Origin of the sequence: Pseudomonas sp. YJ42 (genome assembly GCF_047225135.1) — a bacterium.
Taxonomy (GTDB): Bacteria; Pseudomonadota; Gammaproteobacteria; order Pseudomonadales; family Pseudomonadaceae; genus Stutzerimonas; species Stutzerimonas stutzeri_E.
On sequence record NZ_CP178378.1, the window covers coordinates 2,711,312 to 2,823,120 of the forward strand.

108 protein-coding genes, 1 tRNA gene and 1 pseudogene (2 of these 110 running past the window's edge) are annotated in these 111,809 nt (G+C 62.4%); 46 read left to right on the plus strand and 64 right to left on the minus strand.

Annotated elements, in window-relative coordinates; genetic code table 11:
• Together ACL0K2_RS12425 and ACL0K2_RS12430 are read right to left on the minus strand one after the other, a co-directional pair.
• On the minus strand, window positions 1–437 hold the 5' portion of the coding sequence (locus tag ACL0K2_RS12425; RefSeq protein WP_052679262.1) for a cytochrome c oxidase assembly protein. Its footprint begins 370 nt before the window's first position; 437 of the gene's 807 nt are visible here — the first part of the coding sequence; it begins with the start codon at window positions 435–437; the stop codon falls past the left edge of the window.
• A gap of 3 nt (window positions 438–440) precedes the next feature.
• A complete protein-coding gene (locus ACL0K2_RS12430) occupies window positions 441–908 on the minus strand; it encodes a DUF2243 domain-containing protein (protein ID WP_413042749.1) in 468 nt (155 codons plus the stop codon).
• Window positions 909–1,091: 183 nt separating this feature from the next.
• Here ACL0K2_RS12430 and yegQ point away from each other — a divergent pair, with 183 nt between their 5' ends.
• The gene (gene yegQ / locus ACL0K2_RS12435; protein WP_413042750.1) at window positions 1,092–2,456 is read left to right on the plus strand and encodes a tRNA 5-hydroxyuridine modification protein YegQ; all 1,365 of its coding nucleotides are present in this window, start codon (window positions 1,092–1,094) and stop codon (window positions 2,454–2,456) included.
• 143 nt (window positions 2,457–2,599) lie between these two features.
• On the opposite strand, the gene ACL0K2_RS12440 is transcribed toward yegQ, so the two are convergent.
• Window positions 2,600–5,440, minus strand: coding sequence for a putative bifunctional diguanylate cyclase/phosphodiesterase (locus ACL0K2_RS12440; protein ID WP_045160173.1), 2,841 nt, complete (start codon window positions 5,438–5,440; stop codon window positions 2,600–2,602).
• Between the two features lie 269 nt (window positions 5,441–5,709).
• Between ACL0K2_RS12440 and uvrD the strand changes: the two genes are divergently transcribed.
• The 5 genes from uvrD to selB all read left to right on the plus strand — a co-directional run bounded on the left by uvrD (window position 5,710) and on the right by selB (window position 13,783).
• Window positions 5,710–7,902, plus strand: coding sequence for a DNA helicase II (uvrD, locus tag ACL0K2_RS12445; RefSeq protein WP_413042751.1), 2,193 nt, complete (start codon window positions 5,710–5,712; stop codon window positions 7,900–7,902).
• 55 nt (window positions 7,903–7,957) lie between these two features.
• Window positions 7,958–9,070, plus strand: coding sequence for a TRAP transporter substrate-binding protein (locus ACL0K2_RS12450; protein ID WP_239609920.1), 1,113 nt, complete (start codon window positions 7,958–7,960; stop codon window positions 9,068–9,070).
• A gap of 132 nt (window positions 9,071–9,202) precedes the next feature.
• Entirely contained in the window at window positions 9,203–10,033 is an 831-nt protein-coding gene (locus tag ACL0K2_RS12455; protein WP_413042752.1) for a Tim44 domain-containing protein, read from the plus strand.
• Between the two features lie 427 nt (window positions 10,034–10,460).
• Window positions 10,461–11,870, plus strand: a complete 1,410-nt coding sequence (gene selA, locus ACL0K2_RS12460; protein WP_045160169.1) for an L-seryl-tRNA(Sec) selenium transferase — start codon at window positions 10,461–10,463, stop codon at window positions 11,868–11,870.
• Complete coding sequence (gene selB / locus ACL0K2_RS12465) at window positions 11,867–13,783, plus strand: selenocysteine-specific translation elongation factor (protein WP_413042753.1); 1,917 nt, start codon at window positions 11,867–11,869, stop codon at window positions 13,781–13,783. Before selA ends, selB begins: the two co-directional genes overlap by 4 nt.
• 278 nt (window positions 13,784–14,061) lie before the next feature.
• On the opposite strand, the gene ACL0K2_RS12470 is transcribed toward selB, so the two are convergent.
• From ACL0K2_RS12470 to ACL0K2_RS12480, 3 genes are all read right to left on the minus strand, one after another.
• Complete coding sequence (locus ACL0K2_RS12470) at window positions 14,062–15,426, minus strand: hypothetical protein (RefSeq protein WP_413042754.1); 1,365 nt, start codon at window positions 15,424–15,426, stop codon at window positions 14,062–14,064.
• A 79-nt stretch (window positions 15,427–15,505) separates the two neighbouring features.
• Window positions 15,506–16,060, minus strand: a complete 555-nt coding sequence (locus ACL0K2_RS12475; protein ID WP_413042755.1) for a hypothetical protein — start codon at window positions 16,058–16,060, stop codon at window positions 15,506–15,508.
• 57 nt (window positions 16,061–16,117) lie between these two features.
• Entirely contained in the window at window positions 16,118–16,387 is a 270-nt protein-coding gene (locus tag ACL0K2_RS12480) for a hypothetical protein (RefSeq protein WP_413042756.1), read from the minus strand.
• A 142-nt stretch (window positions 16,388–16,529) separates the two neighbouring features.
• Here ACL0K2_RS12480 and ACL0K2_RS12485 point away from each other — a divergent pair, with 142 nt between their 5' ends.
• Both ACL0K2_RS12485 and pflM read left to right on the plus strand, forming a co-directional pair.
• On the plus strand, window positions 16,530–16,745 hold the full coding sequence (locus ACL0K2_RS12485; RefSeq protein WP_102846341.1) for a hypothetical protein: 216 nt from the start codon (window positions 16,530–16,532) through the stop codon (window positions 16,743–16,745).
• Window positions 16,746–16,784: 39 nt separating this feature from the next.
• Complete coding sequence (gene pflM / locus ACL0K2_RS12490; RefSeq protein ID WP_413042757.1) at window positions 16,785–17,120, plus strand: lysogeny maintenance protein PflM; 336 nt, start codon at window positions 16,785–16,787, stop codon at window positions 17,118–17,120.
• A 538-nt stretch (window positions 17,121–17,658) separates the two neighbouring features.
• On the opposite strand, the pseudogene ACL0K2_RS12495 reads toward pflM, so the two are convergent.
• Window positions 17,659–18,279: pseudogene (locus ACL0K2_RS12495) on the minus strand (hypothetical protein); the annotation flags it as partial.
• Between the two features lie 132 nt (window positions 18,280–18,411).
• Window positions 18,412–19,035 (minus strand): hypothetical protein, encoded by a 624-nt coding sequence (locus ACL0K2_RS12500; protein WP_413042758.1) that lies wholly within the window; start codon window positions 19,033–19,035, stop codon window positions 18,412–18,414.
• A gap of 39 nt (window positions 19,036–19,074) precedes the next feature.
• On the opposite strand from ACL0K2_RS12500, the gene ACL0K2_RS12505 reads away from it, so the two are divergent.
• The 4 genes from ACL0K2_RS12505 (at window position 19,075) to cfaB (ending at window position 23,618) form a co-directional block, all read left to right on the plus strand.
• Window positions 19,075–19,848: a tyrosine-type recombinase/integrase gene (locus tag ACL0K2_RS12505; protein WP_413042759.1), complete on the plus strand. Its 774-nt coding sequence runs from the start codon at window positions 19,075–19,077 to the stop codon at window positions 19,846–19,848.
• Between the two features lie 23 nt (window positions 19,849–19,871).
• Window positions 19,872–19,967, plus strand: a tRNA-Sec gene (locus tag ACL0K2_RS12510).
• Window positions 19,968–20,143: 176 nt separating this feature from the next.
• A complete protein-coding gene (locus tag ACL0K2_RS12515; protein ID WP_102851770.1) occupies window positions 20,144–20,278 on the plus strand; it encodes a YHYH domain-containing protein in 135 nt (44 codons plus the stop codon).
• 2,158 nt (window positions 20,279–22,436) lie between these two features.
• Entirely contained in the window at window positions 22,437–23,618 is a 1,182-nt protein-coding gene (gene cfaB / locus ACL0K2_RS12520) for a C17 cyclopropane fatty acid synthase CfaB (protein WP_239609887.1), read from the plus strand.
• Window positions 23,619–24,750: 1,132 nt separating this feature from the next.
• Here cfaB and ACL0K2_RS12525 read toward each other — a convergent pair.
• Together ACL0K2_RS12525 and ACL0K2_RS12530 are read right to left on the minus strand one after the other, a co-directional pair.
• Window positions 24,751–25,602 (minus strand): universal stress protein, encoded by an 852-nt coding sequence (locus ACL0K2_RS12525; RefSeq protein WP_413042760.1) that lies wholly within the window; start codon window positions 25,600–25,602, stop codon window positions 24,751–24,753.
• A 13-nt stretch (window positions 25,603–25,615) separates the two neighbouring features.
• On the minus strand, window positions 25,616–27,103 hold the full coding sequence (locus ACL0K2_RS12530; protein WP_413042761.1) for a SulP family inorganic anion transporter: 1,488 nt from the start codon (window positions 27,101–27,103) through the stop codon (window positions 25,616–25,618).
• Window positions 27,104–27,481: 378 nt separating this feature from the next.
• Between ACL0K2_RS12530 and ACL0K2_RS12535 the strand changes: the two genes are divergently transcribed.
• Window positions 27,482–29,245, plus strand: coding sequence for a sensor histidine kinase (locus ACL0K2_RS12535; protein ID WP_413042762.1), 1,764 nt, complete (start codon window positions 27,482–27,484; stop codon window positions 29,243–29,245).
• A 27-nt stretch (window positions 29,246–29,272) separates the two neighbouring features.
• Window positions 29,273–30,634 carry a sigma-54-dependent transcriptional regulator gene (locus ACL0K2_RS12540; protein ID WP_045160163.1) on the plus strand — a complete coding sequence of 454 codons (1,362 nt, stop codon included), beginning with the start codon at window positions 29,273–29,275 and terminating at the stop codon, window positions 30,632–30,634.
• 619 nt (window positions 30,635–31,253) lie between these two features.
• Here the strand turns inward: ACL0K2_RS12540 and ACL0K2_RS12545 are convergent.
• The 4 genes from ACL0K2_RS12545 to ACL0K2_RS12560 all read right to left on the minus strand — a co-directional run bounded on the left by ACL0K2_RS12545 (window position 31,254) and on the right by ACL0K2_RS12560 (window position 33,879).
• Window positions 31,254–32,510, minus strand: a complete 1,257-nt coding sequence (locus ACL0K2_RS12545) for an RNA polymerase sigma factor (protein WP_413042763.1) — start codon at window positions 32,508–32,510, stop codon at window positions 31,254–31,256.
• 28 nt (window positions 32,511–32,538) lie between these two features.
• Entirely contained in the window at window positions 32,539–32,895 is a 357-nt protein-coding gene (locus ACL0K2_RS12550) for a YciI family protein (protein ID WP_045160161.1), read from the minus strand.
• Between the two features lie 104 nt (window positions 32,896–32,999).
• Entirely contained in the window at window positions 33,000–33,446 is a 447-nt protein-coding gene (locus ACL0K2_RS12555) for a YybH family protein (RefSeq protein ID WP_045160160.1), read from the minus strand.
• A 70-nt stretch (window positions 33,447–33,516) separates the two neighbouring features.
• Window positions 33,517–33,879: a YciI family protein gene (locus ACL0K2_RS12560; RefSeq protein ID WP_230623561.1), complete on the minus strand. Its 363-nt coding sequence runs from the start codon at window positions 33,877–33,879 to the stop codon at window positions 33,517–33,519.
• A 145-nt stretch (window positions 33,880–34,024) separates the two neighbouring features.
• On the opposite strand from ACL0K2_RS12560, the gene ACL0K2_RS12565 reads away from it, so the two are divergent.
• The gene (locus tag ACL0K2_RS12565) at window positions 34,025–35,215 is read left to right on the plus strand and encodes a lactonase family protein (protein ID WP_413042764.1); all 1,191 of its coding nucleotides are present in this window, start codon (window positions 34,025–34,027) and stop codon (window positions 35,213–35,215) included.
• A gap of 26 nt (window positions 35,216–35,241) precedes the next feature.
• Here ACL0K2_RS12565 and ACL0K2_RS12570 read toward each other — a convergent pair whose 3' ends face one another.
• From ACL0K2_RS12570 to flgB, 12 genes are all read right to left on the minus strand, one after another.
• Window positions 35,242–36,273, minus strand: a complete 1,032-nt coding sequence (locus tag ACL0K2_RS12570) for a hypothetical protein (protein WP_413042765.1) — start codon at window positions 36,271–36,273, stop codon at window positions 35,242–35,244.
• 14 nt (window positions 36,274–36,287) lie between these two features.
• Window positions 36,288–37,202: a flagellar hook-associated protein FlgL gene (flgL, locus tag ACL0K2_RS12575; RefSeq protein ID WP_045160158.1), complete on the minus strand. Its 915-nt coding sequence runs from the start codon at window positions 37,200–37,202 to the stop codon at window positions 36,288–36,290.
• A 37-nt stretch (window positions 37,203–37,239) separates the two neighbouring features.
• Entirely contained in the window at window positions 37,240–38,607 is a 1,368-nt protein-coding gene (gene flgK / locus ACL0K2_RS12580; RefSeq protein ID WP_045160157.1) for a flagellar hook-associated protein FlgK, read from the minus strand.
• On the minus strand, window positions 38,604–39,632 hold the full coding sequence (locus ACL0K2_RS12585) for a transglycosylase SLT domain-containing protein (protein ID WP_413042766.1): 1,029 nt from the start codon (window positions 39,630–39,632) through the stop codon (window positions 38,604–38,606). The genes flgK and ACL0K2_RS12585 overlap by 4 nt, the downstream gene beginning before the upstream one ends.
• 77 nt (window positions 39,633–39,709) lie before the next feature.
• On the minus strand, window positions 39,710–40,810 hold the full coding sequence (locus tag ACL0K2_RS12590) for a flagellar basal body P-ring protein FlgI (protein ID WP_239612244.1): 1,101 nt from the start codon (window positions 40,808–40,810) through the stop codon (window positions 39,710–39,712).
• A gap of 27 nt (window positions 40,811–40,837) precedes the next feature.
• Window positions 40,838–41,503 (minus strand): flagellar basal body L-ring protein FlgH, encoded by a 666-nt coding sequence (gene flgH / locus ACL0K2_RS12595; protein WP_045160154.1) that lies wholly within the window; start codon window positions 41,501–41,503, stop codon window positions 40,838–40,840.
• 5 nt (window positions 41,504–41,508) lie between these two features.
• Complete coding sequence (flgG, locus tag ACL0K2_RS12600; RefSeq protein WP_045160153.1) at window positions 41,509–42,294, minus strand: flagellar basal-body rod protein FlgG; 786 nt, start codon at window positions 42,292–42,294, stop codon at window positions 41,509–41,511.
• Between the two features lie 14 nt (window positions 42,295–42,308).
• The gene (gene flgF, locus ACL0K2_RS12605; RefSeq protein ID WP_239612243.1) at window positions 42,309–43,037 is read right to left on the minus strand and encodes a flagellar basal-body rod protein FlgF; all 729 of its coding nucleotides are present in this window, start codon (window positions 43,035–43,037) and stop codon (window positions 42,309–42,311) included.
• 9 nt (window positions 43,038–43,046) lie between these two features.
• Window positions 43,047–44,234, minus strand: a complete 1,188-nt coding sequence (gene flgE / locus ACL0K2_RS12610) for a flagellar hook protein FlgE (protein ID WP_239612242.1) — start codon at window positions 44,232–44,234, stop codon at window positions 43,047–43,049.
• A 50-nt stretch (window positions 44,235–44,284) separates the two neighbouring features.
• The gene (locus ACL0K2_RS12615) at window positions 44,285–44,968 is read right to left on the minus strand and encodes a flagellar hook capping FlgD N-terminal domain-containing protein (RefSeq protein WP_413042767.1); all 684 of its coding nucleotides are present in this window, start codon (window positions 44,966–44,968) and stop codon (window positions 44,285–44,287) included.
• On the minus strand, window positions 44,968–45,396 hold the full coding sequence (flgC, locus tag ACL0K2_RS12620; protein WP_021209033.1) for a flagellar basal body rod protein FlgC: 429 nt from the start codon (window positions 45,394–45,396) through the stop codon (window positions 44,968–44,970). The genes ACL0K2_RS12615 and flgC overlap by 1 nt, the downstream gene beginning before the upstream one ends.
• Window positions 45,397–45,400: 4 nt before the next feature.
• Window positions 45,401–45,766 carry a flagellar basal body rod protein FlgB gene (gene flgB, locus ACL0K2_RS12625; protein ID WP_045160148.1) on the minus strand — a complete coding sequence of 122 codons (366 nt, stop codon included), beginning with the start codon at window positions 45,764–45,766 and terminating at the stop codon, window positions 45,401–45,403.
• 225 nt (window positions 45,767–45,991) lie between these two features.
• Here flgB and flgA point away from each other — a divergent pair, with 225 nt between their 5' ends.
• The 4 genes from flgA (at window position 45,992) to ACL0K2_RS12645 (ending at window position 49,365) form a co-directional block, all read left to right on the plus strand.
• Entirely contained in the window at window positions 45,992–46,669 is a 678-nt protein-coding gene (gene flgA / locus ACL0K2_RS12630) for a flagellar basal body P-ring formation chaperone FlgA (protein WP_413042768.1), read from the plus strand.
• Window positions 46,670–46,818: 149 nt separating this feature from the next.
• The gene (gene lafA / locus ACL0K2_RS12635; protein ID WP_045160146.1) at window positions 46,819–47,655 is read left to right on the plus strand and encodes a lateral flagellin LafA; all 837 of its coding nucleotides are present in this window, start codon (window positions 46,819–46,821) and stop codon (window positions 47,653–47,655) included.
• Window positions 47,656–47,995: 340 nt separating this feature from the next.
• Complete coding sequence (locus ACL0K2_RS12640; RefSeq protein ID WP_413042769.1) at window positions 47,996–48,886, plus strand: winged helix-turn-helix domain-containing protein; 891 nt, start codon at window positions 47,996–47,998, stop codon at window positions 48,884–48,886.
• On the plus strand, window positions 48,883–49,365 hold the full coding sequence (locus tag ACL0K2_RS12645; RefSeq protein ID WP_045160144.1) for a hypothetical protein: 483 nt from the start codon (window positions 48,883–48,885) through the stop codon (window positions 49,363–49,365). Before ACL0K2_RS12640 ends, ACL0K2_RS12645 begins: the two co-directional genes overlap by 4 nt.
• Window positions 49,366–49,463: 98 nt before the next feature.
• On the opposite strand, the gene ACL0K2_RS12650 is transcribed toward ACL0K2_RS12645, so the two are convergent.
• The 17 genes from ACL0K2_RS12650 to ACL0K2_RS12730 all read right to left on the minus strand — a co-directional run bounded on the left by ACL0K2_RS12650 (window position 49,464) and on the right by ACL0K2_RS12730 (window position 63,811).
• Entirely contained in the window at window positions 49,464–50,375 is a 912-nt protein-coding gene (locus ACL0K2_RS12650) for an OmpA family protein (protein ID WP_239612238.1), read from the minus strand.
• Complete coding sequence (gene motA / locus ACL0K2_RS12655) at window positions 50,372–51,244, minus strand: flagellar motor stator protein MotA (protein WP_239612237.1); 873 nt, start codon at window positions 51,242–51,244, stop codon at window positions 50,372–50,374. Before motA ends, ACL0K2_RS12650 begins: the two co-directional genes overlap by 4 nt.
• A gap of 4 nt (window positions 51,245–51,248) precedes the next feature.
• Window positions 51,249–51,983 (minus strand): FliA/WhiG family RNA polymerase sigma factor, encoded by a 735-nt coding sequence (locus ACL0K2_RS12660; RefSeq protein WP_413042770.1) that lies wholly within the window; start codon window positions 51,981–51,983, stop codon window positions 51,249–51,251.
• Window positions 51,984–51,993: 10 nt separating this feature from the next.
• Window positions 51,994–52,455: a flagellar basal body-associated protein FliL gene (gene fliL, locus ACL0K2_RS12665; RefSeq protein WP_045160139.1), complete on the minus strand. Its 462-nt coding sequence runs from the start codon at window positions 52,453–52,455 to the stop codon at window positions 51,994–51,996.
• 36 nt (window positions 52,456–52,491) lie between these two features.
• The gene (locus ACL0K2_RS12670; protein ID WP_413042771.1) at window positions 52,492–53,670 is read right to left on the minus strand and encodes a flagellar hook-length control protein FliK; all 1,179 of its coding nucleotides are present in this window, start codon (window positions 53,668–53,670) and stop codon (window positions 52,492–52,494) included.
• Window positions 53,667–53,990 (minus strand): hypothetical protein, encoded by a 324-nt coding sequence (locus tag ACL0K2_RS12675; protein WP_413042772.1) that lies wholly within the window; start codon window positions 53,988–53,990, stop codon window positions 53,667–53,669. Before ACL0K2_RS12675 ends, ACL0K2_RS12670 begins: the two co-directional genes overlap by 4 nt.
• On the minus strand, window positions 53,974–54,372 hold the full coding sequence (fliS, locus tag ACL0K2_RS12680) for a flagellar export chaperone FliS (RefSeq protein WP_045160137.1): 399 nt from the start codon (window positions 54,370–54,372) through the stop codon (window positions 53,974–53,976). Before fliS ends, ACL0K2_RS12675 begins: the two co-directional genes overlap by 17 nt.
• Window positions 54,369–55,640, minus strand: coding sequence for a flagellar filament capping protein FliD (gene fliD / locus ACL0K2_RS12685; protein ID WP_413042773.1), 1,272 nt, complete (start codon window positions 55,638–55,640; stop codon window positions 54,369–54,371). Before fliD ends, fliS begins: the two co-directional genes overlap by 4 nt.
• A 386-nt stretch (window positions 55,641–56,026) precedes the next feature.
• Window positions 56,027–56,467: a flagellar protein FlgN gene (gene flgN / locus ACL0K2_RS12690; RefSeq protein WP_045160135.1), complete on the minus strand. Its 441-nt coding sequence runs from the start codon at window positions 56,465–56,467 to the stop codon at window positions 56,027–56,029.
• On the minus strand, window positions 56,464–56,739 hold the full coding sequence (flgM, locus tag ACL0K2_RS12695; protein WP_045160134.1) for a flagellar biosynthesis anti-sigma factor FlgM: 276 nt from the start codon (window positions 56,737–56,739) through the stop codon (window positions 56,464–56,466). Before flgM ends, flgN begins: the two co-directional genes overlap by 4 nt.
• A gap of 138 nt (window positions 56,740–56,877) precedes the next feature.
• Entirely contained in the window at window positions 56,878–57,303 is a 426-nt protein-coding gene (locus ACL0K2_RS12700; RefSeq protein ID WP_045160133.1) for a flagellar FliJ family protein, read from the minus strand.
• Complete coding sequence (gene fliI, locus ACL0K2_RS12705) at window positions 57,300–58,631, minus strand: flagellar protein export ATPase FliI (protein WP_045160132.1); 1,332 nt, start codon at window positions 58,629–58,631, stop codon at window positions 57,300–57,302. Before fliI ends, ACL0K2_RS12700 begins: the two co-directional genes overlap by 4 nt.
• 1 nt (window position 58,632) lies before the next feature.
• A complete protein-coding gene (gene fliH, locus ACL0K2_RS12710) occupies window positions 58,633–59,331 on the minus strand; it encodes a flagellar assembly protein FliH (RefSeq protein WP_239612230.1) in 699 nt (232 codons plus the stop codon).
• 6 nt (window positions 59,332–59,337) lie between these two features.
• Window positions 59,338–60,405 carry a FliG C-terminal domain-containing protein gene (locus ACL0K2_RS12715; RefSeq protein WP_413042774.1) on the minus strand — a complete coding sequence of 356 codons (1,068 nt, stop codon included), beginning with the start codon at window positions 60,403–60,405 and terminating at the stop codon, window positions 59,338–59,340.
• Window positions 60,377–62,056 (minus strand): flagellar basal-body MS-ring/collar protein FliF, encoded by a 1,680-nt coding sequence (gene fliF / locus ACL0K2_RS12720; protein WP_413042775.1) that lies wholly within the window; start codon window positions 62,054–62,056, stop codon window positions 60,377–60,379. Before fliF ends, ACL0K2_RS12715 begins: the two co-directional genes overlap by 29 nt.
• Before the next feature lie 20 nt (window positions 62,057–62,076).
• Complete coding sequence (locus ACL0K2_RS12725) at window positions 62,077–62,397, minus strand: flagellar hook-basal body complex protein FliE (RefSeq protein WP_413042776.1); 321 nt, start codon at window positions 62,395–62,397, stop codon at window positions 62,077–62,079.
• 28 nt (window positions 62,398–62,425) lie between these two features.
• The gene (locus ACL0K2_RS12730) at window positions 62,426–63,811 is read right to left on the minus strand and encodes a sigma 54-interacting transcriptional regulator (RefSeq protein ID WP_413044466.1); all 1,386 of its coding nucleotides are present in this window, start codon (window positions 63,809–63,811) and stop codon (window positions 62,426–62,428) included.
• Between the two features lie 436 nt (window positions 63,812–64,247).
• On the opposite strand from ACL0K2_RS12730, the gene ACL0K2_RS12735 reads away from it, so the two are divergent.
• From ACL0K2_RS12735 to flhA, 7 genes are all read left to right on the plus strand, one after another.
• Window positions 64,248–65,087: a FliM/FliN family flagellar motor C-terminal domain-containing protein gene (locus ACL0K2_RS12735; RefSeq protein ID WP_045160125.1), complete on the plus strand. Its 840-nt coding sequence runs from the start codon at window positions 64,248–64,250 to the stop codon at window positions 65,085–65,087.
• Window positions 65,084–65,455, plus strand: coding sequence for a flagellar motor switch protein FliN (fliN, locus tag ACL0K2_RS12740; RefSeq protein WP_045160124.1), 372 nt, complete (start codon window positions 65,084–65,086; stop codon window positions 65,453–65,455). Before ACL0K2_RS12735 ends, fliN begins: the two co-directional genes overlap by 4 nt.
• The gene (fliP, locus tag ACL0K2_RS12745; RefSeq protein WP_413042777.1) at window positions 65,452–66,207 is read left to right on the plus strand and encodes a flagellar type III secretion system pore protein FliP; all 756 of its coding nucleotides are present in this window, start codon (window positions 65,452–65,454) and stop codon (window positions 66,205–66,207) included. Before fliN ends, fliP begins: the two co-directional genes overlap by 4 nt.
• A gap of 775 nt (window positions 66,208–66,982) precedes the next feature.
• Window positions 66,983–67,255 carry a flagellar biosynthetic protein FliQ gene (locus ACL0K2_RS12750; protein ID WP_019342009.1) on the plus strand — a complete coding sequence of 91 codons (273 nt, stop codon included), beginning with the start codon at window positions 66,983–66,985 and terminating at the stop codon, window positions 67,253–67,255.
• A 20-nt stretch (window positions 67,256–67,275) separates the two neighbouring features.
• Entirely contained in the window at window positions 67,276–68,055 is a 780-nt protein-coding gene (gene fliR, locus ACL0K2_RS12755; protein ID WP_045160115.1) for a flagellar biosynthetic protein FliR, read from the plus strand.
• On the plus strand, window positions 68,048–69,187 hold the full coding sequence (gene flhB / locus ACL0K2_RS12760; protein ID WP_413042778.1) for a flagellar biosynthesis protein FlhB: 1,140 nt from the start codon (window positions 68,048–68,050) through the stop codon (window positions 69,185–69,187). The genes fliR and flhB overlap by 8 nt, the downstream gene beginning before the upstream one ends.
• Window positions 69,184–71,280, plus strand: coding sequence for a flagellar biosynthesis protein FlhA (gene flhA / locus ACL0K2_RS12765; protein WP_045160113.1), 2,097 nt, complete (start codon window positions 69,184–69,186; stop codon window positions 71,278–71,280). The genes flhB and flhA overlap by 4 nt, the downstream gene beginning before the upstream one ends.
• Window positions 71,281–71,328: 48 nt before the next feature.
• Here flhA and ACL0K2_RS12770 read toward each other — a convergent pair whose 3' ends face one another.
• The 3 genes from ACL0K2_RS12770 to ACL0K2_RS12780 form a co-directional block, all read right to left on the minus strand.
• Window positions 71,329–72,018 carry a dienelactone hydrolase family protein gene (locus ACL0K2_RS12770; RefSeq protein ID WP_413042779.1) on the minus strand — a complete coding sequence of 230 codons (690 nt, stop codon included), beginning with the start codon at window positions 72,016–72,018 and terminating at the stop codon, window positions 71,329–71,331.
• A 131-nt stretch (window positions 72,019–72,149) separates the two neighbouring features.
• A complete protein-coding gene (locus ACL0K2_RS12775; RefSeq protein WP_045160111.1) occupies window positions 72,150–72,482 on the minus strand; it encodes a PilZ domain-containing protein in 333 nt (110 codons plus the stop codon).
• A gap of 168 nt (window positions 72,483–72,650) precedes the next feature.
• Window positions 72,651–72,869 carry a hypothetical protein gene (locus tag ACL0K2_RS12780; protein WP_045160110.1) on the minus strand — a complete coding sequence of 73 codons (219 nt, stop codon included), beginning with the start codon at window positions 72,867–72,869 and terminating at the stop codon, window positions 72,651–72,653.
• A 190-nt stretch (window positions 72,870–73,059) separates the two neighbouring features.
• On the opposite strand from ACL0K2_RS12780, the gene ACL0K2_RS12785 reads away from it, so the two are divergent.
• Both ACL0K2_RS12785 and ACL0K2_RS12790 read left to right on the plus strand, forming a co-directional pair.
• A complete protein-coding gene (locus tag ACL0K2_RS12785) occupies window positions 73,060–74,511 on the plus strand; it encodes an iron-containing redox enzyme family protein (RefSeq protein WP_413042780.1) in 1,452 nt (483 codons plus the stop codon).
• Between the two features lie 25 nt (window positions 74,512–74,536).
• The gene (locus tag ACL0K2_RS12790; RefSeq protein ID WP_239612223.1) at window positions 74,537–75,484 is read left to right on the plus strand and encodes a methyltransferase; all 948 of its coding nucleotides are present in this window, start codon (window positions 74,537–74,539) and stop codon (window positions 75,482–75,484) included.
• A 56-nt stretch (window positions 75,485–75,540) separates the two neighbouring features.
• On the opposite strand, the gene ACL0K2_RS12795 is transcribed toward ACL0K2_RS12790, so the two are convergent.
• The 4 genes from ACL0K2_RS12795 to ACL0K2_RS12810 all read right to left on the minus strand — a co-directional run bounded on the left by ACL0K2_RS12795 (window position 75,541) and on the right by ACL0K2_RS12810 (window position 79,733).
• Entirely contained in the window at window positions 75,541–76,473 is a 933-nt protein-coding gene (locus ACL0K2_RS12795; RefSeq protein WP_045160108.1) for an AEC family transporter, read from the minus strand.
• Window positions 76,474–76,800: 327 nt separating this feature from the next.
• Window positions 76,801–77,325, minus strand: a complete 525-nt coding sequence (locus tag ACL0K2_RS12800; protein WP_045160107.1) for a hypothetical protein — start codon at window positions 77,323–77,325, stop codon at window positions 76,801–76,803.
• A gap of 71 nt (window positions 77,326–77,396) precedes the next feature.
• Entirely contained in the window at window positions 77,397–78,569 is a 1,173-nt protein-coding gene (locus ACL0K2_RS12805) for a zinc-dependent alcohol dehydrogenase (RefSeq protein ID WP_045160106.1), read from the minus strand.
• 303 nt (window positions 78,570–78,872) lie between these two features.
• Window positions 78,873–79,733 (minus strand): oxidoreductase, encoded by an 861-nt coding sequence (locus ACL0K2_RS12810; RefSeq protein ID WP_045160105.1) that lies wholly within the window; start codon window positions 79,731–79,733, stop codon window positions 78,873–78,875.
• Window positions 79,734–79,901: 168 nt separating this feature from the next.
• On the opposite strand from ACL0K2_RS12810, the gene ACL0K2_RS12815 reads away from it, so the two are divergent.
• From ACL0K2_RS12815 to ACL0K2_RS12825, 3 genes are all read left to right on the plus strand, one after another.
• Window positions 79,902–80,822, plus strand: coding sequence for a hydrogen peroxide-inducible genes activator (locus tag ACL0K2_RS12815; protein ID WP_045160104.1), 921 nt, complete (start codon window positions 79,902–79,904; stop codon window positions 80,820–80,822).
• A gap of 3 nt (window positions 80,823–80,825) precedes the next feature.
• Window positions 80,826–82,901, plus strand: a complete 2,076-nt coding sequence (gene recG, locus ACL0K2_RS12820) for an ATP-dependent DNA helicase RecG (protein WP_413042781.1) — start codon at window positions 80,826–80,828, stop codon at window positions 82,899–82,901.
• Window positions 82,902–82,978: 77 nt separating this feature from the next.
• The gene (locus ACL0K2_RS12825; RefSeq protein WP_045160102.1) at window positions 82,979–84,382 is read left to right on the plus strand and encodes an aminoacyl-tRNA deacylase and HDOD domain-containing protein; all 1,404 of its coding nucleotides are present in this window, start codon (window positions 82,979–82,981) and stop codon (window positions 84,380–84,382) included.
• A gap of 55 nt (window positions 84,383–84,437) precedes the next feature.
• On the opposite strand, the gene ACL0K2_RS12830 is transcribed toward ACL0K2_RS12825, so the two are convergent.
• The 9 genes from ACL0K2_RS12830 to gspE all read right to left on the minus strand — a co-directional run bounded on the left by ACL0K2_RS12830 (window position 84,438) and on the right by gspE (window position 92,012).
• Window positions 84,438–84,950, minus strand: coding sequence for a type II secretion system protein M (locus ACL0K2_RS12830; RefSeq protein ID WP_045160101.1), 513 nt, complete (start codon window positions 84,948–84,950; stop codon window positions 84,438–84,440).
• Window positions 84,947–86,089: a type II secretion system protein GspL gene (gene gspL / locus ACL0K2_RS12835; protein ID WP_045160100.1), complete on the minus strand. Its 1,143-nt coding sequence runs from the start codon at window positions 86,087–86,089 to the stop codon at window positions 84,947–84,949. Before gspL ends, ACL0K2_RS12830 begins: the two co-directional genes overlap by 4 nt.
• A gap of 3 nt (window positions 86,090–86,092) precedes the next feature.
• A complete protein-coding gene (gene gspK / locus ACL0K2_RS12840; protein ID WP_045160099.1) occupies window positions 86,093–87,076 on the minus strand; it encodes a type II secretion system minor pseudopilin GspK in 984 nt (327 codons plus the stop codon).
• The gene (gene gspJ / locus ACL0K2_RS12845; protein WP_045160097.1) at window positions 87,073–87,795 is read right to left on the minus strand and encodes a type II secretion system minor pseudopilin GspJ; all 723 of its coding nucleotides are present in this window, start codon (window positions 87,793–87,795) and stop codon (window positions 87,073–87,075) included. The genes gspK and gspJ overlap by 4 nt, the downstream gene beginning before the upstream one ends.
• Window positions 87,792–88,196 carry a type II secretion system minor pseudopilin GspI gene (gene gspI / locus ACL0K2_RS12850; protein ID WP_045160096.1) on the minus strand — a complete coding sequence of 135 codons (405 nt, stop codon included), beginning with the start codon at window positions 88,194–88,196 and terminating at the stop codon, window positions 87,792–87,794. Before gspI ends, gspJ begins: the two co-directional genes overlap by 4 nt.
• Window positions 88,193–88,768 (minus strand): type II secretion system minor pseudopilin GspH, encoded by a 576-nt coding sequence (gspH, locus tag ACL0K2_RS12855; protein WP_045160095.1) that lies wholly within the window; start codon window positions 88,766–88,768, stop codon window positions 88,193–88,195. Before gspH ends, gspI begins: the two co-directional genes overlap by 4 nt.
• A 3-nt stretch (window positions 88,769–88,771) precedes the next feature.
• Window positions 88,772–89,206 (minus strand): type II secretion system major pseudopilin GspG, encoded by a 435-nt coding sequence (gene gspG / locus ACL0K2_RS12860; protein ID WP_045160121.1) that lies wholly within the window; start codon window positions 89,204–89,206, stop codon window positions 88,772–88,774.
• Window positions 89,207–89,211: 5 nt separating this feature from the next.
• Window positions 89,212–90,426, minus strand: coding sequence for a GspF family T2SS innner membrane protein variant XcpS (gene xcpS, locus ACL0K2_RS12865; RefSeq protein WP_045160094.1), 1,215 nt, complete (start codon window positions 90,424–90,426; stop codon window positions 89,212–89,214).
• A 71-nt stretch (window positions 90,427–90,497) separates the two neighbouring features.
• Entirely contained in the window at window positions 90,498–92,012 is a 1,515-nt protein-coding gene (gspE, locus tag ACL0K2_RS12870; RefSeq protein ID WP_045160093.1) for a type II secretion system ATPase GspE, read from the minus strand.
• Window positions 92,013–92,538: 526 nt separating this feature from the next.
• On the opposite strand from gspE, the gene ACL0K2_RS12875 reads away from it, so the two are divergent.
• From ACL0K2_RS12875 to ACL0K2_RS12885, 3 genes are read left to right on the plus strand one after another with little or no spacing between them, the layout of a single operon-like run.
• Window positions 92,539–93,660 (plus strand): Re/Si-specific NAD(P)(+) transhydrogenase subunit alpha, encoded by a 1,122-nt coding sequence (locus tag ACL0K2_RS12875; RefSeq protein ID WP_045160092.1) that lies wholly within the window; start codon window positions 92,539–92,541, stop codon window positions 93,658–93,660.
• A gap of 14 nt (window positions 93,661–93,674) precedes the next feature.
• On the plus strand, window positions 93,675–93,995 hold the full coding sequence (locus ACL0K2_RS12880; RefSeq protein WP_014851051.1) for an NAD(P) transhydrogenase subunit alpha: 321 nt from the start codon (window positions 93,675–93,677) through the stop codon (window positions 93,993–93,995).
• On the plus strand, window positions 93,992–95,443 hold the full coding sequence (locus ACL0K2_RS12885; protein WP_045160090.1) for an NAD(P)(+) transhydrogenase (Re/Si-specific) subunit beta: 1,452 nt from the start codon (window positions 93,992–93,994) through the stop codon (window positions 95,441–95,443). The genes ACL0K2_RS12880 and ACL0K2_RS12885 overlap by 4 nt, the downstream gene beginning before the upstream one ends.
• A gap of 60 nt (window positions 95,444–95,503) precedes the next feature.
• On the opposite strand, the gene ACL0K2_RS12890 is transcribed toward ACL0K2_RS12885, so the two are convergent.
• Window positions 95,504–96,088 (minus strand): NAD(P)H-dependent oxidoreductase, encoded by a 585-nt coding sequence (locus tag ACL0K2_RS12890; RefSeq protein WP_045160089.1) that lies wholly within the window; start codon window positions 96,086–96,088, stop codon window positions 95,504–95,506.
• 156 nt (window positions 96,089–96,244) lie between these two features.
• Here ACL0K2_RS12890 and ACL0K2_RS12895 point away from each other — a divergent pair, with 156 nt between their 5' ends.
• The 6 genes from ACL0K2_RS12895 to ACL0K2_RS12920 all read left to right on the plus strand — a co-directional run bounded on the left by ACL0K2_RS12895 (window position 96,245) and on the right by ACL0K2_RS12920 (window position 100,025).
• The gene (locus ACL0K2_RS12895) at window positions 96,245–96,559 is read left to right on the plus strand and encodes a putative quinol monooxygenase (RefSeq protein WP_045160088.1); all 315 of its coding nucleotides are present in this window, start codon (window positions 96,245–96,247) and stop codon (window positions 96,557–96,559) included.
• A 163-nt stretch (window positions 96,560–96,722) separates the two neighbouring features.
• Window positions 96,723–96,923, plus strand: coding sequence for a DUF1127 domain-containing protein (locus ACL0K2_RS12900; RefSeq protein ID WP_045160087.1), 201 nt, complete (start codon window positions 96,723–96,725; stop codon window positions 96,921–96,923).
• A 105-nt stretch (window positions 96,924–97,028) separates the two neighbouring features.
• Complete coding sequence (locus ACL0K2_RS12905; protein ID WP_045160086.1) at window positions 97,029–97,346, plus strand: DUF2388 domain-containing protein; 318 nt, start codon at window positions 97,029–97,031, stop codon at window positions 97,344–97,346.
• An 88-nt stretch (window positions 97,347–97,434) separates the two neighbouring features.
• The gene (locus ACL0K2_RS12910; protein ID WP_045160120.1) at window positions 97,435–97,728 is read left to right on the plus strand and encodes a DUF2388 domain-containing protein; all 294 of its coding nucleotides are present in this window, start codon (window positions 97,435–97,437) and stop codon (window positions 97,726–97,728) included.
• A 24-nt stretch (window positions 97,729–97,752) separates the two neighbouring features.
• Complete coding sequence (locus ACL0K2_RS12915) at window positions 97,753–98,073, plus strand: DUF2388 domain-containing protein (RefSeq protein WP_045160085.1); 321 nt, start codon at window positions 97,753–97,755, stop codon at window positions 98,071–98,073.
• A 35-nt stretch (window positions 98,074–98,108) separates the two neighbouring features.
• Window positions 98,109–100,025: a DUF4105 domain-containing protein gene (locus ACL0K2_RS12920; RefSeq protein WP_045160119.1), complete on the plus strand. Its 1,917-nt coding sequence runs from the start codon at window positions 98,109–98,111 to the stop codon at window positions 100,023–100,025.
• Between the two features lie 318 nt (window positions 100,026–100,343).
• Here ACL0K2_RS12920 and polA read toward each other — a convergent pair whose 3' ends face one another.
• A complete protein-coding gene (gene polA, locus ACL0K2_RS12925) occupies window positions 100,344–103,088 on the minus strand; it encodes a DNA polymerase I (RefSeq protein WP_045160084.1) in 2,745 nt (914 codons plus the stop codon).
• Between the two features lie 75 nt (window positions 103,089–103,163).
• On the opposite strand from polA, the gene ACL0K2_RS12930 reads away from it, so the two are divergent.
• The 3 genes from ACL0K2_RS12930 (at window position 103,164) to ppnN (ending at window position 106,158) form a co-directional block, all read left to right on the plus strand.
• Window positions 103,164–103,445 carry a DUF2782 domain-containing protein gene (locus ACL0K2_RS12930; RefSeq protein ID WP_045160083.1) on the plus strand — a complete coding sequence of 94 codons (282 nt, stop codon included), beginning with the start codon at window positions 103,164–103,166 and terminating at the stop codon, window positions 103,443–103,445.
• A gap of 31 nt (window positions 103,446–103,476) precedes the next feature.
• Window positions 103,477–104,427 carry a homoserine kinase gene (locus ACL0K2_RS12935; protein ID WP_413042782.1) on the plus strand — a complete coding sequence of 317 codons (951 nt, stop codon included), beginning with the start codon at window positions 103,477–103,479 and terminating at the stop codon, window positions 104,425–104,427.
• Window positions 104,428–104,784: 357 nt separating this feature from the next.
• Window positions 104,785–106,158 (plus strand): nucleotide 5'-monophosphate nucleosidase PpnN, encoded by a 1,374-nt coding sequence (gene ppnN, locus ACL0K2_RS12940; protein WP_045160081.1) that lies wholly within the window; start codon window positions 104,785–104,787, stop codon window positions 106,156–106,158.
• A 60-nt stretch (window positions 106,159–106,218) separates the two neighbouring features.
• Here ppnN and ACL0K2_RS12945 read toward each other — a convergent pair whose 3' ends face one another.
• The 3 genes from ACL0K2_RS12945 to ACL0K2_RS12955 form a co-directional block, all read right to left on the minus strand.
• Window positions 106,219–106,923 (minus strand): NrdJb, encoded by a 705-nt coding sequence (locus ACL0K2_RS12945; RefSeq protein WP_413042783.1) that lies wholly within the window; start codon window positions 106,921–106,923, stop codon window positions 106,219–106,221.
• 47 nt (window positions 106,924–106,970) lie between these two features.
• A complete protein-coding gene (locus ACL0K2_RS12950) occupies window positions 106,971–109,121 on the minus strand; it encodes an adenosylcobalamin-dependent ribonucleoside-diphosphate reductase (RefSeq protein ID WP_413042784.1) in 2,151 nt (716 codons plus the stop codon).
• Window positions 109,122–109,287: 166 nt separating this feature from the next.
• Window positions 109,288–110,298, minus strand: coding sequence for a zinc ABC transporter substrate-binding protein (locus ACL0K2_RS12955; protein ID WP_413042785.1), 1,011 nt, complete (start codon window positions 110,296–110,298; stop codon window positions 109,288–109,290).
• Window positions 110,299–110,363: 65 nt separating this feature from the next.
• Here ACL0K2_RS12955 and zur point away from each other — a divergent pair, with 65 nt between their 5' ends.
• The 3 genes in view from zur to znuB are tightly spaced (at most 6 nt apart) and all read left to right on the plus strand, a layout consistent with a single transcriptional unit that may run on beyond the window.
• Window positions 110,364–110,849: a zinc uptake transcriptional repressor Zur gene (gene zur / locus ACL0K2_RS12960; RefSeq protein WP_045160078.1), complete on the plus strand. Its 486-nt coding sequence runs from the start codon at window positions 110,364–110,366 to the stop codon at window positions 110,847–110,849.
• Window positions 110,846–111,616 (plus strand): zinc ABC transporter ATP-binding protein ZnuC, encoded by a 771-nt coding sequence (gene znuC, locus ACL0K2_RS12965; protein WP_045160077.1) that lies wholly within the window; start codon window positions 110,846–110,848, stop codon window positions 111,614–111,616. Before zur ends, znuC begins: the two co-directional genes overlap by 4 nt.
• 6 nt (window positions 111,617–111,622) lie before the next feature.
• Window positions 111,623–111,809, plus strand: partial view of a zinc ABC transporter permease subunit ZnuB gene (znuB, locus tag ACL0K2_RS12970; protein WP_045160076.1) — the beginning only. 602 nt of this gene lie beyond the right edge of the window; only the first 187 of its 789 coding nucleotides appear in the window; the start codon lies at window positions 111,623–111,625; its stop codon lies beyond the right edge, outside the window.

Sequence of the window (111,809 nt, forward strand, 5' to 3'; positions counted from 1 at the left end):
TACAGCGGCGTCAGATACAGCACATAGAGCCCGCCGATATCCAATAGCAGCGCCGTAACCGGATGGCTCATGCAGCGCACCAACGGGCTACCCGCGATATCGGTGAGACGCCGTGCGGTGACCACCGGCACGCTACGCAACAATAGCGTACCGGGCGCACCGAGCATCAACGCGAGGGGTGCGAACATGCCCAGCAACAGGTGTTGAGCCATGTGCCCGCGTAGGTCGGCATGGCCCCATTCGACCATGGGTGGCGACAATGCCAGCACCAGCAAACCACAGCCAAACGAAAAACTTACCAGCCGCCAGCAGTGCCAGGCCTTGCGACGTCTGCGCTGCGCACGCACACCGAGCACATAGGCGAACCACAGGCTCAGGGTGAGTAAGACCAGCAGGAAGGTTCCGGCCAGCGTCAGCAGATGGGCCTGGTGAGACATCGTCTATCCGCCCCGCAGTGGCACGGCTCGGCCGGGCCCGAGCTGTCGCGAGATGATGAAGCCAATCACCAGAAGCACGACACCGAAGCCGTTCCAGGCCAAGTCATAGAGCCAGAGCTCATCGACATAACGCACCTGATGCAGGCGCAACAGCTTGTGGTTGACGATGCCGTCGAACAGCTGAAACCCGCCGGCACCGAGCAACAGCCCGGCCCATGCGGCCCGCTGCGACACGGATCGCTGACGGCTCAGGCGCATGAACAGATAGGCGCCTGCCGCCAGCATGAGCAACTCGGCGGCGTGAAGCAGCCCATCGGATAGCAGCGCGATGGCGAGCGTGGATCGGTCGAAGAAATGGTGCCAGGCAAGAAGTTGATGAAAGACGATCTCGTCGACCGCCGCCATCAAACCGATCCCGCAGAAGATCGTCGAGATCAGGCTACCTCTGGCATCGACGGGGGTGTCGCTCACGATGGCCTCCGGGAGTTGACGGTTGGTTTGCATGCAACTCGGTACGCTCGATCAAGCCCTTTAGTGAGTGACTGGGGGCGGCTACAGGAGTTCGCCACTCACTTGATCCAACCGGGCGAAACGCAGCTGCCGGTTCAGTAGAATCCACCTACTTTTCTTGTTGATATACCGAGCCACCGCACCATGACCCAGCCCGAACTGCTGTCGCCTGCCGGCACCCTCAAATCCATGCGTTACGCCTTCGCCTACGGTGCCGATGCCGTCTATGCCGGCCAACCGCGCTACAGCCTGCGCGTGCGCAACAACGAGTTCGACCACGCCAATCTGCGCCTGGGCATCGAGGAGGCCCATTCCCAAGGCAAGCAGTTCTACGTGGTGGTCAACATCGCTCCGCACAACGCCAAGCTGAAAACGTTCATCAAGGATCTGGAGCCGGTGATCGCCATGGGCCCGGATGCGCTGATCATGTCCGACCCCGGCCTGATCATGCTGGTCCGCCAGAACTTTCCGGAGATGACCATTCACCTCTCGGTGCAGGCTAACGCGGTGAACTGGGCGAGCGTCGAGTTCTGGCGCCAGCAGGGCCTGACCCGCGCCATCCTCGCGCGCGAGTTGTCGCTGGAAGAGATCGGCGAGATTCGCGAAAAGGTGCCGGGCATGGAGCTGGAGGTCTTCGTCCACGGCGCGCTGTGCATGGCCTATTCCGGACGCTGCCTCCTCTCGGGCTACATCAACAAACGCGATCCCAACCAAGGCTCCTGCACCAACGCCTGCCGCTGGCAGTACAAGGCACACGAGGGCAAGGAAGACGAGCTGGGCAACATCGTCCAGCAGTACCAGCCGATCCCGGTGCAGCAGCTCGGCGCAGGCGGCATCCAGCCGACCTTGGGCGCTGGCGCGCCGACCGATCAGGTGTTCCTGCTCGAAGACAGCAGCCGCCCCGGCGAGTTGATGGAGGCCTTCGAAGACGAGCACGGCACCTACATCATGAACTCCAAGGATCTGCGCGCCGTGCAGCACGTCGAGCGACTGGTGCAGATGGGCGTGCATTCGCTGAAGATCGAAGGTCGCACCAAGTCCCACTACTACGTCGCGCGCACCGCGCAGGTCTACCGCAAGGCCATCGACGACGCGGTGGCCGAACGGCCATTCGACAAGTCGCTGATGGACACCCTGGAGTCCCTGGCCCACCGCGGCTACACCGAGGGCTTTCTGCGCCGTCACGTGCATGATGAATACCAGAACTACGAACGTGGCTTCTCGCTTTCCGATCGCCAGCAGTTCGTTGGCGAGTTGACCGGCGAACGGCGCAACGGGCTCGCCGAGGTCATCGTCAAGAACCGCTTCGCCGTCGGCGACCGCCTGGAGTTGATGACTCCGCAGGGCAATCTGAACCTCCGCCTGGAAGCGCTGGAAAACAAGCGGGGTGAGCGCGCCGAGGTGGCACCTGGAGACGGCCATGTGCTCTATCTACCCGTACCGGAAAGCGTCGACCTGCAGCATGCGCTGCTGATGCGTGAGCTGGACGGCGACACGACTCGCGGCTAATCGGGAAGACGCGGTTTATGGACCGTTGGCTGCCGCAGGATGGGCGTTCACCCACGCTTTTCGTTGAGTAGCCAAATCGCTGGGAGATCGAAGCGGAACGCCGCCCGACCAGACTGAGAGCGGTCTCGCTTCCAGCTTTTTTTTCAAGCCAGCAGTTTGACGAACTCGCCAGCCGGAACCGGCCGACTGATCAGGTAGCCCTGGACTTCGTCGCACTGATGCGCCTTGAGAAAGTCCATCTGCTCCTGGGTTTCCACACCCTCGGCCACCACCTTCAGTTCCAGGCTATGAACCATGGCGATGATGGCGCGGACGATAGCGGAGTCTTCGCCAAACTGATCGAGCTCCGAGATGAACGACCGGTCGATCTTGACGAAGTCCACCGGGAAGCGCTTCAGGTAGCTGAGTGAGGAGTAGCCAGTACCGAAATCGTCGATCGCCAGTTTCACGCCCAGTGCGCGCAGCTGATGACTGATGCTGACGGCATTGTCGACGTCATCGAGCAACTGGCTTTCGGTCAGCTCCAGTTCCAGCCGGTCCGCCGGCAGGCCGGTCTCCTCCAGCACCTGACGCACCAGACTGACCAAATTCCCCTGGCGCAGCTGTTTGACTGAAAGGTTCACCGAGACCCGGATCGCCGCCAGTCCATCCAGCTGCCATTGCCGGGCTTGCCGGCAGGCCTCACGCAGGACGAACTCGCCCAACGGGATGATCAGGCCGGTCTCTTCAGCCAGCGGGATGAAGGAACCCGGCGCCATCAAGCCCTGCTGTGGATGCCGCCAACGCACCAGCGCCTCGGCAGCGTCAAGGCGATCATCCACCACGTCCAACCGCGGCTGGTAGAAGACTTCCAGTTGCCCCTCGTCGAGCGCGCGACGTAACTGATTTTCCAGCTGCAGGTTTTCCAGACTGGAGGTCTGCAAGCGCTCGGTGAAGAACTGCAGCGTGTTGCCGCCCAGGTGTTTGGCATGCTGCATCGCCATGTTCGCCTGTAGCAGCAGCGAGGTAGCTTCGCGAGCATTGTCGGGCATCAAGCTGACGCCGACGGACGCACTGACCACCAGCTCCTGGCCATCGACAAGCACCGGCTTGCTGATGCGCGACAGCAATCGGCTGCCGCTGTGCGCCAAAGTCGACAGGCTGCCATAGCCCTCGAGCACGACCACGAACTCATCGCCAGACAGCCGCGCGATGGTGTCAGCATCGGAGAAGGTGTGCGACAAGCGGCGGGACACTTCGCGCAGTAGCTGATCAGCCGCTTCGTGCCCCAGGCTCTGGTTGAGCAGCTTGAAACGGTCGAGGTCGATGTAGAGCACCGCCAGGCCGCGATTGCTGTTGCGCGCACGCTCGCAGGCTGCGTGCAGACGGGCCTTGAGCATGCCGCGATTGGCCAGTCCGGTGAGTTCGTCGAAGTGCGTCAGATAGCGCAGACGCTCCTCTACCTGCCGTCGGACGCCGATGTCCGAAACGAATGCCACCACGTTGCTGATGCGGCCTCGGCTATCACGAACCACCTGCAGCTGGGCCCATTGCGGATAGACCTCGCCGTTCTTGCGGGTCTCGATCAACTCGCCCTGCCAGCATCCATCCTGCTCCAGCGACTCGCGAATTGACGCGTACTGCTGACGGCTGTCCTCTGAACTGGCCAAGCGGGCGACGCTGCGCCCGATGAGCTCCTCACGCGTGTAACCGGACAACGCACAGCAGGCATTGTTGACTGCCAGCACGCGGAACTCGGCATCCATGATTGCCATGCCCTCGCTCGCCGCCTCGAATACGGCAGCTGCCAGACGCTGTTGCTCAGCCTGCCGATGGGTTTCGCTGACATCCCGACGGGTGCCGATCATTCGCACCGCACGCCCCTTGGCGTCGCGTTCAATGACCCGACCGCGATCCTCCATCCACAGGCAGCTACCGTCCGGCCGCAGCGCCCGGTACTGAACCCTGTACAGCTCGGTTTCGCCCTTGAAGTGGGCAATGATTTCCTTGCGTACTCGCGGCAGGTCTTCGGGGTGAATCTCCGGCCGTTGCGGGTCAATCCGCCGCGCCGAATCGTTCTGGCCGATGCCGAACACCACTTCCATGCGCGAATGGTGCACCTCGCCCTGTTCGATATTCCAATCCCACAGTCCCAGCTCGCTAGCTTCGAGCGCCAGGGTCAGTCGCGCCTCGCTTTCACGCAGCTCAGCGGTGCGCTCGGCCACGCGTTGCTCGAGCCCGTCATAGGCTTCGCGCAATTGATCTTCGGCGTGTCGGCGCTGTTCTACTTCGCGCGCCAGCTCACCGTTCAGCTGGGTCGCTTCGCCGCGAATGTGTTGAAGGCGCGCGATCAGCAGTTGGTTTTGGCAGCGCTGACGCAGGCTCGCCGTCTGCAGGCGATTGGTCTGCCAGGCGATCATGCTCAGCATTGCCAGCACGATGACGGTCAGCACGCCCCAGCCCTGGCGCAGCGCCTGGCCACTACTCAGTAATACAAACGCGGCGGGCAGCAGGCTGGGGATGGTGAAAACCAGAAATGCACGCAATGAAACGCCACTCGCGACGCTAGCGGCGATGATGACCGAGCCGACCGCACCATACAGTAGGGTCTGTTGAAGGAAATCGTCGTTGGGAATCAGTGCCACGATCGCGTAGCAGAGCGTGACCGCCGTAAAGGCACTGCCGAGCAAGAAATGTTGCCGCCATTGCGGACGCTGTTGATCGTCCGCCTCGGCCTTATCGAACGCGTACGCCTGATGCAATCGCAGCAACGCTAGCAACAGCGTCCAACCCGACCATAGCACCAGCTCCAGCGGCGGCGCCTCGTTCCACAGCAGCCCAGCGAAGGCCAGGCTGGCGAAAATCATCAACAACAGCGAGGCCCGGGAGCCCTGATAAAGCAGTCGCGTACGCTCAGTCCGTTGATCGAGGTCAGCGAGGTCGAGTACGGCCTGATTCTCCTTGGCCAGTGACACCGTTGGGGTTGATTGAGCGGAATCGATCATCATGCCGTCTTGTAATAGGGTGTCTGTAAGGGCGTCAAGGCGCTGCAGTCACCGACCGATGATGGCATGTTGCTAGTCCCTGCAATAGCCCGTTCCGACCAATGAACGAGAACCGCCGCTCACCTCGGGTTGAGAAAACGCAAAAACCAGGCAGACCGAATCCGAACCACCCCGCGCAAACCCACTCGCAGCCAACGCTCAAACGATCGTACCTCCGCGCCCGTCCGTTGCGCGAGCCAGCCGGGTCGGTTTACGGCTAGAATGCGCCGATGCATGACGATCTCTCCCTCCTCCTGAACTCCCTCAACGATGCCCAGCGCCAGGCCGTGGCCGCGCCGCTGGGTCGTCAACTGGTCCTCGCCGGTGCCGGCTCGGGTAAAACCCGCGTACTGGTGCACCGCATCGCCTGGCTACACCAGGTCGAACGGGCATCATTGCACTCGATTCTTTCGGTGACCTTTACCAACAAGGCCGCCGCCGAGATGCGCCAGCGCATCGAGCAGCTGATGAAGGTCAACCCACAAGGCATGTGGGTCGGTACCTTCCACGGGCTTGCACACCGTCTGCTGCGCGCGCATTGGCAGGAAGCGAAGCTGGCGCAGAACTTCCAGATCCTCGACTCCGACGACCAACAGCGCCTGGTCAAGCGAGTGATCCGCGAACTCGGCCTCGATGAACAACGCTGGCCGGCGCGCCAGGCCCAGTGGTGGATCAACGGGCAGAAGGACGAAGGCCTGCGGCCCAAGCACATCCAGCCCAGCGGCGACCTGTTCCTGGCCACCATGCTGAGCATCTACCAAGCTTACGAAGAGGCCTGTGCCCGCGCCGGCGTAATCGACTTCTCCGAGCTGCTGCTGCGCGCACTGGACCTGTGGCGGGACAATCCGGGGCTGCTCGACCACTATCAGCGGCGCTTCCGCCATATCCTGGTGGACGAGTTCCAGGACACCAATGCCGTGCAATACGCCTGGCTGCGCCTGCTGGCCAAGGGCGGCGAGAGCCTGATGGTGGTGGGCGACGATGACCAATCGATCTATGGCTGGCGCGGCGCGCGGGTGGAAAACCTGCACCAGTTCAGCGAAGACTTCCCGGATGCCGAAACCATCCGCCTGGAGCAGAACTACCGCTCCACCGCTTGTATTCTCAAGGCCGCCAACGCGCTGATCGCCAACAACCAGGGCCGCCTCGGCAAGGAACTCTGGACCGAGGGCTGCGAAGGCGAGCCGATCAGCCTCTACGCCGCCTTCAACGAGCACGACGAAGCGCGCTACGTGGTGGAAAGCATCGAGAGTACGATCCGCAAGGAAGGTCTGGCACGTAGCGAGATCGCCATTCTCTACCGCTCCAATGCGCAGTCGCGGGTGCTCGAAGAAGCCCTGCTGCGCGAGCGAATCCCCTACCGGATCTATGGCGGCCAGCGCTTCTTCGAGCGTGCCGAGATCAAGAACGCCATGGCCTACCTGCGGCTGATCCAGACGCGCGACAACGACGCAGCGCTGGAGCGAGTGATCAACGTGCCGGCGCGTGGCATCGGTGAGAAGACCGTCGAAGCCCTGCGCCAGTTGGCCCGCCAGCAAAGCACCTCGATGTGGGCCGCGCTGCACCAGGCGGTCGGTACCAAAGTAGTCTCGGGCCGTGCGGCCAGCGCGCTGAACGGCTTCGTCGAACTGATCGACACCCTTGCCCTGAAGGTGGAGGGCATGCAGCTGCACAACATGGCGCAGCTGGTCATCGAACAATCCGGACTGCTCGCCTATCACCGTGACGAGAAAGGCGAAAAAGCCCAGGCACGGGTGGAGAACCTCGAGGAACTGGTTTCCGCCGCGCGTGCCTTCGACAACTACAGCGAAGACGAAGAGGACGAGCAGACGCCACTGGCCGCCTTCCTCGATCACGCCTCGCTGGAAGCCGGCGAGCAGCAGGCCGGCGATCACGAAGACAGCGTGCAGTTGATGACGCTGCATAGCGCCAAGGGACTGGAGTTCCCGCTGGTGTTCCTGGTTGGCATGGAAGAAGGGCTGTTTCCGCACAAGATGAGCCTGGAAGAACCCGGCCGTCTGGAAGAAGAACGCCGGCTGGCCTATGTCGGCATCACCCGCGCCATGCAGCAACTGATCATCACCTATGCCGAAACCCGGCGCTTGTACGGCAGCGAGACCTATAACAAGGTCTCGCGTTTCGTCCGCGAGCTGCCACCTGCACTGGTCAGCGAAGTGCGCCTGAGCAATACCGTCAGCCGCAGCTTCAACACCCGCGGCATGAGCGGTGGTTCGTTATTCGACGGCGCCAACGTACCGGAAACCCCGTTCAACCTCGGTCAGCGTGTCCGCCATTCGCTGTTCGGCGAAGGCACCATCCTCAATTTCGAAGGTTCCGGCGCTCAGGCACGCGTCCAGGTGAATTTCGAAGACGAAGGAAGCAAGTGGTTGATGCTCAGTTATGCCAAACTGGAAGCGCTATGACGTATACGTCAACCTGTACCCATACTAATAAAATCGCCAAAGGAAATACCCATTCATGAAACGCCGTCACTTGTTTGGTGTTGCCGCAGCCTTGCTTGCTTCGCTCAGCCTTGCCGGCTGTAAAGACGAAAAGAAGGTCGAGCCCACCCCCGAGCCGAAGGCCACTGCCGCCAGCGAAGCGCCGCAGAACTTCAATTGGAAGATGGTCACCGCCTGGCCGAAGAACTATCCGGGCCTGGGCACCGCCGCCCAGCGCCTGGCTGACCGGGTCAACGCGATGAGCGATGGCCGGCTGACCATCAAGGTCTATGCCGCCGGCGAGCTGGTTCCGGCCTTGGAAGTGTTCGACGCCGTCTCCCGCGGCACTGCCGAAATGGGTCATGGCGCGGCCTACTACTGGAAGGGCAAGGTGCCAACGGCGCAGTTCTTCACCTCGGTACCCTTCGGCCTGTCGACCAGCGAAATGAATGCCTGGCTGACCCGAGGCGGCGGCCAGGCATTCTGGGATGAAGCCTATGCCCCCTACGGCGTCAAACCCATGGTGGTGGGCAATACCGGCATGCAAATGGGCGGCTGGTTCAACAAGGAAATCAACTCGCTCGACGACCTCAAGGGCCTGAAGATCCGCACGCCCGGCCTGGGCGGTGAAGTACTGAGCCGACTCGGCGCGACCACCGTCAACATGCCGGGCGGTGAGGTCTTTACCGCACTGCAGACGGGTGCGATCGATGCCACCGACTGGGTCAGTCCGTATAACGATCTCGCCTTTGGCCTGCACAAGGCTGCCAAGTACTACTACTACCCCGGCTGGCAGGAGCCACAGGCCGTGCTGGAGCTGCTGGTCAACCAGAAGGCCCTCGACAGCCTGCCGGACGACCTGCGCGCGATCCTCACCGAAGCCGCTCTTGCCGCCAGCCGCGACATGATCGACGACTACGTCTACAACAACGCCCTGGCGCTCGAACAGCTCAAGCAACAAGGCGCTCAGCTCAAGCGCTTCCCCGATGAGGTACTGACTGCCATGCGCGAGCAGGCAGACGTGGTTCTCGGCGAGCTGGCCGCGCAAAGCGAGCTGAACGGCCGTATCTGGGCGTCGATGAAGGCATTCCAGGACCAGGTCAAACCGATGCACGAGATCTCCGAGAAAGAACTGTACAACTGGCGCTGAGCCAGGCGACTGCTGCGCTTGTCGAGGTCGGCAAGCGCAGCGAAGCAAAAGCCCGAAACACTCTGCAACTGGCGCGCCCGAACCGAGGCGTGCACCATCTGCTCCGTACCTTCGTCCAACCAGGAATACCAAATGCAACGTGTGCTCAGCATTTTCATGGCGCTGTGTATCGGCCTGACCCTCAGCCTCGACGTCCACGCCAAGCGTTTCGGCGGCGGCAAGAGCTTCGGCTCGGCGCCTAGCCATCAAACCCGACAGGCGCCTCAGCAGACCCAGGCCGCGCCGACTCAGGCAGGCAAGACATCCGCTGCTGCCAGCGGTGCGTCGCGCTGGCTCGGCCCGTTGGCCGGTCTCGCCGCTGGTGGCCTGCTGGCCTCCATGTTCATGGGAGACGGCTTCGAAGGCATCCAGTTCATGGATATCCTGATTTTCGGCGGCATCGCCTTCCTACTGTTCCGCTTCCTCGCCGCCCGCCGTCGCCAGCAGCAACCGGCCATGGCCGGTCACGCACCGATGCAGCGCGAGATGCCTGCGCAACCGTCGATCTTCGGCAGCAGCGCCGCGCCGGCCGCAGCGCCGGTGATCAACGCTCCCGCCTGGTTCAACGAGCAGAGCTTCGTGGCGGCGGCTCGCGAGCATTTCATGTCGCTGCAGCAGCACTGGGACGCCAACGAAATGGACAAGATCGCCGAATTCGTCACGCCCCAGCTGCATGAGTTCCTCCAGCGCGAGCGTGCCGAGCTTGGCGACGCCTACCAGTCCACCTACATCGACGATCTGCAAATCCAGCTCGACGGCGTGGACGACCAGGCCGACAAGACCATCGCCACCCTGACTTTCGTCGGCGTATCGAAGAATTCGCGCTTCGACCAGGGCGAGCCCTTCAGCGAAAGCTGGCGCATGGAACGTGCACAAGGCGAGAACCAGCCATGGCTGGTCGCGGGTATCCGCCAGAACGCCTGACCCGCGCAGCGGTCACTCACAAACCCGGGCTAGCCCGGGTTTGTCGTTTCTGCGACTCGCGGTTTACTGCTTGATTCGGTATGACGACCGAAGCCCGGCGGCAGCGAGCGGCAAAAGGGCTCGCTGGATTCATCCCCAGCGTTTAACAAACGGGACGCTCCATCCAGCAACATGGCGCATGGGTTAGACAGGATCGTTGCACAGTTAAACTTACCGAATTCGCTCATCTGCTTTGAAACAGGCCGATGCAACTTCCCGGCGGGCTGAGCTGAACCCTGCGAAGAATTAAGCGTCTATTCAGATCGCGAAGTAGAAAAAGAATGGAGTCCTGCGTGCCAGGCAACCTCGCAACAGGGTTCAGCGCCGTCGGCACGACTCGCGCACCCACTGCCCTTTCCTCACCGAATCGCAATCCGGGTCCTCAGCTATGAGCAGTGTTCGTCTGCCTTCGGTCGACCGTTTGCTGCGCGCACCCGCTTGCGAGCCGTTACACCAGCGCTACGGCCGCGAAGCGCTGCTCGGCACCCTGCGCGACCTGCTCGACGAGCTGCGTGAACCGGCTCGCCAGGGCCAGCTCGCCGCGCTGGAGCTGTCCGAAGCAGTGCTCGCCGGTCGTGCCGGTGAGCGCCTGGCCAACCAGCATCGCAGCCGCGTACGCCGTGTGTTCAACCTGACCGGCACCGTACTGCACACCAACCTTGGCCGCGCCCTGTTACCGGACGAAGCCATCGAGGCGATTACCCTGGCGGCGCGCTATCCACTGAATCTGGAGTTCGATTTGGCCAGCGGAAAGCGCGGCGACCGCGACGACCTGATCGAAGGGCTGATCCGCGAGCTCACCGGCGCCGAAGCCGTCACGGTGGTGAACAACAATGCCGCTGCCGTGCTGCTAGCGCTGAACAGCCTTGGCGCGCGCAAGGAAGGGATCATTTCCCGCGGAGAGCTGATCGAGATCGGTGGCGCCTTTCGCATCCCTGACATCATGGCCCGCGCCGGCGTGAAGCTGCACGAAGTGGGCACCACCAACCGCACCCACGCCAAGGATTACGAGGCCGCGATCAACCCGCGCAGCGGCCTGCTGATGCGCGTGCACACCAGCAACTACAGCGTGCAAGGCTTCACAAGCAGCGTCGCCACGGCCGAACTGGCCGCCATCGCGCGCGCCCATGGCCTGCCGCTGCTCGAAGACCTGGGCAGCGGCAGCCTGGTCGACCTGTCGCGCTGGGGATTGCCGAAAGAGCCCACCGTGCAGGAAGCCTTGCGCGACGGCGCTGACATCGTCACCTTCAGCGGCGACAAGCTGCTCGGTGGTCCACAGGCGGGGCTGATTGTCGGCAGCCGCGAGCTGATCGGCAAGATCAAGAAGAATCCACTCAAGCGCGCCCTGCGTGTCGACAAGCTGACCCTGGCGGCGCTCGAAGCAGTGCTCAACCTCTACCGCGACCCCGATCGCCTTGGTGAGCGCCTGACCAGCCTGCGCCTGCTGAGCCGCCCACAGGCAGACATCCGCACACAGGCCGAACGGCTCGCGCCGGCGTTGACCACTGCGCTTGGCGAACACTGGCAGGTCGCCGTGAGCGATGCGCTGGGCATGATCGGCAGCGGCGCACAGCCGGTAGCACGTCTGCCGAGCGCTGCGCTGTGCATCCGCCCGCAGCAGCCCAGGCGCCTACGCGGCCGTAGCCTGCGCCAGCTCGAAGAGGCGTTGCGCTGCCTGCCAATCCCGATTCTGGGCCGAGTTGCCGACGACGCACTCTGGCTCGACCTGCGCCAGCTGGACGACGAGCCGGCCCTGCTTGAGCAGCTGCCCCACCTGCAACGGGAACTGGCGTCATGATCATCGGCACAGCCGGTCATATCGACCATGGCAAGACCGCCTTGCTCAAGGCGCTCACCGGCCAGCAGGGCGACCGTCGTCGCGAAGAGCGTCAGCGCGGCATCACCATCGACCTTGGCTACTTGTACGCGTCCCTCGGCGAGGCGGACCTCACCGGATTCATCGACGTGCCCGGCCACGAGCGCTTCGTGCACAACATGTTGGCCGGAGCCTGCGGCATCGATTGCGTGTTGCTGGTAGTGGCGGCCGACGACGGCGTGATGCCACAGACCCGCGAACATCTGGCCATCATAGAGCTGCTGGGCATTCGCTGCGCCCTGGTCGCGCTGACCAAGATCGATCGGGTCGAAGCACCTCGCATCGCCGAAGTGAGCGCTCAGATCGAATCGCTGCTGCAACCCGGGCCGCTGGCTGGAGCGCCAGTCTTCCCAGTCTCCAGCATCACCGGCGAGGGCATCGACGCGCTTCGTTCGGCACTGGTAGAACAGGCCGCCGCAGTATGCGCGCGCCGCGAAGACGGCCATTTCCGTCTGGCCATCGACCGTGCCTTCAGCGTCACCGGCACCGGCGTGGTGGTCACCGGTACGGCTTTCGCCGGACACGTCAGCGTCGGTGACGAGCTGTCTCTTAGTCCGGCCGGGCGCACGGTTCGGGTGCGCGGGTTACATGCCCAGAATCAGGTCTGCGAGCAGGCGCGAGCGGGCCAGCGCGTAGCCCTGAACCTCGCCGGCGACCGTCTAGCCGTAGAGCAGATCAGCCGCGGCGACTGGCTGGTGACGCCCGAACTGCAGGCCGCGACCCGACGCCTCGACATCGAATTCAGCCTGTTGCCCAGCGAAACCCGTGACCTGCGTCATTGGACGCCGGTACACATTCACCTCGGCGCGCAGGATGTTACCGGCCGCATCGCGCTGCTGGAAGGCGAATGCCTAGCGCCCGGCGGTCACGTTCATGCGCAATTACTGCTCGATGCGCCGGCGCATGCCGTGCACGGCGATCGCGTGGTACTGCGCGACCAGTCCGCCCAGCGAACCCTGGGCGGCGGACGGGTGCTCGATCCCTTCGCCCCGCCACGCAACCGACATCGTCATGCACGCCTGGCCGTGCTGCGCGCGCTGAGCGGCGACACACTCGAAGATATCCTCCCGGCCTTACTGCCGAGCGCCCTCAATGGCCTGGAGCCGGCCCTGCTGGAGCGTCAGTTCAATCGGCCACGGCATACCTGGCGCCTACCCGACGAAGCGCTGGAAATCTCCACTCGGCTGGGCCCGCGGCTATTCGAGCGCGGCACCTGGGACTACCTCGGGCAAAGCCTGGCAGCCTCCCTGCAGCGCTTCCATGAAAGCCAACCGGACGAACTCGGCCCGGATCGCGACCGTCTTCGCCGTTACGCCTTGCCCCAGCTGGAGCGAGCTATTTATCTCGCCGTGCTGGACCAGGCACTGGCAGCCGGCATGATCGAAGCCAGCGGTCCCTGGCTGCACCTGCCCGGACACCGAATACACCTGAATGAAGAAGAAGAAGTCCTCAAGGCCCGACTATGGCCATTGCTCGAAGCGGCCCGCTTCAACCCGCCTTGGGTGCGCGACCTGGCCAGCGCACTGGACGTCGAAGAGGAGCGGGTTCGTCATCTGCTGCGCAAACTTTCGCGCATCGGCGAGCTGCAACAGGTCGTCAAGGACCTCTTCTATCCCGACGCGACCATTCGCCAGCTGGCCAACCAGGTATTGGAGATGGAACGCCAATCCGGAGTAATCCGCGCCGCCGCCTTCCGCGACCAGGTCCAGCTAGGCCGCAAACGCAGCATCCAGCTGCTCGAACACTTCGACCGCATCGGCCTCACCCGCCGCTTCGGCAACGAACGCAAGGTGCGACGCGACAGCGCCTTGGCCTCGGACGCCGAGCTCAGGTAGGCTGCCAACTCACTCCAACCCTGCCCACCCGGGCACGCGTTGGAAGGCAATCGCACCCGGTGGTGCGGCCGGGCTTCAAATCCTGTGTTTGCTATATTCAATAGCGGCCTATAATGGAAAATGCTAGACGCATCAGGGCGACTTCGAAGATTTACCGGCCTTTGTTGGCGAGTGTCGGACTATCATTTCGACACTTTTTCGACACAGCTGGCACCCCAGCCATATGCAGAGCGTGCCGAGCTCGACGATCAAGCTTATCTTTTAAAGCATCGCTGGCCTTAGTTAGCGTCATCCTCATCTTCAGAGGCAATTTCAGCCTCTTTCTTTTTTCTAAATTCTTCTTTGAACTCGGCAAACGAGCGTCGGATCTTCAATTCTTTATCTGCTGCCCCTCTATAGTTCCCCGAGAGGAACTCTTTAAGCAGCTCCATTTTTAATAATACTCGCCTTTCATAAACCAACTCACCAGGGATTCCAAGCCCGCCAGCTGAGAAGAAACTGTTATCTTTAGCAAGGATTGACAGCTTTGCCAAAAGTAGCCTCTCTTGATGTATTTCGAATACTTTTGACAATAACATGTAGATAATCTTGAGGCAGATAATCATTACCGTCCCAAGTAAAAACGCGATTGGCAATCGAGACACGAACAGATCAAATGCACTTACAGTTTGAAGTATGGATGGGTCGTTAGATAAGGCGGCCGCCGAGGCTATTAGCCTCCAAAGGCAGAAAGCCACCACACAAAGCAGAGCTACTCCAGTCCAAAAGTAGGAAACAATGTTACCCTTTCCCTGCTCGACGTATGAACTAAACTCTTCCATGAACACGTTTTTATTTGCTAATAGAGCTTCTAACTCTTCTCTATTATCTTGGACAGAATCAACAAGGTGCTGGTTTACCCTCTCGTTCTCCTGAATTCTCTGTTCGAGGTCAGCAGACTGCTTGCTCACAACGCTAGCTTTTGCCTCAAGCTTAGAAACTTCCATTTCAATAGCTTCAAGTTTCTCCTGATTTTTTCCAAGATCGCTTAAAACCGAATTCAGTGAGTCCTTGCTTTCAATTTCGGCAGCTTCTGCGCCGGCTATATCGCTGTTTATCTTGTTCAGATCGGCAATTAGCCTGGTTTTATTTTCGCTAAATTTTTTAGCTGCCGCTAAATACACGGTTGTATTAGCGCAAAAGTCGGCGAAATCCTCAGAATTAAAACCGGTTATATTAATCTTCTCACACACCGGAGGCTTGGAAAGTAGTGTCTTTTTTATATCAAAGAACTTTATTTCCAGCTCAACCACAAAGTCTTTTGGATAGCAATCCAAGTATCTTTCAAACATGTTTAAGGGGACTTCTCTCTCGACCCCTCTAGAATTCAATATGCGTACACTAACATGATTCGCCAGCCTCTCGGCTTTTTCTTGTTCTTTTAGCCATATAGTAAGATCATATAACCATAAAGGCTCAACTAGCTTTATTGTTATCTTTCCGTTCTGGAGTTCTACATTTACATCTCTGTAGGGGTTAACAAGATTGCCTTGCTTACCACCGATCTGCATGTACTCCAAATTTACCGGTGGTGGCGCTGTTACCGCAGGCACATTTATTTTTTCCAAACTATCTATTATCTTTTTATTTTCTGATCCGGACACTACTCACCCCCAGGGAAAATCCATTTAAACGACCAACTAGAAAACGCTACTGCGTACCGCCCCGTAAACCACAAGCGGTTTAGTTTCGTGTATTCAAGTTAACTTTTGTTTTACAGTTCCTGCGCATAATGCTTCCTTCTCCACCCGGACAAAAATCGCTTATCCGCGATTGTTTACCTACAACCACAATTTCTTTTTTGCGGGATGGAATTGTTGCGGTCAGCTCCGGTACAACCCGTGTGGCTGGAACGATATTGGTGGCGCCCTGAGGAACATAGTTTTTGTCGTTGAACACTGTTTGCTTGGGTGGTGGCTCTGCCGTAACTATCTGAGGCTGGGTAGTTTGCGGCTGAGGCGTTGCATCTCTAGCTGCCACCTCTTCGACCACTCTGTCCCAATCCCTGACAGGGGCAGGTTCCGCTCTGCTGATTTCAGCGACGGGGGTTGGTTTCGGGTGAGTGCGCTTTTCGGCAAGGTTTTGTGCCGTTCCCTTTAGGAACACCGAGCCTGCCGTATGGAGAACCGCGAGCGTAATCAGTGTGCCGATCAGACCAGGGATCAGCTTCCCTAGCCTGCGGCTCTTGCGTGGATGCCTTGTGATGTATTCCGGGGCGTCGTTCCAATCAGCCTTCATATCGTCCTTTCCCTGTCGTTCGGGCGTACCAGCGCCTAGTCACTTCCGTTGTGATCGCTATCCCGCGCTCTGACTGGGCAAGTTTCGGTTGGCCTCGTCGTAGTCCGGGCTAACTTGGCCGCACTCGGGGGCGATCTCGCCGCTTGCAACCCATAGGGCGTACTGCGGGAAGAGCCTCACTAGGACCTCGACCTCCTCCGTACTCAATCTCGCCTTCTTATGGCGAAGATTTTTCCATCGGCTGTAGTTGATCTCCGACTTGCGGACCAGATCGTCTAGCCCTGCCTTATAGATGAGAGCAATAGCTCTATCCTGCATCGATTCCATAATGTTCTAAGAATCTCTGAGTTCACTATTTGAACTCTAGGAATACACTGTTATTCTTTGCCTGTCAGTTCAGTATTTACACCCCAATATTGCACTGACGTAGCCCTATAAAGACCAACATAGTGCAACAAAGGCCAAGGACATGGAAGGAAACCTACCGCCGATAGACCTACACAACGCACCGCCAGTGATGCCGTGGCGTCAGTTCGCGGACTGGATTCGCATGGCAGACGAGCATGACGTGGTGTGGGGCTGGATTCGTAACGGCTACATCCCGTCTCACAAGGTCGGCAAATACGTGATGGTCAACGTTGTGCTCCTGACCAAGCAGCTTATGGAAAAGGAGTGGGACACATGATCCGCGCCGTCTACGGAAATCCAGCCCAAAGGATGACGTATGAGCCTGTCGAACTACCTGCGCCTACCGCATCCCGAGCACTGCGACTGCTCTGTCTGCTGGTCCCGACGCGAAGTGGCGAGACCCGCTCGCTCCCGGTCCACACCCTGCGCCCAATGCCGCCCCGCGTCTGTGCAGCCGATTCGCGCAACAAGGATGGGCAAGATCGCTGGTGTCTGGACGGTCCTCGCCTCGGAATGGGCGGTGATACCGGCCTCTACCTGCGAGAAACACACGCCACCCGACCGACCGCCGAAGTATTGGAGCGTTGTGCTCGATACGGGCAAACCCACGCCCTACGTGCCAATCCACGAACCGTTCGAGCTGGAGGCCTGATCCAATGAACACCATCGCCACGCTGCTCGTGTTGCCGGTATTGGGACGTATATTTAGACCATAGGTACGGCATGTAAAAGAGGTTGTGCCTTTTTCAATTACCTGCTCAAACGCTGCGTATTGTGCTGCGTTACTTTTCTCATAGAACGCATGATTTGCATTACAAGCGGCGACACCGCTGGAATATCTTATTTGTGGGTCCGGGTAGTTAACAGTCCAGTAATAGTCCTCGGCAATGGCGGGCGTATGCCAAAGCAGCAAAGCCAAAAAAACCGCAAAAATCCTTTTCATCTCAAACCCGCCCAAAAAACACGAGATAGAACGCCAGGGTGGTCAGGATCAGGACGTACAGTTGGTAAGCTTGAGCGTTACGGCGCTTGGTTCAACACAGCAACCAGGCGCGGCGATTCTTGCTCTCCGGGCTCCAATTACGATCCCGAAACGGGCGAGTGCATTCCGCCACCGAATGCCTGTGAAGCGACCAACGGCCAAACCATCCTTCACCAGCACCTGATCAAGGCGGCAGTCGGCCAACCTTCATGGACGTTTCCCCACGTCCGTAAACGCTCGACTTGGTTGCCCAGTTGATTTCATTGATGCCCGAGATATCGCGGTGCGTCCGGGCGCGACAGTGCAAGCGCGCTACCAGATCCACCGGAGGCTTCCAGCCCTGGAGATCCAAAGCGAGGTGAACGGCACACTGGTTACGCTCCCGATGGGTCAGCACTGCGGCAGCGTAGTAATCCATGTGTTCCTGCAGACGCTCAGGCGATAGCGAGTCGATGGCGTGGGGCGATACTTCGATTTTCAGGTGAGGGCCGATGCTGTCGAGCTTGGCGTTGAAGTTCTTGATGAGCAGGATGAAACCGAGATCAGCGTTTTGCAGCTTGTACTGGTAGCCCGAGTCACGACCAACACGACCGGAATGCCAGATCTGCCCAGCAAACTCGACTAGTGCGCCCGGTTTTTCAAACAGAGCCATGATTTCCGGACGAATCAAACCTCGATAGAGCTGGCGGACCGTATCGACGCCGCAACGCAGTAAGCGGATCTTCGACATATCGGTGATTGCTGCTGTGCCTGGGTCAACGAATAAACGGCCATGCTTTGTCGGGTTGCCCGTTTGATGGTCCAGTCTCGCTTGGTCTTTAACGCTCATTCTTGAATCCCCCAACAATGTCCATTAACGGACGGTTTCAACTGGTTTTATCTGACGTGTTACAGGGACGTCAGCGCGCGCAGCACGCCGGCTCGTGCCTCGCCGTGCGTGCCAAGGACGCGCTGACGATCTTCACCACAGGAACTCCCCTTTTTCATAGGGCACGCGGGTAAACCGGGTGCCTTTGGGTTCGCTTTGTTCCAGGCGTGGCTGTGCCACGGGCTGCATTGCCGGTAGCTGGTTGTTGCGGTTCTGGTCCTGCATCGAGCCTCGGTCCGGCTTGGTCGGGTCGAAGTAGCCGTTCTGCACGACCGTCATGCAGAACTCGAACGACACCTCCAGCAACGTGCCTTGCTGGGTGTTGCAGCGGCAGCCGGTCAGCCCGTCATCGGTGTCGCCAATGCTCATTCGCCTTCGGTTGCGGCCTATCAGCTCCCGGTCGGTCGTGGCGATGCAGATGGGTTTGGGGAAGGATTGCGGGGCGTTCAGCTGGTCGTAGATCGGCGCGGAGCCGGGCACATCCTGAATACGAGGGACGCGCGACCCAAGATATTGCTCGAGGGTTTGCGGTTGTTCTGCACCTTGCCCGCCGATGGGGTTGATGAAGGAGCCAACGACGCTTTTCGCTTGATCGACCATGGATTCGGATTCGAGCTGCGCGCCGATCTGGACTGCTGCTTCCGGCTCGGTCTTCTCTTGCTCATACCGGGCATAGGCGCGATACACAAGAAAGCCCGCCCCGATGATCGCCTGCACGGTGGGTCGCTCTCTGACTATGAGGGACGCCGCGTCATCATGGATCGGATGGTTGAACGCCTGAAAAATCCGGTAGCTATCATGCTGACCGCTACCGACTTCGCCGAATATCGTGCCAAGCGGCTTGCATCAGGGATCAGTCCCAAGACCCTGAACAACGAACTTTCCTATCTGCGGGCTATGTTCAACGAGCTGCGTCGTCTCGGTGAAATCGACTATCGGAACCCGCTTGCCCTACTCCGTGCGATACGAGTGCAAGAGCGCGAATTGTCCTACCTCGACACCAGTCAGATCGATCAGCTTTTCGGTGTGATGCGGAATATGAGGCATCCACATGTCGAGCTGATTGCGATGATCTGCCTTGTTACAGGTTGCCGATGGGGCGAGGCTCAGGGACTGACAGTGAGCCGGGTAGCAGACGGAGCGCTCCAGTTCGTGAACACCAAGTCAAAGCGGCGGCGTGTCGTGCCCATCGATCCGAAGTTGGCGGACCGCATTCGTGCTCATCTTCGCGAGCATGGCGCGTTTAGCAATTGCCGTGATCGATTCGATGAGGCTGTCGCTCGTGCTGGCCTCAATCTGCCAGCAGGACAGAAGTCTCATGTTCTACGCCACACCTTCGCGTCACACTTCATCGCGAACGGCGGGAATATCCTAACCTTGCAAAAGATCCTGGGGCATTCGTCACTCGCCATGACAATGCGTTACGCTCACCTCGCGCCTGATCATCTGCAAGACGTACTGGCATTTGGCCCTGCTAAGGAATTTCGACACTTCTTCGACACTTCCCTGTCGGAGCATCAGCCAAGCTAGAAAAAGTCCTTGTAGATCAATGAGGAAGGCAATCGCATCCGGTGGTGCGGCCGGGCTTCAAACCCGGTTGGGGGCGGCAGCCGTCCCCGGGTGGGTTCGACTCCCACTGCCTTCCGCCAATTCCCGCTCTGAAAGCCCCAGGCTATGCGGCCTCCAGCTACTCGACCGGAGCGGCCTTGCCTTGGATGTCGAAGAAGTGTCGAAAATTGGCGACTTCCCTTACTGGCAAGAGCATCATGCGCCTAGATATCACTTTGATATCACGCTGACATGCCAGCAAGACGGAGCACCAAAAATGAAGAAGATTTCTGCCGTGATCATCGCTGCTTTGATTGCAGTAACCTCCGCGTCCGCGTTCGCCCACAGTGGCGGTACAGACTCCAAAGGTTGCCATCGCAATCACAAGACCGGCGACTACCACTGCCACTAAGCATTGATGCTTGTGCCCCGTCTTGGCGGGGTTCTAGGTTCTGTCGCAGGTTTGCCCAACGTAGAAGTGTCGAAAACCCCGAATGGGTCCGAGCGTGATGACGTCCTTCAGGTAGTCCGGTGCCAAGTGCGCGTAGCGCATGGTCATGTTCAGCGAGGCGTGGCCCAGGACCTTTTGCAGGGTCAGGATGTTGCCGCCTTAGCCAATCCCAGTGATCGAAGCGGACGGCTTGAATTACTGTTAGGCAACTATCTACCCCCTGGAAATAACCAAGGAAGCTCCGCAAGCAAATTTTCCCTGAACCTTGGTGATGTTGCCCAAGCGGCAAGCAACAAAGTCATGGCTAAAATCACCAAGATTATCTGCAGCACTACCGGCACTTCACGATTTGATAAATAGCTAACAGGTACAGGCAAAAACAAAACTACAGCTAGTGCGCTCATTATTAATTGTCCCGCTCTGTCAACTGTCATTTAAATATCCAAACCTAGCGATGTTAAGGGTGAAGATTATCCCCGACCCAGCAAACGAAGTGAGCGATATGAGCGAACCGTTATGCACTGTATAACTGGTGCCCTTTAGTTTTGACCAGACTCGCAACTGGAGGTCGCTCTTCCGAAGACCATTCCGGCAACGAACCTGTGAGAACTACAGCACTTACTATGCCGCCTAACTCTACAAAGCGTTTGGCAACTTCAAGTCGTCTAGACTGAAGTCGCTCTAGGTAAGGGTAAAGGTTCTGGTGCTCAGAGCTGAGATTAGCACGCATCTCGTATGCCAATAACCCTCGCAGCATGGCATTCAGTTTATCTTTTCCTAAAGGCGCAAGATCACCTATTAACAAGCGCTCAGGTGTCTCAGTGATTACAGCCTCAAGGTGAAACTCGAGTTTCATGCTAGTGCCTAAAGATTAAGCTACAGGCGAGCAAAAGCGTAGCCATTGCCAGTCTAGTGAGCGAAGCGAACAATTTGAACTAACTGCTAGTCACGACACGAGCCTATTCAAGGAAATCAACAGGGACAGCCTTCATATACTCCTTCGCTCTGCTGATAAGCACCGTCCATTCTGCTTGAGGCCTTTTAGTGACGCCGTTTTCGGCCAAGGAGTTTTCAAGCAAGTCCGCTAAACCCAATGGCTCTGCGTTCTTCTTCTGAAAGATCTTTGTGAGAATGCAAGTCTGAGAATTTATCAGACAAGACCTCCCAGGCAAGAAGCAGGTGGCCGAGGGTTATTTTTAATGGATGTTTCTTTGGAGAAATCTTCAGCTTCCATTTTGGCGATTCCTTGATTAGGAACATAACGATTAGCTAACAGGCAGACAAAAGCGAAGCTTTTGGCTGTCCAGCGAGCGAAGTGAGCGATTGTTGAGCGCATTGTTAGGTATTGCCTGATTTTCATGCCTTGTAAAAAACAAATAAGCCGACTGCTATTATTGTTATTGCGGCAAGCATGCTAGTTTCTGGGTTTGTTGGTGCGGAGTTAAGAATCCTGCTTGATATTATTGTGGATCCATTTCCTTGGATTGCCTTTGTCAAGATATAGGAGCCTGACAAGAGTAATGCTCCTGCAATCATTATCAGGCCTGTATCTTTTCGCTGTGCCATCGAAGATACCTAACTATAATTAGACACTAACTGGTGTATAAGACGCCGAATTGGCTTGGTGTATAAAAACCCGTCCGATTCTCTTCCTAGGCCCTCGTTCCGGTCTTCTCAGGAAGGAAGGATGTTTATACACCAGCTTCGAGAAGCCTGAAATTGTACCCAATCCATAGGTTGCACCGCGTGCGACCTTGAGCACCCTTTTCATCCTTGCCGTGTCGATAAAGTGTCGAAATCACTGCCGTCTAGAGCGGAACAAAGCGGGCATGCGCAAGCGGTAGGCCTAGCAAAGCCGAAGATTGCCAGTCACTGGTGGCCCAAAAAAACGAGTTCGACTCCCACTGCCTTCCGCCATTTCGTCCTGGCTCCCAAGCGCTTCCCTCGCCTTGTATCCGGAACCTGCATACGCCAGCGCTTGATCACGGCGCCAGCCCTTTCCTGCGCCCTGCCAGCAAAAATTCAATCGGACTGATAGACAAAAGCCATCGGCCGATCGAGCGCAAGCGTGAAAAAGCTGGTCTAGGATTCCATGCACGTGACATTCAGGAGATCGAGTATGTTGGCCGCATTACTTCCGACCTTGAAGGAGCTGGAACTTCCGTTGCGCCTGAAGCTTTGGGATGGCAACGAGATCGACATAGGCCCGGCCCCTTCCGTAACGCTGGAGATCAAGGACCCCAGCCTCGTGCCGCAACTCGCACATCCCAGCCTCGACTTGCTCGGCGGTGCCTATGTGGAGGGTCAGATCGACCTGCACGGGCCGCTGGACGAAATCATTCGCATCGGCGATGAAATCACCAGCGCCCTGGGTGAAGAGCACTCCGCGCTGCCGACTCGCGAGGCGCATGACAAGGCCACCGACGCCGAGGCCATTTCCTATCACTACGACCTGTCCAACGAGTTCTATCAACTCTGGCTCGACCGCGACATGGTCTATTCCTGTGCCTACTTCGAGACCGGCACGGAAGATCTCGATCAGGCGCAGCAGGCCAAGCTGCGGCACTTGTGCCGCAAGTTACGGCTGAAACCGGGTGATCGCCTGCTCGATGTCGGCTGCGGCTGGGGTGGGTTGGCGCGCTTCGCGGCGCGTGAATTCGGTGCCCAGGTATTCGGCATCACGCTCAGCCGCGAGCAGCTCAAGCTCGGCCGCGAGCGCGTCGCCGCCGAGGGGCTCGAGGGGCAGGTGACGCTCGAGCTGATGGATTACCGCGATCTGCCCCGGGATGGCCAGTTCGACAAGGTGGTGAGTGTGGGCATGTTCGAGCACGTGGGGCACGCCAATATGCCGCTGTACTGCAAGCAGCTGTCGGATGTGGTGCGCCCGGGCGGGCTGGTACTCAACCACGGCATCACTTCGCGGCATCTCGACGGCCGGCCAGTGGCTCACGGCGCGGGCGAGTTCATTGACCGCTACGTGTTCCCCCATGGCGAGCTACCTCACCTGGTTAAGATCGGCGCCTGCATCAGCGAATCGGGGCTGGAAATCGTCGACGTGGAGAGTCTGCGCCTGCACTACGCGCGAACGTTGCAGTTCTGGAGCGAACGCTTGGAGAAGAATCTGGCCGAAGCCCAGCGGATGGTGCCAGAGCGGGCGCTGCGCATCTGGCGGGTCTATCTCGCGGGCTGTGCCTATGGCTTCCGCCGCAACTGGATCAACCTGCACCAGATTCTGGCGAGCAAGCCCTTGCCGGATGGTTCCCATGAACTGCCTTGGTCGCGGGCGGACCTGTATCGCTAGGCGAGCGAGCCGTAGAGGGCGAATGAGCCCCAAGCCCATTCGGCGCGGGGTCGCGCCTCCCACGGAGATTCGAGTGGTGCCTGGAGGTGCTGTGGGAGCCCCGACCTCGGGGCGAAGCGGTTTCTCTGCTGCATGTAACCGCTGCGGTTGAAACCGTTGAGCTGGGCGGCGGGGCTCATTCGGCGCGGGGTCGCGCCTCCCACGGAGATTCGAGTGGTGGCTGGAGGCGCTGTGGGAGCCCCTACCTCGGGGCGAAGCGGTTTCTCTGCTGCCCGCAACCGCTGCGGTTGAAACCGTTGAGATGGGCGGCGGGGCCCATTCGGCGCGGGGTCGCGCCTCCCAAGGAGATTCGAGTGGTGCCTGGAGGTGCTGTGGGAGCCCCGACCTCGGGGCGAAGCGGTTTCTCTGCTGCCCGCAACCGCTGCGGTTGAAACCGTTGAGATGGGCGGCGGGGCTCATTCGGCGCGGGGTCGCGCCTCCCACGGAGATTCGAGTGGTGGCTGGAGGCGCTGTGGGAGCCCCTACCTCGGGGCGAAGCGGTTTCTCTGCTGCCCGCAACCGCTGCGGTTGAAACCGTTGAGATGGGCGGCGGGGCCCATTCGGCGCGGGGTCGCGCCTCCCACGGAGATTCGAGTGGTGCCTGGAGGCGCTGTGGGAGCCCCAACCTCGGGGCGAAGCGGTTTCTCTGCTGCCCGCAACCGCTGCGGTTGAAACCGTTGAGATGGGCGGCGGGGCCCATTCGGCGCGGGGTCGCGCCTCCCACGGGGATTGGAGTGGTGCCTGGAGGTGCTGTGGGAGCCCCAACCTCGGGGCGAAGCGGTTTCTCTGCTGCCCGCAACCGCTGCGGTTGAAACCGTTGAGATGGGCGGCGGGGCTCATTCGGCGCGGGGTCGCGCCTCCCACGGGGATTGGAGTGGTGGCTGGAGGTGCTGTGGGAGCCCCGACCTCGGGGCGAAGCGGTTTCTCCACTGCATACAACCACTGCGGTTAAAACCGTTGAGCTGGGCGGCGGGGCTCATTCGGCGCGGGGTCGCGCCTCCCACGGAGCTTCATGGGGCGCTTGGGGCTGCTGTGGGACCGCCCCCGGGGCGAAGCGGTCCCTACTGACCAGCCCGCCCGCGGGTCGCCTCTATCAGCGCAGTAGCAACAGCGGCGTGGTAGTCGTGCGGATCATTCGCGTGGTGGTGCTGCCGACGAGAAACTGGCGAATCCGCGAGTGACCATAGGCGCCCATCACCAGCAAGCCGACCTGATGCTCGGCCTGGTAGGCATGCAGGACCGGCTCGACTTCCCCGGCGCGGATGGCGATGTGCACCTCAAATCCCGCCGCAGCCAGCGAATCGCGGGCGGATTCGAGCAGCGCACGGCTATCAGTGGTGTCATCGCCGACCATCACCAGATGAATCGGAATCCCCTTGAACAGCGGGCTTGAGGCGAGCATCTCGACGCCCTTGCGGGTGGTGGCGCTGCCGTCGAAGGCCAGCATGACGCTCGTGGGCACACTGAAGTCGGCCGGGGTCACCAGAATGGGCCGGTGCAGAGTGCGGATCACGCTTTCGAGCTGGCTGCCGATCAGTTGCAGGTCGCTGCCGCTGTCTTCGCCCTGCTTGCCGATCACCAACAGCCGGATATCCGGTTCAAGGTCGTGCAACGTTTCGACCAGATCGCCGTGGCGTTGGCGCACGTCCGGTTGCTCGACACCCGCGGTAATCACACGCTGCCGGGCAGCGTCGAGCATCATTTGTCCTTCTTCGAGCGCCAGCTTGCTGCGCTTCTCATCCAGCGCGGCCAGTTCCTCGAGCAAGTATTCACGGCTGCCAAGGCCGATGATGCCGCTGAGGTTGCCGGTCGCCGGGTACTGCTGCTGGTCGAGCACGTGCAGCAGGGTCAGTGGCGCATCCAGCTGCCGGCTGGCCCATGCCGCGCAATCGCACACGGCTGACGCTTGCGGTGAACCGTCAATGCAAGCCATAACCTGGTTCATGTCGTTCTCCCTGTCAGTGGCCCATGAGGCTGTCGATAGCATTGGGTTTATCGTGCACCCCGAAGCGGTCGACGATCGTCGCGCTCGCCTCATTCAGACCCAGCACCTGGACTTCGGTGCCCTCACGACGGAACTTGAGCACCACCTTGTCCAGTGCGGATACGGCGGTGATGTCCCAGAAGTGCGCCTGACTGAGATCGATAGTGACCCGTGAAAGCGCTTCTTTGAAATCGAAGGCGGCAGTGAACTTGTCCGAGGAGCTGAAGAACACCTGCCCGATCACCCGATAGGTTCGACCACTGCCGTCGCCATCCAGCTCCGAGCGGATGTCGAGGTAATGGCCGACCTTGTTGGCGAAGAACATCGCCGCCAGCAGCACACCCGCCAGCACGCCGTAGGCCAGGTTATGAGTCAAGACCACGACCGCCACCGTGACCACCATCACGATGTTGGTCGAGAGCGGATAACGCTTGAGGTTGCGCAGCGAATCCCAGCTGAAGGTGCCGATGGACACCATGATCATCACCGCCACCAGCGCGGCCATAGGGATCTGGCCGACCCAGTCACTGAGAAACACCACCATCAGCAGCAGCACGAGGCCAGCGATCAGCGTCGACAGACGAGTGCGACCGCCCGATTTCACGTTGATCACCGACTGACCGATCATCGCGCAACCGGCCATGCCGCCGAACAGGCTGGAGACGATGTTGGCGACCCCCTGCCCTTTGCACTCGCGGTTCTTGTCGCTGCCGGTATCGGTCAGGTCATCGACGATGGTGGCGGTCATCAGCGACTCCAGCAGACCGACCACGGCCAGCGCGGCGGAGTACGGGAAGATGATTTGCAGGGTTTCGAAGGTCAGCGGGACTTCCGGCCAGAGGAAAACAGGCAGCGTATCGGGCAGATCGCCCATGTCGCCGACAGTGCGGATGTCCAACCCCAGGTACATGGCCACTGCGGTCAACGTGAGGATGCACACCAGGGGTGAGGGGATGACCTTGCCCACCTTCGGCACATAGGGGAACAGGTAGATGATGCCGAGGCCGGCGGCGGTCATGGCATAGACGTGCCAGGTGACGTTCGTCAGCTCCGGCAGCTGCGCCATGAAGATCAGGATCGCCAGGGCATTGACGAAGCCGGTGACCACCGAGCGCGAGACGAAGCGCATCAGCGAGCCGAGCCGCAGGTAGCCAGCGCCGATCTGCAGTACCCCGCAGAGCAGGGATGCGGCCAGCAGGTATTGCAGGCCATGCTCGCGCACCAGCGTCACCATCAGCAGCGCCATGGCACCGGTCGCAGCGGAGATCATGCCGGGGCGACCGCCGGCGAAGGCGATCACTACCGCGATGCAGAATGACGCATAGAGACCGACCCGCGGGTCGACGCCGGCGATGATCGAAAAGGCGATCGCTTCAGGGATCAGCGCCAGGGCGACGACGAGACCGGAAAGCACGTCGCCACGAATATTGCAGAACCAGTTTTGCTTGATCGAATGGAGCATCGGAATTTCCAGAGCAAAGGCATCGCCGCCAGACCGGGTATGGCAAGCAAGGCTGAAACGAGACCAGTTTTCAAATTCGAGTATGGGTGCGATCCACGCACACGAGGTGTGGGCGCACGGCAGAACGCGACCCCGCTATGACAGGCGGTCGCAGCCAGGCAGAGGGACGTTGCGCTAAGGCGGACTAGGCAGCCAGGTCATGGAATCAACCATTTCATACGAGTCTTGGCGCTGAAAGGCGCCGAAAGGGTCGGCAAGCATACCGAAACCCGCCCGTCACCGCGACCGCGCCTGACCATCGATAGCCGCTAGCTGACTCGGCAAACCACCCTGCAGGCACTTTGGCTTACCATGCGAAATCCCCACAGCGAGCCCGCCATGCCTGTCCACTCCAGCCGTCACCACGTTGCCCTGATCGTCTTGTTGATCCTCGTCGGCTTGCTGCTCAGCATGTATTGGGCCGGGCAGATTGCCGAGCGTCGCGCCTGGGCCGAGCGCAGCCAGGAGGCACGTGGGCAGCTGGAGTTGTACGCACAGGCGATCCACACCCAGGTCGAGCGCTTTCGCTCGGTGCCGGCATTGCTTGCACTGGACAGCGATATCCAAGAGCTGTTGAACAACCCTGGCGATCAGGCCCTGCGGGAGCTGTTGAACCAGCGCCTGGAGCAACAGAACGAGGCGGCAGGCTCCTCGGTGCTTTATCTGCTCGACCGCCGCGGCGAAACCCTCGCCGCCAGCAACTGGCGCGACTGGACCAGCTTCGTCGGCAACAACTACGCCTTCCGCCCCTATTTTCTCGATGCGCTGAAAAACGACTCCGGGCGTTACTTCGCTGTCGGCGTGACCACCGGCATCCCCGGCTACTTCCTGTCCAGTTCGGTGAAGAACAGCGCCGGCGAGGTGATCGGCGTGCTGGTGGTCAAGCTCGAGTTGGAGGACATGCAGCGCGAGTGGGTCGGGCAGTCGGGCATTCTGCTGATTGCCGACTCGCTGGATATCGTCATCCTTACCAACCGCCCCGCCTGGCGTTTCCGCTACCTGCGCCCGCTCGACGAAACGGTACGCGCGCAGCTGGTCGCCGCGCGCCGCTATGCCGAGCAGAACCTGCAACCCTTACCCAACCACAGCCTGCAACGCATCGCCGCAGACAGCGAACGGCGCCAGGTGGACGGCCCGGACGGTCGCCGCAACTACCTCTGGCAGCGCCTGCAGCTGCCCGAAGAAAACTGGACGCTGCACCTGTTGCAGGAACCGCAACTGATCGCCGCCAACGTGCGCAGCTATCGCCTGGCCGCGGCCGGCGTGTGGATGACTCTGGCATTCCTGCTGCTTTACCTGGCCCAGCGACGCAAGACCCGACGCGTCGAGCAGCGCAGCCGCAGCGAGCTGGAGCACCTGGTGGAGGCGCGCACGCGAGAGCTGCGCACCGCCCAGGATGAACTGGTACATGCCGCACGCATGGCGGCGCTGGGGCAGATGTCCGCCGCCCTCGCCCACGAAATCAACCAGCCGCTGACCGCCCTGCGCATGCAGCTGGCCAGCCAGCGATTGCTGCTCGACAACGGCCGCACCGAGGCAGTGCGCGAAGGCATCGGCCAAGTCGAGGGCCTGCTCGAGCGAATGGCCGCACTGACCAGTCATCTGAAGACCTTCGCGCGTAAGAGTCCCGCCGGTCTGCGTCAACGGCTGAGCCTGGCCGAGGTGCTGGAACAGGCTCTGCAACTGCTCGGCCCGCGCATCCGCAACGATAGCGTCGAGGTCCTGCGTCAGGTGCCGGCCGATGCCTGGGTCAGTGGCGATGGCATTCGTCTGGAACAGGTGTTGATCAATCTGCTGACCAATGCGCTCGACGCCATGCAGGGCAGCCAGGTCCGCCAGCTGCGCATCGAGGGTCACCGCGACCGGCAGGGCTGGACGCTGAGCGTCGCCGACAGCGGCGGCGGCATCGCCAGTGAGCATCTGGACCAGGTCTTCGAGCCCTTTTTCACCACCAAGCCTGTCGGCCAGGGGCTGGGCCTGGGGTTGGCGGTTTCCTACGGCATCGTGCGCGATCTCGGCGGCAACCTGGAAGCACACAACGATGCGCTCGGCGCCGTCTTCGTCCTGCACCTGCCGGCAGCCGAACAGGCCGCCGCCGAGTAGACTGGCAACTCGCAAGAGGAGTGAGACATGAGCGGTCAGGTCATCTTCATCGACGACGAAGCGGCGATCCGTCAGGCCGTGCAGCAATGGCTGGAACTGTCTGGCTTCAGCGTGCGCACCTGCGCCAGCGCCGAGCAAGCGCTGGCGTCGATCAACCGTGACTTCCCCGGCGTACTGATCAGTGACGTGCGCATGCCCGACCTGGACGGCCTCGGCCTGCTGGAGCGGCTGGTGGCGCTGGATCCGGAGCTGCCGGTGATCATGGTCACCGGCCATGGCGACGTACCGATGGCGGTCCAAGCGCTGCGCCAGGGCGCCTACGATTTCATTGAAAAACCCTTCACCCCGGAACGTCTGCTCGACAGCGTGCGCCGCGCCCAGGATAAGCGCCGGCTGGTCTGCGAGAACCGTCAGCTGCGCGAGCAGTTCACCCGCAAGGGCCGTATCGAATCCATGCTGCTGGGCGTTTCGCGGGGCATGGAGCACCTCCGGCGCCAAGTGTTGGAACTGGCCGGCACCAACGTCAACGTGCTGATTCGCGGCGACACCGGCAGCGGCAAAGAGCAGGTAGCGCGTTGCCTGCACGACTTCAGCCCACGAGCACGCAACCCCTTCGTGGCGCTGAATTGCGCGGCCATCCCGGAAACCATCTTCGAGAGCGAGCTGTTCGGCCATGAGAGCGGCGCCTTCACCGGCGCCCAGGGCAAGCGCATCGGCCGGATCGAGCATGCCCACGGCGGTACCCTGTTTCTCGATGAGATCGAAAGCATGCCGCTGGCCCAGCAGGTCAAGCTGCTGCGGGTGCTGCAGGAAAAGACCCTGGAGCGGCTCGGTTCCAACCGCAGCATCGAGGTCGACCTGCGGGTAATCAGCGCGGCCAAGCCGGACCTGCTCGAAGAAGTGCGTGGCGGGCGCTTCCGCGAGGACTTGCTGTACCGCCTGAATGTCGCCGAGCTGCACATCCCGCCGCTGCGTGATCGTCGCGAAGACATCCCGCTACTGTTCGACCATTTCGCCAGTCAGGCAGCCCAGCGTCATGGCCGCGACCCGGTGCCGGCCAGTCCAGGCGAGCTGGCGCAACTGCTCAGCCATGATTGGCCGGGCAACGTGCGCGAGCTGATCAACGCCGCCGAGCGCCATGCGCTGGGTCTGACACCACCCTCGTCCGCGAACGCCAGCGTCCCGGCCGCGGGCGCCGGTACATCGTTGGCCGAACAGATGGAAGCCTTCGAAGCGCAATGCCTACACAGCGCCCTGCAGCAACACAAAGGCAACATCGCCGAGGTGATGAATCAGCTGCAGCTGCCACGCCGCACCCTCAACGAAAAGATGCAACGTCACGGCCTCAGTCGTAGCGATTACCTGCCGACGGGTAGCGCCGACAGCTGATCATGGCCGGGCGGCGCTCCGAGTCTCGATGCCGGTTTTTGTAGGGTGGGCTTCAGCCCACCAGAGTTCGGTGACAAGGCACGGACGAAACATGAATGAGGCAGTTCCGGCAAGCAAGCGGTGGGCTGAAGCGGAACGCCACCCGGCCCACCCTACAGGACTGCATTCGCCGCGGGGCGCGCCTCCCACACAAGCAGGGGCCGTGCGCCGGCCGCTTTCGTGGGAGGCCCGACCCGGGGCGAGGCTTTTGGAGGGCGGCGGCCCGGACATTCATCGCAGGGCGATGCTTACAAAGGCTGGGCAGGCCTCCGGCCTGCATTCGCCGCGGGGCGCGCCTCCCACACAAGCAGGGGCCGTGCGCAGCCCGTTTTCGTGGGAGGCCCGACCCGGGGCGAAGCTTTTGGAGGGCGGCGGTCCGGACATTCATCGCAGGGGCGATGCTTACAAAGGCTGGGCAGGCCTTCGGCCTGCATTCGCCGCGGGGCGCGCCTCCCACACAAGCAGGGGCCGTGCGCCGACCGCGTTCGTGGGAGGCCCGACCCGGAGCAAAGCTTCTGGAGGGCGGCGGTCCGGACATTCATCGCAGGGGCGATGCTTTTAGGTGGCGGCGGGCGTTAGCCTACTGCGGCTTGCCGGATCCAAGCTCATCCAGGCGCTGCTGCAGAAACCGCCGCTCCGGCTCCAGTTGCGCCAACTGCAACGCGTCCCGATAGGCGCTCCGCGCATCATCCAGGCGACCGAGGCGGCGGCAGAAATCGGCACGGGCCGAATGCAGCAGGTGATAGTCGTGCAGCTGTCCGCGGGCCAGCAGGTCGTCGATCAGCCTCAGGCCAGTTTCGGGCCCTTCGCGCATGGCGACCGCCACCGCGCGGTTCAATTCGATCACCGGCGAAGGGCAGACGCGCAACAACACGTCGTAGAGCCCGACGATCTGCGCCCAGTCGGTCTGCGCCGCGCTTGGCGCATCGGCATGCACGGCGACGATCGCAGCTTGCAAGGTATAGGGGCCGAAACGCCGCGAGGCCAGCGCGCGTTGCACCAGCGCCGAGCCCTCTTCGATCTGAGCCCGGTCCCACAGGCTGCGATCCTGATCGTCGAGGCGCACCAGTTCACCCGCCTCGTCGGTGCGCGCGGCGCGGCGCGAGTCATGCAGCAGCATCAGCGCAAGCAGGCCCATCAGCTCCGGGTCCGGCAGCAGCTCGAGCAACAATCGGCCCAGCCGGATCGCCTCGGCGCTCAGGCTGGCACGGGTCAGCTCGGCACCACTTGAAGCCGAATAGCCCTCGTTGAACACCAGGTAGATCACCCTCAACACGTTATCCAGGCGCGCCGGCAATTCCTCGCGCGAAGGCACACGATAAGGAATCGCGGCATCACGAATCTTCTGCTTGGCGCGCACGATGCGCTGGGCGATGGTGCTGGGCGAGGCGAGAAAGGCGCGGGCGATTTCCTCGGTCTTCAGGTCGCAGACCTCGCGCAGGGTCAGCGCCACCTGTGCATCGTCAGGCAAGGCCGGGTGGCAGCAGGTGAAGACCAGCCGCAGGCGATCGTCCTCCAGCATGTCGTGATCCCAGTCCGGCTCCTCTGCGGCGTCCAGCTGATCGGCCAACAGGTTCAGCGAGGCATTGAAGCGTGCCCGCCGACGCAGGCCGTCGATGGCCTTGAAGCGCCCGGCCGATACCAGCCAAGCGCGCGGGTTGGCCGGGATGCCGTCACGAGGCCACTGCTGCACAGCGGCGAAAAAGGCGTCGTGCAACGCCTCCTCGGCCAGGTCGAAGTCGCCCAGCAGACGGATCAGGGTCGCCAGCACACGTCGCGACTCGTTGCGGTAGATAGCCTCGACAGCCCGCTGGGTTGCCGCTTCACCGTCCGACATGGCCGTCACGCAAACGCGTCCGGGTGCATCAACGGTCAGGCAGCTGGCGCAGCGGACGCACTTCGATACTGCCCAGCGTGGCCGGTGGAATCTTCGCCGCCAGCTGTACCGCCTCGTCGAAATCCGCCGCTTCTAGCAGATAGAAGCCGGCCAGCTGCTCGCGGGTTTCGGCGAATGGGCCGTCGACCACCGAGACCGCGCCTTCGCGTACGCGCACGGTTTTGGCGGTGCGTACCGACTGCAGCGGCTCGCCAGCGACGAAGTGGCCACTTTGGTGCAGGCGTTCACTGTTGGCCATGCACTGGTCGACCAGCGCAGCCCACTGCTCGTCGGTCATGGCATCCACACGCTTTTCGTCGTAGTAGACGAGGCAAAGGTATTTCATGCTGTTCTCCATCACATCATGCAGACCGACAACATTAGCAGCTGGCGGCGAAAGCACGAGGGCTTCTCGACGCAGCAGCTGCACGAGATGAGTCGCTGTTCAACTCAGGGTTTGACGTCGAAGCAAGCCTGACCAGTGGCCATGTCGAATGGCATCGAGAAATGCTCGTGCACGACCTTCCAGTCGCCGCCCTGCCGGCGCCAGCAGCGAGTGCCACGCATCCAGGCCGTCTGCATCTCGCCTTTCTCGTTGGTGCCGCCACAGTGGTTCAGCGAATAGCTGAAAGCGAGGTCGCCGTTGGCAACGACATCGACGTCGCCGATCTTGAAGAAGCCTTCGCCCTGGCAGAAGTCGAAGCAGCGCTGCCAGTGGGCGCGATAGGCTTCGGCGCCCTTGAACTGCAGTTCGCCGACCGCATCGAAGGCCACGACGTCGGACGCATACTGGGCCATGATCCGATCCAGATCCTTGCTGCCAACCAGCTGTTCGAACTCGGCCATCAGTTCACGGATGCGGGTTTCGCCGTTCTGAATATCGCTTGCAGTGTTCATTTTCGTTTCCTCTTGGTGGGATGGACCTGGGTGATGACGGTAAAGCGCTTTGGTTGCGATTGAACAAGGGTCATGGCGGCGAGCGCGAATGCAATGCCCGCACTTCGGCGCACCCCAGACGTACGGGCGGAATGCGCGAAGCCAGCAGAATGGCGTCGTTGAGATCGGTCGCCTCGAACAGGTAGATGGCTGTGGGCTGTTCGCGCCCTTCGGCGATCGGGCCATCGTGCAGCGATACCTGATCGCCTTGTACGCGCAGGGTGGTGGTACTGAGCGCCGACTGCAGCGCTTCGCCAACGATCAATCGGCCGCTGCGCAGCAGGCCTTCGCGGTAGTCCCGACACTCGGCCTCCAGCGCCGCCCGAGCATTGACGGACATTGCCGCCAGCGCGGTTTCATCCAGATAAACCAGGCATAAATAACGCATCGCCATACCCTCGCCTGCGCCTGTCTTTAACTCCTAGTCGCACGGGGAACGACGAAATCGACAGCGTCAGGCGAGCGGTAGCAAATTTTTTTCGTGTGACGCGCTCAAAGCGATTCCAGGCTTCAATCATTCAGCGATACAGGAGCGACCCATGCGCCGTTCATCGCGGGGTTCATCACCCATCCGCCTCGGCATCGCCGCGGCGCTTCTGACGTTCAGTCTCACGGGAGCGGCAGCACCCATGTACCAGTTTCTCGTCGGTAGCTATACCAGCGAAGGTGACAGCGAAGGCATCTACCGCATGCAGTTCGACGCCGAACGCGGCCAGATCGAAGCGCAACCGCTGCAGGTGGTGCGCAGTCACAATCCGTCCTGGCTGACGCTGGACCTGAACCGCAACCGGCTCTATGCGGCCAACGAGAACGGCCCGGGACATCCCGACCCGGTGGGCCGGGTGAGCGCCTTCATCATGGCGCCGAACAGCGGCAAGCTATCGCCGCTGGCCCAGCAGCTGACCCTCGGCGACGAGCCGACGCATCTGAGCCTCAGCCGCGACGGGCGCTACCTGTTCGTCTCCAATTACGGCTCCAGCGCCAACCCCGGCGGCAACCTGGCCGTGATGCCGACGGCCAAGGACGGGACACTCATGCCGGTCACCCAGATTGCCGCGCATCAGGCCAGCGAAGTGCACCCCGAGCGCCAACAGTCAGCGCATGTGCATTCGGCGGTGATGTCGCCGGACGGCAAGACCCTGTTCGTCAGCGATTTGGGCGCCGACAGGATCTTCGTCTACCGCTACGACCCGGCCAATGCAGAACGGCCACTGTCGCCGGCTGATCCGGCATTCATCGCCCTGCCGGAGGGCAGCGGCCCGCGCCATCTGGTGTTCAGCCCGGACGGCCTGCAGGCTTACGCCACGCTGGAACTCAGCGCTCAGGTGGCTCGCTTCGATCATGTCGATGGTGGCCTGGTGCAGCGGCAATTGGTCGACCTGGCAGCTGGTGATGATCCCAAGCAGCATTCGCCGGGCGCCATCCATCCTTCAACAGACGGACGCTTCCTGTACGTGAGCGACCGGGCCGAGAAGAACCGCATCATGGTCTATGCCATCGAGGAGAACGCCAACCTGCGTGAGATTCAGGCGCGTTCCAGCGAAGGCCGCGAGCCGCGCGAGTTCGCCATCGACCCGAGCGGTCGATTCATGATTATTGCCAATCAGAAGAGCGACGCCCTGGTGGTGCTGCAGCGCGACCCCGACAGCGGCAGGCTGGGCGATACCCTGCAGACGCTGCCGATGGGCCGCCCCTCGGATGTGAAGTTCATCGATCGCAGCAGGCTTTAAGCAACGCGGGTTCGGCGCGGGGTCGATCAGGAGAGCAGGCTGACCACCGCGAAGCGGCCAATGGTGGCTTGGGCCACCACCGTCTGGGTGACGGCGGCGTAGCTGGAGGGGCTGCGCTGCATCAGATTGAATACCGAACGAGAGAAGTCCAAGGCCCACTGTTTTTCGTCGGCATGCGCCTGGCGCGCCAGGAACTCACGAATTTCCTGCTGACGGTGGCTCAGCTGTTCGCGTAGGGCGGTGACCTTGTCGAGCCCGGCGACCACCGAGTCGAGCAGCCGACGGAGTTCGCGAAAGGACCCCAACTGCAGCTCTTCGGGAAAGCTCAGCAGCTGCTCTTCCTGGCTCTGCACGCGCGTGGACTTGCCCTTGTCAAATAGCTTGCCCTCGCCCTGCACGGCCAGTTGATCCTTGAGCTTGTGCCAATCGTCTTCACGAGCGGAGAACTTCAGATCGCCGTGCTGATCCAGCTCGGCGCGGATGCCGGCCTGACCCAGGCTGCCATTGAAGCGCCGCAGAATCTGCTCATCGCTCATCTCGTCGTCGAGCACCACCGCCACCGGTTCGGCCAACTGACGGCCGCCGCTGAACAGCAATGTTTCGCGGCCGGATTGGCGAATCTTCTCCAGCGATTCCAGCCCCTGCAGACTGAAGCGGCTGCGCACCGGCTCGGTCAGCCGCAGCTTGAGCGTGGCGTCGAGGGAGTTGCCGGAGCGCTGGCTGCGCTCCTTGAGCAAGTCGCCGACTTGCTGCACCGCCTGGCGGATGCTTTCTTCACCGTTCGGCTGCGGCGAACTGATCTGGCGACTGAGGTTGAGCTTGAGTTGCGACAGGCGCGTCTGCAGGTCGCCCAGATAGCTGTCGGCCGACTGCATCGACGACAGTTGTTGATTGAGCTGCAGGCTGAAGCTGGTGCTCTTGCTGGTAGTCGTCTCGGTGTGCGGCGCATCAGACGGCACACCGGCGCGCAGCGGCGCGGGCGCATCGCGCAGCAACGCCTCGCGGCGCTCCTGCGGGTTGATTGCGGAAACAGCCGGGAGCTGCTTGCCAATCTTCATTCACGCTACCTCGGTCAGAGCATGCCGAACAGCGACAGCCCGTTGATCTTCAAATAAGTCTTCTGCGTCGCCTGCAGCGACAGCTGATAGTTGTTCAGGTCGATGCTGGCCGTCGCGTAATCGAGCTGCGAAAGCTCGCCCTCGATCTTCTTGTTTACCAGCGAGACGTCCTCGTTGCTGCTCGACAGCAGGGTCAGGGTGTTCTGCCGCCCGCCCAGCTCGGTGACCGCGCCGAGCAGGTCGCCATGGGTGGCGTCGAGACTGTTCAACGTAGCGGTAACCGATGCCTGAACCGCGGGATCGGTTGCGTCCAGCGCCGGGTCGGCGAGCATTTTCACCAGCGCATTGAGATCGTTGAGCATGCCCACGCCAGCGCCGAACACCTGCGCGGCGGTGACATTCTCATCGACCAGCACGCCATTGGCGACTGCCGCCTGGCGGTATTGGTCGTTGCCGGTCAGGGTGTAGGTCTCGGTCGCCGCGTCGAAGGTGATCGCCGGGCGATCGCTGAGCGTGCCGGAGAACAGGTAGCGGCCCTCTTCGTCACGCACGTTGGCGAAGCTGAGAATGGTCTTCTCCAGGCTCTGCAGCTCATTGGCGATCGCCGCCAGGTCATCGCTGGTGTTGCTGCCGTTGGCCGCCCACAACAGCATGTCGCGCACGTTGAGCATGGTGTCCGAGGCGGACTTGAGGTTGGCCTCCTGCTTGGAGAGGTTGCCCGAGACGTTGGCAATGTTGGTGCGGTACTGCGTTAGCGTCGCTTCCTCGCGCTGGATGCGCAGTACGCGCACGGCGGAGATCGGGTCATCCGAGGGCAGCAGCATGCGCTCGCCGGTGGCCATCTGCTGCATGAGCTTGCCGAGCTTCTCGGAGCTGGTATTCAGCGAGCCGTGCATCATGGCGGTGATCTGGGCGTTGGAGATGCGCATGGTGTCTTTCTCGTCAGTCGAGCCGGCGGGGGCCGGCTCAGAACATCGCCAGTACGGCGTTGAACAGATCGTTGGAGGTGCTGATCACCTTCATGTTGGCCTGGTAGGCCTGCTCGTAGGCCATCAGGTTGACCGCCTCTTCATCCAGGTTCACCGCACTGACGCTGTCGCGCTGGGCTTGCGCCTGATCGGCGACGGTGCTGGCAGCGCTGAGGTCCGCCTGGTTCTGCCGGCTGGCGCTGGCGACACGGCCAACCAGGCCGGCATAGGCATCGTTGAGCGGTACGGTGTTGCCCGCAACGTTGATGCCCCGCGATTTCAAATCGAGCAGCGCAAGCAGGTTCTTGTTGTTTCCCACTTCGCCCGGCACCGAGGAGAATGCCAGCTCGGCAGCCGCCAGTGGGTTGACCTCAAGCATGCCGCTGGTGCTGCCGGGGTTGTGGACGAACAGTGGCTGGCCGGGGTTGCCGTTGAGGTCGAAGCCACCGCCGAGGGTGTCGTTGACCATCGTCGCCAGCGCCGACGCCATGTCGTGCAGATCCTGCTGGGCCGGGCGCAGAGCGCCGTATTCCATGTCGTACAGCGCGCCGAGCGAGCCGCCGAGGCCCTTCTGGTTCAGCGGGAAGGTGGTATTGGCGAAGACCAGGGCCATCTCCTGTTCGCCCGCGAGGTTATCACTGACCTTCATCTGTCCGGCCGTGGTGCCGGCCACCAGTGGCTGGCCATTGACCAGCGACACGCTGAGGGTGCCATCCGACGCTTCCTGCACACGGAGGCCGGCGTACTGGCTGAGGTCCTTGACCAGATTCTCGCGGTAGTCGCGCAGGGTCGAGGTGTCGCGTCCGGACGACTCCATCTCGCGAATCTGCGCGTTGAGCTCGGCGATATTGCCGGACAACCCGTTGATCTCGCTGGTCATCGCCACACGCTGGCCCTGCAGTGCGTTGAGCTGAATGCCGATGTTGCTGTTCAGGCCGTTGAAGCGCTGTGCCAGTTGCTTGGACTCGCCGATGATCTGCTGGCGCAGAGCGATGGACTCGGGGGTGGAGCTGGCTTCACTGAGCGCGGCGAAGAAATTGTCCAGGCCGACGCTGACACTGGAGCCTTCACTGTCGATCAGGCCTTCGAGCGCGGTCAGGTACTGCTGATTGGTATTGAAGTAGTTCTTGTCGGTGCCGGCGCGCCAGAGCTGCTGGTTCTGGAAATCGTTGGACAGGCGACGGATGCTGCTAACCTGAACGCCGCCGCCGACACTGACCGAGCCCTGGCCGCCGAGCGAATGCAGGTCTGGCCTCAAGCGGCTGAAGCCCGGCGTGTTGACGTTGGCAATGTTTTGCCCGGTCGCCGAGAGAGCGATCTGCGAGGCGCGAACGCCGCTGTAGCCAATTTGACCCAAAATACTCACGACACGACTTCCTTCGGCTCGATCCGGATCGGTTGCGCGAACGCCACGGACAGATGGCCGCCGCCGACAACACGATGGTGCTGAGTGGATAGAGCGACCGCATCGGCAGCGGAATTAAGTGTCGGCGGCAGAGGATCGCTCAGCGGCTGGATCTGCGCCCGCGGCTCGACCGGCTTCGATGCTTCAGCACGCAGGTCGTTAAGGATATTGCGGGTGTAGTTACGGGTTTCCGCGTAGGGGATTTTTTGTACCCAGGCCCCGGTGCCGACTTCACCCTTGCGCGGGTCGCCGTGGATCTTGAGCCACTCGTCGACCTTGCCAGGGCCAGCGTTATAGGCGGCCAGCGCCAAGGCCTGATGGCCGTCGTAGCGGTCGAGCATCTTGTTCAGGTATGCGCTGCCCAGGCGTTTGTTGTACTCGGCATCGGTGGTCAGCCGCGCCTCGCTGAACGGCAGACCCAGTTCGGCCGCCATGTCCCGTGCGGTGCCCGGCATCAGCTGCATCAGGCCTCGCGCGCCCTTGGGTGAGACCGCCGCAATGTTGCCGCTGGACTCATGCTTGATGACGCTGTCGACCAGCGATTTGAAGCCCGCCTTGCCGCTTTCCCAGGCGCTGTCCAACGCATCGACGCCGCGTTGCCAGGTGCCACGCAGCGCATGCAAGCCGCCGCTCTGCAAGCCGCTGCCAACCTGACCGGCCAAGGCAGTCGGTGCCTGCGCGGTGCCGGCCTCGCCGCTGAGCTGCTGCACCAGCATGTCGGCGATGCCGGTCTGGCGCTTGCCGGCCAGGGTGTCGGCCAGCACTTCGTCATAGAAGTCGCGCATGGTGTCCAGCTCACGGCTGCGCATGGGATTACCCGCGCCGAGCACGTCGCCAGCCTTACGCATCTGTTTGAGGATCTGCTGCAGGAACATCGCCTCGAACTGCTCGGCGACGACTTCCAGCTGCTGCCGCCGCGCCGCGGTCGGGCCGTCGGCGCGATTGCGCAGCGTATTGAGGTGCTGGGGTAGGGAAACGATGCTCATGGTCGTCTTGGAACCTGTTCAAAATCTACTGCGCGTCGGGCCTGCTGGGTTACAACCGCTGGCTCGCCAACCCGGTCTTACATCACGATCAATTCAGCGTTCAGTGCGCCGGCGCGTTCCAGCGACTGCAATATGCTCATCACGTCGTCGGGCGTGGCGCCGAGACTGTTGATGGTGTTGATGATACTTTCCAGGCTGGCGCCTTCGGGCCACTTGAACATGGCCTTGCGGTCCTGCTCGATGGCCACGTCCGATTGCGGCGTGACGACCGTCTCGCCACGGCCGAAGGCGTTCGGCTGGCTGACCTGCGGCCGCTCGCTAATGGTCACGGTCAGGCTGCCATGGGCCACCGCGGCGGCCTTCACCCGTACGCCCTGGCCGACCACGACGGTGCCGGTGCGGCTGTTGAACACCACCTTCGGCCGGGTGCGGCCTTCTTCCACTTCCAGGCGCTCGAGCATGGCCATGAAGCTCATGCGCTGGGTACTGGTAACCGGCGCGCGGATGGATATCTTGGTGGCATTGAGCGCGGTGGCGGTGCCCTTGCCGAAGTAAGCGTCGACCGCATCGACCACCCGGGTGACGGTCTGGAAACTGGGCTGACGCACGTTGAGCATCACATCTGGGCGCTCGGTGAAGTCGCTCGGGATCATCCGCTCGATGGTCGCGCCGTTAGGGATCAGACCGCTGTTCGACGTGTTGATCGCTACCTTGGAGCCGCTCGCGCCTTCGGCGTTGACGCCGCCGACGATGACCGCGCCCTGAGCCAATGCATAGATCTCGCCGTCGACCCCCTGCAGGGGGGTCATCAGCAGCTGGCCGCCGCGCAGGCTTTTGGCGTCGCCCAGCGAGGAGACGGTGACGTCTACGCTCTGCCCGGCCGAATAGGAAGGCGGCACCGTGGCGGTAATGGTCACTGCGGCGACGTTCTTCAGCTTCGGATCAACGTTCGGCGGCAGGTTCACACCGAACTGCTTGATCATGTTGGTCACCGACTGGCTGGTGAACTTCACCTGGTTCTTGTCGCCGGTGCCGTCGAGGCCGACCACCAGGCCGTAGCCGATCAGCTGGTTACCGCGGATGCCTTCGACATCCACCAGGTCCATCAGCGGCACGGCATGCACCGGCAGTTGCCAGCACAGCGCAACGGCGACAAAAAACAGCTTCACGGATCGCATCGGGCTAGTCATTCCAGGGCAGCTCGCTTAAAGAGGGAACAGCGGCGACGCGAAGAAGCGCGTCAGCCAGCCAGCCGAATTGCTGTCGTTGAGCACACCGCGCCCGGCATAGGAAATCTTGGCGTTGGCCACGCTTTGCGAGGACACCTGGTTGTAGCGGTTGATGTCGTCGATACGCACCAGCCCGGTGAGTCGGATGTACTCGTCACCCTGGTTCAGCCGCAGGGCCTTTTCGCCCTTGATCTGCAAGGTGCCGTTGGGCAGCACGCGATGAACGCTGACGGCGATCGAGCCACGCAGGGTGTTCTGCTGCGAACTCTTGGCCGAACCTTTGAACTCGCGCTCGCCGGAGGCCGATGATTCGACGTCCGGGTAGGCCTTGCCGAGCACGGTGGGAATGCCGATACCGACGCTCGATTCCTTACCGAAGCTGGTACCGGCGCTCTTGCTCGATTGAGTGGATTCGTCCAGTACCACGGTGAGGATGTCGCCGACCCGTACCGCGCGCTTGTCGCTGATCAGCGAACCGCTGTAGCCGGAGCGGAACAGGCCGCCGCCAGTGGTCGGCGGCAGGCTGTAGTCCAGCTCCAGCGGCTCGTACTCGGTTGACGGCTCGTCCGGCAGCATTTCGTTGAAGCTGGCGCAGCCGCCGAGCAGGGTCAGGGCGACGAGCAGGATGGGGGTACGCATCATCGATCTCAGACGGTCTGGTTGAGGAACTGCTGCATGCCGCTGGCAGCGTCGAGCACCTTGGCGTTGGCCTCGTAGGCGCGCTGAATGGCGATCATAGCCACCATGGCCTCGACCACCTGCACATTCGAGCCTTCCAGTACGCCCTGCTTGAGCTGGCCGAGGCCCTCTTCACCCGGCACGCCTTCGACGGCTTCACCGCTGGCGACCGTTTCGCGATAGAGGTTGCCACCCAGCGCTTCCAGGCCGCCCGGGTTAGTGAAGTTGACCAAGGTGATCTGCCCGAGCTCGGACGGCAGGGTGTCGCCGGCCAATACCGCGGTGACGATGCCATCGGCGCCGACGGTAAAGCCGGTGCTGCCCTGCGGCACTTCAATGGCCGGCGTCAGCGGCAAGCCCTGGGCATTGACCATCACACCCTCGGCGTTGAGCTGGAACTGACCGTTCTCGGTGTAGAGGATGTCGCCGTTGGGCGACTCGACCTGGAAGAAGCCACGCCCGACGATCGCCAGATCCATCGGCTGGCCGGTGGTCTGGATGCTACCCTCGGTGAAGACCTTCTGCGTGCCGGCGACGCGCACGCCGCTGCCCAGCTGGATCCCGGAAGGCACGGTATTGATCTCGTCAGCCTGTGCGCCGGGCTGCTTCTCGATGCTGTAGAACAGGTCCTCGAAGACCGCGCGGTCGCTCTTGAAGCCGTTGGTGTTGACGTTCGCCAGATTGTTGGCGACGGTCGCCATGGCGGTGTCCTGGGCGGCCAGACCGGTCTTGCTGACCCAAAGTGCGGAATTCATGCGTTATCTCCCGATCAGCTGCCGCGGATCATTCGGTTACCGGCGTCGGAAAGGTCCTCGGCGGCTTTCATCATCTTTACCTGGGTTTCGAACAGGCGATTCAGGCTCATGGTCGAGGCCAACTCGTCGATCGCCGAGACGTTGCTCGACTCGAGAAAGCCGCTCGCCAGGCGCACGTCTTCGCTGGGTGCAGCGGGTTCGCCGTTACGAGTCACCAGCAAGCCGGCCTCGTTCTTCATCAGATCTGCCGCTGCCACGTCGACCAGGCGGATGCGGTCCACTTCGGCCATCATCCAGTCGCCGGGCGCCATGATCGAGACGGTGCCGTCGTTGCCAATTTCGACGCGGTCATGCTCGGGCAGCTCGATCGGTCCACCCTCGCCCATCACGGCGCGGCCGTTGAGGGTCAGACGGCCTTCGGCGTCGATCTGCATGCTGCCCTGGCGGGTGTAGGCCTCACCTTCGCCGTCCTGCAGGACGATCAGGCCGGTGCCCTTGACGGCGAAATCCAGCTCACGCCCGGTGGCCATCAGCGGGCCGGCAGCCATGCTGACGCCGTTGTTCTCGACCACCGCCATGTGCCGGCTATCGTAGCCGTAGCCCTCGACCGCCACCGCCTGGGCGCGCTCGAGGTCGGCGCGAAAGCCCGGGGTGTTGGCGTTGGCGAGGTTGTTCGAGCGCACCTGCAGCGACATCATCGTGCGGCTGGCAGCGGTCATCGCCGTGTATCCCAAACGATCCATGAATCAGCCTCAGAGCGCGTTGAACAGAACCTGGGTCAGTTCCTTGTTGGTGGAAATGACCTGGGTGTTTGCCTGGTAGTTACGCTGGCCTTCCATCAGGCCCACCAGTTGCTGAGTGAGGTCGACGTTGGAGCTTTCCAGCGCGCCGCTGGCCAGGTTGCCGTACTGGCCGACACCGGGCGCACCGAGCATGGCCGCACCGGAAGCGGCGGTTTCGGTCCAGGCGGTGCCGCTGATGTTCTTCAGACCCTCGGGGTTGACGAAGGTGGCCAGCACGACCTGGCCCTGCAGCAGACGCTCACCATTGGAGTAGGTGGCGTAAACCTTGCCGTCCTTCTCCACGCTCATGCCGGTCTGCTCACCCGCGGCGTAGCCGCTGGCGCGGTTGCTGGTGACGTTGAACTCCGACCCGTACTGGCTGGTGCCGGTGTAATCGAGTGCGATGTTCAGTGGCGCGACGCCACCCCCCAGCGGCGCGGTCAGGCCGACGATTCCGATCGGAGTCGCCAACGAGCCGCTGGTGTCGAAGGTCAGCGCCTGCGGGCCAGCCAGCGCGGTGCCGTCGACGTAATAGTGGGCATTCCAGCTGTTGTCGGCGGTCTTGGCGAAGTACTGGGTCAGGGTGTGTTCCTTGCCCTGAGAGTCGAACACCTTGGTCGTATAGGTGGAGTTGTAGCTGTCGGCCACCAGCGGATCGAACGCCACAGCGGGCACGTCCTGATTGGCATCGAGGTTGGCGACGAAGCTCAGCTCGTCGGTGGCCTTGGCCGGCAATCCACCCGTCTTCATCTGCAGGTCGCTGACCACGCCGGTCTGCAGATTGCCGGTCGCATCGGTCGGGTAACCCTGCAGGCGCTGGCCCAGGCTGTTGGTCAGGTAGCTGTTCTTGTCGGTACCGAACATGCCGGCGCGGGTGTACGCAACGTCGCCGTTGCTGGCGCGTGTGACGAAGAAGCCGCCGCCGGAGATCGCCAGATCCAGGTCACGGTTGGTGGTGGTCAGCGCGCCGCCCTGGCTGATGCTCTGAGTCGTGCCGATCACCTCGACGCCCATGGCCTGGCTTTCGGCATAGAGACTGCCGAAGTCGGTGCGCGAGGACTTGAAGCCGACGGTGCCGGAGTTGGCGATGTTGTTACCGATGGTATTGAGTTGTTCGTTGACGGCGGACAGGCCGGTCAGGGCGATGTTGAAGCTCATGGGCTGATCTCGATATGTAAAAGGAAGTGAAGACTGGCGAGCACCGAAGCTCAGCCGCCGAGCAGCCCGGCATCGGCCTGGGCGAATTCGAGGATGTTGTAGAAGGGCACCGAACCGACGCCCTGCACCTGAAGCACTGGCCCCTCGGCGCTAACACGCACGTTGGAGACCTGACCGGCGACTTCCACCTGCGGGAATTCACCGTTCTCCGATTCGATGCTGACGCTGTAGGTGCCGTCGCGCAGGCCATGCTTGGCCGGGTCGATTACGAAGGGCACCTTGCCGGCTGACTGCGCACCCAGTTCGATGCGCGTCTGAGTGCCGTTGGAATCGGTCAGCACAACGGCGGTGCGGGTCGAGGCGTGGCTCAGATCGAAGCGACCGCTGACGGCCTGACCGCTCAGCTCCACCGACTCGACGGCCACGCTCACCTGCTGACCAACCAGGCCGGCAGCCGTGAGCGTCTGCAGGTTGTCGGTCAGCACCAGGTTGTTCTGCGCCAGGGTCGCCAGGTTTTCCATGCTCTTGACCTGCGACATCGCCGAGAACTGATTGAGGAACTCGGTGCTGTCGACCGGCTTGGTCGGATCCTGGTACTTGATCTGCGCGACCATCAAGCTGATGAAGTTGTTCTCCATCTGAGTGGCGTCGCTGACGTTCACTGCCTGCTTCGGCAGATCGTTGCTGGCGCTACCGGACAAGCCGCTGCCCTGGAGGTTATTGGTCACCGCCATCAGGACTCTCCCAGCCGTAGCAGGCTCTGCTGCATGCTCTTCACGCGATTGAGTACCTCGACACCGGTCTCGAAGCTGCGCGTGGCCGACATCATGTCGGTCATCTCTTCGATCTCGTTGATGTCGGGGTAATAGACGTAGCCATCGCCATCGGCCAGCGGATTGCCCGGCTCGTAACGACGCTTGGGCTCGGCGCCGGAGGTGACCACGTCGAGCACTTGCACGTGGGCGCCACCGAGGCCGACGCCACGAGTCAGCGAGTTGTTTTCATAGACGGCCGCGAACATCGGCTTGCGCGCCTGGTAGACGTCGGCGGCGTTGTTGGCCGCCGAATCGGTGTTGGCCAGGTTGCTCGCCACGGTGTTGAGGCGCACGGTCTGTGCGTTCATGGCCGAGCCGGCGATGCGGTAGATGGAATCGAATGACATGGCTTCAACGTCCCTCGATGGCTTGCTTCAAGCCACGAAATTTCATCGTGATGAAGGTCAGACTGGTCTGGAAATCCATGGAGTTGCGCGAGAACTGCGCCTGCTCGGTGGACAGCTCGACGGTGTTGCCGTCCTGCGAAGCCTGGTCCGGAATGCGGTACAGCAGACGCGGATCGGTACTGGCGAGGCTGGCGCGAGGCGAGATGCTGCTGTCCAGCCGCTGCATTTCCTTGCTGAAATCGATGTCCCGCGCCTGGAAGCCCGGCGTGTCCTCGTTGGCCAGGTTCGCCGCGAGAATTTCGCTGCGCTGCATGCGCAAACCCAGGGCGCGCTCGTGAACGCCCAGCGCTTCATCAATCCGTATACTCATTCACCCATACCTTTTCAGCACGAGCGGGCCGAACGACAGCCCGCAGCTTTCGAGATCTTTTGCAGTAACCATGCCGAACCGATAGACGCAGGTAAGTCATTGTTTAATATCGATAAAACTAAAGAATCAGTTCAACCTTCCGGACCTTTGCTTCCGCATCGAGAGCCTTCGCGGAAGGGAAGCGGAAAAGAGCCTTCCGCCTGGTGGGCCATCACGCTGCTGGTCATGAGCGCGAGCTTCCAGGCACACGCGGACGCGACCGCTCAGATACGCCAGGCGGTGGAGAACCACCTGCGCGCCATGCTCGAGCAGCAGGCTGAGCGCCAGGGCTGGCAGGGCATGCAGCTGCGTTATGAAACCAGTCTGCCAGGCTCCGCCCACCACCATCCCCCCTGCGGCAACAGCTTGCGGGTACGCGCCACGGGAGATGCGCCCTCGGCCATGGAGCGGCAGCAACTGGAGATCCGTTGCGCGGACACCCCCGGCTGGTCGCTGAGTGTCACTGCCCAAGCCCATGTGTTCCTGCCTGCCGTGCACGCCGCAGCCATCATCGACCGCGGCCAGACCATCCGTGATAGCGACCTCAAGCTCGAGCGCATCAACATCGCCAAGGCCCGGCGCGGGTTCTATAACCGCCTGAGCGAGGTGGTCGGCCTGGCCGCCAAACGTCGCGTTCGCGCCGGTCAGACCATCACCCCCGCGTTGCTGGAGCAGGCCATGGCAGTCAAACGCGGGGAGCCGGTGAAAATCGTCGCCAGCAACGACGGGATCGAAGCCTCAACGTCCGGCGAAGCCCTGGGCGATGGCCAGCCTGGCGAGGTGATCCGCGTGCGCAACACACGCAGCGGCAAGGTGATCGATGCGAAGGTATTGGAAGCTGGGGTAGTGAGCAGTACGTTTTAGCGGCTGGAGTCGCGCCGTATCAGGCTTCGAAGCGCAACTAAAAATTTTTGACGTCAGGATTTAATCCTTCGCCAGGGGCTGTCGCCTTACCTTTTCAGCAGGCAGTCAAGCCAGCTCCTAACAGCCCAATCGCACGAAGGATGATTATCATGGCTCTGTCCATTCACACCAACTACTCCGCTCTGACCACCAACACCGCGCTGAACAAGTCCAACAACGCCCTGGCCACCAACCAGCAGCGTCTGGGCACCGGCCTGCGCATCAACTCCGCCGCGGACGACGCCGCCGGTCTGCAGATCGCCACCCGCCTGAACGCACAGAGCCGCGGCATGGGTGTCGCCATGCGTAACGTTGGCGATGCGGTATCCATGCTGCAAACCGCGGAAGGCGCATTCAGCGAAACCACCGACATTCTGCAGCGCATGAAGGACCTGTCGACCCAAGCCGCGAACGATACCAACACTGCTGACGACCGTACTTCGCTGCAGGCCGAGTTCGACGAGCTGGGCAAGGAACTGACCAACATCTTCAACAACACCAAGTACGCTGGCGAAGCGCTGTTCACCGGTAAGCTGGCTGCCGCAGTCAACTTCCAGATCGGTGCGAGCGCAGCAGAAACCCTGGCGCTCGACGTCTCTGCCGACATGGGCACCCTGGAAACCACGCTGACGACCGACGTTCAGGCCCTGACCCTGGACTCCGCCGCCAACGCCGGCGCCGCTATCACCGCGCTGGAAACCGCTCTGGACGACGTAGGTTCGATGCGCGCCCAGTTCGGCGCCAACATCAACCGCCTGAACCACACCAGCAACAACCTGGCGAACATGAAGGACAACACTGAAATGGCCAAAGGCCGGATCATGGACGCCGACTTCGCCATCGAAAGCGCCAACATGAGCAAGAACTCCATGCTCATGCAGTCGGGCATCTCCATGCTCAAGCAAGCTGGCCAGATGCCAGGCATGGTCATGGGCCTGCTGGGCTAAGCGGCACGCAGCACCGCCGGTCGCAACGACCGGCACAGAAAAAGCCCCGACTGGTTCGGGGCTTTTTGCTTTCCGGCGTTCTCGCTAAAGGCTACCCGACCAATGGTGGTCATCAGCACGTGACCCCAAAAACACAAGATATGTCTGATTAATCCCACTTATTCCGCTATGCACGGCATATATGCCGTTTCTCAACGCTCTCGACATTAAGAGTTCGGAGCGTCCGTTCAGCGATTTCCTGTAATGACCGGCTTGTAGTATCAAAAAAACGGCGCCAATATGCCGCCGCTCTATTTGCCAACCTCATCACAGCTAAATTTCTTTTCCTAACCAGGCGCTCATGACTTCATCTCTGACCCCTACGGCCGCCGATGCCCTCGCCTGCCCCCTGTTGCAAACCGGCCGGGCCGATTGCTCGGCTCGTTTCGATCGATCGCTCTATCAGCTCGTACTGAGCCAAGAGGAAAACGAAAACACGCTCGACCTCGGCTTTTCCGGTAGCCGGGTGCTGGAGCGCCTGTTGCAGGCGCCCGGTGAGGTGGTCTCCCGCGAAGAGCTGATGAATTACGCCTGGGAAGGTCGGGTCGTCGGCCAGGGCAGCCTCAATCAGCAAATCTATACGCTGCGCCAGGCACTGTTCGATAGCCGCAACCAGATCATTCAGACGCTGCCGCGGCGCGGCTATCTGTTCAACCCGCAATACGTGATGGTCGAAAAGACAGCCTTGGCAGCCAGCCCCGCCGCTGTAACCGGATCTTTGCCTGCAGAGCCGCTGCCTGAAAGGGCGACCAGTGCCTTAGTCGAACTGCCGGCCCCCAGCGCCGCGGCGGTTGCGAGCCCGTCCAAACAGAACCAGGGCTACCGCTCGTGGCAGACCGCGGCGCTCGCCAGCACCGGCATGCTGATGCTGCTGGCACTGGCGACCTTGGGTTTCCGCCTGGCCAGCACGCCGGCGCCATCCTTTACGCAGACCTTGGATATGAACGGTTTCGAGGTGCTTTACGTGGAAAAGAGCCAGCGTTTGCTCGATTCGCTGGTCAATGAAACACGCCTGCTGGTCCATACGATGAGCGGCATGACGGCCGAACCGGCCCGGCTGATCGTCAACATGTCTCCCGGGTTTTATGAGATCCGTTGCCTGCAAGACGACGGCCGGGTCAATTGGCTGAAGGTTCACAAGAGCCAGATTCAGACGATCCCCAGCGACCATCTACAAGGATGCCTGCGATGAGCAGCCAGAACGAAACCGGCGCTGTAGGCCGGCGCCTATTGCGCGTGATGGCCCCTTCGGCGTTACTGCTGTGGGCGTTTGTAGCAATGGGCACCAATGGCAGTACATCGTCCAGTTTCGATGGCCGCTACAGTTCAAGCGGCTACGTTCTGCTGCGCGACGGCACGACCCGGCAAGTCAGCCAAAGCCTGGTCTTCAACAAGGGCCGGTTTTATTCACTCACGCGCAACTCCCCGGCGATTGTCGAGGCGTCCGGTCGCCTGGAAACGGATCTGCTCGGACGGGCTTCGTTGATCGTTGAAGAGGGCCAGGTTCACGGCCTGGGCCCCCAGGATCGGCTCGATGATGAGCTGATGTTCAATCTGTTCTATGGTGCTCACAAGGGCGCACGGATCAGCCTCGAGCAGGTTGGCGCCTGCCTCTATGGCGTCGAGACTCAGCAGGTCTACTGTTCGGACGACCATCCAGATCGCGGCTGACCCAACGTTTCGACCCGGATAACGCCTAACCCAGAGGGACCATCCAGTCGGCGACCGCCGGCTGAATCGATACGGTCGAGCCCGCCAAACAGCCCGCGCTAGGAACCCTCACCGCTGTAGCTCGCGCCGCGCTCGGAAAAGCGAACCTGGCCGTAACTGTCGCCGAACAGCTCCTTGTACAGAGCCTCGGCCGAGGCGGTGAGCAAGAGGATTTCCACGCGGCGGTTGGCGCCGTTCAGTGGGTCCTCTGGATGCAGCGGCATGACGGCCGCCTGCGCGGTCACCTGCAATACGGAGCGCTCAGCCAAGCCGGCGTCGACCAGGGCGTTGCGGGCGCGTAGCGCGCGGTCACCGGACAGATTCCAGTTGTCGTAACCATTTTTCTGCCGGTACGGCGTGGCGTCGGTGTGGCCGCTGATGATCAGCTTGTTGTCGACCTTCGCCAGTACACCGGCAAGCACGCCCAGCAGCTTCTGGAAATGTGGATTCAAGGTCGCGCTGCCACGCTGAAACATGAAGCGCTGCTGGTCGTCCTTGATCAGAATGCGCAGCCCCTGCGGGACCACATCGACCTCCAGATTGGCCAACGCATCGACTTCATTGGCCACTTCGCGCATCAGCTCGGCGAGCTTTTTCAGTTCTGCGGTCGAGCCGTAGTTGTGGCTGCCGTCCTGTTCGCGCGCCGACTCACTGCGGTCCTTCTGCTCCACTGGCAGCGGGCGCACCGGCAGCCCGTCGAGCTCCAGCGGCGAGGTGCTGGTGCCGTCGAAGATGCCGGCCCCGCCTTCAACCAGCGGATTGCTCTCCATCTCGCCAAAGGATGGGTTGGTCTGATTCATCTGCGGCTGGATGATCCACAGCACCATGAACAGGGCCATCATCGCCAGGGTAAAGTCCGCAAAGGCGACCTTCCAGGCGCCACCATGCTCGTCACCGTGGCCTTTCTTGCTACGCCGTTTGATGATGATTTCGTGGTCGCCGCCGCCTTTGTGCTTGTCCCGGCTCCTCATGCGGCGTCCCTTTCTTCCTCATACTGGGTCACCCAGTTTTCCAGCTGACGGAAGGCCGGCTTGACGTCCTGCTCGATCAACTTGCGGCCGGCGTCCACTGCCAACAGCGTAGGCTTGCCGGCGACGTGGGCGACCAGCGTGGTGCGCACGCATTCCAAGGCCGACAGTTCGGTCTTGATGCGCTGACTCATGGCATTGGACAGCGGGTCCATCAGGCAGTAGCAGAAGAAGATGCCGAGGAACGTGCCCACCAGCGCCGCCGCTACATGGGCGCCGATTTCCGCGACGCTGCCACCGATGCTGCCCATGGTGATGATGATGCCCATGATCGCCGCAAGGATGCCGAAGCCGGGCATGGCCTCACCGATCTTGTGCAGCGAGCGCGCCGGCTGCAGCAGGGCGTGCTCCATGGCTTCAAGTTCCTGCTCGAGAAAGCCTTCCAGCTCGTGCGCGCTGATCTTGCCCATGGCCATCAGGCGGAAGTTGTCGGCGATAAAAGCCATCAGGTTCTTTTCCTGGAGAATCAGCGGGTAGCGCACGAACAGGTCGCTCTGCTCCGGTTCCTCGATATGCGAGTCGAGCACCTTGAGGCCACCGACATCGACCATCTCCAGCAGCTCATACAGCAGCATCAGCAGTTGGCGCTGAAACTCCTCGCCACGGCGCTTGTAGGCAAATACGCCTTTGATCTGATGCAGCATCTCGATCAGCACTTCCTTGGGGTTGCCAACCACGAGACTGCCCAACGCGGCACCCAGGATGATGACCACCTCGGCCGGTTGCCAGAGCATGCTCATGTCACCGTGCGCCATGGCGTATCCGCCCAGCACACAGCCGATGATGATGAAGGCGCCTAATACTTTCTGCATGACGTTACTGACTCTTCTCTGTTAGGAAGCGACAAGCCTTGCCGATCGCCTGTTTACTCAGCTGACAAACCCGGGCGTCGCTGACTTCCAGCACCAGGGCAATTTCCTTCAGGCTCAACTCATGCTGGTAATACAGCGTCAGCACCAGCCGCTCGCGCTCGTCCAGCCGGGCCAGCGCCTGCGCCAGCACCCGTTCCTTGATCAAGCGCTCCTCGAACAACTCCGTGGTGTCGGGGAAATGCTCGTGTCCGCTCTGCAGCAGCTCGTCGAGGCTTTCTATCGCCTCGGACGAGTCTGCCCAGAGGAAATCCTGATAGTCCTTCTCGGCGAGGCCCGTGTACGCCTTGATCTCCTCGTCGCTGGGTTCGTGGCCCAGTTGACGGGACAGGTCGCGAATCGCGTCGCGAATCTTGTGCGCCTGCTGGCGAACCTGGCGCGGACGCCAGTCCTGGCGACGCAGCTCGTCGAGAATCGCGCCGCGGATGCGCAGCGAGGCGAACTTGCCGAACTGCTCGTCCGGCTCGCCGTAGCGCCGTAACCCCTCGAGCAGCCCCATCATGCCGATCTGCTCCATATCCTCACGGTCGAGCACCTGGTTGGCCTGCAGCGACAACTGCCGGACGATGCGCTTGACCAGCGGCAGATACTGCATCAGCCAGCGCTGTTCGGCGGCCGGTGCGAACACCGAGGGGCCGGCCGGCGTAGCGCCATAATAGTCGACGGGGCAAATGGCACTCATGGCGGGGCCTTTACTGCACGATCAGCTTGTTGACCAGCACGTGCTTGAACGGCACTGCTGCGTTCTTGCTGGCAAAGTCGGCGAACAGGGCCGTTTCTAGACGCTCCTGTAACTCACCGATCTTCAGCCCGCGTAACTCATCGAAGGGCAGGGACGACAGGTAGCCCACCACCGAGTTGCGCACGATGGGCTCGGCTTGCTCGAATTTCGGCGGCTCGTCCGATGCGTCTGCCTGCAACGCCAGGTCCAGCACGAAGTAGTGCTCGCGACCGTCGCCACGCACGCTGACGATGACTTTCTGCACCGGGAAGAACACGTATTCCGAGGGCTCGACAGATTCAACCACGGCGGTTTCCTCGGAAACCGTACCTTCGATGCCAGGCTTGAGCAGCCAGTAGCTGACACCAACGCCACCGGCAACGGTCAGGACGTTGAGCAGCAGCATCAGCAGGACGAGACGGGGGGTCGACATAACACACTCACAGTTGGCTAATTGGGTTGAATCGGGTCAAACGGTGATCAATACGTCACGGGCGCGGCCGTTCTCCCGGCGCTGTTCCTGCTCCGCCGGCCGGGCTGCCAGCGGCGGCTCCTCACCGGGCAACGTTGCCCGCTGATCGCGTCGGCCCTGCTGACCGCCGCTGTCGGCACCCACCTGCACGTTGACCTGTACGAAGTGCTGACCGACCAGCTCCTGGCGCAGGCGATCGCTGGTCTGCTGCAGCAGCCTCGCCACGTCGGCGTTCGCCGCGCTCAGCTGCACGTTCAGCCGGCCCGACTCGTGGCTGAGCAGGATTTCCATGCTGCCCAGCTCCGGCGGGTCGAGGCGGATGGTGGCGCTCTGAATCTTCTGCTGGATCTGCAAATCGACGTTTTCACGCAGGGCATGCAACATCTGCTCGCCCCACTTGGCTTCCGGCGCCTGCAGCTTCAGCCCACGATCAGCGCCTTGCACCAGCGGCGCCTGACCTCTCTCGACGGCCCCGGCAAGCGGTTCCCCGGCGTCTAGGGACTCGGTCGCATTCAGCTGCGGTTCCAATGATGCCGTCGGCAAGACATCGGTCAGCGCTGGCGTTGACAGGCCTGGCGCCATCTCGGCGACAGGCTTCGGCATGGGCGACGCGGTCAGGCTCGCCCCGCTGGTCTTGCCGTGAAAGCCGCCCAGTAGGTCCAGCGGGTCGGCCGTCAACGCTTGATCGGCCTCGGACTCCTGCTCACCAAGAGGCGAAGACCCGGGTATCCAGGCCAGCAGCTCATCGATCAAGGGCGCGGCAGCCTCCACCGAAGCCGGCGCGACCGGCTCGGGCACCGCCTCCAGTTGCGCCGCGTCGCGCGCCTGGATCTCGGCGAGTTGCTGGTCGATCATGCTCAGCAACCACTGTTCGGGGGTCAGCTCTCGCGCCGCTTCGGCGCCTTGAGCCGCATCGCCACCCAACCGCAGCACCTGCCCCTGCTCGGTCGGCAGCGCCGCCGGTGCATCAGGCATCCAGACCGCAGTCGGCTCGGTCGAACGCGCCTCGGTTTCACGAGAGGCCAGTCGCATGCGCTCACCGAAAGCATGGACGGCGCGCTCCGTCACCTGGCGCCCTTCGACGGACTTGCCGCCCTGGCTCACGCGGGCGGGCGTCGGCATGGCCGACCCGGCACTCTCGGCAGCCGCGCGTGCGGTTGGAATCGACTGGATCATCCCCGGTCTCCGGCTTGGAACATATCGATACGCTGGTAAGCGGCACGCCCCTCGGCGTACTCCAGATGGTTCAGCAGCAACAGGCGCAGGCGTTCGCATTCGTCGGCGCAGGCTTGCAGACCTTCGCCATGCAGCTGCTTGAGGCGGCTTTTCGCCAATCGTGTGGGCTCGTCCTGCTCCAGCCGACCGGCCAGCGCTTCGAGGCACTGGCGGATCGCGGCATCGATCGTCGCAACCGCTGTCCAGTCATTGGCCTGCAACGCCTGTTGCAGCTGCCCATGCAGCGCCATCAGGCGTTCGCTGTCATTTACGGGCGGCACTGACGCCCTCCCAGCCTTCACGCAGGATGCCGAGCAGATTGATCACCTCATCCAGGCCTTCCAGCGACAGCGTTACGCTGACGTCGGAGAGCCGGTAGATGCAGTATTCGTAGAGCCGCGCCAGGCCCTGCACGACCTCTCCGCCGCCCTCTTCGTCGAGCGCACCGTTGAGGCCGTTAAGGATGTTCATGCACTTCTCCAGGGAAATGCCCTTCTGCTGATAGCGCTTGTGCTCGATGTGTCCACGGGCGCGAGCCAGTTCGTCGAGCAGGCCGTCCATCAGCACCAGCACCAGCTCGTAAGGCGATGCGGAGGCCGCGCGGGCTTCGAGGTCTACCGCGCGGTAGCTGTCGTAACTGTCGTTTTGGAGATAAGGATTCATCCGAACAATCCGTAGGTCTGTTCCATGCTCTGCATGGTTTGCATCATGGAGGTGAACTGTCTGAGGTAGCGGCTGTAGTGGTTGTCGTACTGCTGCTGAAGATTGTCGAACTGCTCATCGATGCGGCGCAGGCTCATGTCCAGCGTGTCCATGCGGTTTTTCAGCATGCCGTTGGTGCTGCTGGTGTAGCTGGCGACGGTCTTGTCGATGCTGTCGAGCAGGTTGTCCTTGCCGGTGAACAGTGCCTCGAAACCTTCCGGATCGTTGGCGACTGCGGCCTCGAAACGCGTGGCGTCAATGCTCAGCTTGCCGTTGCGATCGGCGCTGATGCCGAACTCGACCAGACTCTTGCCGCCGAAGTCGGTACGCAGCAGGCCATTCAGGCGACTCTCGATGGAGCGCACGCTGGAATCGCCGGCCAGGGCGCCACGGGCGCTGCTGTCGCTACCGCTGGCGGTCAGCGAATCGAAGCTTGTCATCAGGCTGTTGAAGGCATCGATGAAGCTCTGCGCCTTGGCCTTGGTCCCAGCCTTGTCCTGGCCGACGGTGACGGTCAACGGTGCATCGCCCGCCGCATGCACTTTGCTGACGGTCATGCTGACGCCGTCGATGACGTCGGTGAAAGTATTGCTGGCACTGGTGAGCTCGATGCCGCCGGCGCCGTAGCTGCCGCCCAGGCGAATCAGGGCATCCTGCGCTGTGGACAGCGTGGTAGTGGTGGCTGCCGCATTGCCGGCTACATCCAGGGTGAAGCCGTTGGCCGCACCGCTTTTCTCGCTGGTCACCACCAGATTGACCGCGCCGTTGCTGCGCACCAATGTGGCCTGGGCGCCTAGCCCTGCCGCGTTGATGGCCTTGGCCGCGTCATCGAGGGTGGCGTAGCTGCTCAGATCGAAAGCCTGAGCGTTGAGCGTGAGGGTGCCGCTCAGGCTGCCGTCGACCAGCCCCTGCACCGCCACCTGCTGCTTGCCGGCCAGGCGCTCGACATAAAAATCATAGGTACCGGCCGTCGCGGTAGTGCCCACGGTGGCCGTGGCGAAACCCTCCTGGCTGAAGGTCGCGCTGTTGGTCAGCATGCTCGACGTACGGCTGTTGAGCTTGGTCATCGCCGACTTGAAGGTGGTCAGCGAGGTACGCAGCGAGCTCAACGCATCGCGCTGCGCCTTGTAGCGCGTTTCGTTGCGGTTAAGCCGATCCAACGAAGACTGAACTTCGTAGGTCGCCAACTGCGTCGACATCTGCTGTACGTAATCGGAATCTATAGCCATCACCATCCCCTCTTGATGCTTGCAGAGCAGATTGCATGCCAGGTCTCAAAGCCCCGTGATACGGGCATCTCAGCCAATGGCATGCAGAAAAGGAACTTCCGCAACGCGGCAGGACGAGGAAACGGGGAAGTACCGTTTCCGCCTACTGCTAGGGCGGAACATCTGTCTGTAAAGGCGACGGTGGGGATGGTTTTGTTAAGGAATCAATCCGAGCGACACGACCCGGTGCCGTCTTACCGGTCGGGTGGTTGGTTAGCGCAGGATCGAAGGTAGCCGTAGGGCGGATGCGCTTTTCACAGCCGCTGTTTTGCTGGCGGAAACGCGGCGCGGTCTGCGCTACGACTTCTGCGAGACGAGGTGGGCCACGGCGCTGAGTAGCTTGCGCCTCAGTAGGCCTGAGGCGAATAGAGCCGGGCATCCTGACTGCCGACAAGCAGCTGCTGCAGGATATCGTGGTGCATGGCGAGCAGCTTGCCGTTGTGCTCGTTGAATTGCTGGCACTGCACAGCGAGGTCGCCGACCTGCCGCCAATGCCGCTGCAAGGATTCACCCCGCTCGCCCGTGCAGCTGGACAACAGGCGACGCATGCCGACGCCCGAGGTTTCCAGACGGAAGGCGGCCAGCACCTTGCTGCGACGTTGAGCACGCGCAGCAATGGCCTCGACGCGGACGGTGATTTGCAGATTGATCCGATTGATCTCCAGGACATCGCGTTCCAGCAGACGTCCGTAGAGCTCCTGCATCAGCTCACGCAAGGCGAGGTAATCGCCGCAATCTTGCTGCAGATCGTCATCGACGACGGCCAGCAGCTTCTCGCGCTGGCTCACGCATCGTTACCGCGGTGATAGCTGAGCATGCTGCTGGCCAGCTCACCCACGTCAGTGGATATCTCGCCGCGCTGCAACGCTTGCTTGATGGCCGCTACCCGGTCCAGATCGACCTCGGGCATGGCGCGCAGCGCGTCGTGCATCTGCTCCAGCGGCAGACTTTCGGCCTGACGTGCGGCCGGCTGCGCGGCGGGGCGAACACCGGCCGGACGCGCCGGGGCGGTCTCGGTGGGGATTGCAATGGCGGGCTTGAATTGCCGGCTGATTTCCATGATCTCGTTCCAACTCGGTGGTTACTGCCAAACAAGCGACCGCTCGGGCGAAAACCTTAAATCTTTTTTTCAGCGGCTGACGGAAGCGCTCTGATCAGGTGCCGCTGTTCGAGGTCTCCTGTCGCACCGCCGGGCGCCCTAGGCAATCTGGTTACGCCACCAGGACTGCGCGGCGAGGCCATCCTGAATCTTCTGCTCCTGCGACATCAGCAAGTGCTGCCACTGCTGCATCTTGGCGTCGATGACATGCTCGACCACCTTCTCGCTGCGCATGGCCTGCAACAACTCCTGCTGGATTCGCGCCAGCGCCTGCTCGGCCACCGCCAGTTCGCGCCGTTGCAGTTCGACCATTTTGTACAGCGTGGCCTTGTAGCGCTGCTGATTGTCGCGCTGCAGTGGGGTGCTCATCGGCACGCTGAAACCGCACAGGCGGCTGAGGCCGGTGATGTTGTTGCGATAGCGCTGACAGAGGTTCTGCTGGTACTGAACCTGCCCGAGCATCTGCTTGACCCGGTTACCGCGCAGGCTGGCCAGGCGCGTGAGCGTTTCGATCTGCTGTTTCATGGCTTCCGGATGATGCTCTGCAGGATGGTGAGACTGGTTTCCAGCTCCGCCGCTTCGCCCACTTCCTGGCGCAGGAAGCGCTCGATGGTGGGCGCCAGCTGCACGGCGCGGTCGGTCTTGATATCGGCACCCGGGCTGTAGCCACCGAGCGGGATCAGGTCCTTGATCTTCTCGTAGGTGCTGTAGAACTCTTTGAGCTGGCGCGCCGCGCCGAGGTGCGGTGGCTGGCCGACCTGGCTCATGCAGCGGCTGACCGAGGCGCAAATGTCGATGGCCGGGTAATGGCCGGCATCGGCCAGGCGCCGCGACAGCACGATATGGCCGTCGAGAATCGCCCGCGCGCAATCGACGATCGGGTCCTGCTGGTCGTCGCCTTCGGCGAGCACCGTATACAGCGCGCTGAGGCTGCCATTGTCGTTGGCGCCGTTGCCGGCGCTCTCCACCAGCTCCGGCAGCATGCCGAACACCGACGGCGGATAACCCTTGGTCGCTGGCGGCTCACCCAACGCCAGGGCGATTTCGCGCTGGGCCATGGCGTAGCGGGTCAGCGAGTCCACCAGCAACAACACATCGTTGCCCTGATCGCGAAAATAAGCGGCGATGCTGTGGCACAGCTCGGTGGCCTTGAGGCGCATCAACGGCGATTCGTTGGCCGGCGCCACCACCACCACGGCCTTTTTCAGGCCCTCCTCGCCCAGCGAATGCAGCAAAAACTCCTGCACCTCGCGCCCACGCTCGCCAATCAGCCCGACCACCACCACATCGGCTTTGGTCTGCCGGGTGATCATGCCCAGCAGCACGCTCTTGCCGACACCGGAGCCTGCGAACAGCCCGACGCGCTGGCCCTTGCCGAGGGTGAGCATGGAATTGATCGCCCGCACGCCGACGTCCAGCGGTTCGCTCACAGGCTTGCGCTTGAGGGGATTGACCGAGGGCAGCTCGGTGGGCAGGGGATCGCGCCCGCTGAGTTTGCCCATTTCGTCCAGCGGCTCGCCGAGGCCGTTGACTACGCGCCCCAACCAGGAGTCATCGATGTGCAGCTTGGCGTCGTCCGGAGCGGGGAACACCCGCGAGCCAGCGGTCAGGCCCACCGGCTTCTTGAACGGCATCAAATAGGTGATATCGCGGTTGAAGCCCACCACCTGCGCTTCGAGCATGCTGCCATCACCCTGCTCGACGAAGCAGCGCTGGCCGGTCATGCGCTGGCAGCCAAGGCTTTCCAGCAACATGCCGGAAACGCGCACCAGCCGGCCGCTGACCTTCGCCAGCTGCACCGTGTCGAGCGAGCGCAACGCCTCGTCGAGCCGGAAGCTCTCGCGCAGGGACATCTCAGGCCTCTGCCCGGATGTGTTCGGCGAGCGTGTCCATGCAAGAGTCCAGGCGCTGCTGGCAGCCGATATCGGCTTCGGCCTGAGCCGTCACCACACGGCACTCGCCGAGCGCCAGCTTCTCATCCGGGACCAGACGCCAGGCCGCTGCACGCTCGGGCGCCAGCTCTTTGATCCGTGTGCATTCCTCGGGGTTGAGCAGAATGCGCACATCTTCCTGATCGCCCGGCATGGCGGCCAGGGCTTCCTCGGCCAGCGTCAGCAATTGCGTCGGGTGCAGGGTCAGCTCACAGCGGATCACCTGCTTGGAGACTTTCTGCACCAGCTCCAGCAACTGGTCCCGACGCGCCTGTTCGAAATCCTGGCGGAAACGCTCGACGCTTTCGATCAATCGATCCAACGGCCGAGCCGCCTCGTCGAAGGCCTGACGCCCCTGGGCACGGCCTTCTTCTCGGCCGATGGCCTTGCCGTCCTCGATGCCACGCTCGAAGCCTTCGCGATGCCCGGCTTCGCGGCCCTGCTCCAGGCCCTGTTCGTAACCTTTGTCGATGCCTTCCTGAAAGCCATCGGCGACCGCGCGCTGCAACGCCGCCGGATCGCCGGCCACGCTGTCAGCCAGTTCGGCCGCGGTACGCACACGAGGTGGAAAGCGAAACGGGCGCCAGGAGCGGCCTTCGCCCTTGATGATCTTGATGCTCATCGGCGCTTACTCGACCGTCTGTTCGCGGAACAGCTGAACCTGCAGATCGCCTTCATTGGACATGTCGCGGACCACCGCCATGATGTCCTTGCGCACCTGCTCCACCCGCGACAGCGGCACCGGGCCCTGGCGACGGTTGATCGACTCCATCTGCTGCGCCTGCCGCTTGGGCATCGCCCCCTGAATAGCCTTGACCAGTGCCGGTTCGGCGCCCTTGAGCGCGACCACCCATTCTTCCAAGGGAATCACTTCCAGCAGGGTCTGCAACACGTCCTGGTTCTGCCGGGAAAGGATGAAGAAGTCATACATTTCATCTTCGATCTTGCCGACCAGCTCTTCGTTGTGGGCGCGCAACAGCTCGAACATCTGGTCACGGTTGCCCTTGAAGCGGTTCATGATGTCCGCCGCCTGCTTGACGCCGCGCACCTGCGAGCCCTGGTTCGAGAGCACCTGCAGGCTGCGATCGATGAGCTGCTCCAGCTCGGCAATCACGTCGCTGTTGACCTCGCTGAGGTTGGCGATGCGGTAGAGCAGCTCGTCCTGACGTTCGGCCGGCATGCACTCGAGCACGTCGGTGGCCATGCCCGGCGGCAGGAAAGCAAGAAACACCGCCTGCATCTGTGCGTGCTCCTTGGCGATTAGGGCGGCGAACTGCTTGGGGTCGAGCCACTCCATCTTCGCCATCTTGGCGCGGATCTCCTCGCCATAGATGGAATCGAGCAGCGAACGGGTGATATCGCCACCCAACGCCTTGCCGAGCATGCCGGACAGGTAGGTGCGTGAGGCGCCCTTGATGCTGCTCTGCTCCTTGTAGTCGTCAAAGAAGCGGCTGATCACATCGGAAACCATCGGCTGTTTGACGTTGGACAGCCGCGCCATCGCCTGGCTGATGCTGATGATTTCTTCACGTGTGAAATTGCGCAGGATGCCGGCGGAAATGTCGTCACCCATGCTCAGCATGAGGATCGCCGCCTGGTCCAGCGAGCTCACCGAGCGCAGCTGTATCGGGCGCGCCTTGATTTCCTTGCTCGAGCCGGTCACCGACTCAGCTGGCTGGGTTGAGGTCTCTTTCATTGCGGCCTATCCAATGCTTGATGACTTCCGAAACGCGCTCCGGGTCGTTCTTGGCGAGCATTTGCAAGTGCTCGATCTGTAGTTCCAGCCCCGAACCGGGCGCTGGCAGGCGAATTTCCGAGAGCGGATTGAGCTCGCCGAATACGTGTACGCCGTCGCCACTGGATTTTGGGCTGGCCAGGGCCGCACGCGACTCGGTCTCGATCGGCAGCGGTCCCGCCATCCCCGCCAGGGTGCCTTCCAGAGCAGCCGGATCGGCCTCAGCGGGCGCACTGCGCTGGGTCAGGCTGCGCACGGCGGGACGCACCACGATCAACAACAGCAGCAGCGCGATCAGGCCGGCCACGCCCAGCTTGGCCAAGGCGTGCACCTGGTTGCTCTCCCACCAGGGCACCTCTTCAGTGACGGTTTCCACGCTGGCGAAGGGCAGGACGCTGAGGGTCAGTAGATCGCCTCGATCCTGCTTGAAGCCCACCGCGCTGCGGACCATGGCTTCCAGCTCGGCGCGCGCCTCGTCGCTCCAGCCGCCTTCGGGCGCGGCATCGGCGTTGAGCACCACCGCCACGCTCTGCTGGCGCAGGGCGAAACCGGCGTGCTTCACATGCACCACGCTTTGGTCATAGTCCAACTGGCGAGTGGATTCTTCACGCAAGGAGGTGGCACCCTTGGTTTCGCCCTTGGCCGGCGCCGGTTCCTCGCCTTCCTTCGGCGGGGCGACGGGACGGTTGGCCAGCGAGCCGGGAATGCCCAGCGCCAGCTGATCCAGTGCACTTTCGTTGCTTAGCACTTCGCGACGCAGGCGCGGCGTCTCGCCATAGGACTGGAAGGTCTCTTCCTTCTGGCTGAAATCGATATCGGCCGCGACGCTGATGCGGTAGTTGCCGCTGCCCAGCACCGGCGCCAGCACCTGCTCGATGTTGGCCACAGCCTTCTGCTGGTAATCCTCCACAGCGCCCCAGTTCTGCGCCGGCCCACCGCCGACATTCAGACCGCGCGACAGCAGCGCGCCGTACTGATCGACCACGCCAACATCTTCGGGCTTGAGGTTGGGCACGCTGCCAGCCACCAGATTGACGATCGCGCCAACCTGATCGGCGCCCAGCTTGTAACCGGGCTCCAGTTGGAGCATCACCGAGGCCTTGGTCGGCGCGCGTTTACTGACCACGAAGGAGCTGTTCTCCTCCTGCGCCAGGTGCACGCGGGCATGTTGAACGCCCTTGAGCGACATCACGGTGCGTGCCAGTTCGCCTTCCAGGCTGCGCTTGAGACGCACGTCCTGGACGAATTGGCTGGTGCCCAGCGGCTCCTCTTTGTCGAACAGCTCGTAGCCGGCCGGCATCGCCACCTTCACTCCCTTGGCGGCGAGCAGCATGCGCGCTCGGGACAGCTGGTCCTCACGCACCAGGATCTGCCCGCTCTGCGGGTGGATGCGGTATTGCACGGCCTCGGCATCGAGCACTTGCATCACCTCGGCTACCGGGAAAGCCTCACCGGCGCCATGCAGCGGCCGGAACGAGCCGTTGTCACGCCACAGGTAAAAGGCCACGGCGACAGCCAGCGCGGCGGCGATCACCGCCATGCCGGCGAGCGTTACCCGCGGGTCGAGCTGGAGGCCACCAGCAGGCAGCTTGCTTTTGATTTTCTGCAGCACGTCTTAGCTCTCACGCCGGATCAAAGCGGCATTCTCATGACGTCGTCGAACGCCGTGGTCAGTTTGTTGCGCACCTGCAGCAACGCGGAAAACGACACGCTGGCCTTCTGGCTGTCGAGCATGGCGCCCACCAGGTCGTCGCTCTTGCCGCTGTCCACCGCAGCCATGGCCGCGCCGGCCTGATGCTGCTGGGCATCGACCGAACGCATCGCCGCCATGAACAGACCTCCCGCATCGGGTGCCGCCTGGTCAGCCGGCTTGATGGCCGCGCCGGACGCGACACCCTGGAGCTGCTGCATTTGGCCCAGCAAATCCTGCTGCACCTGAGTGATTGAACTCATCGCTGGCTCTCCCCTTGCCTTGTCTAAATCAGAAATCCAGCTCGATGCCCTGCTCGCGCATGGCATTGAGGCGGTAGCGCAAGGCACGCGAGGTCATCCCGAGGCTGGCCGCCGCCTTGGTCTTGTGCCCGTCGAACTTGCGAATGGTGTCGATCACATGCTGGTACTCGGCCCACTTGCCGCTGGCGCGTAGGGCAGCCTTTCCGGTTTCGAGCGTGGGCAGCGGCAACCGCTCGGTGCGTACTTCGACTTGCGAAGGGGCTGCCAGGCCGAGATCCTGCGGCTGGATGAACAGACCGTTGCGCAACACCAGGGCGCGCTGCACGGTGTTCTCCAGCTCGCGGGCATTGCCCGGCCAGTCGTGCTGCAGCAGGGCGCGGCAGGCATCGCTGGTGAACAGTTCTTCGTCGGCTTCCTGCGGCGCGTACTTGGCCACGAAACGGCGAGCCAGCGGCAGCACGTCTTCCTTTCGCTCACGCAGCGGGCTGATGTGCAGCGGCAGCACGTCGAGGCGGAACATCAGGTCGGCACGGAATCGCCCCTCCGCGACTTCCACCTGCAGATCGCGGTTGGTGGCGGCGATGATGCGCACGTTGAGCTCGATTTCCTTGCGCCCGCCGAGGCGCTCCACGCGCTGTTCCTGCAGTACGCGAAGCAGCTTGGCTTGCAGCCCCAGGGGCAGTTCGCCGATCTCATCGAGCAGCAGCGTGCCGCCGTTGGCCAGTTCGAATTTCCCCGGCTGGGCCGTCACCGCGCCAGTGAAGGCGCCCTTCTCATGGCCGAACAGTATCGATTCGAGCATCTGCTCCGGAATCGCTGCGCAGTTGACTGCAATGAAAGGTGCATCCGCACTGGCCGAGAAGCGATGGATATAACGCGCCATCAGCTCCTTACCGGTGCCGGTTTCACCGGTGATCAGAATCGGCGCCCGGGTCAGCGACACACGCTGTGCCATGGCCAGCAGACGGCGGCCAGCCTGGGAACAGGAGACGAAACTCTCCTGGGCCGTATCGGCGAATTCCTGGCGGCGCAGCAATGCGCTTAACTGGCTTGCGCTGAATGGCGACAACAAGTAATCGACACAGCCCAGTTCAAGTAAGGCTGCGGCCTTTTCCTGGTCGGCGTACTGCACGACGGGAATAACGCTGATGGCGCGTCCACGACGAATCAGTGAATCGACCTGTGTATATAAGGCCGGCTGTTGTATGCCGCTGATTATGATGAAAACCAGCGATGTGCCCTTCAAATCGGCGTTATCCAGATCATTCAGATCGGCGTGTGAAAATACTGCGCAGCCTTCCTTTCGCAAGCCCGCTTCAAGGAACTCGCAACCCGCCTCTGCGGGATTGCCGACAATGAGAATTTTCTTGCGCGCCGGCGCTGGAGCGAATAGCTCATCGCGGGAGTAGTTCATTGCATGACTGACACTATTCAATGTGACCACCTTGGCGCTGTTACGCCTGTTGCTCGAGCACAACGCCGGATTCGCTGAAAAATTTATTTAAGTCTTCTGGAACTTTCGTCGCCTTGTCTGTCCAACTCGCCGAACGAGACAGGTAACTGCAGCCGACCGCTCCGAAACAATTGCGCGCACGCTAACAAGCCCGCCCGGAACCGCCCAATCAGTTCCGCTAAAATTAAATCAATTGCTCGCAGCTGATCTCAAAAAAGATCAATTGATACCTATTGATTTAATCCTTCCTCGCGCCCAAGCCTAGACTGGCGGCACGCTAGAGCCGTGCCCGTCATCTCAGGCACCGCAAACCCGCCCTGGCCAAACATTCTTCTGCTTTTACCCGCGCGACAGGCCATCGCCTGCCGTGCAAGAACCAGGAAATACCGTTCACAACATGTCTGGCAATTCAAAAGTCCACCATGGCGTGCCCGCCCAAAGCCTGACTGTTTTGAAACCGCAGAAGCTTGGCCGGCATCACCACAAGATTCCTCAGTTCATCAAGGAAACCACCAACAAGAACCCACGCTTGATGGGTGACTACTTCTTGCGCAATTACCGGATCAGCCTCGAATTGAGCAAGGTGGATGTTCAAGAGCCGGCAAATAAAGCACCGGAATGCATCTATCGCTCGCCGATGGGAAAGGTCGGGTTTTCAATTGATCGGGCACTCCTCACCGAGGCACTCGAATGCTATTACGGCGGAACAATAGTGCCGAGTCAGGAAGCACCGCCGATCAGCACTTCAGAACAACGGATGCGTGATCGACTGGGCTTGGATCTGACTTATATTTTTGCGCGCTCGATATTGTCCGGCGAAACATTCGGTGAACTTGAGCGCTATGAAAATGATTACGAAGAAACCACCTGGGAATATGTCGCTGAGTTCGAATACATCAGCCACCTGACCAATAGCCGTTCATCGATTTTCATTTATCTAGACACCGATCTGGTCGATGAACTCACCAGTCACCTGGCCGGCCCGTTGCCTGCTCGGCTGACCGGCAATCCGCTCGATCACATCAAGCACCTGCCGGTACGCCTCGATTGTGTGGTCGCCTCGGTACAAATGCCGCTGTCGCAAGTGCTTGCCCTGCAGCTCAACGACATCCTCATGGTGCGCCCGCTGGACCGCTACGAAGTGCGCATCAACCAGCAGAAGCTTTTCCGGGGGACTGTCTTCGAAGAAGACGGCGCCCTGTTCCTCACTTCACTTGAAAGCGTGAAATCCCAATGACCGGTCAACTGTCCGACAACGAATTCGAGAACCTGATCAACGAGGGCGACCTGAGCCTCGACGGTATCGACGAGCCAGCCGCTGCGCCCGCTCCCCAGCTCCAGGCGCCGCGTCAGGACCTGAGCTTCTTCGGCAAGATCCCGGTGAACGTCACCTTGGAAGTGGCCTCGGCTGAGATTTCGCTGAAAGAATTGATGGAGTGCGACACCAGCAGCGTCATCGTCCTCGACAAGGTCGCCGGCGAGCCGCTGGACGTGAAGGTCAACGGCACCCTGTTCGCCAAAGCAGAAGTGGTGGTGATGAACGGCAGTTACGGCCTGCGCATCGTCGAACTGTCCGGCGTCGGCCTGGATGCGCTGACGCAATGAAGCTGCGCCGCGGGCTGTTGCTGCTGTGCCTGTTGCTGATCAGCCTGTTTCCGCTGATGGCCCAGGCCGCTAACGGCGAAATCACGCTGTTCAACCTGAACGATACGGAGAACGGTCAGGCATTCAGCATAAAGCTGCAGATCCTGATCATCATGACGCTGCTGGGCTTCCTGCCGGCGATGCTGATGATGATGACCTGCTTCACCCGCTTCATCATCGTGTTGGCCATCCTGCGCCAGGCCATCGGCCTGCAACAGAGCCCACCCAACCAGGTCCTGATCGGCATCGCGCTGATCGTTACCCTGCTGGTGATGCGCCCTGTGTGGCAGGAAATTCATAGCGCCGCGTTCGAGCCGTTTCAGAACGACGAGATCAGCCTGGAGCAGGCGCTGGAGGTGTCCAAGACCAGCCTCTCGGCGTTCATGCTGGCGCAGACCAACAAGACCTCGCTGGAGACCATGGTGTCGCTGGCCGGCGAAGAAGTGCCGGAGAATCTCGAAGAACTGGACTTCTCCCTGCTGCTGCCGGCGTTCGTGCTGAGCGAGTTGAAGACGGCCTTTCAGCTCGGCTTCATGATTTTCGTGCCGTTTCTGGTGATCGACCTGGTGGTGGCCAGTGTGCTGATGGCGATGGGCATGATGATGCTGTCGCCAATGATGATTTCGCTGCCGTTCAAGTTGATGGTGTTTGTGTTGGTGGATGGCTGGGCGTTGTTGATGGGGACGCTGACCACCAGTGTTCAGCCGTTTTAGGGGGCGCCGTGATGAGTCATCGTTCCCTCTATGCCTCAGCCGCTGAGCGGTCTATCGCTTTTCGTAGGAGCGAGCTTGCTCGCGATCAGGGGACGATACGGCCATCTTCGTATAGCCCGGCTCCGTCGTCGCTTCGCACCGTAGGTTTCGCCCTGCTGGGCGACTCACTTTTTTCAGTTGCCAAAAAAGTAAGCAAAAACGCTTGCCCCTGCATCCGGGTCTCGCTGCGCTCGACTTCCCTCATTCCATCGCTGCTCCGAGGGTCGCCGCGCAAGGGCCATCCATGGCCCTTCACGGCTCTCGCGGCATCCATGCCGCTCGCCCCTCTGCGCAGCGATTCCATTCGGCCTCCTGAAAGGGGCGTTCGGCGTCGTCTGATGGTTCGTTCGTTAGCAAACAAGCGAAGCGCGCTTGTTTCGCTGTTTACGATCTTTCAGGTAACTCGGACTCGATTCCCCTTCAGGAGGCCGAGCGTAGGTGCTGCGCAGGGGGACGCGAGGCATGGATGCCGCGAGAGCCGTGAAGGGACATGGATGTCCCTTCGCGACGCCCCCCGGAGCAGCACCGGAGGGAGGGCAGTTTTGCGAAGCAAAACCCGGATGCAGGGGTGGCCTTCTTTTTGGTTACTTTTTCTTGGCCACGCAAGAAAAAGTGACTCGCCCAGCAGGGCGAAACCACTGCCTCAGCCAACCCGGCCAACGGCTGTAACCACACGAACCCAGAGCCTAAAAGCTTGGCGGCTAAGGCCGCTCCCACGAAAAGCGAAGGTGCTCCCATGCTAACCCCCGACACCGCCGTCAACATCGTCTCCAACGCCATCCACGTCATCGTGCTGGTGGTCTGCGTGCTGGTGGTGCCGAGCCTGCTCGGCGGCCTGCTGATCAGCATTTTCCAGGCGGCCACCCAGATCAACGAACAAATGCTGAGCTTCCTGCCACGCCTGCTGATCACCCTCGGCATGCTCGTGTTCGCCGGCCACTGGATCCTGCGTACCTTCAGCGACCTATTCATCGAAACCTTCACCCAAGCCGGGCGGCTGGTCGGCTAGCCGTGGGCAACGAACCCATCATGCAGGTCGGTCAATACCTGCAATCTTTGCTGGGCTACTGGTGGCCGTTCTGCCGGATCATGGCCGTGTTCAGCCTGGCGCCGATGTTCAGCCACAAATCGCTCAGCGTGCGGGTTCGCGTGCTGCTGGCGATTGCCCTGACCGTGGTGCTCACCGCCGCGCTTCCAGCCACGGCGCCCATCGACCCGCTATCCATGAAGGGCATTCTCACCGCGTTGGAGCAGATCGCCATGGGCCTGCTGCTGGGCGTGGCGCTGATGCTGGTGTTCACCGTGTTCACCCTGATCGGCGATATCGTCTCGACCCAGCTGGGTCTGTCCATGGCGGTGTTCAACGACCCCATGAACGGAGTGTCGTCGGCCTCGATCATCTATCAGCTGTATTTCATCCTGCTGGCGCTGCTGTTCTTCGCCACTGACGGCCACCTGGTGATCGTCACCATCATCTACCAGAGCTTCATTTTCTGGCCGGTCGGCAGCGGCATTCACTTCGACGGCCTGCAGACCATCGCCCTATCGCTGAGCTGGGTGATTTCCGCCGCGTTGCTGATCGCCCTGCCGATCGTCTTCTGCATGACCCTGGTTCAGTTCTGCTTCGGCCTGCTGAACCGCATCTCGCCGGCGATGAACCTGTTCTCCCTGGGCTTTCCCATGGCGATCATCGCCGGATTGGTATTGATCTTCCTGACGCTCCCCAACCTGTCGGAAGCCTACCTGCACCTGACCCGCGAGCTGCTGGGCAACATCGGCGAGATTCTGCGGAGCGGCCGCAATGTCTGAGCAGAACAGCAGCCAGGAAAAAACCGAAGAGGCCTCCGAGCAGAAACTCAAGAAGAGTCGCGACGATGGCCAAGTCACCCGCTCCAAGGACGTCGCTACCACCGTCTCGCTGCTGGCCACGTTGCTGGTACTCAAATTCAGCTTCGGCTTCTTTTTCGATGGCCTGCAGCAGGCGTTCAGCTACTCGTACATCGACTTTCACAAGAGCGAAATCACCGTCGAAGATCTGCAGCTGATCCTCACCCATAACCTGCTGGTGTTCATCAGCGTGTTGCTGCCGCTGCTGATCACGCCGATTCTGGTCATCGCCTTCGCCCTGGTGCCGGGTGGCTGGGTCTTCGCCTCAAAAAACTTCGCGCCCAAATTCAGCAAGCTCAACCCCATTACCGGCCTGGGAAGGATGGTGGGTGCGCAGAACTGGACCGAGCTCCTCAAGTCGCTGCTCAAGATCACCGCGCTGCTGGGCATCGCCGCCGGCCAGCTGTACTACGCCGCGCCCAAGCTGATCGCCCTGCAGCGCAGCGACATCACCAACGCCATCGGCAGCGCCTTCTCGCTGACCTTCGATCTGGCGATTTCGCTGCTGCTGGTATTCGTGCTGTTCTCGTTCATCGATATCCCGCTGCAGCGCTTCTTCTTTCTGAAAAAGATGCGCATGACCAAGCAGGAGCGCAAGGAAGAGCACAAGAACCAGGAAGGCCGGCCGGAGGTGAAGGCGCGGATCAAGCAGCTGCAGCGCCAGCTGGCCCAACGGCAGATCAGCCGGGTGATCAAGGACGCCGACGTGGTGATCGTCAACCCGACGCATTACGCGGTGGCGCTCAAGTACGACCCGAAGAAAGCCGAAACACCCTTCGTCATCGCCCGTGGTGTCGATGAAACGGCGCTGTACATCCGCAAGCTGGCCCAGGCCAACAACCTGGAGGTGGTCGAACTGCCGCCACTGGCGCGGGCGATTTACTTCAGCACCCAGATCAATCAGCAGATTCCGGCGCCGCTCTACACCGCGGTGGCCCATGTGCTGACCTACATTCTCCAGCTCAAGGCCTGGAAACAGGGCCGGCGGAGCAAGCCGAAGCTGGCCAGCGACATCCACATTCCCGAAGAACTGTTCAACCGAGCCCGAGCATGAGCCTGATTCAGAAACTGACGCCGACCTTCAGCAGCGGAAGGATTGGGATCCCGCTGATCATCCTGTCGATTCTGGCGATGATCATTCTGCCGCTGCCGCCGCAGCTGCTGGACGTGCTGTTCACCTTCAACATCGCCATGTCGATTCTGGTGTTGCTGGTCAGCGTGTCGTCGAAAAGTCCGCTGGATTTCTCACTGTTCCCGACGGTAATCCTGATCACCACGCTAATGCGCCTGACGCTCAACGTCGCCTCCACACGGGTGGTGCTGCTCGAAGGTCATACTGGCACGGGCGCCGCGGGCAAGGTGATCGAAGCCTTCGGTGAGGTGGTGATCGGCGGCAACTTCATCGTCGGCCTGGTGGTGTTCATCATCCTGATGATCATCAACTTCATCGTGATCACCAAGGGCGGTGAGCGGATCTCGGAAGTAACCGCGCGCTTCACCCTGGACGCCCTGCCCGGCAAGCAGATGGCCATCGACGCTGACCTCAACGCGGGCCTGGTGAACAACGAAGAAGCCAAGGCACGGCGCCAGGAAGTGGCCAAGGAAGCCGACTTCTACGGCGCGATGGACGGCGCCTCGAAGTTCGTTCGCGGCGACGCCATCGCCGGCATCCTGATCCTCTTGATCAACCTCTTCGGGGGCTTTGCCATCGGCGTGTTCGTCCATGACCTGGCAGCCGGCGAAGCCTTCAAGCAGTACGCACTGCTCACCATCGGTGACGGCCTGGTCGCGCAGATTCCGGCGCTGCTGCTGTCCACCGCGGCGGCGATCATCGTCACGCGGATCAACGAATCCAGCGACATCACCAGCCAGGTTCAGCGCCAGCTGCTGGCCAACCCGGCCTCGCTGTACACCGTGGCTGGCATCCTCTTCGTGCTCGGCCTGGTACCGGGCATGCCGCACCTGGCATTCATCGGCTTCGCCGCGCTGATTGGCTTCATCGGCTGGCGGGTATCACTGCATGAGCCACCGGCCGCTGGCGCCGATCTCAAGGAAATCCAGGCCATCGGGCAGGCGATGGACAAGGAAAAGGCCCAATCGCTAGCCTGGGAAGACATCCCGCTGGTCGAGCGGCTGTCCATTTCGCTGGGCTACAAGCTGGTCGGGCTGGTCAACGAAGCCTCCGGGGCGCCATTGCCGGCGCGGGTGCGCGGCGTGCGCCAAACGTTGTCCGAGCATCTGGGCTTTCTGCTGCCGGAAGTGCAGATCCGCGACAGCTTGCGGCTCAAAGCCTCGCAATACGACATCTACATCAACGGCGAGAAGATCGACGGCGCTGAGCTGCATGCCGACCGCCTGATGGCGATCCCCTCGCCGGAACTGTACGGCGAGATCGACGGCATCCTCGGCACCGACCCGGCCTACCGCATGCAGGTGGTGTGGATTCAGCCATCGGACAAATCACGCGCGCTGAATCTCGGCTATCAGGTGATCGACTGCGCCAGCGTGGTCGCCACGCACCTGAACAAGGTGGTGCGCGAGCATCTGCCGGACCTGTTCAAGCATGACGATGTCGAGCACCTGATGCAGCGCCTGACCCTACAGGCACCGAAGCTCGCTGAAAGCCTCAAGGCGGCACTGACCTATACCCAGCAGATGCGCGTCTACCGCCAGTTGTTGCAGGAAGAGGTGCCACTGCGTGACATCGAGACCATCGCCAGTACCCTGCTCGAATGCAGCGAAACCACCAAGGACCCAGTGCTGCTGGCTGCCGACGTGCGCTACGCGCTGCGCCGCAGCATCGTTTCGATGATCGCCGGTGACCGTCGCGAACTGGCGGTGTTCGTGCTGGAAAACGCGCTGGAAAACACGCTGCTCAATGCCCTGGCGATTGCCCAGCAGGCCGGCCAGGTGAGCCTGGACAACATTCCGGTGGAGCCGAGCCTGCTCAACCAGCTGCAGAACAGTATGCCGGTGGTGAAGGAGAAGCTGCGCAAGGATGGCCACCCACCGATCCTCACCGTGATGCCGCAGCTGCGTCCACTGCTTTCGCGCTACGCACGGGTCTTCAGCCCGGGCCTGCACGTGCTGTCGCAGAACGAGATACCCGATCGCGTCGGGGTGAACATTCTCGGCACGCTCGGTTGAGCCACTCGCCCGATCGCGTCGGGCGCGACCGAGCGATGACCGGCGTGATTAGAGCGTATTGGCCAGAAACATCAACGACCGCCCGTGCGCCAGCGCGGCGGCGGTCTGGTTGTACATCGGCCGTTCCCAACAGTTGAAACCATGATCGACACCGGCATAGGTTTCGATCTGCGCCGATTTGCCAGCCATCGCCTGACGCACCGCGGCTACCGCATCGGCGGGGATGTAATGGTCCTTTTCAGCGAAGTGGAACAGTGTCGGGCAACGGATCTTCTCGGCCTGGGCCAGCCGGTTTTCAATACCGCCGGGGTAATAGCAGATCGCGGCGTCGACCCCGGCATTCGCGGCACAGAGAAACGACAGCAAGCCGCCCATGCAGTAGCCGATCGACGCCACTTCGCCGCTGCATTCGTCGCGCTGGCGCAGCGTTTCGACGCTGCGCCGCAGGTCGTCGATGGCCAAGTCGAAATCGAGTTGCTTCATCAGCTCGAACGCACGCTTCCAGTCCTGGTCGGTGTAGCCCAACTGGATGCCTGGCTGACTGCGCCAGAACAGGTCCGGCGCCAGCACCACGTAGCCATCGCGTGCGTACTGGTCGGCCACGGCCTGGATATGAGCGTTGACGCCGAAGATTTCCTGAATCAGCAGCAGCCCAGGCCCGGCGCCGGTAGGGGGAAGGGACAGGTAGCCCTTGAAGGTTCCGTCCTGAGCGGGAATATCGATCCATTGTGAAGCCATGTCCGTCTCCTCTCGCGTGCGGTGGGTTGAAGACCACGGTTACCGGCCACAGCAAAGAGGCCGCCGCAAGGAGTTGCGACAGAAGCTGCCAATCAGAGTTCGTTACGATCCGGCATTGAGCAGGCCGCTCGTCAGCGCCGCCGGGGCAGCAGCTGGGCGACCATCTGCACGAATGGCGGACAGGGCCGGTCGAGGGCAAAACCCATTTCGAACGAATCGCGACGCGAGTCCTTGCGCACCCACTGGCAGATCACCACCACCTCGACCTCGCGCAAACGCTCGCCGTGATCCGGTACGTGCAGGCACATCTCGTAGCAGCCACCGATGGACAGCGGCTGTCTGGCGACCAACCGAAGGCCGGCGATGGACAGATCGCCGACATAGCCCATGGGCTCGCCGCTGAGACGGTTGGTCACCTGGATACGGCTGAGATGGCGGAAGGTAAGGCGGCTATGTTGTCGCATGGCGAGGCTCTGCAGTCCTTTGTTCGACCGCAGCCCGTGACCGAGAGCGTCGTCCCGGCCGCAGCGGCGGTGTGCTTAAAGGCAGCAGGCGACCCGAACGCGCCGGAAATTAAGGCGCGCTGGAAATATTTCCCGGCCGGCCGAGCGACCCCGCGCCGCGCAAGACGGCTAGCGCTCGGGGTTATGCGGCTTGCGACGCTTCAATGCGTCCTCTTCGCTGACCTCGTCCGCCATGCTCGGCGGGACGTTGTAGGCACCGCCCGGCACATCGTCGCGATCGCCGCCGGCCACTTCGCCGTTGCGCGGACTGCGCGCCTGATCACCGCGCTTTTCGTTACGGTCTTCGAGAGGATCGGGATTTTCCTTGCCGCGTTCGGATGGGTTCATGGGACCTCCGTCTGATTGATCGTCGGACACGCTCGGTGCCTCCGTAATTAGGAAGACGATCGGCACCGGAAGTTGCACCGTGACCGCCCGGCAGGACGACCGGCCATTCGGCAGACTTGCTGAACTTATCCCGCTGGGCAGCGGCCAAAAAACCATCTGGGGTCTTCCCCAACTGCCGCCGTGTGAAGCTATGCAATTGACTCGAAGCCTGCCCGTAGACGCTATCCCTGTTGCCCCCGAAACGGCGACGCCGTCCAAGACGCTTTATTTCGCCCTGCTCGACGCGCCCGACAACGACAGCGTCCGTGCCAACGCCGCGCAATACCTCAACGCCCAGCTGGATGCCGCGGCCTCCCTGCCCTGCGACTTGCCACCAGACCCGGCGGGGCTGGGCGAATGGCTGGAGAGCCATACGGCAAAAATCGGCGGCCAGTACCAGACTTATCTTGACGATCGTCGCGCCGGTGCACCGCGCCGGTACTTCTCCAGCAAGGCCCATGCGCTACATTTTCTGCGGGGCGTGGCACCGACCAAACTGGTCGACGGCGCCTGGCTCTACGGCCTGCTGCAGCGCTGGGACGATGCGCGATTCACGGCGCTGATCCAGACCTATCTCGAGGAGCTCGGCGAAGGGCTGCCGGAAAAGAACCATGTCGTGCTCTATCGCAAGCTGCTCGCCAGCCAGGGCTGCGACGATTGGCAGAACCTCGGCGACGACAACTTCGTCCAGGGCGCGATTCAACTGGCGCTGGCCGAGCACGCCGAACAGTTTCTGCCCGAAGTGATCGGCTTCAATCTGGGCTACGAGCAGCTGCCGCTGCATCTGCTGATCAGTTCCTACGAGCTCACCGAACTGGGCATCGACCCCTACTATTTCACCCTGCACGTGACGGTCGACAACGCCGACAACGGGCATGCGAAGAAGGCCATTCAGGGTCTGCTGGCCGCCTGGCCGCAGGTTGGCGACAGTCAGGAATTCTATCGCCGGGTCGTCAACGGCTATCGCCTCAACGACCTGGGCGCCAGCACGCTCTCGGTGATCGGCGGATTCGATCCCGAACAGGAGGTGCGGCGCGTGCTGGAAAAGAAGGCCGGCGTCGGACAGTTCGTGCATTCGGATTACTGCCGCTTCGATGGCTACACGGTGAACCAGTGGCTGGCCGAGCCGGAGCGGATTCCGCAGTTCCTCGACACCCTGCAGCGTCGCGGTTGGATCAAGCGCCACGAAGATCCGCAGAACAGCCGCTTCTGGCAGATGATCACCGGCGAACAGGCGCCGATGTTCGGCGTATTCAGCGCCCATGAACAGCAATTGCTCCATGACTGGATCGCCGGCGACTGGCTGGCGGAGCAGACTCCGACCCAAGGCAAACCGCATCCGTCACTGGCACAGCGCCAGGGTCAGTTCGGCGGCCGTCGGCGCGTCACCAGCGAGCGGCCGGCCAAGCCTGCGCTGGTGCACGATCAACGGCAGGCGGTCAGCGACTTCGATCAGGAGGCTCAGTTGCTGGAACAGCAAGTGGCGCAGCTGCCAACGCGCGAGGCGCGCATGCGCCATCTGCTGCCCTTGCTGGCCCCCTCCCGCCACCACAGTGCTGCCGGGCTGCTGGCCACCCGACTTTTCACCGGACTTTTCAACTGAAGGCGAAACCTCGCCAGGGAATCACATGATCTTGGAAAACGCACGGGACCGCGCGCTGCTGCACCTGGCTCAGGCGCTGCGTGAGCGCGGCTATCATTTCATCACCCCTACCCCGCTGACCCACGAGCGGGTCAATCAACGCATCGAGAATGCCCTGGCCAAGGACCTGACCGGGGTGTTCGGCTGGACCCGGCCGTTCCAGCACGAGCTGCTGCCACCGGCGCTGTTCAGCCTGATGGACCAGGCCGGCGTGCTAGAACCCTGCGGCTCGCGCTGGCGCAGCCGGGTGCGCCTGTCGAGTCTCGACGGTCAGCTGTTCGTGCATTCGGCGCACCCCACCGATGCGCCGGACGCGGTGTTTTTTGGACCGGACACCTACCGTTTCGCCAACGCCATCCTGGCGCACCTGAACAACCACAAAGGCAGCATCAGCCGCGCGGTGGACATCGGTTGCGGCTCTGGCGCCGGTGCCATTCTCACCGCGCTGGCGCGGCCGCAGGCCGAGGTGGTGGCGGTGGACATCAACCCCGAAGCTTTGCGCCTGACCCGGGTCAACGCGACGCTGGCCGGGGCTGACAACCTGACGGCTCGGCATAGCGACCTGCTCAGCGACGTCGAAGGCGAGTTCGATCTGATCCTGGCCAACCCGCCTTATCTGGTCGACCCGAAAGAACGGGCCTATCGTCACGGTGGCGGTCCGTTGGGCGCGGGCCTGTCACTGGCGATTTTCGATAGTGCCCTGGAGCGCCTCGCGCCCCGCGGTACTTTGCTGCTCTATACCGGCGTGGCGATGCCGGGCAGCCAGGACCCCTTCCTCAACGAAATCCGCCAACGTCTGGAAGGGCGCGGGTTGCAGTGGAACTACCGGGAAGTCGACCCGGATGTGTTCGGTGAAGAGCTGCTCGATGGCGCCTATACCGAGTGCGAGCGGATCGCCGCGGTCGTGCTGGAAGTGACTCGGCCGGCTGATTGAGCCGGCGTGCGGCGCCTTGCCAGTCACCGAGTGGAAAAATGCTTCGCGATTCCACGCTATGCCGGCAACAGAACCAGACACGCTGACAAGGTCAGCAGCGAGCCCAACGTGGAATACAGCACCACGCGCGAGACCCGCGAGGCCTCGCGGCCATAGAACTCGGCGAGCATGTAGGGCCCGGTACCAGTGGGCAGCGCGCTCAGCAGCAGCGCCGAGTAGGCCCAAAGCGTCGGCAGTTGGAAAACCTGGAACGCCAGATACCAAGTGATCAGCGGTTGTACCACCAGTTTCAATGCCACCAGCGGCCAGACGCCCGCGACCTTGCCGCCGGGCTGCGGTTGGGCGAGAAACAGTCCCAGCGACACCAGCGCGCACGGCGCCGCCGCCGCACCGAGCAATTTCAGCAGTGTCGCCAGGGGCACCGGCAGATCCATTCCGCTCGCAGCCCATGCGCCTCCGAGCAACGGCGCCACCACCAAGGGGTTGCGCAATAGCGCGCCGCTAACCTTGCCCAGCGTGCGGCTGAAACCCTGGCCGGCATGCAACCCGGTTTCCACGCAGGCCAGTGCGATAGCGAACAACACGCAGACGACGATGATCGACGCCACCATCGCCGGCTGCAGCGCTTCGTCGCCCAGCACCAGCATGCACAGCGGAATGCCGATATAGCCGGTATTGGCATAGGAAGCGCCCAACGCATCGAGACTGGCGTCGGCCAAGGGTTGTTTCTGCAACAACCGATAGCCAAGCGTGAAGCCGAACACGCCAAGACAGCCCACCGAGAACGCCGTGATAAAGCCCGGCTGCCAGAGCTGCTCCCAAGTTGAATTGGCGACCACGCTAAACAGCAGAGCGGGGAGCCCTAGCCAGACCACGAAACGGTTGAGCTCGGAGGCGCCCGTCGGACCCATGCGACCGGTGCGGCGGCACAGGTATCCCAGGAAAATCAGGGCGAAGACAGGAAGGACGACGTTGACGACGGCGGACATGGATTCTCATCGGGTGACGACCGCCAGGGGTAGCGGTACGGGGGCGGGCTGCAGACCTTAGCAAAAAATTGCTTATCGCATTGTTCGGGGCGAGTTGCTTTTTCAGTGCTAAAAACTAAGCAAAAACGCCTGCGTCTGCACATTGCGCTTTGTGGGAGCGGTCTTGACCGCGAAGCTTTTGGACTTTGACTTCCGAGCCCAGGGCCCGATGGCGGAGCTGGCTGGGGCACTGGTTTCGCCCTGCTGGGCGAAACCAGGCCATCAAGCGACTCGGACACAGGCCCGCAACACCCGTCGACCAGCAGCAGCGCTTCGCGCCCTGCCCCCCTAATGCACCATCGTCGAGGGCCTATACCCATTCGGCTCCGCCCGCGCCGCGGCAAACTCCGCCTCGACGCGCCCACGCATGGCGTCCGGCGACTGGGGAAAACCGCTGCGGTCGCTGTAATCCCATTCGACAACGGGCTCACTTTCGCTGGCCAAACCACGCGCGCAGGACACATCCAGCGCGGTGATGCCGGCCACAGCACCGGCGGCGATGGCTGCGTTGACCTGCTCGGTGCCGTTCTCGATGCTCAAGCCCAGACCGACTAGATCCAGCGCATCACCGCCGATGCGGCCGTAGATCCAGGGCTTGGGATCGTCGGCGAGCAGCAGGCCGACGCCGTTGGCGATTTCTCTCGCACCACAGGCACGGATCAGCCCCTCGTTGCCGGGCACGCCGAGAAAGCGTGCCAGCTTGCCGGGCATCAGCACTTCGGCCAGACCCAGCCCGATACTGAACCAGCCGAGGCCACGGGCCAGCGTGCGGGCGGAATGGTTGGTATGGGTGACACGATGTGGAACGCTCATGAATCAGTCCCTCCTCGGGGCTTGGAGAAGCAGCCGACCACGTCCCGCTAGCGAGACGCGAGGCCCGGCCCTTAGGGTTTGAGAACCACTTTGATACAGCCGTCATGCTTGTCGCGGAAGGTCTTGTACATCTCTGGCCCCTGCTCGAGGCTGACGCTGTGGGTGATAACGAAGCTCGGGTCGATCTGGCCCTCCTGGATGCGCCTGAGCAGGTCGTCGGTCCAGCGGTTGACGTGGGTCTGGCCCATGCGGAAGGTCAGACCCTTGTTCATCGCGGCACCGAACGGGATCTTGTCGATCAGCCCGCCGTAGACGCCGGGAATCGAGATGATCCCGGCCGGGCGGCAGACGTAGATCATTTCCCGCAGCACGTGCGGCCGGTCGCTCTCGAGCATCAGCGCCTGCTTGGCGCGGTCGTACATCGAATCGATCGAACGCGCCGCGTGCGCCTCCATGCCCACCGAGTCGATGCACTTCTCCGGGCCCTTGCCGCGGGTCAGCTCTTTGAGCCGCTCGAGCACGCTTTCTTCGTCGAAGTTGATGGTGATAGCGCCACCGGCGCGAGCCATGGACAGCCGCTCGGGCACGTTGTCGATGCAGATGACCTGCTCGGCGCCCATCATGACCGCGCTGCGGATGGCGAACTGGCCGACCGGGCCGGCGCCCCAGACGGCTACGGTGTCGGTGGGCTGAATGTCACATTGGGCGGCCGCCTGCCAGCCGGTGGGCAGGATGTCACCAAGGAACAGCACCTGCTCGTCAGTCATCCCGTCGGGAATCACCACCGGGCCGACGTCAGCGTAGGGCACTCGCACGTATTCGGCCTGGCCGCCCGCGTAACCGCCGGTGAGATGGGTATAGCCGTAGAGCCCGGCGGTGGTGTGACCGAAGACCTTGTCGGCCACATCCTTGTTGCGGTTGGTGCGCTCACAGACGGAAAAATTGCCGCGCCGGCACTGGTCGCATTCACCGCAGACGATGGTGAAGGGCACCACCACGCGGTCGCCGACCTTGAGCTTCTTGTTCGCCGAGCCAACCTCCATCACCTCGCCCATGAACTCGTGGCCCATGATGTCGCCGTGCTGCATGCCGGGCATGAAGCCGTCGTACAGATGCAGGTCTGAGCCGCAGATGGCGCAGGAACTGACCTTGATGATGGCGTCGCGCGGATCCTCGATGGCGGGGTCCGGGACGTGGTTGTCGCAGCGAATGTCGTGCTTGCCATGCCAGCGAAGAGCTCTCATGGAAAAATCTCCTGGTTCGGTGTTCGGAAACGCCGCCGTGGTGGTTCTTCCTGATCGATCGCCGCTTGGGCGGCAGCTGCTCCTGTCCCGATTGCTGCCATGCGGCAGGCTACGGCGCGCGTGCTATCAGATTTTTAGTAAGCGCGGCTGCGGCAGAGTTGCCGGAATATGGCCGTGACGGCGTAGTCACCGACGGACTGTCGTCACGCGACGCTTCGCACGCTTGTGCTCGGCGCGCGAAAGGGTCGGCTCGACGGGGTGCGTAGGCGGCGCGAGCCGCTGTAGCGGCTGCAGCCGTGTGGATCAGTTTTTGCCGGGCCGGATGGAAGCGTAGCCGTTGCGATAGCTCGAATATTGCGGCACCCAGCCCAACGCGCGGGCACGAGCATTGCTGCAACGCTTGCTACCGGCGCGACGCGTCATCGCCTGCTCGGCCCAATGGGTGACCCCGAGTCGCTCGCGCAGCCAGTCGATGACTTCGTGCAGCGGCGCCGGATCATCATCGACCCCAAGATAGCAATCTTCCAGGTCGCCGCCGTTCAGATCGGTCTGCAGCAGGCAGGCCAGCAGCGCCGCGGCGTCGTCACGGTGCACGCGGTTGCTGTACTGCGGTGGCTCGCGGTCGACCCGCAGCCCGGCACGGACCTGATTCTGCATCCAGGGACGAGCGGGATCGTAAAGCCCGGCCATGCGCACTCGGGTCGCCGGAATGCCACAATCCAGTGCCAGCCGCTCGGCTTCGAGCATGACCTGGCCGGTATAACCGGCGGGCTCGGTGGGAGAGGTTTCATCGATCCATTCACCGCTGCTCTGGGCATAGACGCCGGTGCTGGAGACAAAGAACAGCCGTTTGGGTCGCTGGCCGCGCTGCTGCAGCCAGCCGAGCACATTACGCAAGCCGTCGACATAGGCGGCCCGGTATCCCGCCTCGTCATGCTGGCTGGCCGATGCGGCGTACACCAGATAGTCCAGCGTACCGTTGGGCCAGCTGCGCGGTACCGCGCTGGCCGACAGATCGCCCTTGACCGGCAGGATCGGCACCGGCAGGCCGGCTGCCTGGCGGCGCAGGCCATAGACCGTCCAGCCCGCTCGGCTCAGCTGCAATCCGAGGCGGATACCGACATCGCCGCAGCCGGCGATCATTACAGAAGGACGAATAGCCATGGCGGTTGCTCCGTAACCGTTGCGGACCACTTGATCGGCCCGCCTTGCAGAAGTGTACCGCTGCCACATGAAATTTGCCGCTGATCAGCCAACGATGAACGGGTCGGGCATAGTTGGTTCGAACCCGAGCAAAGGCTATGCTAGCCAGCACTCTGATGGAAACTCGCTATGACACTGACCGAACTGCGCTACATCGTCACGCTTGCCCAGGAACAGCATTTTGGCCGCGCCGCCGAACGGTGCCATGTCAGCCAGCCCACGCTTTCGGTGGGGGTCAAGAAGCTCGAGGACGAGCTCGGCGTGCTGATCTTCGAGCGGACCAAGAGCGCGGTGCGGCTGACCCCGGTCGGTGAAGGCATCGTCACTCAGGCGCAGAAGGTACTCGAGCAGGCACAGAGCATCCGCGAGCTGGCCCAGGCCGGCAAGAATCAGCTGGCGGCGCCGCTCAAGGTCGGCGCTATCTACACCGTCGGTCCTTACATGTTCCCGCATCTGATCCCGCAGCTGCATCGCGTGGCGCCGGACATGCCGCTGTACATCGAAGAAAACTTCACCCACATCCTGCGCGACAAGCTGCGCACTGGCGAGCTGGACGCGATCATCATCGCGTTGCCATTCCAGGAAGCCGACGTGCTGACGCTGCCGCTGTATGACGAGCCCTTCTACGTGCTGATGCCGGCCAACCACCCATGGTCGAAGAAGGAAACCATCGACGCCGAGATGCTCAACGACAAGAGTCTGCTGCTACTCGGCGAAGGCCACTGCTTCCGCGATCAGGTGCTCGAAGCCTGCCCGACCGCCCGCAAGGGCGAGGCGCCGAGCCATACCACCGTGGAGTCCTCGTCGCTGGAAACCATCCGTCACATGGTCGCCTCCGGCCTCGGCGTGTCGATCCTGCCGTTGTCGGCGGTCGACAGCCATCACTACTCCCCCGGCGTGCTGGACATCCGTCCGATGACAGCGCCGGTGCCGTTCCGTACCGTGGCGATTGCCTGGCGCGCCAGCTTCCCGCGGCCGAAGGCCATCGAGGTACTGGCCGACTCCATTCGCCTGTGCTCGGTCGCCAAGCCGCCGGCCGCGAACGCCTGACCCATGAGCGAGCTCGCGGCCGTCCCGGTCACCGCACTCAAGGGCGTCGGCGCGGCATTGGCCGAAAAGCTCGCCAAGGTCGGTCTGGAAACCTTGCAGGATCTGCTGTTCCACCTGCCGCTGCGTTACCAGGACCGCACCCGTATCGTCCCGATCGGTGCGTTGCGGCCCGGCCAGGATGCGGTGGTCGAAGGCACGGTCACCGGTGCCGATGTAGTCATGGGTCGGCGGCGCAGCCTGCTGGTGCGCCTGCATGACGGCAGCGGCAGCCTCAGCCTGCGCTTCTATCATTTCAGCCAGGCTCAGAAGGAAGGTCTCAAACGCGGCACCCAGCTGCGCTGTTACGGCGAAGCCCGTCCCGGCGCCTCGGGCCTGGAAATCTATCACCCGGAATATCGCGCGCTCAGCGACAGCGAAGCGGTCGCTGTGGAGCAGACGCTTACACCCATCTATCCGACCACCGAGGGCCTGACCCAGCAGCGTCTCCGTCAGCTCACGCAGCAAGCACTGGCGCGGCTCGGCCCGCACAGCCTGCCCGACTGGCTGCCAGACGAACTCGCGCGTGACTATCGGCTGGCGCCCCTGGACGAAGCCATCCGCTACCTGCACCGGCCGCCGCCGGACGCCGATCTCGAAGAACTCGCCGAGGGCCGTCACTGGGCCCAGCATCGCCTGGCCTTCGAAGAACTGCTGACCCATCAGCTTTCGATGCAGCGTCTGCGTGAAAGCAGCCGCGCCCAGCACGCACCGCCACTGCCAGTGGCGCTTGAGCTGCCTAAGCGTTACCTGCGAAACCTCGGTTTCCAGCCCACCGGCGCCCAACAACGCGTGGGTGCCGAAATCGCCTATGACCTCGCCCAGGACGAACCGATGCTGCGCCTGGTACAGGGCGATGTCGGCGCCGGCAAGACGGTAGTCGCCGCATTGGCTGCCCTACAGGCACTGGAGGCCGGCTATCAGGTGGCGCTGATGGCGCCGACCGAGATTCTCGCCGAGCAGCATTTCATCACCTTTTGCAAATGGCTCGAACCACTGGGAATCGAGGTCGCCTGGCTGGCCGGCAAGCTCAAGGGCAAGGCGCGCACCGCGGCGCTGGATCGCATTGCCACGGGCTGCCCGATGGTGGTCGGCACCCACGCGCTGTTCCAGGACGAAGTGCAGTTCAAGCGTCTCGCCCTGGTGATCATCGACGAACAGCACCGCTTCGGCGTGCAACAGCGGCTGGCGCTGCGGCGCAAGGGCGTCGACGGCCGGCTCTGCCCGCACCAGCTGATCATGACGGCCACGCCGATCCCGCGGACGCTGGCGATGAGCGCCTACGCCGATCTGGACACCTCGATCCTCGACGAATTGCCGCCCGGTCGCACCCCGGTGAACACCGTGCTGGTGGCCGATAGCCGCCGCCTGGAAGTCATCGAGCGCGTGCGCTCGGCTTGCAACGAAGGCCGTCAGGCCTACTGGGTCTGCACCCTGATCGAGGAGTCCGAAGAGTTGACCTGCCAGGCCGCGGAAACCACCTTCGAAGATCTCTCGGCAGCGCTCGGCGGGCTCAACGTCGGGCTGATCCACGGCCGCATGAAGCCGGCCGAGAAAGCCGCGGTGATGGCTGAATTCAAGGAAGGGCGGCTGCAGCTGCTGGTGGCGACCACGGTGATCGAGGTGGGTGTCGACGTGCCCAACGCCAGCCTGATGATCATCGAGAACCCCGAACGCCTCGGGCTCGCGCAGCTACATCAGCTGCGCGGCCGGGTCGGTCGTGGTAGTGCCGCCAGCCATTGCGTACTGCTCTATCACCCGCCACTTTCGCAGATCGGTCGCGAACGGCTGGGAATCATGCGTGAAACCTGCGATGGCTTCATCATCGCGGAAAAGGATCTGGAACTGCGCGGCCCCGGGGAAATGCTCGGCACGCGGCAGACCGGTCTGCTGCAGTTCAAGGTCGCCGATCTGATGCGCGATGCCGATCTGCTGCCCGCCGTACGCGACGCAGCCCAAGCCTTACTGGCACACTGGCCCCAGCATGTCAGTCCTTTGCTGGAGCGCTGGCTGCGCCATGGCCAGCAATATGGCCAGGTCTGACGCTCGTCGGTAAATCCAAACCGCACTAATCATGAGGCTATACTGCGCCGCATGGGAATAAGACGGATCACTTGCTCATGAACTCGGCTGTCGACACAACAAAAGAAATCACGCTCGCGCCAATGATTGTCCAGCTGTTGGACAAGCTGGCACTGCCTTATCGCATCTGCGAGGACCACTCGGATCTGGACCCCGCCCGTCGCGTACAGGCGGTTCTGGTCGACGACGCCATCGGTGCGCTGTTGGTACTGTACCCCCGCGATCATCTACTCGATCTGCCCTCCCTGGTTGAATTGACCGGACGTCAGCTGGTGGCCGTCAAGCCCGATCGACTCATGCGCATGCTGGCCAAGCACGACCTGAAGGTACTGCCCGGCCTGCCGCCGCTGACCAGTTCGCCATGCCTATATGAAGAACGGCTGCTACAGCAACCGGAGCTGCTGGTCGAATCCGGCCAGCCGGGTCTGCTCCTGGCCCTGTCCAGCAATGACTTCAAGACGCTGCTCAGCAAGGCCAGCGCTGGCCGGTTCGCGGCGCCGCTGAGCCAGATCAAGCCCAACCTCGACCGTCCCGAAGAGGACCGCGCCGAAATTAGCCAAGCCGTGCAGAGCTTTACCGCACGACGGATTCAGAAGCGTCTGGAAGAAACCATCGAGATTCCACCGTTGGCACAGACGGCGCAGAAAATCATTAAGTTGCGCGTCGACCCGGACGCCACGGTGGATGACATCACCGGTGTGGTCGAGACCGATCCGGCGCTGGCCGCGCAGGTGGTCAGCTGGGCCGCTTCGCCGTACTACGCGGCCCCGGGCAAGATTCGCTCGGTGGAGGATGCCATCGTGCGGGTGCTCGGTTTCGATCTGGTGATCAACCTGGCGCTGGGTCTGGCGCTGGGTAAAACCCTGAGTCTGCCCAATGATCAACCGCAACAGGCAACGCCGTACTGGCAGCAGTCGATCTACACCGCGGCGGTGATCGAGGGCTTGAATCGGGCCATTCCACGCACCCAGCGCCCGGAGGCGGGGATCAGCTACCTGGCCGGTCTGCTACATAATTTTGGCTATCTGGTGCTCGCACACGTCTTTCCACCTCACTTCTCGCTGATCTGCCGGCACCTGGAGGTCAATCCGCATCTCAGCCACAGCGTGATCGAGCAGCACTTGCTGGGCATCACTCGCGAACAGATCGGCGCCTGGCTGATGCGCTACTGGGGCATGCCGGACGAGCTCTCCACGGCGTTGCGCTTCCAGCATGACCCCAACTATCAGGGCGAGCATGCCAGTCACGCCAATCTGGTCTGCCTCGCGGTACATCTGCTGCGCAATCGTGGCATCGGCTCCGGCCCTTACAGCGAAATCCCGCAGACACTGTTCGATCACCTCGGACTGAGCCGCGAGAAAGCCAACGACGTGGTAAACAAGGTGCTCGAGGCCGAAGCCGCGTTACGTGCCTTGGCGACGCAGGTCCAGTCGCCACACTGAAGGCTGGGCGGTGCCTACGGAACCGACCGAGCCCGCCCAAGCACTGCACGACAATCTAGCCGCCCGCGCGGAAACTCACCCGCGCATCCACCAACCCCTCGCCGACCTGACTGATGCTGACCTCGGCGAGGCTCGCACCCGCCGCCTGCAACTCATCGAACCAGCGCAACAAGGTGCCATAGGACGCTCCGGGCAAGGTCACCTGCAAGCTGCCGTCATTGCCGATATCGAAGCTTTCGAGGGTCAGACCGCTTTGCTGCGCGCTCTGCGTCACTAACCCCTGCAACTGTTCAGGTGCCAGCGAAACCGGTTTGCTGCGAGACATCTGCCGGGCCAGTTCGGTGTTCTGTTCCAGGTAGGCGTGCAACTCGCGTGTCTGCTGAAAGTACGCCTGGGCGTCACGCACGCGCTGCTGCGCCGGTTGCCAGAGCAGCAGATAGAACAGCACCACCGCCAGGAATGCCCCGAGCAGGGTCAGCGACAGGCGCTCGCGGGGCTGCAGTCGCTGCCAGCGTATCCACAGCGGGGATTCGGCCAGGCGCACGCGCATCTGTTGTTTCAGGTTCATCCTCGGCCTCCAATCACCACTCGCGCGCTGACGGCGTCGCCGTCACGGCTGGCCGAGCCCAGCTGCACGCTTTCGCCGGTCTCGCCCAGGCGCTGACGCAGCTGTTCCAGCGCCGCGAAGTCGCTGGCGCGAACCTGCAGGGCGAGGTCGCCGCGGGCCTGGTTGTAGTCCAGCTGACTGATCGTCACCGGAAAGCCTTCGGCCATCGCCTGCGCCACTTCGTCCAGCAACCGCATGAAGCCCGTTGAGGTACCAGCGCTCTGGCCGATGTGTTCGTCGAACTGCGCACGCAGGTTGACGATGCGCCGGTCCTCCGGAAACAGCTCGCTGTACAGCGCGCGGCTGGCTTCGGCGTAACGCTCCGCCTGCCGTTCCAATGTCCAGGCCTGGACCAGATTGAAGATCAGTTGCACCGCCAGCACCAACGCGAGCACCAGCAGCACTGGCTTCCACTGCCCCAGCCCGCTGCCGGCGGCCTGCACGGCGAAGTCACCCTGAGCCAGGTTCAGCGCGCCAGCGCGTCCCGATGCAAGGAAGCGATAGGGATCGTCCAATTGCTGGTAATCATCGAGCGATTCGGGCGGCTCGTTGAAGGTGCCATGGCCATGACGAGGTATCGGACACTGTGCGACCAAGTGCGGCCACTGACTGCTATCGAAGGCGAGCCGAGCTTCCGGAACGCCTCCCAGCAGCGCGCGCCCATCGATGAACAGCAGCTGGGTGCCGTCACGGGGCAGAAGGTCGGCATCGACGTGAATGGCAACGACTGTCAGCCCCAGCGCCTGCAAATCCTCCAGCCAATCGGCCAGCAGCTGTCGACGGATCGCGATGACCCGCCGCCGGCCGTCTTCCAGCGCATCGCCGTGGGTCAGATGCAGATCATCGACGTTCTCGGCCAGCAGCTCTTCGACGGCATAGGCCAGAGCCTGGTTGATCCAGCGCGCCTTACGCGTCGGCAGGTTGACTGCGAAGGCGCTGCAGACCTCGGCCGGCAGCACCAGCGTCACCGCGACCGGTGCCTGCTCGGCACAGCTGGCCAACGGCATCCAGCCACCTTCGCCCTCGCCCGGCAGCCAGTAGACTTGAGCGTCCGCGTCAAGCCGGGGGCCGCAATCGGCAGGCAGAAACAGGCAGTCCATCGGCTATCGTTCTCCATTGTTAGTTGGACGGAGCAGCCGTGGCGGTTGCCCCAGATTTCGCTGGAGGACACGGATTTCGCCGTCGTCCTCACGTCGCAGCCGGCTCACCAATGCCAACCGGCGGTCAGCCAGACGCACCTCGCTGGTGGCCTGAAAGAACTGGCTCGTCACCGCGACGCTGGTGCTTTCCAATTTGACACCGCCAAGCGCCGGTTGCGCCATGAAGCTCGCGACATCGCGAAAGCCACCGGCTTGACGCGCCTGCACCAGCGCTTCGGCGGCGCTCGGGCTGAGGCTGTCGGCAAGACTCGACAGCACCATGGCGCTGGCCGTGTTGACGTTCAACGGGGTATCCGCCGGCAGTGCGCTGACATAGGGCGCCAAGCGCTGGAAGTCCTCATCGCGCATGTCGAGCAGCAAGCGCAGCTCGGAGATATCTTCGAGACGCCGTCCCGCGGTGCGGTAGGGCGGATCGAGCAGCAGATAGGCATTGTCTTCGGCGCCCAACTCGCCACTGGGCTGCTGATCGCTGTCCAGCCAATCGAGCAGGCGCTCGGCGTAGGGTTCGCTGATCTGCAGGCGCAGCAGCAGCCGACGGAACTGCGCCAGCGCCGCGGCATTGGGCTGCTGTTCGCGCACCAGACTGTTGAGATTGAAGCGCCCCGTCAGATCTTCGATGCGGACCTGAACCTGACCCTGGCCTTCGTCGAGGTCGTAGGCCGGCTGCGGCAACGCCCAAGGCTCGAGCAGATGATCGATGGCGGGTCGTTCGGTGCCGTTGCCCGATGTCTGCGAATCGCGGCGCAGGATCGACCGCGCCAAGGCTTCTCCGCCAAGGGCGTAATGCCAGGCCTGGCGCGCCTGCGCCTGGTTGGCGGTGCCACGGATCGACAGCTGCTGGCGAGCGATCATGCCGGCGCAGACCACGGTGACGATGGCCACCACCAACAGCACGGTGATCAAGGCGACGCCGCGCTGGGTCTTCATTGCAGCTCATCCTCGGCTTCCGGTTCGGGCACTCCTTGGGAGTCCGGCTGAATGAACTGAGGCGCTGGCGCCGGGCCATCGGGCAGGCGCAGCAAGCGGGTAATGGTGCCGTAGCGCTGATGATCGAAGGACACCTCGACGGCCACTGGCAAGCGCCGGGCCTGCTCCTCCGGGTCACCACGACCGAACTCGAACGGCGGCCATTCATCGTGCCAGGCGCCTTCCGCGTCCAGATAACGCAGGCGCAGCTCGGTCACATCATCGAGCACTCGCTGCACCCGTGGCGCGCTATCCAGATCGCGGTCGAGCACGATCCAGTAGAGCCGTTCCAGGCTGTCACCGGCGAGGTGCCAGCGCACCCGCTGCAGATTGGATCGACGCATCCCGGTGGGGTTACGCCAGCCGCTACGGGTCAACTCCAGGGAAGCGCCGCCTTCGGAGCTCGACAGCTGACCGACGAAGGCGTTCTGCTCATCGCCGTAACCGTCGCGCACGGGACGCGGCACGGCCTGAACCAGATCCTGCTCGAGCCGCCACATCGCCCGACCGAGCTCACGCAGTTCGGTTTCCTGGGCGCGCACCACCTCGTCGCTGCGCAATACGGCTTCGAGCATGCGGTAGGTCGCCAGGCCCAGCAGCGCGAACAGGGCGATGGCGATCAGCAATTCCAGCAAGGTAAAACCCGCCACGCTTAGGCGCCTCCGCGCTCGGCTGGTCATGGCTCGGCCCCGACGAAACCGGTCAGGCTGGTGACGGCGCGCTGTTCGATCGACGCCGAATTGCTGCGGCGTGGCTCAGCGGCCGCCACCCAGACGCGGATGCGCAAAAGGCCTGGCGTTCCGCTGGTTTCCACCTCACTGAGCACCTGCCATTGGCGGCCGCCGAATTCCAATTGTTGGTCCTCGCGACCGATGCTCGGCGCCGGCTGTTGCAGTTGCAGCTCGGTGAGACGGTTGTCGGCTATCCAGCCAGCCAGCGTCAGCGCCTCCAGCCGCCCGGCATTGTTCACGCTGCGTCCGGCGGCGGTCAGCACCACCGCGGCGACGATGGCGAAGATCGCCAGCGCCACCATTACTTCCAGCAAGGTGAAGCCGCGCGAGCGCAGCAGTGTGCGACTCATCGGCGCGCGTCCTGCGGTTCGGCACGCGGCATACGAAAGCCATCGCTGGAGACGACCCAGCCGGTGCCGTCCGGTCGCTGATCGGAAAAGGTCAGGGTAAAGGGCGAAAGCTCGCCGCTGGACAGGATCAACAGTTGCGGCTGCACGCGAGGCGCACGGCGGCGCTCGCGGTCACCCTCCTTGGACAGGCCGATAGGGTCGTCCTCGTGCTTGACCGGTGCCACCAGCTTCAGGGGTGCGCCATCGAGCTCCAGCTCCAGCCGTATCCACTCCGGGGCCTTGTGCGCCTTGTCATCTCCGGCATCACGCCAACGTGCTTCAGCCTCGTCGTAATGCATGACCCGGTAGCCGTCATGGCTGATCAACAGGCCGTACTCACGGCTGTCGAGCACGGCCTCGTCGGCCATCAGACCGATCAGCGTCGCCAGTCGCTGCGCTTCGTCGCGGACCTCACGGGAAGAGCCGGTGTTGCCGATCGACAGCACCGCCAAGCCCACCAGACTGCCGAGGATGACGATCACCACCAGCAGCTCGATCAGCGTAAAGCCGCCGCTCCGGCGCGCCCGGCGCATCGATCAGAGATCCCAGCTACCGATGTCCGCGTTCAGCTCAGAACCGCCCTGTTTGCCATCGGCGCCGTAGGAATACAGATCGAATTGGCCATGGGTGCCCGGCGACAGGTATTGGTATTCATTGCCCCAAGGGTCCTTGGGCACGCGCTTGAGGTAGCCGTCGCGATTCCAATTCTTCGGCTGTGGATTGCCACCGGGCTTTTCCACCAGCGCGTCCAGCCCTTGCTGGGTGCTGGGATAGGAATAGTTATCCAGCTTGTACATGTCGAGGGCGGCGCTGATCGCCTTGATATCGCCTTTGGCCACGGTCACCTTGGCCTGGTCCGGGCGATTCATCACCTGCGGCACCACCAGTGCGGCGAGAATCCCGAGGATCACCACCACCACCATGATTTCAATGAGGGTGAAGCCCCTCTGTCTGCGGTCGTTCAACGTCATGCTCACTAGCCCACCAGTTGATTGAGAGAAAGAATCGGCAGCAGGATCGCCAGAACGATCACCAATACCACAGCCCCCATGAACACCAGCATGAAGGGCTCGAAAAGACCGACCAGCAACGAGATTTGCGCGGCCAGGTCGTTTTCCTGATTGCGCGCGGTGCGCGCGAGCATCTGATCGAGCTCGCCGGATTTCTCGCCGCTGGCGATCATGTGCAGCATCATCGGCGGGAACTCGCCGGTGGCATCCAGCGCGCGGGTCAGGCTGCCACCTTCACGCACCCGCTGCGCCGCCTCGATGACCTTGTCACGGATGCGCAGGTTGGCGATCACCGCCGCGGCGATGCCCAGCGCGTCCACCAGCGGTACGCCGCTGCGGGTGAGAATCGCCAGGGTCGAGGCGAAGCGCGCCGTATTGGTCGCCCGCGCCAGACGCCCCACCAATGGAATGCGCAAGATGAAAGCATGCCAGCGCCGCTTGATCTTTTCGTCACGCAGCGCCTGCCGCATCGCCAGGCCTCCCGCAACGATTCCGATGAGCATCAGCCAACCCCAGCGTTGCACCACTTCGCTCACGGCGATCAGCCCGGTCGTCAACGCCGGCAGCTGCTGTCCGGTATTGACGAAGACCTTCACCACGTCCGGCACCACATAGCCCAGCAGCAGCACCACGATGGCCAGCGAAGCCACCAGCAGAATCACCGGATACAGCAGCGCCAGCTGGATCTTCTGTCGCGACTGCTGGCGCTGGTCGGTGTAGTCGGCCAGCTGATCGAGCACCAGACCCAGATGTCCAGCATGCTCGCCCGCTGCAACAGTGGCTCGGTACAGCTCGGGAAAGGCCGAAGGATATTCGCGCAGCGAGCCCGCCAGACTGTGACCCTCCATTACTCGGGCGCGCACCGCCAGCAGCATCGATTTGATCTTCTGCGAGGTCGACTGCGCCGCCGTGGCGCGCAGGGCCTCCTCGATGGGCAGCGCGGCTTGGACCAGCGTGGCGAGCTGGCGGGTCACCAACGCCAGATCACGAGCCGAAAGCCCACGCCCAAAGCCGAAGCCACCGCCAGTGGTGTCTTCCTTGGCCTTGGCCTGTTTGACCTCCAACGGCGACCACTGCTTCTCGCGCAACAGCTGCCGAGCCTGCCGCGCGCTGTCCGCCTCGATCAGGCCCTTCTGCTCGCGGCCGCGCGGGTCGAGTGCGACATATTCGAACGCCGCCATCAGCCACGGCCTCCGCCGAGTCTGCAGGCCTGCATGGCCCTAACGGTCCCTGTAGCGGTACAGCTCATCCGTTACTCCTCTCGCGTGACGCGCAGCACTTCTTCGATGGTGGTCACGCCTTCGCGCACCTTGCGCAAGCCGTCCTCGCGAATACTTGGGCCCAGTCGGCGGGCGTGGCGGAGCATGTCCTGCTCGGGTGCGCGGGTGTGGATCATGCTGCGCAGGGCGTCGTCGAACATCACCAGTTCGTAGATGCCGGTCCGCCCACGGTAGCCCAGCTGCCGGCAGACGTCGCAACCCTCAGCGTGATAGAGCGTCGGCGCCTCGCTCGGATCGAGGCCGAACAGTGCACATTCGGCCTCGTCGGCGACGTAGGCGCGTTTGCAGTCATTACACAGCACGCGCACGAGGCGTTGGGCCAGCACGCCGAGCAGCGACGAGGAAATCAGGAAGGGTTCCACGCCCATGTCCACCAGGCGTGTCACCGCACCGATGGCGCTGTTGGTGTGCAGCGTCGACAGTACCAGGTGGCCGGTCAGCGACGCCTGCACAGCCATGTCAGCGGTCTCCTGGTCGCGGATCTCACCGACCATCACCACATCCGGATCCTGGCGCAAAATCGCGCGCAACCCGCGGGCGAAGGTCATGTCGACCTTGGTGTTGACCTGGGTCTGGCCGATGCCTTCGAGGTTGTATTCGATCGGGTCCTCGACGGTGAGGATGTTGCGCGAGCGGTCGTTGAGCGTGACCAGGCTGGCGTAAAGCGTGGTGGTCTTGCCCGAGCCGGTCGGGCCGGTGACGAGAATGATGCCGTGCGGCTTCTGCACGGCCTGCTCCATCACTTTACGGTCGCGATCGCTCATGCCCAGATGGCGCAACGTGAGGCGCCCTGCCTGCTTGTCGAGCAGACGTAATACCACCCGTTCACCATTGGCCGAAGGCAACGTCGAGACACGGATATCGACTTCGCGGCCTCCGACCCGCAGGGAAATCCGGCCGTCCTGAGGGATGCGCTTCTCGGCGATATCCAGCCGCGCCATGACCTTGATCCGTGAGACCAGCAGCGCCGCCAACTCGCGCTTGGGTTGCACCACTTCGCGAAGAATGCCGTCGATGCGGAAGCGGATCACCAGACGCTTCTCGAAGGTCTCGACATGGATGTCCGAGGCGTTTTCCTTGATCGCTTCGCCGAGAATGGCGTTGATCAGGCGGATGATCGGCGCATCGTCCTCCTGCTCCAGCAAGTCTTCGGTTTCCTGGATCTGATCGGCCAGGCTGTGCAGGTCCATCTCGTCACCCAGGCCCTCGACCATCAGCATCGCCGCCGAGGAGTCGTGCTGGTAGGCCGCGCTCAAGGCCTGCTCGAATTCATCCTGCGCCAACCACTGCATGGCCAGCGGGCCACCCGCGATGCGCTGCGCTTCCTGCAAGGCGGTCAACGGGGCGCCTTCACGTGCACACAGGCGCAAGCCTTCGGGGCGATCCAGCAAGATCACACCATGGCGCCGGGCGAAGGCAAATGGCAGGCGCCGCTGGACCGGCTCCTCCAGCAGCGCGGTCATCTCGTTCACGTCCAGTTCGGCCATGCAGTATCGATCCTCGGAAAAAGCTATGAGCAGGTCGCGCTGAAGCCAGCGCGACCAACCGCTTTGGACTACAAGGAATGCATGACATTGCAAACCTCTGACAGTTTTTCATCAGCGCATTACAGGCCCCTCGGCAAACCGGCACCAAGGTCGAATATAGCCAAGGCTGCGGGCGAATACCGCATCTATGGGCGGTCATTCATGATTGCGCCGTGCATATTCGCCATGGAACCTTATACGAAGGTCGAATCCAATACGGACGCTGCCTGCAGCGGTACAAAGCAACCTAACGGTCACGTCGTGAACGAAGCGGCGCATTGGCGTTCCGATTAAAACAGTTGTTTGATTTTTGCGGCGATTGCAGAATGCCGCGCCGCAACAGGCCCGACCAGCAGTGCAGGGGCCCGTTAGCCGATCCACACCCGGCCGCCACCCGTAGTGGCCGGGCGAAAAGTACCACCCGCGGTGCGAACAGCCGGATGACCGGACAGCCCGCAGGTAACGATCAAGCAGGAGAACAAGAACAATGCACATTGGTGTTCCTCTCGAAACCAGGCCCGGTGAGACGCGCGTCGCCGCGACACCGGAAACCATCAAGAAGCTGATCGGGCAAGGGCATCGGGTGACGGTGCAGAGCGGGGCTGGCGTACAGGCCAGCATCCCGGACAGTGCCTTCGAGGCGGCAGGCGCTACCATCGCCGATGCCGCTGCGGCGTTCGCAGCAGAGATCCTGCTGAAGGTGAACGCACCGAGCGAAACCGAACTGGCGCAGATGCAGCCGAGTACGGTTCTGGTCGGCATGCTCAATCCCTTCGACAATGAAAACATCGCGCGCATGGCCGCACGCGGCATCACCGCCTTCGCTCTGGAAGCGGCGCCGCGCACCTCGCGTGCACAGAGCCTCGACGTGCTTTCGTCGCAGGCCAACATCGCCGGTTACAAGGCCGTAATGGTCGCCGCCAACCAGTATCCGCGCTTCATGCCGATGCTGATGACCGCTGCTGGTACGGTGAAGGCCGCACGGGTGTTGATCCTTGGCGCCGGTGTGGCCGGTCTGCAGGCCATCGCCACGGCCAAGCGCCTGGGCGCGGTGATCGAAGCCTCGGACGTACGCCCGGCGGTGAAAGAGCAGATCGAATCGCTCGGCGCCAAGTTCGTCGACGTGCCGTTCGAGACCGACGAAGAGCGCGAATGCGCCGAAGGCGTTGGCGGCTATGCCCGTCCAATGCCCGCGTCCTGGATGACACGTCAGGCTCAAGCCGTGCACGAGCGTGCCAAGCAGGCCGACATCATTATCACCACCGCGCTGATCCCGGGCCGCAAGGCGCCGACGCTGTTGCAGGAAGAAACCGTGCAGCAGATGAAGCCCGGCTCGGTGGTAATCGACCTCGCCGCTTCTCAGGGCGGCAACTGTCCATTGACCGAAGCCGATCAGGTGGTGGTCAAGCACGGCGTGACCCTGGTTGGCTACACCAACCTGGCGACCCTCGTGCCGGCGGATGCATCGGCGCTATACGCACGCAACCTGCTGGACTTCCTCAAGCTGGTGATCGATGGCGAAGCCAAGTTCCAGCTCAATCTTGAAGACGACATCGTCGCCGCGTGCCTGATGTGCCGCGACGGCCAGGTCGTGCGCACCAACGGTTAAGGGAGCCCTAAAGAATGGACCTGATATCTGATGGCATCTACAACCTGATCATCTTCGTGCTGGCGATTTACGTCGGCTACCACGTGGTCTGGAACGTCACCCCCGCGCTGCATACCCCGCTGATGGCGGTCACCAACGCCATTTCGGCGATTGTCATCGTTGGCGCCATGCTCGCCGCCGCCCTGACCGTCACGCCGATGGGCAAGCTGATGGGCACCCTGGCGGTGACCCTGGCCGCGGTCAACGTCTTCGGTGGCTTCCTGGTCACCCGTCGCATGCTGGAAATGTTCAAGAAGAAGGAGCGCGCTGGCGCTAAGGCGGAGTCCAAGCCATGAGCATGAACCTGATCACCCTGCTCTACCTCATCGCCTCGGTGAGCTTCATCCAGGCCTTGAAAGGCCTGTCGCACCCGACCACCTCACGCCGCGGCAACCTGTTCGGCATGATCGGCATGGGCATCGCCGTGGTCACCACGGTGTTCCTGGTGTTCAAACTCGGCGCGCAGCTGGTCGAAAGCGCCAGCCCCTGGAGCGGTCTGGGCTTTATCGTCCTCGGCCTGCTGATCGGCGGCAGCATCGGTACACTGATGGCCAAGCGCGTCGAGATGACCAAGATGCCCGAGCTGGTTGCCTTCATGCACAGCATGATCGGTCTGGCCGCGGTATTCATCGCCATCGCTGCGGTGCTCGAACCGCAATCGCTGGGTATCGTCCAGGCCATCGGCTATCCGATCCCGGCCGGTAACCGCCTGGAGCTGTTCCTCGGCGCAGCCATCGGCGCCATCACCTTCTCCGGTTCGGTGATCGCCTTCGGCAAGCTGTCGGGCAAGTACAAATTCCGGCTGTTCCAAGGCGCGCCGGTGGTGTTCCCCAACCAGCACAAGATCAACCTCGCCGTGGGCGTGGCGATTCTGGTACTGGGTCTGATCTACACCTTCAGCGGCAACTTCACCGCGTTCATGATCCTGGTGGCGCTGGCCTTCGTGATCGGCGTGCTGATCATCATCCCCATCGGCGGCGCCGACATGCCAGTGGTGGTCTCGATGCTCAACAGCTACTCGGGCTGGGCGGCGGCCGGTATCGGCTTCTCGCTGAACAACTCGATGCTGATCATCGCCGGCTCCCTGGTGGGTTCGAGCGGCGCGATCCTCTCGTACATCATGTGCAAGGCGATGAACCGTTCGTTCTTCAACGTCATCCTCGGTGGCTTCGGCGCCGATGCCGATGCCGGCCCGGCCAAGGGCAGCCAGGAACAGCGTCCGGTCAAATCCGGTTCCAGCGATGACGCCGCCTTCCTGCTGTCGAACGCCGACACCGTGATCATCGTTCCTGGCTACGGCCTGGCGGTGGCTCGCGCGCAGCATGCACTGATGGAGCTGGCCGAGAAGCTGACCCATATGGGCGTGACCGTGAAGTACGCGATCCACCCGGTTGCCGGCCGTATGCCCGGCCACATGAACGTGCTGCTGGCCGAGGCCGAAGTGCCGTACGAGCAGGTCTTCGAGATGGAAGACATCAACTCCGAGTTCGGCCAGGCCGACGTGGTGCTGGTGCTCGGCGCCAACGACGTGGTCAACCCGGCGGCGAAGAACGATCCGAAGTCGCCCATCGCCGGGATGCCGATCCTCGAGGCCTACAAGGCCAAGACGGTCATCGTTAACAAGCGCTCCATGGCCAGCGGTTATGCGGGCCTCGACAACGAACTGTTCTACATGGACAAGACCATGATGGTCTTCGGCGATGCCAAGAAGGTCGTCGAGGACATGGTCAAGGCCGTGGAATAAGCGACACCGCTACACCAAAGCCCCTCCCGGCCCGGCCGCGAGGGGCTTTTTCTTGCCCGATCAGCCGCCGAATACCCGCGCCAGGTGCGCTTCGTAACGCTGGATGTCGGCCTCGATCGAGGGTCGCTTCATGACATCCACACAGAGGAAGGTCGGCAGGCCTGTCATGCCGAGAAATTCGTTGGCCTTGTGGAAGGGGAAGTAGACGGCATCCACCCCCTTGCCTTCGAAGAAGTCCGTCGGATCGTCGAAGGCCTGCTGCGGCGCGTTCCAGGTCGCCGAAATCATGTACTGCTTGCCCTGCAACAGCCCGCCGCTGCCGTACTTCTGCGAGGCATCGGAACGCGTGCGCCCGTCGTTGGCGTAGAGGCTGCCGTGGCCCTCGGTGAATACCTCGTCGAGGTATTGCTTCACCGTCCAGGGCGCGCCCATCCACCAGCCGGGCATCTGATAGATGATCACGTCCGCCCAGAGAAACTTGGCGACTTCTTCGGCCAGGTCGTAACCCGCGTCTATTTGGGTTTGCTTGACGTCGAAGCCGGCACGGTCGAGAAACCGCAAGGCGGTTTCGTGAAGCGTGGTGTTGTAGCGACCATCGGAATGGGCGAACTGTTTGGCACCGTTGAGGAGCAGGATTTTTTTCATGGAAGGCGTATCCAGCAAATGAGAATGGCGGGCAGCCTAACGACCGCCCGCGCGGCAAAACAGAGCGCTGCAAGCAAAAGCGTGTTGACTGAAAGTCACGAATCAGCGACCCGTTAATGCCTTAGGCTGTTTACACCCATCAGCGGAGCAAGCCCCATGAGCGAACGTTGCGCCTTTATCCTTCACGCCTACACCCGACCGGAAAAATCGGCCGAATTCGAAGCGCTGTTCAACCGCTACGTTGCCGCAAGCCGGGCCGAGGACGGCTGCGTCGAGTACCACATGCTGCGCGACGCGCAGGACCCGACCCTGTTCATTTTCTTCGAGGTCTGGCAGTCACCTGAGCATCTGGCGGCGCACAATGCGCTGCCGCATATGCGCAACTTCCGTGAGCAGCGTATGGATTTCCTTAGCCGCGATTTCGAGGTTCGTCCGATCGAAATGCTCAGCGCCTCGTCCGCCCAGCGCTGAGTCGGGCCAAACAGTTTCGTCGGCGAAACAGCGGTACAGTTGATCACCCCTGACAACTGAACCGGCACAATTCACAGTCCCTGTGACTGTTACGTAACAGCGCAGCACGCGACCCTATCTACCCATACCCCACCCCCGCGAATCGGCGGGAAGGAGAAGGCAGATGGAACGCGTACTGCCCCGCACGCTCAGGCTCGGTACTGGCTCGCTATCGCTGCGTCGACTGGTTGAATTGCTGCACCTGTGGCATCGACGGGCCCGCACCCGACGTCAGCTGGCCGCGCTGGATGAGCACCAGTTGTCGGACATCGGCATCAGCCGCAGTGAGCGCATGGCCGAGCTGGAAAAACCATTTTGGCGCTGACATCGCACTTCCCAGGCAAGATCCTGCAACCTAAGCTGAACGGCACCACCCGTCGGCGGTCCAAGCCGCTATCGGCGGGAAGCCGCGTCTAGCCTGGAGAAGTCTATGAACAAGTATCTATTGTCTGTCGCCGCCGTTGCTTGCCTGGTTGCGGGAACCGCCTCGGCCGGAAGTATCACGGGGACGGTCGATGCCATCGGTGCCTCGTTGGTCAATAGCGTCGAAGGCACCTCCGACTTCACCTCAAACCTGGGTGACGACAAGCTGGTGCTCGACGCCCGCGACGATGCGGCCCGCTTCGTTGCCAGCGATGGCAAAGCGCGTGGAGCCCAGCTCGAGGCCGCGCTGGGCCATATCCGCAGCCAGGCGCCAGGCCTGAGTGCCAGCGATCTGGAACTGGCCAACGCTATCCTGGCGCTCTGACCCACCCCATTAAACCCGGGCCGCAGCGCTGGCCGTCAGGCTGGCGTTTCGCTAGCCTATGCGGCTGTTTTTCGGCACCGGGATCAACATGCGTTCGTTCTATCTTGTATTGGCCAGCTGCGCCTTCTGCGGGACTGCGCAGGCATTCGACAGCACTATCGCTGGCACCGTCGCCTTCAGCTACGTTGCCAGCCAGGTAACCAGCGCCCCATTCGATAACAAGCTGATCCTCGACTCGCGCGATGACGCGGCCCGCTTCGTCGCCAGCCAGGGTGAGGTCCGCGGCGCGCGGCTGGAAGCGGCATTGCGTTGGCTCCACCGGCAACAGCCGCAGCTGGCAGCAAGCGATCTGGAACTGGCCGAAGCAATCCTCATCCAATAGCCACCCGCTTTCACGAGAACCTACATGAAATTGAAGCTGTTCGCCGCGCCCCTCGCACTGACCCTACTCGCCAGTGGCGTCCAGGCCCAAACGCTGGTCGCCACCAGCAACATCGTGATCAATGCGCTGGACCGCAGCATCAACTTCACCTCGGATGTCACCAGCCGCATCAGCGATATGAAAGTCGTCAGCGAAGCCCGTGACGAAGCCGCCGGCTTCGTCGCCAGTGCAGGTGAAATTCGTGGTGCACGCCTGGAAGCTGCTTTCGGTGGGCTGCGCAGTGCATTTCCGGAAGCCCGGCAAGCCAGCGATCAGGCCCTGGCTGAACTCATTCTCTCGCAGTGAAACCAGTTCGCGCCTGGCTGGCCTATGTTGCGCTCATGGCGCTAGCCAACCTGTGTCACGCCGATCTGCACCTGACCCTCGACGACAACGAGCTGCAGCCGGCCGAACGCGCAGCCAGCCAGCAATTACTCGACGAAGCCACGGCGGCGCTGCCGCCGAGGTTGGTCGAACGGCTTGATCGTGAGGTGCGTGTGCGTTGGCACGACGGTCTGACGCACCAGGTATATGGCAGCGCGGGAGGCGATCTGCTACTGCTCAACCGACGCCTGCTGCCCTCCCTGACCGATGGTTCCGCCGCCACACAACGTACCGACCGCCCCCACGGCACCGTTCGCAGAGAACTGTTGGCGACACTGATTCACGAAGTCGGGCACCTCTATGATCGTGCTCGGCTCTGGTCGTCCGAACGCCATGCGCAATTAGCCTTCTGCAGCCAACGCGCCGCCAGCCTCGGCCTGGTCGGGTTGCCGGACCGCTGCCGCGGGCAAACCGAACGCCGCTTCACCCTCAGCGATGATCCACGTCTGCTCGACCTCGCCGGCTGGCCCCAGCGTGTCGGCCAGCACGGCGAGCGCGAGCGGAAAAACGCCCAAATAGCGCGCAGCCCCGATGCTTACGAGCTGACCAACCCGCTTGAATTCGTCGCGGTGAACCTGGAGTACTTCCTGCTCGACCCCAGCTACGCCTGCCGACGGCCTTCCCTGCATCGCTATTTTCGCGAGCATTTCGGCTGGCAGCCGACCGATGTGCAGGCCTGCGACGGCGGCCTGCCGATTCTCAACGCCGGACATGATTTCGCGCGAGCTCCCTTGATCAAGCTCAATCCGGAGCGGGTCTACGCGGTCGACTACCTGTTCGCCGAGGCCAATGACGCCTGGGTAAGCCGTTGGGGCCACAGCATGCTGCGCCTGGTCATCTGCGCCCCCGGTCGTCCGCGCGGGCCGGCTTGCCGACTGGATCTGGATCATCACCTGGTGCTGTCCTTCCGCGCCTTTGTCGGCGACGTGCAGCTGTCCAGCTGGGATGGCCTGACGGGTGTCTATCCGTCACGCCTGTTCGTTCTTCCGCTGGGTCAGGTGATCGAGGAATACACCAAGGTCGAGCTACGCAGCCTCGCCTCGATCCCGCTCAAACTGGAGCGCGATGAGATCGACAGGCTGGTCGAACGCAGCGCCGAGATGCACTGGAGCTACGACGGCGATTATTACTTCCTGTCCAACAACTGCGCGGTGGAAACCCTCAAGCTGCTGCGCAGCGGCACCGCACGGCCGGAACTCACCGCGCTGGACAGCATCCTGCCCAGCGGGCTGTTGGAAATCCTGATCAATCGCGGCCTGGCCGACGCCAGCGTGCTCGACGATCCGTACGAAGCGCTGCGCCTGGGCTATCGCTTCGACTCCTACCGCGATCGCTACCAGGCGATGTTCGCCGTGCTTCGCGAACGTCTCGGACTGCCGCAAGAAGATGTCGAGCAATGGCTGGCGCTCCGTGCCGAGCAGCGTCGCCCATGGATCGCGAAGGCCGATCTGCGCGCCAGCGCGGCACTGCTGCTGGTCGAACAGGCGGCGCTGCGACAGCACCTGCTCCTGGCGCAGGAGGAACTCAAGAAGCGCTACCTGGGCGGCCGCGAGCAGGGTGATACAAGCCTCGCCAAGGCCGATGAAACCCTGCAAGGCATCCTCGCCAACAGCGGCTATCTGAGCCAACCGGCACAACTGCTCGACGGCGGTTACGGGCTGCCGCAGGCCAGCGAGTGGCAGCGACTGGAGCAGGAAAGCAGCCAGCGCCAGGCGCAGCTCATGCAACTCACCGAGACGCTGAACGAAGAAGTCCGCTTGTTGTTGGGCGAAGAACGTCGCATGGAGCTGGAGAACGTGGAGGCCAACCTGGTGCAGATCGGCGACCACTTGCGGCGCCTGCACAAAGCCGGTGGCGGCTTGCAACTGCCCTGACAGGATCGGCATACGCCTTCAAACCCTGTATGCATCCAGGCGACTCAACCTGTTCACGCGACTTTTCTCGGGACGAAAAAAAACCTCGAACTTCGTTGGGGGAGGGGGAAGTTCGAGGTCCAAATCCGGACCGCTAGGGCGAGGTCCAGAGATCTGCCAACACTTAACACAACAAGGAGCATCGAAGGGCTTTCACACCCTTCGTAGCCTCAGACCGGCTGTTTGCTTCCGAAGTTCAACCAGGACTGAAGAAAATATTCCGACTACCGGTCAGCCGCTCTAGTACGTCATACCCAGGCCCCATTGGTGCGCGAGTGTTCAATGCGCCTCGTCCCAGTTGTTGCCCACACCTGCCTCGACCAATAACGGCACGTCCAGCTCGGCGGCCTGACTCATCAGCGGACAAATCTGCGCGCGCACCTGCTCGACCAAGTCCTCGCGCACTTCGAGCACCAGTTCATCGTGTACCTGCAAGATGACGCGCGCATCCAGCCCACTCTCCTGTAGCCAGCTGTCGACGCTGATCATGGCGCGCTTGATGATGTCGGCGGCCGTGCCCTGCATCGGCGCATTGATCGCGGTGCGCTCGGCGCCCTTGCGCATGGCGCCGTTCTTCGAATTGATCTCCGGCAGATACAGCCGACGGCCGAACAGGGTCTCGACATAGCCTTGCTCGGCCGCCTGGGCGCGGGTGCGCTCCATGTAAGCGAGCACGCCGGGATAGCGCGCAAAGTAGCGGTCGATATAGGCCTGCGCCTCGCCGCGGGCGACGTCGATCTGTTTGGCCAGGCCGAAGGCGCTCATGCCGTAGATCAGGCCGAAATTGATCGCCTTGGCACTGCGCCGCTGATCGTTGGTCACCTGTTCCAGCTCGACGCCGAAGACTTCTGCGGCGGTGGCGCGGTGCACGTCCAGGTCGTTCTGGAAGGCATACAACAAGCCGGCATCCTGGGCCAGATGGGCCATGATGCGCAGCTCGATCTGCGAATAATCGGCCGCCAGCAGCTTGTAGCCGGGCGCAGCGATGAAGGCCTGGCGGATGCGCCGGCCCTCGGCGGTGCGGATCGGGATGTTCTGCAGGTTCGGGTCCGATGAGGACAGCCGCCCGGTTGCCGCCACCGCCTGGTGATAGCTGGTGTGGATGCGGCCGGTGCGCGGGTTGATCTGCTGCGGCAGCTTGTCGGTGTAGGTGCCCTTGAGCTTGCTCAAGGAGCGGTGCTGCATGATGACCTTGGGCAGCGGATAGTCCCGCTCGGCCAGCTCGGCCAGCACACTTTCAGCGGTCGACGGCTGACCGCCGGCCGTTTTCGACAGCACCGGGCAGCCGAGCTTTTCATAAAGGATCGCGCAGAGCTGTTTGGGCGAACCGAGATTGAATTCCTCCCCGGCGATCTCGAAGGCTTCGCGCTCGAGCTGCACCAGGCGTTCGCCCAGCTCGACGCTTTGCTGGCCGAGCAACTGCGCGTCGACCAGCGCACCGTTACGCTCGATGCGCGCCAGCACCGGCACCAGCGGCATCTCGATCTCGTTGAGTACCTTGAGTAGCGACGGCGTGGCTTCCAGCTTGCCGAGCAGGTTCTGATGCAAGCGCAGAGTGACGTCGGCATCCTCGGCGGCATAGGGGCCCGCCTGCTCGATGGCGATCTGATCGAAGGTCAGCTGCTTGGCGCCCTTGCCGGCAATGTCCTCGAAACGGATGGTGCCGCGACCCAAATACTTCAGTGCCAGGCTGTCCATGTCGTGGCGCGTGGCCGTGGCATCGAGCACATAGGATTCGAGCATGGTGTCGAAACACATGCCGCGCATCTCCACGCCGTAATGCATCAGTACATTCATGTCGTACTTGCCGTGCTGGCAAATCTTCAACTTGTGCGGATCTTCCAGCAGCGGCTTGAGCGCGGCGAGCACCGCATCGCGGTCGAGTTGCTGCGGTACGCCCATGTAGCTGTGGCAAAGCGGCACGTAGGCGGCCTCACCCGCCTCGATTGCGAAGGAGAGGCCGACCAGTTGCGCCCTCTGCGCATCGAGGCTGGTGGTTTCGGTGTCGAAGGCGAAGCACTCGGCGGCCTGCAGACGCGCCAGCCAGCCGTCGAATTCGACCTGATCGAGCACGGTGCTGTAGCGGGCCTCGGCCTGGATCGAACAATCCTCCGGCTGCTCCTCGCAGTTCTCGCCGGCGACCTTGGCCTCGCGCAGCAACTCATCGAGCCAGTTCTTGAATTCCAGCTCACGGTACAGCGCGATCAGCGCCTCGCGATGCGGCTCGCCCGGCATCAGATCGGCGACTTGTACGTCCAGCGGTACGTCGATCTTGATCGTCGCCAGTTCGTAGGACATGAACGCCGCGTCGCGATGCTCTGCGAGCTTGGCAGCCAAGGATTTGGCGCCGCGGATCGGCAGGTCGCAGACCTTGTCGAGGTTCGCGTACAAGCCGTTCAGACCACCCTCTATGCCATTAAGCAGCCCGCAAGCCGTCTTCTCGCCAACGCCGGGCACGCCCGGGATGTTGTCGACCTTGTCGCCCATCAGCGCGAGGAAATCGATGATCAGCTCCGGGCCGACGCCGAACTTGGTCCTCACACCCTCGATGTCATAGACGCTGCCGGTCATGGTATTGACCAGGGTGACGTGCGGGCAGACCAGCTGCGCCATGTCCTTGTCGCCGGTGGAGATGATCACGTCGCGTCCCAGCGCCGCACATTGGCGCGCCAGTGTTCCAATCACGTCGTCGGCCTCGACGCCGTCGACGCACAACAGCGGCATGCCCAGCGCACGCACGCTGGCATGCAGCGGCTCGACCTGACTGCGCAGGTCATCCGGCATCGGCGGGCGATGGGACTTGTATTCGGCGAACAGGGTGTCACGGAAGGTCGGCCCCTTGGCATCGAAGACCACCGCGAACGGGCTGTTCGGATACTGCCGGCGCAGCGCCAGCAACATGTTCAGCACGCCCTTCACCGCACCGGTGGGCTTGCCGGTGGATGTGGTCAACGGAGGCAGGGCGTGAAAGGCGCGATAGAGGTAGGACGAACCGTCCACCAGAACGAGGGGCGCTTGGCTCATGAGCAGGATCAACCTTTTCGGCGGGACCGCAGCTAGAATGCATCGGACCACTTGACGACAAAGGGCAAGGTTATCATGCGCGCGATCAAACCTCTGATGCTGGCCAGCCTGTTGGCGTTCATGCCGCTGACCGGCTTCGCCCAGGAGCCCGTCGAGGGCGAGCCCGATGTGACCATTCGCCAGGAAGGTGAGCGGACCGTCGAGGAATATCGGGTCAACGGCTTCCTCTATGCTGTGAAGATCATCCCCAAGACCGGCAAGCCGTACTTCCTGGTACGCGCCGATGGCGACAGCAATTTCATCCGCGCCGACAAGCCGGATATGCTGATCCCCGCTTGGGAAATATTCAGCTGGTAACGCTGCAAAGACGTTTAACGGAAGGCCATTCATGTCGGTATTCACTCCGCTGCAACGCGAAGAGCTGGAAGTCTTTATGGCGCCTTATCAACTCGGGCGCCTGCGCGACTTCGAGGGCATCGCCGCGGGCAGCGAGAACAGCAATTTCTTCGTTAGCCTGGAACAGGGTGAATATGTCCTGACCCTGGTCGAACGCGGCCCAACCCAGGATTTGCCGTTCTTCATCGAACTGCTCGACGTGCTGCATCGGGCACGCCTGCCGGTGCCTTACGCATTGCGCACGGCACGCGGCGAAGCCCTGCGCAGCCTGGCGGAGAAGCCGGCGATGCTGCAGCCGCGGCTGCCGGGCAAGCATGTCACCGCGCCCAACGCGCACCACTGCACCGAAGTCGGTCGGCTGCTGGCGCGACTGCATTTGGCCACCCGCGAGCAGATCATCGAACGTCGCAGCGACCGCGGCCTGGACTGGATGCAAGCAGAGGGCCCCAGCCTCGCCATGACCCTGCCCGAGGAGCAACTGCCGCTGCTGCGCGACGGTCTGGCGGAAATCGCCGAGCTGAAACCGAAGATCCTCGCCCTGCCACGCGCCAACCTGCACGCCGACCTGTTCCGCGACAACGTACTGTTCGAGGGCAACCACCTGAGCGGCGTGATCGACTTCTACAATGCTTGCGCCGGCCCGATGCTCTATGACATCGCCATCACGGTGAACGACTGGTGCTCACATCCCAACGGTGAACTCGACGAGGAGCGCAGCCAGGCGCTGTTGGCCGCCTACTCCAGCCTGCGCCGGTTCACCCCGGCCGAAGCCGAGTTATGGAAACCGATGCTGCGCGTGGCCTGCGTGCGCTTTTGGCTTTCGCGTCTGATCGCCGCACAGAACTTCGCCGGGCAGCCCGTGTTGATCAAGGATCCTGACGAATTTCGCCATCTGCTCGCTGCCCGCCAGCAGTGCCACAGCGTATTGCCGTTCGCACTCTAGAGGGTTCCGCCGGGCAGAGCGCCGCGCGACGCCCGAGTACGGTACAGTTCAAGCATCCCGCTCGAGCGAAGACGAACGACGCCGTTTGCGGTCGTAGTCTTCGGCAGCGGCGCTCGCCATGCAGGGGCAAGGAACATTTCCATATCCCTGACGTCAAGAAGTCCCCATGCTCGTCGACGCGGCCGAAGTAACATGACCGGCTTTCGCCCCAGCCTGCGGATGCAGACTTTCGATCAACACTGGCGTCGCGCTGTCGAACCAGAATAACTACGCGCTCCGGGCCCAACCCGGACACGTCACATCCTGATGCGCCTGACCTGCCTGGCTCGGTGGCATTGTTTTCAGGGAACAGAACGAATGACCTCACGCTACGTAATCAATGCCTCGGTAAGCCCCAAAGGCAGTCTGGAAACGCTGTCGCAACGGGAAGTCCAACAACTGAGCGAAGCCAGTTCCGGCACCACCTACGCCCTGTTCCGCCAGTGCGCCCTGGCCATCCTCAACACCGGCGCGCGTATCGATAACGCCAAAACCATCCTCGAGGCCTATGACGACTTCGAAGTGCGCATCCACCAGCAGGATCGCGGCGTCCGCCTGGAACTGCTCAACGCGCCCGCCGATGCCTTCGTCGATGGCGAGATGATCGCCAGTACCCGCGAAATGCTCTTCAGTGCGCTGCGCGACATCGTGTACACGGAAAGCGAGCTCGGCAGCCAGCGTATCGACCTGAGCAGCTCCCAGGGCATCACCGATTACGTTTTTCACCTGCTACGCAACGCCCGCACGCTGCGCCCGGGCGTCGAGCCGAACATGGTGGTGTGTTGGGGCGGGCACTCGATCAGCACCGAGGAATACAAGTACAGCAAGCGTGTCGGCCATGAGCTGGGGCTGCGCAATCTGAACGTCTGCACCGGCTGCGGCCCGGGGGTCATGAAGGGCCCGATGAAGGGCGCGACCATTGCCCATGCCAAACAACGCATTCTGGCTGGCCGATACCTGGGGCTGACCGAACCGGGCATCATCGCCGCCGAGGCGCCGAACCCGATCGTCAATGAGCTGGTGATCCTGCCGGACATCGAAAAGCGTCTGGAAGCCTTCGTCCGTGTCGGGCACGGCATCATCATCTTTCCCGGCGGCGTCGGCACGGCGGAAGAATTCCTCTATCTGCTGGGCATTCTGTTGCACCCGGACAACCGTGAGGTGCCCTTCCCGGTCATCCTCACCGGCCCGGAAAGCGCGGCGCCCTATCTGCAACAGTTGCGTGATTTCGTCGGTGCGACCCTCGGAGAGGAGGCCCAGCGCCACTATCAGATCGTCATCGACGACCCCGCCGAAGTGGCTCGTCAGATGGTCGAGGGGTTGAAAACAGTCAAACAGTTCCGCCGCGAACGCAACGATGCATTCCACTTCAACTGGCTGCTGAAGATCGAGGAAGGCTTCCAACGTCCCTTCGACCCGACCCATGAAAACATGGCCAGCCTGCAGCTGACCCGAGACGTACCACCGCATGAACTGGCAGCGAACCTGCGCCGGGCGTTTTCCGGAATCGTCGCAGGAAACGTCAAAGACAATGGCATCCGCCGCATCGAGCAGTTCGGCCGCTATGAGATCCATGGCGATCCGGCGATCATGAAACCACTGGATGAGCTGTTGCAGGCCTTCGTCCTGCAACACCGGATGAAGTTGCCCGGTGGCCGCCCATACGAGCCGTGCTACCGGGTAGTGACCTGAACTGGGCGGGCCGGTGGACGGTTCGCGCCGTCAGCCGGCTGGCAGCGGCTCAGTAACCGTTCAGCCGCACTTCGAATTGCCGCAGTTCAGACAGGTGGCGCAGCCATCCATCTGCACCACGGCCTGGGTGTTGCATTTGTTGCACAGCTGCGCGCCCGCCGGGAAGCCTTCCCCCGGCTCTACGGCCACTGCGCCCTGGCTGGCTTCGTAAGCCGCGCGCTTCTCGGCCAAGTACTTGAGCTGGGTTTCGTCCAGCGCGTGGCCTTCGAGCATGCCGATGGCAATCAGGTGACGCTCCAGTACGCCGCCGATCTCGGCGACGATTGACGGCATGTAGACACCGCCCTTCTTCAGGTAGCCACCGCGCGGGTCGAACACGGCTTTCAGCTCCTCGACCAGGAAAGTGCAGTCACCGCCCTTGCGGAACACCGCGGACATGATCCGTGTGAGCGCGACGATCCACTGGAAATGGTCCATGTTCTTCGAATTGATGAAAATCTCGAACGGCCGGCGCTGCTCATGGGGCGTGCCGGCGTTGAGCACGACGTCGTTCACGGTGACGTAGAGCGCATGCTCGAACAGCGGCGATTTGATCTTGTAGGTCATGCCAACCAGCGTTTCCGGGCGTTGCAGACTTTCGTCCATTTCCACCACGGTGGCCTTGCTGGGCGTGCCGGTACTGCTGTCTGACGTTGCAACGGGGCGCTCGAGGGTTTCGTCGACAACCTTGAAGCCCTTGATGCGCTGAGTGATCTTGACGGTCATTGCGAATTCTCCATCCGGGCGGCGCGCGCCGTCCGACTATCAATGGCTCAGTACTTACCGTAATAGCCTTCTTTCAAGGCATCGAACAGGTTGGCCGCGGTGTTCACTTCGCCGTCGTACTCGACTTCCTCGTTGCCCTTGAGCTCGACCACGCTGCCATCTTCGAGCACGAAGCGGTACAGGGTCTTCTCCAGATCGGCCTCCTTGACCAGCACCCCCTGAAAAGCGGTCGGATTGAAGCGAAAGGTGGTGCAGCCCTTGAGCCCCTGACGCCAGGCATAGCGGTAGATGTCCTTGAACGCCTCGAAGGGGTAGTCGGTGGGTACGTTGGCGGTCTTGGAAATCGACGAGTCGACCCATTTCTGCGCTGCGGCCTGAATATCGACGTGCTGCGTCGGGGTGATGTCGTCGGCGGTGATGAAGTAGTCGGGCAGCTGCTGCGCCGGATCACCGGAGCCTGGCTGCGCCTTGGGATTGATCAGCGTGCGGTAGGCCAGCAGCTCGTAGCTGAACACCTCGATCTTTTCCTTGGCCTTGCGACCGGCGCGGATCAGGTTGCGTGAATAGTGGTGTGCGAAGCTCGGCTCGATACCGTTGGAGGCGTTGTTGGCCAAGCTCAGGCTGATGGTACCGGTGGGCGCGATGGAACTGTGATGGGTGAAGCGCGCGCCCTGCTCGGCCAGTGCCTCGATCAGCTCGGGCGCGTATTCGGCGATCTTCTGCATGTAGCGCGAGTACCGCGCATGCAGGACGCGGCCCGGTACCTGGTCACCGACCTTGAAGCCGTCCTTTTTCATTTCCGGGCGCTTGCGCAGCATCTCGGCGGTCACCTCGAAAGTCTCAGTCAACAGCGGCGCCGGGCCCTTCTCTTTCGACAGTTCCAGCGCCTGTTCCCAACCAACCAACGCCATTTCACGCGCGACTTCTTCGGTGAACACGCAAGCTTCCGGACTGCCGTAGCGCAACTTGAGCAGGGTCAGGGCCGAGCCGAGGCCGAGGAAGCCCATACCATGACGACGCTTGCTTTCGATCTCATGGCGCTGCTGTTCCAGCGGCAGTCCATTGATTTCCACGACGTTGTCCAGCATGCGGGTGAACAGGCGCACCACTTCGCGATACTTGTCCCAGTCGAAGCGTGCATCGACGCCGAACGGATCGATGACGAAATGAGTCAGGTTGATCGAGCCCAGCAGGCAGGAGCCATAGGGCGGCAGCGGTTGCTCGCCGCAGGGGTTGGTGGCGCGGATCGCTTCGCACCACCAGTTGTTGTTCAGCTGGTTGACCCGGTCGATGAGAATGAAGCCCGGCTCGGCGTAGTCGTAGGTGGACACCATGATCATGTCCCACAGGTGCCGCGCCTTGACACGCCCGTAGATCTTGCAGGCCACCAGACCATCATCGCGCACGACGTAGCCGTCGTGGCTCGGCCACTCGCGCCAGACCACCTGCTCTGAGTCTTCGAGGTCCAGCTCGGCCTTTTCCTTGAGGTGCAGCGGGAAGATCAGCGGCCAGTCGGCATCGCTGTCTACCGCCTGCATGAACTCATCGGTGATCAGCAGACTCAGGTTGAACTGGCGCAGCCGACCGTCCTCACGCTTGGCGCGGATGAATTCGCGCACGTCCGGATGGCCGACATCGAAGGTACCCATCTGCGCGCCGCGCCGACCGCCGGCGGAGCTGACGGTGAAGCACATCTTGTCGAAGATATCCATGAACGACAACGGCCCGCTGGTATGTGCGCCGGCCCCGGAAACGAATGAGCCGCGCGGGCGCAGCGTGCTGAACTCGTAGCCGATGCCGCAACCGGCCTTGAGCGTCAGTCCGGCCTCGTGAACCTTGCCGAGGATGTCGTCCATCGAATCGCTGATGGTGCCGGAGACGGTGCAGTTGATGGTCGAGGTGGCGGGTTTGAAGTCCTGCGCGCCAGCGTTGGAAATGATCCGTCCGGCGGGAATCGCGCCGTTGCGCAGCGCCCAAAGGAAGCGCTCGTACCAGTGTTCACGCTGCTCGGCCGGCTCAACGTCGGCCAACGCCCGCGCCACCCGCTGCCATGTGGCATCGACGCTGTCGTCGACCGGGCTGCCATCCTTGCGGGTCAGGCGGTACTTCTGCGCCCAGATATCTTCGGAGGTCGCCTGCAAGGCGATGCTGGAAGTGGTCTTGCTTTGTGCCGCGATGGGCCCGTCCGTCTTCGCCATGCGCTACGCATCCTCGTGTCGATGATGAAAAACCGAAGCAAGAAGCTTATGCCAGGTAGCGGGAAAGAACACCTGATCCCAGTCAACTCCATCGACGTACGGAAGCTGCGCGGCGATGGCGGACTCGCCTCAACGCAGCCAAGCGCATCGGCGTCACATCGAGGCGCTAGAGCGATTCCACGCATTCGGCGAGCGAAGTTCCGAGGTTTTCGATCAACCTCGCATAGCCGTCAGCATTAGCATCGATACCATGGCCCATGGCATCCAGCTCGGCCACTTTTGCCCGCAGACCGCGGACCAGGGCGCTAGCCAGACGCGGACGGGCCGGTGGTTCGTGGAACACGCAGCTGGGGCCGGCCTGTTCGAGACGCTGGCGCATCTCCGCCACGTGACGCGCTCCGGGTTGGGCCTCGCCACCAGCGCTGAACACACCGGTGTGCTCAAGGCCGTAAGCCGCCTCGAAATAGTCGTAAGCCTCGTGGAATACAAAGAAGGGTTTATTGCCGATGCTGCTCAGCCGCGCCTGCAGACGCTTGTCGAGCTCACCCAGACGCTGCCTGAACGCCTCGAGATTCGCCTGATAGCGCGGCGCATTAGCCGGATCGACGGCCGCCAGGTCGCCAGCCATTCGCACGGCGATGACCTCGGCGTTGGCCGGCAACAGCCAGAGGTGGGCATCGAGACTGCCCGGACGGTGCGAGTGATCATGCTCGTGGTGATCCGCCGTTGCAGGTTCGTCGTGGCTCTCGTGCGCGTCCTGCGACTCGTGCGCATGCTCATCGTGGTCGTCGTGACCCGCATGCTCGTCATGGCCGTGGGAGGCGTCATGCGCGTCGCCGAAATGACGCAGCGTCAGGCCCGGCAACGACTGGACGGCTAAGCTCGAGCCTTTGCGCCCTTTCAGCACCGGCTCCAGAAAGCCCTCCATGTCCGGGCCGATCCAGTAGAGCAGATCGGCACTGCGAACATGCCGTACGTCGGAAGGTCGCAGGGCATAGTGATGGGCCGAAGCGCCCGGTGGTAGCAAAACCGCCGGCTTGCCGACACCGTCCTGAACGGCAGCGGCGATCAGCTGCAGGGGCTTGATGCTGGTCAGCACCTCGATCTCGGCATGGGCTTGGGCACTGCTGAAAAGGCTGGCGGTCACTAGAAGCGGTATCGAAAAAAGACGAAACACGGGCAACACTCGATTGAACTGAATGGGTAACATAATAACGTCTCTAAGCCACCTCGTCTCCGCTCATGCCCAAGTCCCCGCTGGCCTGCACGCCCCATGACCATGACCACTGCGTCAGCAGTGCCCTGGCCGAAGCCGACCTCCTCTGCGAGCGCTCCGGTGTGCGCCTGACCGCCCTGCGCAAGCGTGTACTGGAGCTGGTCTGGCAAAGCCACAAGCCGCTCGGTGCCTACGACATCCTTGCCGAACTGACGGCCCAGGATGGCCGCCGCGCGGCGCCGCCCACGGTTTATCGAGCATTGGATTTCCTGCTGGAGAACGGCCTGGTGCACCGCATCGCCTCGCTCAATGCGTTCATCGGATGCAACCACCCCGAGCACCCGCATCAGGGCCAGTTCCTGATCTGCCGCAACTGCCATACGGCCATCGAGCTGGAACAGCCGAGCATCAGCGAGGCCATCGATCAGTCCGCGCGCAGCGTGGGTTTCCAGGTCGAAGGCCAGACGGTGGAAGTAGTCGGCCTCTGTGCGCCGTGCCGGAGCACTGCATGAACGAGGCGTTGATCCGCCTGGATGATATCCATGTGCAGTTCGCCAAGCAGACTGTCTTGGAAGGCGCTGAACTACGGGTGCACCGTGGCGAGATCGTCACGCTGATCGGCCCTAACGGGGCCGGCAAGACCACGCTGGTACGCGCCGTGCTCGGCTTGCTGAAACCGGACAGCGGCGCGGTCTGGCGCAAGCCGAAACTGCGCGTCGGTTATATGCCACAGAAGCTGCACGTCGACCCGACCCTGCCGCTCTCTGTGCTGCGTTTTCTGCGTCTGGTGCCGGGTGTGGATCGCGCAGCGGCCTTGGCCGCGCTGAAGGAAGTCGGCGCCGAGCAGGTGATCGACAGTCCGCTGCAGTCCGTTTCCGGCGGTGAGATGCAACGGGTGCTGCTGGCGCGCGCACTGCTGCGCGAGCCGGAGCTGTTGGTGCTGGACGAGCCGGTGCAGGGCGTCGATGTCGCCGGCCAGGCCGAGCTTTACCGGCTGATCGGCCGGCTGCGCGAGCGTTACGGCTGCGGCGTTCTGATGGTTTCCCATGACCTGCATCTGGTGATGAGCGCGACGGATCAGGTGGTTTGCCTGAATCGTCATGTGTGCTGCTCGGGCCATCCAGAGCAGGTCAGCACCGACCCGGCCTTCGTCGAACTGTTCGGCCAGGACGCGCGCAGCCTCGCGGTCTATCACCACCAACACGACCACAGCCATGACCTGCACGGCAGCGTGGTCACTGGCAAACCCCATATTCACGGCCCGAATTGCAAGCACTGATCACCAATGCCTGACTTCCTTCTCAACGCACTACTTGCCGGCCTCGCGCTGGCGCTGGTGGCCGGCCCGCTCGGCTCCTTCGTGGTCTGGCGGCGCATGGCCTATTTCGGCGATACGCTCTCGCATTCCGCGCTGCTCGGCGTGGCGCTGGGGTTGATGCTGGAGGTCAACCTGACCCTGGCGGTCATCGTCT

Coding starts and splice junctions, on each gene's coding strand:
- ACL0K2_RS12535 (WP_413042762.1), top strand. CDS start 27,482: ATGCCTGTCCACTCCAGCCGTCACCACGTTGCCCTGATCGTCTTGTTG.
- fliH (WP_239612230.1), bottom strand. CDS start 59,331: ATGAGCATCAAGATCATCAAGGGCGAAGGCCGCTCCTGGCGCCCGTTT.
- ACL0K2_RS12815 (WP_045160104.1), top strand. CDS start 79,902: ATGACACTGACCGAACTGCGCTACATCGTCACGCTTGCCCAGGAACAG.
- ACL0K2_RS12945 (WP_413042783.1), bottom strand. CDS start 106,923: ATGACCGTCAAGATCACTCAGCGCATCAAGGGCTTCAAGGTTGTCGAC.
- ACL0K2_RS12725 (WP_413042776.1), bottom strand. CDS start 62,397: ATGAGTTCAATCACTCAGGTGCAGCAGGATTTGCTGGGCCAAATGCAG.
- ACL0K2_RS12515 (WP_102851770.1), top strand. CDS start 20,144: ATGAAGAAGATTTCTGCCGTGATCATCGCTGCTTTGATTGCAGTAACC.
- ACL0K2_RS12920 (WP_045160119.1), top strand. CDS start 98,109: ATGGCGCTAGCCAACCTGTGTCACGCCGATCTGCACCTGACCCTCGAC.
- ACL0K2_RS12825 (WP_045160102.1), top strand. CDS start 82,979: ATGAACTCGGCTGTCGACACAACAAAAGAAATCACGCTCGCGCCAATG.
- gspE (WP_045160093.1), bottom strand. CDS start 92,012: ATGGCCGAACTGGACGTGAACGAGATGACCGCGCTGCTGGAGGAGCCG.
- selB (WP_413042753.1), top strand. CDS start 11,867: ATGATCATCGGCACAGCCGGTCATATCGACCATGGCAAGACCGCCTTG.
- ACL0K2_RS12930 (WP_045160083.1), top strand. CDS start 103,164: ATGCGCGCGATCAAACCTCTGATGCTGGCCAGCCTGTTGGCGTTCATG.
- flgM (WP_045160134.1), bottom strand. CDS start 56,739: ATGGAAATCAGCCGGCAATTCAAGCCCGCCATTGCAATCCCCACCGAG.
- fliP (WP_413042777.1), top strand. CDS start 65,452: ATGAAGCTGCGCCGCGGGCTGTTGCTGCTGTGCCTGTTGCTGATCAGC.
- ACL0K2_RS12770 (WP_413042779.1), bottom strand. CDS start 72,018: ATGGCTTCACAATGGATCGATATTCCCGCTCAGGACGGAACCTTCAAG.
- polA (WP_045160084.1), bottom strand. CDS start 103,088: ATGAGCCAAGCGCCCCTCGTTCTGGTGGACGGTTCGTCCTACCTCTAT.
- ACL0K2_RS12780 (WP_045160110.1), bottom strand. CDS start 72,869: ATGAACCCATCCGAACGCGGCAAGGAAAATCCCGATCCTCTCGAAGAC.
- ACL0K2_RS12790 (WP_239612223.1), top strand. CDS start 74,537: ATGATCTTGGAAAACGCACGGGACCGCGCGCTGCTGCACCTGGCTCAG.
- ACL0K2_RS12450 (WP_239609920.1), top strand. CDS start 7,958: ATGAAACGCCGTCACTTGTTTGGTGTTGCCGCAGCCTTGCTTGCTTCG.
- ACL0K2_RS12875 (WP_045160092.1), top strand. CDS start 92,539: ATGCACATTGGTGTTCCTCTCGAAACCAGGCCCGGTGAGACGCGCGTC.
- ACL0K2_RS12880 (WP_014851051.1), top strand. CDS start 93,675: ATGGACCTGATATCTGATGGCATCTACAACCTGATCATCTTCGTGCTG.
- ACL0K2_RS12480 (WP_413042756.1), bottom strand. CDS start 16,387: ATGGAATCGATGCAGGATAGAGCTATTGCTCTCATCTATAAGGCAGGG.
- ACL0K2_RS12525 (WP_413042760.1), bottom strand. CDS start 25,602: ATGAACCAGGTTATGGCTTGCATTGACGGTTCACCGCAAGCGTCAGCC.
- znuC (WP_045160077.1), top strand. CDS start 110,846: ATGAACGAGGCGTTGATCCGCCTGGATGATATCCATGTGCAGTTCGCC.
- fliS (WP_045160137.1), bottom strand. CDS start 54,372: ATGAATCCTTATCTCCAAAACGACAGTTACGACAGCTACCGCGCGGTA.
- fliL (WP_045160139.1), bottom strand. CDS start 52,455: ATGTCGACCCCCCGTCTCGTCCTGCTGATGCTGCTGCTCAACGTCCTG.
- ACL0K2_RS12810 (WP_045160105.1), bottom strand. CDS start 79,733: ATGGCTATTCGTCCTTCTGTAATGATCGCCGGCTGCGGCGATGTCGGT.
- ACL0K2_RS12935 (WP_413042782.1), top strand. CDS start 103,477: ATGTCGGTATTCACTCCGCTGCAACGCGAAGAGCTGGAAGTCTTTATG.
- pflM (WP_413042757.1), top strand. CDS start 16,785: ATGAGCCTGTCGAACTACCTGCGCCTACCGCATCCCGAGCACTGCGAC.
- gspJ (WP_045160097.1), bottom strand. CDS start 87,795: ATGACCAGCCGAGCGCGGAGGCGCCTAAGCGTGGCGGGTTTTACCTTG.
- ACL0K2_RS12750 (WP_019342009.1), top strand. CDS start 66,983: ATGCTAACCCCCGACACCGCCGTCAACATCGTCTCCAACGCCATCCAC.
- ACL0K2_RS12800 (WP_045160107.1), bottom strand. CDS start 77,325: ATGAGCGTTCCACATCGTGTCACCCATACCAACCATTCCGCCCGCACG.
- ACL0K2_RS12560 (WP_230623561.1), bottom strand. CDS start 33,879: ATGGCGATGCGTTATTTATGCCTGGTTTATCTGGATGAAACCGCGCTG.
- gspH (WP_045160095.1), bottom strand. CDS start 88,768: ATGCGCCGGGCGCGCCGGAGCGGCGGCTTTACGCTGATCGAGCTGCTG.
- flgC (WP_021209033.1), bottom strand. CDS start 45,396: ATGTCATTCGATTCCATCTACCGCATCGCCGGCTCGGCCATGAACGCA.
- fliD (WP_413042773.1), bottom strand. CDS start 55,640: ATGGCTATAGATTCCGATTACGTACAGCAGATGTCGACGCAGTTGGCG.
- ACL0K2_RS12950 (WP_413042784.1), bottom strand. CDS start 109,121: ATGGCGAAGACGGACGGGCCCATCGCGGCACAAAGCAAGACCACTTCC.
- ACL0K2_RS12540 (WP_045160163.1), top strand. CDS start 29,273: ATGAGCGGTCAGGTCATCTTCATCGACGACGAAGCGGCGATCCGTCAG.
- xcpS (WP_045160094.1), bottom strand. CDS start 90,426: ATGGCGGCGTTCGAATATGTCGCACTCGACCCGCGCGGCCGCGAGCAG.
- ACL0K2_RS12905 (WP_045160086.1), top strand. CDS start 97,029: ATGAACAAGTATCTATTGTCTGTCGCCGCCGTTGCTTGCCTGGTTGCG.
- ACL0K2_RS12730 (WP_413044466.1), bottom strand. CDS start 63,811: ATGAACTACTCCCGCGATGAGCTATTCGCTCCAGCGCCGGCGCGCAAG.
- ACL0K2_RS12440 (WP_045160173.1), bottom strand. CDS start 5,440: ATGATCGATTCCGCTCAATCAACCCCAACGGTGTCACTGGCCAAGGAG.
- ACL0K2_RS12885 (WP_045160090.1), top strand. CDS start 93,992: ATGAGCATGAACCTGATCACCCTGCTCTACCTCATCGCCTCGGTGAGC.
- gspK (WP_045160099.1), bottom strand. CDS start 87,076: ATGAAGACCCAGCGCGGCGTCGCCTTGATCACCGTGCTGTTGGTGGTG.
- ACL0K2_RS12545 (WP_413042763.1), bottom strand. CDS start 32,510: ATGTCGGACGGTGAAGCGGCAACCCAGCGGGCTGTCGAGGCTATCTAC.
- ACL0K2_RS12530 (WP_413042761.1), bottom strand. CDS start 27,103: ATGCTCCATTCGATCAAGCAAAACTGGTTCTGCAATATTCGTGGCGAC.
- ACL0K2_RS12915 (WP_045160085.1), top strand. CDS start 97,753: ATGAAATTGAAGCTGTTCGCCGCGCCCCTCGCACTGACCCTACTCGCC.
- ACL0K2_RS12485 (WP_102846341.1), top strand. CDS start 16,530: ATGGAAGGAAACCTACCGCCGATAGACCTACACAACGCACCGCCAGTG.
- ACL0K2_RS12455 (WP_413042752.1), top strand. CDS start 9,203: ATGCAACGTGTGCTCAGCATTTTCATGGCGCTGTGTATCGGCCTGACC.
- ACL0K2_RS12555 (WP_045160160.1), bottom strand. CDS start 33,446: ATGAACACTGCAAGCGATATTCAGAACGGCGAAACCCGCATCCGTGAA.
- ACL0K2_RS12775 (WP_045160111.1), bottom strand. CDS start 72,482: ATGCGACAACATAGCCGCCTTACCTTCCGCCATCTCAGCCGTATCCAG.
- ACL0K2_RS12670 (WP_413042771.1), bottom strand. CDS start 53,670: ATGATCCAGTCGATTCCAACCGCACGCGCGGCTGCCGAGAGTGCCGGG.
- fliN (WP_045160124.1), top strand. CDS start 65,084: ATGACCGGTCAACTGTCCGACAACGAATTCGAGAACCTGATCAACGAG.
- ppnN (WP_045160081.1), top strand. CDS start 104,785: ATGACCTCACGCTACGTAATCAATGCCTCGGTAAGCCCCAAAGGCAGT.
- ACL0K2_RS12805 (WP_045160106.1), bottom strand. CDS start 78,569: ATGAGAGCTCTTCGCTGGCATGGCAAGCACGACATTCGCTGCGACAAC.
- flgH (WP_045160154.1), bottom strand. CDS start 41,503: ATGATGCGTACCCCCATCCTGCTCGTCGCCCTGACCCTGCTCGGCGGC.
- ACL0K2_RS12590 (WP_239612244.1), bottom strand. CDS start 40,810: ATGCGATCCGTGAAGCTGTTTTTTGTCGCCGTTGCGCTGTGCTGGCAA.
- ACL0K2_RS12640 (WP_413042769.1), top strand. CDS start 47,996: ATGACTTCATCTCTGACCCCTACGGCCGCCGATGCCCTCGCCTGCCCC.
- lafA (WP_045160146.1), top strand. CDS start 46,819: ATGGCTCTGTCCATTCACACCAACTACTCCGCTCTGACCACCAACACC.
- ACL0K2_RS12895 (WP_045160088.1), top strand. CDS start 96,245: ATGAGCGAACGTTGCGCCTTTATCCTTCACGCCTACACCCGACCGGAA.
- fliI (WP_045160132.1), bottom strand. CDS start 58,631: ATGTCCCTGCGCGAGAGCTTCCGGCTCGACGAGGCGTTGCGCTCGCTC.
- flgL (WP_045160158.1), bottom strand. CDS start 37,202: ATGCGCATCTCCAACGCCCAGATCACCGCCATGATGCACGGCTCGCTG.
- ACL0K2_RS12615 (WP_413042767.1), bottom strand. CDS start 44,968: ATGGCGGTGACCAATAACCTCCAGGGCAGCGGCTTGTCCGGTAGCGCC.
- flgG (WP_045160153.1), bottom strand. CDS start 42,294: ATGAATTCCGCACTTTGGGTCAGCAAGACCGGTCTGGCCGCCCAGGAC.
- ACL0K2_RS12565 (WP_413042764.1), top strand. CDS start 34,025: ATGCGCCGTTCATCGCGGGGTTCATCACCCATCCGCCTCGGCATCGCC.
- ACL0K2_RS12900 (WP_045160087.1), top strand. CDS start 96,723: ATGGAACGCGTACTGCCCCGCACGCTCAGGCTCGGTACTGGCTCGCTA.
- gspG (WP_045160121.1), bottom strand. CDS start 89,206: ATGACGTTGAACGACCGCAGACAGAGGGGCTTCACCCTCATTGAAATC.
- ACL0K2_RS12735 (WP_045160125.1), top strand. CDS start 64,248: ATGTCTGGCAATTCAAAAGTCCACCATGGCGTGCCCGCCCAAAGCCTG.
- ACL0K2_RS12715 (WP_413042774.1), bottom strand. CDS start 60,405: ATGAAAGAGACCTCAACCCAGCCAGCTGAGTCGGTGACCGGCTCGAGC.
- flgB (WP_045160148.1), bottom strand. CDS start 45,766: ATGAGTATACGGATTGATGAAGCGCTGGGCGTTCACGAGCGCGCCCTG.
- yegQ (WP_413042750.1), top strand. CDS start 1,092: ATGACCCAGCCCGAACTGCTGTCGCCTGCCGGCACCCTCAAATCCATG.
- ACL0K2_RS12585 (WP_413042766.1), bottom strand. CDS start 39,632: ATGAGCATCGTTTCCCTACCCCAGCACCTCAATACGCTGCGCAATCGC.
- gspI (WP_045160096.1), bottom strand. CDS start 88,196: ATGAGTCGCACACTGCTGCGCTCGCGCGGCTTCACCTTGCTGGAAGTA.
- motA (WP_239612237.1), bottom strand. CDS start 51,244: ATGCAGAAAGTATTAGGCGCCTTCATCATCATCGGCTGTGTGCTGGGC.
- ACL0K2_RS12830 (WP_045160101.1), bottom strand. CDS start 84,950: ATGAACCTGAAACAACAGATGCGCGTGCGCCTGGCCGAATCCCCGCTG.
- ACL0K2_RS12645 (WP_045160144.1), top strand. CDS start 48,883: ATGAGCAGCCAGAACGAAACCGGCGCTGTAGGCCGGCGCCTATTGCGC.
- ACL0K2_RS12570 (WP_413042765.1), bottom strand. CDS start 36,273: ATGAAGATTGGCAAGCAGCTCCCGGCTGTTTCCGCAATCAACCCGCAG.
- ACL0K2_RS12660 (WP_413042770.1), bottom strand. CDS start 51,983: ATGAGTGCCATTTGCCCCGTCGACTATTATGGCGCTACGCCGGCCGGC.
- ACL0K2_RS12795 (WP_045160108.1), bottom strand. CDS start 76,473: ATGTCCGCCGTCGTCAACGTCGTCCTTCCTGTCTTCGCCCTGATTTTC.
- ACL0K2_RS12890 (WP_045160089.1), bottom strand. CDS start 96,088: ATGAAAAAAATCCTGCTCCTCAACGGTGCCAAACAGTTCGCCCATTCC.
- ACL0K2_RS12505 (WP_413042759.1), top strand. CDS start 19,075: ATGGATCGGATGGTTGAACGCCTGAAAAATCCGGTAGCTATCATGCTG.
- ACL0K2_RS12550 (WP_045160161.1), bottom strand. CDS start 32,895: ATGAAATACCTTTGCCTCGTCTACTACGACGAAAAGCGTGTGGATGCC.
- flgE (WP_239612242.1), bottom strand. CDS start 44,234: ATGAGCTTCAACATCGCCCTGACCGGCCTGTCCGCCGTCAACGAACAA.
- ACL0K2_RS12910 (WP_045160120.1), top strand. CDS start 97,435: ATGCGTTCGTTCTATCTTGTATTGGCCAGCTGCGCCTTCTGCGGGACT.
- ACL0K2_RS12475 (WP_413042755.1), bottom strand. CDS start 16,060: ATGAAGGCTGATTGGAACGACGCCCCGGAATACATCACAAGGCATCCA.
- ACL0K2_RS12785 (WP_413042780.1), top strand. CDS start 73,060: ATGCAATTGACTCGAAGCCTGCCCGTAGACGCTATCCCTGTTGCCCCC.
- uvrD (WP_413042751.1), top strand. CDS start 5,710: ATGCATGACGATCTCTCCCTCCTCCTGAACTCCCTCAACGATGCCCAG.
- zur (WP_045160078.1), top strand. CDS start 110,364: ATGCCCAAGTCCCCGCTGGCCTGCACGCCCCATGACCATGACCACTGC.
- selA (WP_045160169.1), top strand. CDS start 10,461: ATGAGCAGTGTTCGTCTGCCTTCGGTCGACCGTTTGCTGCGCGCACCC.
- fliR (WP_045160115.1), top strand. CDS start 67,276: ATGCAGGTCGGTCAATACCTGCAATCTTTGCTGGGCTACTGGTGGCCG.
- flhA (WP_045160113.1), top strand. CDS start 69,184: ATGAGCCTGATTCAGAAACTGACGCCGACCTTCAGCAGCGGAAGGATT.
- ACL0K2_RS12650 (WP_239612238.1), bottom strand. CDS start 50,375: ATGAGGAGCCGGGACAAGCACAAAGGCGGCGGCGACCACGAAATCATC.
- flhB (WP_413042778.1), top strand. CDS start 68,048: ATGTCTGAGCAGAACAGCAGCCAGGAAAAAACCGAAGAGGCCTCCGAG.
- flgA (WP_413042768.1), top strand. CDS start 45,992: ATGAGCGCGAGCTTCCAGGCACACGCGGACGCGACCGCTCAGATACGC.
- gspL (WP_045160100.1), bottom strand. CDS start 86,089: ATGGACTGCCTGTTTCTGCCTGCCGATTGCGGCCCCCGGCTTGACGCG.
- cfaB (WP_239609887.1), top strand. CDS start 22,437: ATGTTGGCCGCATTACTTCCGACCTTGAAGGAGCTGGAACTTCCGTTG.
- ACL0K2_RS12700 (WP_045160133.1), bottom strand. CDS start 57,303: ATGAAACAGCAGATCGAAACGCTCACGCGCCTGGCCAGCCTGCGCGGT.
- flgF (WP_239612243.1), bottom strand. CDS start 43,037: ATGGATCGTTTGGGATACACGGCGATGACCGCTGCCAGCCGCACGATG.
- recG (WP_413042781.1), top strand. CDS start 80,826: ATGAGCGAGCTCGCGGCCGTCCCGGTCACCGCACTCAAGGGCGTCGGC.